At 55.8% G+C, this 115,343-nt stretch carries 106 protein-coding genes and 2 tRNA genes (2 of these 108 running past the window's edge); 39 read left to right on the forward strand and 69 right to left on the reverse strand.

What is annotated here, in order from left to right; translation table 11 throughout:
* The 4 genes from BLR44_RS17820 to BLR44_RS17835 all read left to right on the forward strand — a co-directional run.
* On the forward strand, positions 1–449 hold the 3' end of the coding sequence (locus BLR44_RS17820; RefSeq protein WP_089684505.1) for an AraC family transcriptional regulator. It extends 466 nt beyond the left edge of the window; only the last 449 of its 915 coding nucleotides appear in the window; its start codon lies off the left edge, out of view; its stop codon occupies positions 447–449.
* Positions 450–526: 77 nt separating this feature from the next.
* Entirely contained in the window at positions 527–958 is a 432-nt protein-coding gene (locus BLR44_RS17825) for a DUF6010 family protein (RefSeq protein ID WP_218127115.1), read from the forward strand.
* A 6-nt stretch (positions 959–964) separates the two neighbouring features.
* Positions 965–1,429, forward strand: coding sequence for a hypothetical protein (locus BLR44_RS17830; RefSeq protein WP_089684507.1), 465 nt, complete (start codon positions 965–967; stop codon positions 1,427–1,429).
* Between the two features lie 19 nt (positions 1,430–1,448).
* Positions 1,449–2,153, forward strand: coding sequence for a Dph6-related ATP pyrophosphatase (locus BLR44_RS17835; protein WP_089684509.1), 705 nt, complete (start codon positions 1,449–1,451; stop codon positions 2,151–2,153).
* A 14-nt stretch (positions 2,154–2,167) separates the two neighbouring features.
* On the opposite strand, the gene BLR44_RS17840 is transcribed toward BLR44_RS17835, so the two are convergent.
* A complete protein-coding gene (locus BLR44_RS17840) occupies positions 2,168–3,607 on the reverse strand; it encodes an amidohydrolase family protein (protein ID WP_089684512.1) in 1,440 nt (479 codons plus the stop codon).
* Between the two features lie 661 nt (positions 3,608–4,268).
* On the opposite strand from BLR44_RS17840, the gene BLR44_RS17845 reads away from it, so the two are divergent.
* From BLR44_RS17845 to BLR44_RS17860, 4 genes are all read left to right on the forward strand, one after another.
* Positions 4,269–5,642: a T9SS type A sorting domain-containing protein gene (locus BLR44_RS17845; RefSeq protein ID WP_089684514.1), complete on the forward strand. Its 1,374-nt coding sequence runs from the start codon at positions 4,269–4,271 to the stop codon at positions 5,640–5,642.
* Between the two features lie 940 nt (positions 5,643–6,582).
* Positions 6,583–7,965, forward strand: a complete 1,383-nt coding sequence (locus tag BLR44_RS17850; RefSeq protein WP_089684517.1) for a T9SS type A sorting domain-containing protein — start codon at positions 6,583–6,585, stop codon at positions 7,963–7,965.
* Between the two features lie 82 nt (positions 7,966–8,047).
* Positions 8,048–8,638: a hypothetical protein gene (locus tag BLR44_RS17855; RefSeq protein ID WP_143017361.1), complete on the forward strand. Its 591-nt coding sequence runs from the start codon at positions 8,048–8,050 to the stop codon at positions 8,636–8,638.
* 57 nt (positions 8,639–8,695) lie between these two features.
* Positions 8,696–9,097: a T9SS type A sorting domain-containing protein gene (locus tag BLR44_RS17860; protein WP_089684520.1), complete on the forward strand. Its 402-nt coding sequence runs from the start codon at positions 8,696–8,698 to the stop codon at positions 9,095–9,097.
* 128 nt (positions 9,098–9,225) lie between these two features.
* Here the strand turns inward: BLR44_RS17860 and atpC are convergent, their stop codons facing one another.
* Entirely contained in the window at positions 9,226–9,480 is a 255-nt protein-coding gene (atpC, locus tag BLR44_RS17865) for an ATP synthase F1 subunit epsilon (protein WP_089684522.1), read from the reverse strand.
* A gap of 5 nt (positions 9,481–9,485) precedes the next feature.
* Complete coding sequence (gene atpD / locus BLR44_RS17870; protein WP_089684524.1) at positions 9,486–11,018, reverse strand: F0F1 ATP synthase subunit beta; 1,533 nt, start codon at positions 11,016–11,018, stop codon at positions 9,486–9,488.
* A gap of 420 nt (positions 11,019–11,438) precedes the next feature.
* Here atpD and BLR44_RS17880 point away from each other — a divergent pair, with 420 nt between their 5' ends.
* On the forward strand, positions 11,439–12,542 hold the full coding sequence (locus BLR44_RS17880) for a D-TA family PLP-dependent enzyme (RefSeq protein ID WP_089684528.1): 1,104 nt from the start codon (positions 11,439–11,441) through the stop codon (positions 12,540–12,542).
* 11 nt (positions 12,543–12,553) lie between these two features.
* Entirely contained in the window at positions 12,554–13,627 is a 1,074-nt protein-coding gene (locus BLR44_RS17885; protein ID WP_089684529.1) for a dipeptidase, read from the forward strand.
* Positions 13,628–13,663: 36 nt separating this feature from the next.
* Here the strand turns inward: BLR44_RS17885 and BLR44_RS17890 are convergent, their stop codons facing one another.
* From BLR44_RS17890 to ilvD, 7 genes are all read right to left on the reverse strand, one after another.
* Positions 13,664–14,026: a hypothetical protein gene (locus tag BLR44_RS17890; RefSeq protein WP_089684531.1), complete on the reverse strand. Its 363-nt coding sequence runs from the start codon at positions 14,024–14,026 to the stop codon at positions 13,664–13,666.
* 231 nt (positions 14,027–14,257) lie between these two features.
* Positions 14,258–15,028 (reverse strand): class I SAM-dependent methyltransferase, encoded by a 771-nt coding sequence (locus tag BLR44_RS17895; RefSeq protein WP_089684533.1) that lies wholly within the window; start codon positions 15,026–15,028, stop codon positions 14,258–14,260.
* Positions 15,029–15,072: 44 nt separating this feature from the next.
* Complete coding sequence (ilvA, locus tag BLR44_RS17900) at positions 15,073–16,335, reverse strand: threonine ammonia-lyase IlvA (protein WP_089684535.1); 1,263 nt, start codon at positions 16,333–16,335, stop codon at positions 15,073–15,075.
* 8 nt (positions 16,336–16,343) lie between these two features.
* Entirely contained in the window at positions 16,344–17,411 is a 1,068-nt protein-coding gene (ilvC, locus tag BLR44_RS17905) for a ketol-acid reductoisomerase (RefSeq protein WP_089684538.1), read from the reverse strand.
* A 70-nt stretch (positions 17,412–17,481) separates the two neighbouring features.
* Complete coding sequence (ilvN, locus tag BLR44_RS17910; protein ID WP_089684540.1) at positions 17,482–18,054, reverse strand: acetolactate synthase small subunit; 573 nt, start codon at positions 18,052–18,054, stop codon at positions 17,482–17,484.
* Between the two features lie 69 nt (positions 18,055–18,123).
* On the reverse strand, positions 18,124–19,878 hold the full coding sequence (ilvB, locus tag BLR44_RS17915) for a biosynthetic-type acetolactate synthase large subunit (protein ID WP_218127120.1): 1,755 nt from the start codon (positions 19,876–19,878) through the stop codon (positions 18,124–18,126).
* Between the two features lie 4 nt (positions 19,879–19,882).
* A complete protein-coding gene (ilvD, locus tag BLR44_RS17920; RefSeq protein ID WP_089684542.1) occupies positions 19,883–21,589 on the reverse strand; it encodes a dihydroxy-acid dehydratase in 1,707 nt (568 codons plus the stop codon).
* Positions 21,590–22,197: 608 nt separating this feature from the next.
* Between ilvD and BLR44_RS17925 the strand changes: the two genes are divergently transcribed.
* From BLR44_RS17925 to leuB, 4 genes are read left to right on the forward strand one after another with little or no spacing between them, the layout of a single operon-like run.
* On the forward strand, positions 22,198–23,370 hold the full coding sequence (locus BLR44_RS17925) for a 2-isopropylmalate synthase (protein WP_089684544.1): 1,173 nt from the start codon (positions 22,198–22,200) through the stop codon (positions 23,368–23,370).
* A 9-nt stretch (positions 23,371–23,379) separates the two neighbouring features.
* Entirely contained in the window at positions 23,380–24,807 is a 1,428-nt protein-coding gene (gene leuC, locus BLR44_RS17930) for a 3-isopropylmalate dehydratase large subunit (protein WP_089684547.1), read from the forward strand.
* Complete coding sequence (gene leuD, locus BLR44_RS17935) at positions 24,800–25,381, forward strand: 3-isopropylmalate dehydratase small subunit (RefSeq protein ID WP_089684549.1); 582 nt, start codon at positions 24,800–24,802, stop codon at positions 25,379–25,381. The genes leuC and leuD overlap by 8 nt, the downstream gene beginning before the upstream one ends.
* A 23-nt stretch (positions 25,382–25,404) precedes the next feature.
* Complete coding sequence (gene leuB, locus BLR44_RS17940) at positions 25,405–26,487, forward strand: 3-isopropylmalate dehydrogenase (protein ID WP_089684551.1); 1,083 nt, start codon at positions 25,405–25,407, stop codon at positions 26,485–26,487.
* A gap of 83 nt (positions 26,488–26,570) precedes the next feature.
* Here the strand turns inward: leuB and BLR44_RS17945 are convergent, their stop codons facing one another.
* The 10 genes from BLR44_RS17945 to rsfS form a co-directional block, all read right to left on the reverse strand.
* The gene (locus tag BLR44_RS17945; protein ID WP_143017362.1) at positions 26,571–26,996 is read right to left on the reverse strand and encodes a hypothetical protein; all 426 of its coding nucleotides are present in this window, start codon (positions 26,994–26,996) and stop codon (positions 26,571–26,573) included.
* A 394-nt stretch (positions 26,997–27,390) separates the two neighbouring features.
* Positions 27,391–28,674: a lytic transglycosylase domain-containing protein gene (locus BLR44_RS17950; protein WP_176956102.1), complete on the reverse strand. Its 1,284-nt coding sequence runs from the start codon at positions 28,672–28,674 to the stop codon at positions 27,391–27,393.
* A gap of 215 nt (positions 28,675–28,889) precedes the next feature.
* Entirely contained in the window at positions 28,890–29,636 is a 747-nt protein-coding gene (locus BLR44_RS17955; protein WP_089684559.1) for an LOG family protein, read from the reverse strand.
* A 318-nt stretch (positions 29,637–29,954) separates the two neighbouring features.
* Positions 29,955–30,854 (reverse strand): TIGR01777 family oxidoreductase, encoded by a 900-nt coding sequence (locus BLR44_RS17960; protein ID WP_089684561.1) that lies wholly within the window; start codon positions 30,852–30,854, stop codon positions 29,955–29,957.
* Positions 30,855–30,916: 62 nt separating this feature from the next.
* Positions 30,917–31,627, reverse strand: coding sequence for a hypothetical protein (locus BLR44_RS17965; RefSeq protein ID WP_143017363.1), 711 nt, complete (start codon positions 31,625–31,627; stop codon positions 30,917–30,919).
* Between the two features lie 63 nt (positions 31,628–31,690).
* Positions 31,691–33,229 (reverse strand): YifB family Mg chelatase-like AAA ATPase, encoded by a 1,539-nt coding sequence (locus tag BLR44_RS17970; RefSeq protein ID WP_089684565.1) that lies wholly within the window; start codon positions 33,227–33,229, stop codon positions 31,691–31,693.
* 66 nt (positions 33,230–33,295) lie between these two features.
* Positions 33,296–34,090, reverse strand: a complete 795-nt coding sequence (locus tag BLR44_RS17975; RefSeq protein ID WP_089684568.1) for an NHL repeat-containing protein — start codon at positions 34,088–34,090, stop codon at positions 33,296–33,298.
* Positions 34,087–34,851: a UDP-2,3-diacylglucosamine diphosphatase gene (locus BLR44_RS17980; RefSeq protein WP_176956103.1), complete on the reverse strand. Its 765-nt coding sequence runs from the start codon at positions 34,849–34,851 to the stop codon at positions 34,087–34,089. The genes BLR44_RS17975 and BLR44_RS17980 overlap by 4 nt, the downstream gene beginning before the upstream one ends.
* Positions 34,852–34,962: 111 nt before the next feature.
* On the reverse strand, positions 34,963–37,068 hold the full coding sequence (ftsH, locus tag BLR44_RS17985) for an ATP-dependent zinc metalloprotease FtsH (protein ID WP_089684570.1): 2,106 nt from the start codon (positions 37,066–37,068) through the stop codon (positions 34,963–34,965).
* Positions 37,069–37,122: 54 nt separating this feature from the next.
* Positions 37,123–37,497 (reverse strand): ribosome silencing factor, encoded by a 375-nt coding sequence (gene rsfS / locus BLR44_RS17990; protein ID WP_262482298.1) that lies wholly within the window; start codon positions 37,495–37,497, stop codon positions 37,123–37,125.
* A gap of 85 nt (positions 37,498–37,582) precedes the next feature.
* Between rsfS and BLR44_RS17995 the strand changes: the two genes are divergently transcribed.
* Positions 37,583–38,359, forward strand: a complete 777-nt coding sequence (locus BLR44_RS17995; RefSeq protein ID WP_245706103.1) for a biotin--[acetyl-CoA-carboxylase] ligase — start codon at positions 37,583–37,585, stop codon at positions 38,357–38,359.
* Here the strand turns inward: BLR44_RS17995 and purL are convergent.
* From purL to ahcY, 7 genes are all read right to left on the reverse strand, one after another.
* Positions 38,356–40,566, reverse strand: coding sequence for a phosphoribosylformylglycinamidine synthase subunit PurL (gene purL, locus BLR44_RS18000; RefSeq protein WP_089684574.1), 2,211 nt, complete (start codon positions 40,564–40,566; stop codon positions 38,356–38,358). The genes BLR44_RS17995 and purL overlap by 4 nt on opposite strands.
* Positions 40,567–40,712: 146 nt before the next feature.
* On the reverse strand, positions 40,713–42,251 hold the full coding sequence (locus BLR44_RS18005) for a M56 family metallopeptidase (protein ID WP_176956104.1): 1,539 nt from the start codon (positions 42,249–42,251) through the stop codon (positions 40,713–40,715).
* A gap of 42 nt (positions 42,252–42,293) precedes the next feature.
* A complete protein-coding gene (locus BLR44_RS18010) occupies positions 42,294–43,310 on the reverse strand; it encodes a sialidase family protein (RefSeq protein ID WP_089684578.1) in 1,017 nt (338 codons plus the stop codon).
* 43 nt (positions 43,311–43,353) lie between these two features.
* The gene (locus BLR44_RS18015) at positions 43,354–43,725 is read right to left on the reverse strand and encodes a BlaI/MecI/CopY family transcriptional regulator (RefSeq protein ID WP_089684580.1); all 372 of its coding nucleotides are present in this window, start codon (positions 43,723–43,725) and stop codon (positions 43,354–43,356) included.
* A 124-nt stretch (positions 43,726–43,849) separates the two neighbouring features.
* Complete coding sequence (locus BLR44_RS18020) at positions 43,850–44,587, reverse strand: hypothetical protein (protein WP_089684582.1); 738 nt, start codon at positions 44,585–44,587, stop codon at positions 43,850–43,852.
* Positions 44,588–44,636: 49 nt separating this feature from the next.
* A complete protein-coding gene (locus BLR44_RS18025) occupies positions 44,637–45,029 on the reverse strand; it encodes a GtrA family protein (protein WP_176956105.1) in 393 nt (130 codons plus the stop codon).
* Between the two features lie 81 nt (positions 45,030–45,110).
* A complete protein-coding gene (ahcY, locus tag BLR44_RS18030; RefSeq protein WP_176956106.1) occupies positions 45,111–46,418 on the reverse strand; it encodes an adenosylhomocysteinase in 1,308 nt (435 codons plus the stop codon).
* A 177-nt stretch (positions 46,419–46,595) separates the two neighbouring features.
* Between ahcY and BLR44_RS18035 the strand changes: the two genes are divergently transcribed.
* Together BLR44_RS18035 and feoB are read left to right on the forward strand one after the other, a co-directional pair.
* Positions 46,596–46,823, forward strand: a complete 228-nt coding sequence (locus BLR44_RS18035) for a FeoA family protein (RefSeq protein WP_089684587.1) — start codon at positions 46,596–46,598, stop codon at positions 46,821–46,823.
* Positions 46,820–48,994, forward strand: coding sequence for a ferrous iron transport protein B (gene feoB, locus BLR44_RS18040; protein ID WP_089684588.1), 2,175 nt, complete (start codon positions 46,820–46,822; stop codon positions 48,992–48,994). Before BLR44_RS18035 ends, feoB begins: the two co-directional genes overlap by 4 nt.
* Before the next feature lie 82 nt (positions 48,995–49,076).
* On the opposite strand, the gene BLR44_RS18045 is transcribed toward feoB, so the two are convergent.
* Positions 49,077–49,424, reverse strand: a complete 348-nt coding sequence (locus BLR44_RS18045) for an RNA recognition motif domain-containing protein (protein WP_089684590.1) — start codon at positions 49,422–49,424, stop codon at positions 49,077–49,079.
* A gap of 323 nt (positions 49,425–49,747) precedes the next feature.
* Here BLR44_RS18045 and BLR44_RS18050 point away from each other — a divergent pair, with 323 nt between their 5' ends.
* The 7 genes from BLR44_RS18050 to BLR44_RS18080 all read left to right on the forward strand — a co-directional run bounded on the left by BLR44_RS18050 (position 49,748) and on the right by BLR44_RS18080 (position 57,963).
* Complete coding sequence (locus tag BLR44_RS18050; RefSeq protein WP_089684592.1) at positions 49,748–51,790, forward strand: mechanosensitive ion channel family protein; 2,043 nt, start codon at positions 49,748–49,750, stop codon at positions 51,788–51,790.
* Between the two features lie 47 nt (positions 51,791–51,837).
* Positions 51,838–51,990: a DUF2256 domain-containing protein gene (locus BLR44_RS18055; RefSeq protein WP_089684594.1), complete on the forward strand. Its 153-nt coding sequence runs from the start codon at positions 51,838–51,840 to the stop codon at positions 51,988–51,990.
* Positions 51,991–52,326: 336 nt separating this feature from the next.
* Positions 52,327–53,316, forward strand: a complete 990-nt coding sequence (locus tag BLR44_RS18060; RefSeq protein WP_089684596.1) for a ribonucleoside-diphosphate reductase small subunit — start codon at positions 52,327–52,329, stop codon at positions 53,314–53,316.
* A gap of 155 nt (positions 53,317–53,471) precedes the next feature.
* Positions 53,472–55,886 (forward strand): ribonucleoside-diphosphate reductase subunit alpha, encoded by a 2,415-nt coding sequence (locus tag BLR44_RS18065; protein WP_089684598.1) that lies wholly within the window; start codon positions 53,472–53,474, stop codon positions 55,884–55,886.
* A 274-nt stretch (positions 55,887–56,160) separates the two neighbouring features.
* Positions 56,161–56,424, forward strand: a complete 264-nt coding sequence (locus BLR44_RS29320; protein ID WP_317042800.1) for a transposase — start codon at positions 56,161–56,163, stop codon at positions 56,422–56,424.
* 341 nt (positions 56,425–56,765) lie between these two features.
* The gene (locus tag BLR44_RS18075; protein WP_089684734.1) at positions 56,766–57,434 is read left to right on the forward strand and encodes a LamG domain-containing protein; all 669 of its coding nucleotides are present in this window, start codon (positions 56,766–56,768) and stop codon (positions 57,432–57,434) included.
* A 37-nt stretch (positions 57,435–57,471) separates the two neighbouring features.
* On the forward strand, positions 57,472–57,963 hold the full coding sequence (locus tag BLR44_RS18080; protein WP_089684600.1) for a GNAT family N-acetyltransferase: 492 nt from the start codon (positions 57,472–57,474) through the stop codon (positions 57,961–57,963).
* Between the two features lie 97 nt (positions 57,964–58,060).
* On the opposite strand, the gene BLR44_RS18085 is transcribed toward BLR44_RS18080, so the two are convergent.
* From BLR44_RS18085 to BLR44_RS18140, 12 genes are all read right to left on the reverse strand, one after another.
* On the reverse strand, positions 58,061–59,140 hold the full coding sequence (locus BLR44_RS18085; RefSeq protein ID WP_089684602.1) for a Gfo/Idh/MocA family protein: 1,080 nt from the start codon (positions 59,138–59,140) through the stop codon (positions 58,061–58,063).
* Between the two features lie 20 nt (positions 59,141–59,160).
* Positions 59,161–60,198: an L-rhamnose/proton symporter RhaT gene (locus BLR44_RS18090; protein ID WP_089684604.1), complete on the reverse strand. Its 1,038-nt coding sequence runs from the start codon at positions 60,196–60,198 to the stop codon at positions 59,161–59,163.
* Between the two features lie 32 nt (positions 60,199–60,230).
* The gene (locus BLR44_RS18095) at positions 60,231–61,076 is read right to left on the reverse strand and encodes an amidohydrolase family protein (protein WP_089684606.1); all 846 of its coding nucleotides are present in this window, start codon (positions 61,074–61,076) and stop codon (positions 60,231–60,233) included.
* A gap of 2 nt (positions 61,077–61,078) precedes the next feature.
* Entirely contained in the window at positions 61,079–62,224 is a 1,146-nt protein-coding gene (locus BLR44_RS18100) for a CaiB/BaiF CoA transferase family protein (RefSeq protein ID WP_089684608.1), read from the reverse strand.
* Between the two features lie 5 nt (positions 62,225–62,229).
* Positions 62,230–63,375 (reverse strand): CaiB/BaiF CoA transferase family protein, encoded by a 1,146-nt coding sequence (locus BLR44_RS18105; protein WP_089684735.1) that lies wholly within the window; start codon positions 63,373–63,375, stop codon positions 62,230–62,232.
* An 11-nt stretch (positions 63,376–63,386) separates the two neighbouring features.
* A complete protein-coding gene (locus BLR44_RS18110; RefSeq protein ID WP_089684609.1) occupies positions 63,387–64,544 on the reverse strand; it encodes an ABC transporter substrate-binding protein in 1,158 nt (385 codons plus the stop codon).
* A 2-nt stretch (positions 64,545–64,546) separates the two neighbouring features.
* Entirely contained in the window at positions 64,547–64,993 is a 447-nt protein-coding gene (locus tag BLR44_RS18115) for a MaoC family dehydratase (protein WP_089684611.1), read from the reverse strand.
* 124 nt (positions 64,994–65,117) lie between these two features.
* Entirely contained in the window at positions 65,118–65,348 is a 231-nt protein-coding gene (locus BLR44_RS18120) for a cytochrome b5 domain-containing protein (protein WP_089684614.1), read from the reverse strand.
* The gene (locus BLR44_RS18125; protein WP_089684616.1) at positions 65,345–66,499 is read right to left on the reverse strand and encodes a formimidoylglutamase; all 1,155 of its coding nucleotides are present in this window, start codon (positions 66,497–66,499) and stop codon (positions 65,345–65,347) included. Before BLR44_RS18125 ends, BLR44_RS18120 begins: the two co-directional genes overlap by 4 nt.
* Positions 66,500–66,597: 98 nt before the next feature.
* Positions 66,598–67,872 (reverse strand): NADH:ubiquinone reductase (Na(+)-transporting) subunit F, encoded by a 1,275-nt coding sequence (nqrF, locus tag BLR44_RS18130; protein WP_089684618.1) that lies wholly within the window; start codon positions 67,870–67,872, stop codon positions 66,598–66,600.
* 129 nt (positions 67,873–68,001) lie between these two features.
* Positions 68,002–68,985, reverse strand: coding sequence for a radical SAM protein (locus BLR44_RS18135; RefSeq protein ID WP_089684737.1), 984 nt, complete (start codon positions 68,983–68,985; stop codon positions 68,002–68,004).
* Between the two features lie 104 nt (positions 68,986–69,089).
* Complete coding sequence (locus tag BLR44_RS18140) at positions 69,090–69,488, reverse strand: DUF4783 domain-containing protein (protein ID WP_089684620.1); 399 nt, start codon at positions 69,486–69,488, stop codon at positions 69,090–69,092.
* Positions 69,489–69,648: 160 nt separating this feature from the next.
* Here BLR44_RS18140 and gpmI point away from each other — a divergent pair, with 160 nt between their 5' ends.
* Genes gpmI through BLR44_RS18160 form a run of 4 tightly spaced genes read left to right on the forward strand, consistent with a single transcriptional unit; the run spans position 69,649 to position 73,299 of the window.
* Positions 69,649–71,172: a 2,3-bisphosphoglycerate-independent phosphoglycerate mutase gene (gene gpmI, locus BLR44_RS18145; RefSeq protein WP_089684622.1), complete on the forward strand. Its 1,524-nt coding sequence runs from the start codon at positions 69,649–69,651 to the stop codon at positions 71,170–71,172.
* Between the two features lie 8 nt (positions 71,173–71,180).
* Positions 71,181–71,768: a hypothetical protein gene (locus BLR44_RS18150; RefSeq protein ID WP_089684624.1), complete on the forward strand. Its 588-nt coding sequence runs from the start codon at positions 71,181–71,183 to the stop codon at positions 71,766–71,768.
* 40 nt (positions 71,769–71,808) lie between these two features.
* Positions 71,809–72,687, forward strand: a complete 879-nt coding sequence (nadC, locus tag BLR44_RS18155) for a carboxylating nicotinate-nucleotide diphosphorylase (RefSeq protein ID WP_089684626.1) — start codon at positions 71,809–71,811, stop codon at positions 72,685–72,687.
* 27 nt (positions 72,688–72,714) lie between these two features.
* Entirely contained in the window at positions 72,715–73,299 is a 585-nt protein-coding gene (locus tag BLR44_RS18160; protein WP_317042801.1) for a YcxB family protein, read from the forward strand.
* Between the two features lie 73 nt (positions 73,300–73,372).
* On the opposite strand, the gene BLR44_RS18165 is transcribed toward BLR44_RS18160, so the two are convergent.
* From BLR44_RS18165 to BLR44_RS18190, 6 genes are all read right to left on the reverse strand, one after another.
* A complete protein-coding gene (locus BLR44_RS18165; protein WP_089684628.1) occupies positions 73,373–74,665 on the reverse strand; it encodes a M16 family metallopeptidase in 1,293 nt (430 codons plus the stop codon).
* A gap of 79 nt (positions 74,666–74,744) precedes the next feature.
* Entirely contained in the window at positions 74,745–75,947 is a 1,203-nt protein-coding gene (gene porV / locus BLR44_RS18170) for a type IX secretion system outer membrane channel protein PorV (RefSeq protein ID WP_089684630.1), read from the reverse strand.
* A 19-nt stretch (positions 75,948–75,966) separates the two neighbouring features.
* Entirely contained in the window at positions 75,967–79,815 is a 3,849-nt protein-coding gene (gene porU / locus BLR44_RS18175; RefSeq protein ID WP_089684633.1) for a type IX secretion system sortase PorU, read from the reverse strand.
* 163 nt (positions 79,816–79,978) lie between these two features.
* A complete protein-coding gene (purS, locus tag BLR44_RS18180) occupies positions 79,979–80,236 on the reverse strand; it encodes a phosphoribosylformylglycinamidine synthase subunit PurS (RefSeq protein WP_089684635.1) in 258 nt (85 codons plus the stop codon).
* Positions 80,233–80,955: a CDP-diacylglycerol--serine O-phosphatidyltransferase gene (gene pssA / locus BLR44_RS18185; RefSeq protein ID WP_262482301.1), complete on the reverse strand. Its 723-nt coding sequence runs from the start codon at positions 80,953–80,955 to the stop codon at positions 80,233–80,235. Before pssA ends, purS begins: the two co-directional genes overlap by 4 nt.
* 1 nt (position 80,956) lies before the next feature.
* Positions 80,957–81,604 (reverse strand): MBL fold metallo-hydrolase, encoded by a 648-nt coding sequence (locus BLR44_RS18190; protein ID WP_089684639.1) that lies wholly within the window; start codon positions 81,602–81,604, stop codon positions 80,957–80,959.
* 74 nt (positions 81,605–81,678) lie between these two features.
* Between BLR44_RS18190 and BLR44_RS18195 the strand changes: the two genes are divergently transcribed.
* Together BLR44_RS18195 and BLR44_RS18200 are read left to right on the forward strand one after the other, a co-directional pair.
* The gene (locus BLR44_RS18195; protein WP_176956107.1) at positions 81,679–82,755 is read left to right on the forward strand and encodes an NAD(P)/FAD-dependent oxidoreductase; all 1,077 of its coding nucleotides are present in this window, start codon (positions 81,679–81,681) and stop codon (positions 82,753–82,755) included.
* An 11-nt stretch (positions 82,756–82,766) separates the two neighbouring features.
* The gene (locus BLR44_RS18200) at positions 82,767–85,979 is read left to right on the forward strand and encodes a hypothetical protein (protein ID WP_089684643.1); all 3,213 of its coding nucleotides are present in this window, start codon (positions 82,767–82,769) and stop codon (positions 85,977–85,979) included.
* An 84-nt stretch (positions 85,980–86,063) separates the two neighbouring features.
* Here the strand turns inward: BLR44_RS18200 and purQ are convergent, their stop codons facing one another.
* Positions 86,064–86,765 carry a phosphoribosylformylglycinamidine synthase subunit PurQ gene (purQ, locus tag BLR44_RS18205; protein WP_089684644.1) on the reverse strand — a complete coding sequence of 234 codons (702 nt, stop codon included), beginning with the start codon at positions 86,763–86,765 and terminating at the stop codon, positions 86,064–86,066.
* 76 nt (positions 86,766–86,841) lie between these two features.
* Between purQ and BLR44_RS18210 the strand changes: the two genes are divergently transcribed.
* On the forward strand, positions 86,842–87,723 hold the full coding sequence (locus BLR44_RS18210) for a YicC/YloC family endoribonuclease (RefSeq protein WP_089684646.1): 882 nt from the start codon (positions 86,842–86,844) through the stop codon (positions 87,721–87,723).
* A 3-nt stretch (positions 87,724–87,726) separates the two neighbouring features.
* On the opposite strand, the gene BLR44_RS18215 is transcribed toward BLR44_RS18210, so the two are convergent.
* Both BLR44_RS18215 and BLR44_RS18220 read right to left on the reverse strand, forming a co-directional pair.
* Positions 87,727–88,113 (reverse strand): nuclear transport factor 2 family protein, encoded by a 387-nt coding sequence (locus tag BLR44_RS18215; protein ID WP_089684648.1) that lies wholly within the window; start codon positions 88,111–88,113, stop codon positions 87,727–87,729.
* A 91-nt stretch (positions 88,114–88,204) separates the two neighbouring features.
* Entirely contained in the window at positions 88,205–90,706 is a 2,502-nt protein-coding gene (locus BLR44_RS18220; protein ID WP_218127116.1) for a glycoside hydrolase family 9 protein, read from the reverse strand.
* Positions 90,707–90,921: 215 nt separating this feature from the next.
* Here BLR44_RS18220 and BLR44_RS18225 point away from each other — a divergent pair, with 215 nt between their 5' ends.
* The 4 genes from BLR44_RS18225 (at position 90,922) to rplS (ending at position 93,209) form a co-directional block, all read left to right on the forward strand.
* Positions 90,922–91,476, forward strand: coding sequence for a 30S ribosomal protein S16 (locus tag BLR44_RS18225; protein ID WP_089684649.1), 555 nt, complete (start codon positions 90,922–90,924; stop codon positions 91,474–91,476).
* Positions 91,477–91,481: 5 nt separating this feature from the next.
* The gene (gene rimM, locus BLR44_RS18230) at positions 91,482–92,024 is read left to right on the forward strand and encodes a ribosome maturation factor RimM (protein ID WP_089684651.1); all 543 of its coding nucleotides are present in this window, start codon (positions 91,482–91,484) and stop codon (positions 92,022–92,024) included.
* Between the two features lie 19 nt (positions 92,025–92,043).
* Positions 92,044–92,724 (forward strand): tRNA (guanosine(37)-N1)-methyltransferase TrmD, encoded by a 681-nt coding sequence (gene trmD / locus BLR44_RS18235; protein ID WP_089684653.1) that lies wholly within the window; start codon positions 92,044–92,046, stop codon positions 92,722–92,724.
* Between the two features lie 110 nt (positions 92,725–92,834).
* The gene (gene rplS, locus BLR44_RS18240; RefSeq protein ID WP_089684655.1) at positions 92,835–93,209 is read left to right on the forward strand and encodes a 50S ribosomal protein L19; all 375 of its coding nucleotides are present in this window, start codon (positions 92,835–92,837) and stop codon (positions 93,207–93,209) included.
* Between the two features lie 65 nt (positions 93,210–93,274).
* Here rplS and BLR44_RS18245 read toward each other — a convergent pair whose 3' ends face one another.
* Positions 93,275–94,909, reverse strand: a complete 1,635-nt coding sequence (locus BLR44_RS18245) for an ArnT family glycosyltransferase (RefSeq protein ID WP_089684657.1) — start codon at positions 94,907–94,909, stop codon at positions 93,275–93,277.
* 192 nt (positions 94,910–95,101) lie between these two features.
* Between BLR44_RS18245 and BLR44_RS18250 the strand changes: the two genes are divergently transcribed.
* Positions 95,102–95,365 (forward strand): DUF493 family protein, encoded by a 264-nt coding sequence (locus BLR44_RS18250; RefSeq protein WP_089684659.1) that lies wholly within the window; start codon positions 95,102–95,104, stop codon positions 95,363–95,365.
* A gap of 54 nt (positions 95,366–95,419) precedes the next feature.
* Here BLR44_RS18250 and BLR44_RS18255 read toward each other — a convergent pair whose 3' ends face one another.
* The 9 genes from BLR44_RS18255 to mutS all read right to left on the reverse strand — a co-directional run bounded on the left by BLR44_RS18255 (position 95,420) and on the right by mutS (position 104,569).
* A complete protein-coding gene (locus BLR44_RS18255) occupies positions 95,420–96,751 on the reverse strand; it encodes a neutral/alkaline non-lysosomal ceramidase N-terminal domain-containing protein (RefSeq protein WP_218127117.1) in 1,332 nt (443 codons plus the stop codon).
* A 73-nt stretch (positions 96,752–96,824) separates the two neighbouring features.
* A tRNA-Leu gene (locus BLR44_RS18260) sits at positions 96,825–96,910 on the reverse strand.
* Between the two features lie 30 nt (positions 96,911–96,940).
* Positions 96,941–97,013 (reverse strand) — tRNA-Gly (locus BLR44_RS18265).
* Positions 97,014–97,157: 144 nt separating this feature from the next.
* Positions 97,158–97,781 carry a hypothetical protein gene (locus tag BLR44_RS18270; RefSeq protein ID WP_089684743.1) on the reverse strand — a complete coding sequence of 208 codons (624 nt, stop codon included), beginning with the start codon at positions 97,779–97,781 and terminating at the stop codon, positions 97,158–97,160.
* A gap of 93 nt (positions 97,782–97,874) precedes the next feature.
* Positions 97,875–98,465 carry a Crp/Fnr family transcriptional regulator gene (locus tag BLR44_RS18275; protein WP_089684664.1) on the reverse strand — a complete coding sequence of 197 codons (591 nt, stop codon included), beginning with the start codon at positions 98,463–98,465 and terminating at the stop codon, positions 97,875–97,877.
* Positions 98,466–98,607: 142 nt separating this feature from the next.
* Complete coding sequence (locus BLR44_RS28915) at positions 98,608–98,769, reverse strand: hypothetical protein (protein ID WP_176956109.1); 162 nt, start codon at positions 98,767–98,769, stop codon at positions 98,608–98,610.
* 49 nt (positions 98,770–98,818) lie between these two features.
* Positions 98,819–99,109 carry a nucleotidyltransferase family protein gene (locus tag BLR44_RS18285; RefSeq protein ID WP_089684745.1) on the reverse strand — a complete coding sequence of 97 codons (291 nt, stop codon included), beginning with the start codon at positions 99,107–99,109 and terminating at the stop codon, positions 98,819–98,821.
* 149 nt (positions 99,110–99,258) lie between these two features.
* Positions 99,259–101,910 carry an NB-ARC domain-containing protein gene (locus BLR44_RS18290; protein WP_089684668.1) on the reverse strand — a complete coding sequence of 884 codons (2,652 nt, stop codon included), beginning with the start codon at positions 101,908–101,910 and terminating at the stop codon, positions 99,259–99,261.
* Positions 101,911–101,947: 37 nt separating this feature from the next.
* Complete coding sequence (mutS, locus tag BLR44_RS18295) at positions 101,948–104,569, reverse strand: DNA mismatch repair protein MutS (RefSeq protein WP_089684670.1); 2,622 nt, start codon at positions 104,567–104,569, stop codon at positions 101,948–101,950.
* Between the two features lie 66 nt (positions 104,570–104,635).
* Here mutS and BLR44_RS18300 point away from each other — a divergent pair, with 66 nt between their 5' ends.
* The gene (locus BLR44_RS18300; protein ID WP_089684672.1) at positions 104,636–105,172 is read left to right on the forward strand and encodes an RNA methyltransferase; all 537 of its coding nucleotides are present in this window, start codon (positions 104,636–104,638) and stop codon (positions 105,170–105,172) included.
* A gap of 144 nt (positions 105,173–105,316) precedes the next feature.
* Here the strand turns inward: BLR44_RS18300 and BLR44_RS18305 are convergent, their stop codons facing one another.
* Both BLR44_RS18305 and BLR44_RS18310 read right to left on the reverse strand, forming a co-directional pair.
* Positions 105,317–105,625, reverse strand: a complete 309-nt coding sequence (locus BLR44_RS18305) for a hypothetical protein (RefSeq protein WP_089684674.1) — start codon at positions 105,623–105,625, stop codon at positions 105,317–105,319.
* 250 nt (positions 105,626–105,875) lie between these two features.
* Complete coding sequence (locus tag BLR44_RS18310) at positions 105,876–106,184, reverse strand: DUF6787 family protein (protein ID WP_089684676.1); 309 nt, start codon at positions 106,182–106,184, stop codon at positions 105,876–105,878.
* Positions 106,185–106,395: 211 nt separating this feature from the next.
* Between BLR44_RS18310 and msrB the strand changes: the two genes are divergently transcribed.
* Positions 106,396–106,917 (forward strand): peptide-methionine (R)-S-oxide reductase MsrB, encoded by a 522-nt coding sequence (gene msrB / locus BLR44_RS18315; protein ID WP_089684678.1) that lies wholly within the window; start codon positions 106,396–106,398, stop codon positions 106,915–106,917.
* Between the two features lie 73 nt (positions 106,918–106,990).
* Here the strand turns inward: msrB and BLR44_RS18320 are convergent, their stop codons facing one another.
* From BLR44_RS18320 to BLR44_RS18355, 8 genes are all read right to left on the reverse strand, one after another.
* Positions 106,991–107,776 carry an alpha/beta hydrolase gene (locus BLR44_RS18320; protein ID WP_089684681.1) on the reverse strand — a complete coding sequence of 262 codons (786 nt, stop codon included), beginning with the start codon at positions 107,774–107,776 and terminating at the stop codon, positions 106,991–106,993.
* 272 nt (positions 107,777–108,048) lie between these two features.
* The gene (locus tag BLR44_RS18325) at positions 108,049–108,771 is read right to left on the reverse strand and encodes a fatty acid desaturase (RefSeq protein WP_176956110.1); all 723 of its coding nucleotides are present in this window, start codon (positions 108,769–108,771) and stop codon (positions 108,049–108,051) included.
* A 16-nt stretch (positions 108,772–108,787) separates the two neighbouring features.
* The gene (locus tag BLR44_RS18330) at positions 108,788–109,633 is read right to left on the reverse strand and encodes a 4-hydroxy-3-methylbut-2-enyl diphosphate reductase (protein WP_089684683.1); all 846 of its coding nucleotides are present in this window, start codon (positions 109,631–109,633) and stop codon (positions 108,788–108,790) included.
* Positions 109,634–109,651: 18 nt separating this feature from the next.
* Positions 109,652–110,119 carry a hypothetical protein gene (locus BLR44_RS18335; RefSeq protein WP_089684685.1) on the reverse strand — a complete coding sequence of 156 codons (468 nt, stop codon included), beginning with the start codon at positions 110,117–110,119 and terminating at the stop codon, positions 109,652–109,654.
* Positions 110,116–110,958, reverse strand: coding sequence for a phytoene/squalene synthase family protein (locus tag BLR44_RS18340; protein WP_089684687.1), 843 nt, complete (start codon positions 110,956–110,958; stop codon positions 110,116–110,118). The genes BLR44_RS18335 and BLR44_RS18340 overlap by 4 nt, the downstream gene beginning before the upstream one ends.
* A gap of 58 nt (positions 110,959–111,016) precedes the next feature.
* Complete coding sequence (locus BLR44_RS18345) at positions 111,017–112,486, reverse strand: phytoene desaturase family protein (protein WP_089684749.1); 1,470 nt, start codon at positions 112,484–112,486, stop codon at positions 111,017–111,019.
* A 98-nt stretch (positions 112,487–112,584) separates the two neighbouring features.
* Positions 112,585–113,094, reverse strand: coding sequence for an RNA polymerase sigma factor (locus BLR44_RS18350; protein WP_089684689.1), 510 nt, complete (start codon positions 113,092–113,094; stop codon positions 112,585–112,587).
* A gap of 230 nt (positions 113,095–113,324) precedes the next feature.
* Positions 113,325–114,176: a hypothetical protein gene (locus tag BLR44_RS18355; RefSeq protein WP_089684691.1), complete on the reverse strand. Its 852-nt coding sequence runs from the start codon at positions 114,174–114,176 to the stop codon at positions 113,325–113,327.
* A gap of 92 nt (positions 114,177–114,268) precedes the next feature.
* Between BLR44_RS18355 and BLR44_RS18360 the strand changes: the two genes are divergently transcribed.
* Positions 114,269–115,343, forward strand: partial view of an aldehyde dehydrogenase family protein gene (locus BLR44_RS18360; RefSeq protein ID WP_089684693.1) — the 5' portion only. 326 nt of this gene lie beyond the right edge of the window; 1,075 of the gene's 1,401 nt are visible here — the first part of the coding sequence; its start codon is at positions 114,269–114,271; the stop codon falls past the right edge of the window.

Below are 115,343 nucleotides of genomic sequence, written 5' to 3' on the forward strand. Positions count from 1 at the left end.
TACTGGCTTTGTATGCCGAATCGGGCGTGCAGCAGCCGGAACTGATCCAGTCGTACGTGCACACCGTGTTGTGGGAAGTGAACCGCTTTTACCGCGCCGCCGCCGGACCGGAGCCGACCCAAGCAACGGACTTGGCGAACCGCTTCAAAGCCCTGTTGTTTGCCCAGATCCGCACGGAACATCGGGTAACCGCCTACGCCGAACAGTTACACGTGACGCCCAATCACCTCCACAAAGCAATTCGTAAGGTGACGGGCAAGTCGCCCTCGCGGTGGATCGAGGAGACGCTAGTGCTGGAAGCGAAGGTGCTGCTCTACCAGACCGACCTTTTCATCCAGGAAGTCGCGGCCGAAATCGGGATGCAGGACCCGTCGTACTTCAGCCGCTTTTTCAAAAAACACGCCGGCTACACACCCCTCGCCTTTCGGAAAAGGATAGAATCGTCCTAGATTTGACCTCACCCGTCCTAACATCCAGTGGCATCTCTGCGAGAGCTTTGCGGCATCCTGAACCAAGCTGATTCTCCATGCATCCCGTTCCTGAGTTTACCTTGCTGAATGCGCTGGCCGCCATAGGCATCGCTTTTCTGTACATCTCACTTTCATCACTCCTCCGCGAGCCGACCCGACAACAGTTCAACGCCATCGTGATCGCCGGGGCCGGAGCGGCGTACCTGAGCAATGGGCTAGGCTATTGGGAATTCCTGTTTTGTGCTATCCTGACCTGGGTGGCCTACCGGGGGCTGACAAGCTACCGCTTCATCGGCCTCGGCTGGTTACTGCATACGGGCTGGGACCTTGTGCATCATGTCTATGCCGAGCCCATCGTGCCGTTCAGTCCCGCTTCGTCGGCGGGGTGTGCGGTGTGCGACACGATCCTGGCGATCTGGTTCTGGTGCGGAGCGCCTTTGGTAGGAGAATGGATTGGTCGGAAGAAAGTCATTAACGCAAATACCTGATTCACTGTGTATTCGATCTTACTGACGCTTCATTCATTCGTGCGCTGGCTGGTGCTAATCAGCCTGCTGTTGGCCATCGTGCGCGGCTACCGGGGTTGGCTAGCTCATCAACCTTTCTCTCGCCGCGACAATGCCCTACGGCACTGGACCGCCACCGTTGCACATGTGCAGTTGATCCTGGGCATTGGACTCTACTTCATCAGCCCGCTCGTCGCGTATTTTCTGGACCACTTTCAGGCGGCGATGCAGCAACGCGAAATCCGGTTTTTTGGGATGGAACACAGTTCGATGATGCTCCTCGGCATTGTGCTGATCACCGTCGGTTCCATGCGGGCCAAGCGCGCCGCGACCGACCGGCAACGGTTCAAAACGATGGCGCTCTGGTATACCGCCGGTCTGCTGGTCATTCTCTCGTCCATTCCCTGGGCGTTTTCGCCGTTGGTGAGTCGCCCCTGGTTCCGCACGTTCTGAGGGCGTAGTTTCGTGGTGCATGCAAGAACCCTTTCTGACGTATTTCAACTGGAGCACCGGCAAAGATTCGGCGCTGGCGCTGTACAAACTCTTACAAGATAACCGCTATCGGGTGGGGCATCTGCTGACCTCGCTCAACGCGTACCACGACCGCGTGACCATGCACGGCCTGCGGCGGGAACTCTGGCGGCAACAGGTCGAAGCGCTGGGACTTCCGTACAGCACCCTCGAATTGCCGGAGATGCCCGACATGGCGACCTACGAAGCCCAGGTGCAGGCACGTGTCGAAGCCCTGAAAGCGGAGGGTTTTCACCACACGGCCTTCGGCGATATTTTTCTGGAAGATCTGCGGACCTACCGGGAAGAGAAACTCGCTCCTTTGGGCATTCAGGCGCACTTTCCCCTTTGGAAACAGGACTCGCGGCACCTGATGAACGAGTTTCTGTCGCTGGGCTTCAAAGCCGTCGTGGTCTGCACCAAAGCCGCCTGCCTCGACGCGTCGTTTGTCGGGCGGGTGATCGACGATGCATTTTTGCGCGATCTGCCCGCGGACGTGGACCCCTGCGGCGAGAACGGCGAATTTCACACCTTCTGCTTCGACGGCCCGATTTTCTCCCGACCCATTCCGTTCACCCTCGGCGAGTGCATCTACCGCGAATACCCCGCACCCAACACCGACGGAAAGGGGATGGGCTTCTGGTTTGTCGACCTGCTGCCGGTGTAGGCATCGGATTGTAGTTATTCTTTGCCAGAAGTGATCTGTTCTGCCGGGTTGCCTTGGCTTACTTCCTGACCTTCTTTGCAGACCGACAGAATGGTTTGAGTGTGGCGGATGTCGTCGGCCGGGTTTTGCGACAGCACGAGGAAGTTGGCTTTCTGACCGGGGGCCAATGTTCCCGTTTTTGTTTCGCCCAGCAATTCCGCGCCGTTTTGTGTGGCGATCTTCATCACCGCCAGCGGCGGGATGCCTGCTTGTTGCAGCAATTGCAGTTCCAGGTGTTCGGAGAATCCCTGGGTGCGGATGGGTTGCGCGCCCGAGTCAGTGCCCAGCGCAATGGTGACACCCGCCTCGTAGAGTTTCTTCACGTTGCGCAGGGCCGTTTCGAAGGCGGCCTGTTTGGTAGCGAGGGCAGGATCGGTGCGGACTTTCTGCTGGTAAGCGGCGCTGGTGAGCGTGTCGAGCACCCCGGGCTCCAGCGACGCCTGAAAAAACGGATCGTCGAACCAGTCCGGGGTCTGCGCGTAGGCGACTTGATACGCATCGAGCGCCAGCGTAGGAATGTAGTAAACGCCCTGAGACTTCATCTGTTGGATCAGCACGTCGTCCACCTCCTGGTCGCGAATGCTGTGTGCGATGATATCCACTCCGGCGTCGACCAGCCCTTTAGCATCTTCCAGGTAATAAAGGTGTGAGGCCACCCGCAGCCCCTGCCGGTGCGCTTCGTCGATCACGGCCCGGTAGATGGCCGGGGACATTTTGGGCGAGGTACCCAGAAAGTCGTCGACCCAGATTTTGACGAGGTCGGGGTGCAAGGGCGCTAGCTCCTGTACGGCCCGCGTGGCTTCTTCGGGTGTGGCGACCTGAAAAACCTGTTCCGAGGGGGTGGGCGCTCCTTTAAATACGATGCCGTAGCCCGCCGTGTAGAGCGTGGCCCCGGGAAGCTGTCCCGCTTGCGAAGAATCACGGAGGGGGAACACGATCGGTCGGTCGGTGCCCAGCGATACGACCGAGCCCATGCCGTAGGCCTCGTACTTTTTCAGTTGCCGCAGGATGTTCGCTTCCGTGTACTGGCTTTTGTCGGTCGAGTAGCCTTTCAGCGCCCCCACGTGCGCGTGCGTGTTGAGCAGGAGTGGCATCACCGTTTTGCCCGCCATGTCGCGTACTGCTTTATCCGTGGCATCCTCCGACGTAGCATGGGGCCGAATGGCCTGGATCGTGTCGGCTGCGATTACCAGATCGACGTGCGGCTGCGGTGCGTTTCCGGTACCGTCGATGAGCGTCACATCCGCTAGGATAAGGGCTGCTGCATCTTCCTGAGGCGGTGTCGAAGGGCCGCAGCGTAGCAGCAGCAAGAGCAGTACACAACCGGGCGCAACGCGGTACGGGGGGAGTGTCGTCAGGAAACCAGTCAGGAGTTGGCGAAGCGAATCAAGAGGTTTTATAACAGAGCGGAGCATAACATTACGCTGGTTTAACGTGCGAATACCGGGATTATGGACCTCTCCCTTACATCTGAATCTACGTGTAAGAAGCCCAGGTAAAAGTAGGACTGTAAAGTGTGAAATATTCTCATCATCAGGGGATTGCCTTTGCAGAAGGCAAAGCGAAGGGGCGTAGGACAACGCATAAAAAGTAGAAGTTCGAGGCCTCCGAGGCTACAATTCCGTCAGATTTGAGGATTCTGCGCCTTCAAAAGCGGTGAAAAAGTGTGTTAAATGTTAAGACGTAAGATTTCAAGCTATTATCACCAAACCCCATCGCGTTTCCTGGGAAGTTCCTTGCTTCGTCAAAAGTGCTGGGAGCCAAGTGGTTTTATCCTTTAAGAAGCAGCTCTACGGGGTATGAAAGCGTATGCAGCCGCAAAGCGGAAGAAGGCATATTACTCAAACGACGGAAAAATGCGTGTAATGATTGGGTTATATGTTGTTATTTGATTCGTGTATTATCTCCGCATGTCTGCCGTTACGCCCCATTTCATTGTACTGATCCAATGCTTGATTTGATTTTAGGGTGGTCAGGGGCAATCTTTGTGTCACAACGCCAGTCTCTGACCTGTGTAGGCTTTAAGAGCAAACGCTACAAGCTGGCTTGTAAGAAGTGTCACAACCGAAAGAGTTTATGAAAAATCGTACGATCAAGTTCTGTAAGCGTTTGTTGCTGGTATTGTTGGTAATGGGAGGGGCTGCGCAAACGAGTCGCGCAAAATCCATCAACAGTGCGGCGGCCGGGAACTGGAACACCCCCGCTACGTGGAGCTGCAACTGTGTCCCCGAAGCCAACGATAAGGTGACAGTGCAGCATGCGATAACGTCAACAGGAAATGTGGTCGTGAAGGAATTGGCTTTTGGCAGTGCATGGTGGCCAGTGGCGGGCAATGGCGGCTTGACCGTAGCTTCAGGTACCTTCTCGGTGACGAGCAAGAATCCGATCCTATTCGGCATCAACGGCCAAATGAACCGCCTTACGGTCGCCAACGGTGCAAAATTCAGCACCCCCGCACCCCTCGAATGGCAACAGGGTGCAATCATGATCATTGATGGATTTTTGGAAAGTGGCGGTTTGAATGTGACGGGTGGTCGCGACGGGCAGCTGAACGTGAGCGAAACGGGGGTGGTGAAATTCACCGGCGATATGTTGCTGGGAAGCGGTCCTCATACTTATACGGTCGACGGAGAGCTGACCGGGCAGTCCCTGCACATGACGGGCGACTCACGTTTCGACGTAGGGCCTGAGGGAGTGGTCACTTTGCTGGAAGATGTGACGGTGACCAACGGAACAGTCAACAGTCTGATCGAAGGAGCGGTGTATACCGGCGGTAACATGTCGGGTATCGGGGGAGGCAATGTGTACGTGGCGCGGTCGGGACTGGTGTCGGTAGCGGGAGGCTTGTGGGGATCGTGGCAGGGGTTTGTCGGTGGTCCCGGCACCTTTTGCCTGGGTTGCCCGTTGCCGCAGCCGCTTCCTGTCGAGTTGGTCAGTTTTCAGGGCCAGGCTTCGGCAGCCGGTGCAGAACTGAGTTGGCAGACGGCCTCGGAAACGGACAATGCCGGCTTCGCCGTCGAGCGCTCCTGGGACGGACAGCATTATCAGCAAATTGGCTTTGTGGCCGGCCAGGGTCGTAGTACAGCGCTCCAGACCTATCGCTTCACCGACACAGGCTTTTCGGGTCGGGCGTATTACCGGTTGCGGCAGGAAGATTTCGAAGGCAGCCAGACCTACCACAAGTCGATACACGTGATCGACGAGCCTTCTGAACAGGTGCAGGCGTATCCTAATCCCTTCCTGAACACGTTAACGCTAACCAACGAGAGCACGACACCCCAACAGGTCAACGTGTACAGCCTGCAAGGCCGATTGGTCGGTCACTATGAAGCACCTCAACAGCATACAGGAGAGTGGCAACTGCCGCTGGGACACCTACCTGCCGGGGCCTACCTGTTGGAGGTCATCACCCTTACAGATCGGCAACACGTGCGTGTCATCAAACAGTAGAAGAAGCAAAACTTTTTATGATAACGGCCAGATGGCGGGCCTTTCGTTCCGCCATCTGGCCGTCGCTATCAACGGCGAACTACAGATGTACACCCGCGTGCCGTTCTCTATGTACGTATAAAGCTGAATCGGTCGGGTTCGAACGTGCCTTGCAGTGCCATCGCCTCGGTTCGCAAGGCATCCGGGCGCTGTTCTGCGCATCACCGCTCCTTTTATTACCTACCTCAGCCGGCGTCTCCGGCATCAGGGGCAGCGTGGTGCGCTCTACAAACGCTCTGCCTTTAACGACAAAAGTTGTGTGGAAAAGAATGAAGGTAGACTAAAGGACAATGTGTTCATGGGTAAAGCATGAAATATTACAAATCCGCCTACCAGGATGCTTTCTGCCCAGGGATGTAGGAAAAAAAGAGAGTTTTTTAACCAATCTTGCTGGTCAGAACTGCATTCAGAGTCTATGTGCCTGATTCAAGTAGTTTTAGCACTCACTTGTCCTCATGCGTTGTGCTTCCGTAGGACGTGAGATATACTCCCGGACAACTTAAGTTGATCCTGCCGGAGGCAGTAAGCCAGCACAAATCGTTCTGATCTTATTGAAGTAATATCCTGAGCTTGTTGGTACGCTCATGCAGTTGCCAATGTGCCTTTGCAGCGGGTGTTGTTTTGGGTTCGTGCCGATGATAACTCGTTTGTAAAAGATAAAACAGCAATGGAGTTCGGTTAAGTACATCGGGTCGCATAGCCACTTTCCTGTCTCCGGGACATGTAAGAATTCCTGCATTGCCTTTATAGAACACCCCCAGACACTACGGAAAAGGAAGTTTATAGAGGATATTATAGGATCAATCAAATATAAAATATTGTTTTTCTGTTTAGATAAGAGGATCTTTGTTTTGTCAAGGGCCTAGTCTCTACAGAGCTCGCTTTCATATGCAGCAAACAAATGAAATACTTTAACTCTTTCTCAATTTCAGCGCGCTTGTTTATCCTGCTGGCGATGGTGTGGAGCAGCACTACCGTACAAGGAGCGGCGATCAACAGTAAAGCAAGTGGCGCCTGGAACGATCCTGCCACCTGGAGTTGTACGTGCGTGCCCACGTCTGCCGATGATGTAACGATAGAACACGCCGTTACCTCCACCGGGAACGTATCGGTAAATACCCTTAAGTTCAGCACCGAGTGGTCGCCTACGTTCGGCCACGGACAACTCACCGTAGCTTCCGGAACCTTATCGGTAGCGGGAGGCACCATTTCCTTCGGCAACAATGGGCAGAGTACACACAGCCTGACCGTAGCTTCGGGCGCCACGTTTACCACGTCAGGCATCATCCAGTGGCTGCAAGCTGCGACCATCACGGTCAACGGAACGTTTTATGCGGGCAGTTTCGACGTCGCGAACGGCAACAACGGGAATTTCAACGTCGGCGCTAGCGGATCTGCAACTTTTGCCGGCAATGTCAACATTACCAGCGGTCCCCATTATTTTAACATCGACGGGTACTTCCAGGCAAACTCCTTGTCGATGGATGGGTCGGCCAATTTCAATGTAGGACCCGACGGTGAAGTGGTGATTGTGGAAGACGTTGTCATCAAAAACGGTCAGTTGGATGTAGACGGTACCATGGACGTCGGCGGCGATTTTACCATGAGTGGCGGCGGGCGAGCCGATGTGACAGGCACGCTATCCGTAGACGGTGAGATGAACCTGGCGTATGCAGGTATGGTGTCCGGGTCGGGCAATATTTCGGCCGGGTCCTGTACCAATGGCAACTGCCCCACCTTTACGCCGGTTCCTGTAGAACTAGTGAACTTTCAGGGAGAGGCTTCGGCGGCAGGGGCCATGCTGAGCTGGCAGACCGCCTCTGAAACCGAGAATGCAGGCTTTACAGTAGAGCGGTCGCCCGATGGCGAAACCTACCAGGAAATCGGCTTCGTGAAGGGCCAAGGCACCAGCACCCGGAAACAAGCCTATGCCTTTACGGATGCTTCGTTTCGGGGGGCGGCCTATTACCGCCTCCGTCAGGTCGATTACGACGGCACGGTCACGTATCATGAGCCCGTACTTGTGCGTACGGCATCGCACGAGCGCATCGACGTGTATCCCAATCCGTTTATCGATGTCATCACGTTGTGGGTCAGCGAAATCGCTGATGCGCCGCAGCGGGTGACGCTCTATAGCCTGCAAGGCCAGCCGGTAGAAGTACACGAGGCGCGGCATGCTGAACAGAAGTGGGAACTGTCGTTGGGACACCTGCCAAACGGCATTTACCTCCTGGAAATAACAACACGTAAGGAGCGTCAGCACCTGCGAGTAATCAAGCAATAGATACCCCCTTGATGTCTGCTTGTAAATCACGTCCTACACGAGGCCGTAGTAGTACATCTAACAACTTGTCATTGAGTAAACCATGTATACAGTAAGAATCGCTCAACTCCTGTTGGGCACCGCAATGATGTTGATGGCGATGGGAAGTAGAGCACAAACCGACGGTTGCTCAACAGTCCAGGATGGTAGCTGGCGTACTACAGCTACCTGGAGTTGTGGCGTCGGTGTAGGAAACTACCCGGATAATTCCTGGCCAAACGGCGAGATGTTGTTCATCAGCCACGATATCAACATTCCTAATAACAAAACGATTGACTTAACCACTTCGGGCCTTCAGGAAATTGTGTTGCAAGACGGTGGAAGCCTGACGTTTGGCTCCAATGCTAAATTGCTATTGCCCGCGGGAGCCGTCATTACCCTGGAAGGCAGCTCGCCACAGATTTCTTCCAGTAGTAACAGCGCCGGAACACTGATCGAGATCGGTGGCAACGGGGTATACGGACGTGCGGCCGGAGGCAGCAATGGTGATTTGTCGGGGCCGGGGTACATCGACGAAAACTCAGAACCCTCCGGAAACCCGGTGCAAAGTGCCCCCCTACCAGTGGAGTTGGTGAATTTCGTCGGGAAGGAACAGCGGGGTTCGATTCTGCTGAGCTGGGCGACGGTCTCATAAATCAACAATGCTGGCTTTGCGGTCGAACGTTCGTCCGATGGGGAAGTCTATCAGGAAGTGGGATTCGTAACAGGACAGGGAACCAGCACGCAGAAAAACGAGTACCAATTTACCGATGTGGCTTCGCAACAAGCTCTTTTCTACCGGTTGCGGCAGGTAGATCATGACGGCGCCATGACCTACCACAAACCTGTGCAGGTACAAACAGCGTTGTCCGGTCGTGTCGAAGCCTACCCCAATCCGTTTCGCGGGGTACTTACCTTGTCGGTCCGTGAACTTGCTGATGCACCGCAGCGGGTGACGGTCTACAGTCTGCAGGGGCAGCAGATGGAAGTGTACGAGGCTGCCCATACAGATCGGCAATGGGACCTCTCCTTACCACACCTGCCCGCCGGTATCTACCTGCTCGAAGTCACTACGCTGACAGAGCGCCAGCACCTGCGGGTGGTCAAGCAGTAATAAAATTTGTAGAAAGCCCGAACGCCGCCTTTTGCTCTGTGCGAAGGCGGTTTTTTTGATGAAGGGCCATTACGAAAAAAGCTCACTTCTCAGGAAGAAGTGAGCTTTTTTATGAAGATAGAAACGATCTATTCGTTGCTGATTACCGCTTCGGCCAACACCGAAACCTGATTGCGCAAGACTTCCACCACACCGCCATCGATGTGAATGTGCTTCTCGGCACCGGTATCGGTCAGGATGCGCACATCACCACGGCCCAGGGCAGCAATCATGGCGGCGTGGTTGTTCAACACTTCGAACGAACCGTCGCTCCCCGGAAACCGTACGGACGTGGCTTCTCCGGCATAAACACGGCGGTCGGGGGTGATGATTTCAACGTACATACAGCTTAGCTTTTGTTGGCTGCGGCGACCATCTTCTCACCTTTCTCAATGGCCTGTTCGATCGTACCGACCAAGTTAAAGGCCATTTCGGGCAGGTGATCCAGTTCCCCATCCATGATCATGTTAAATCCTTTGATGGTGTCCTGAATGTCTACCAGTACGCCTTTCAGACCTGTGAACTGTTCGGCCACGAAGAACGGCTGCGACAGGAAGCGCTGCACGCGGCGAGCACGGTGTACGACCATTTTGTCTTCGTCCGAAAGTTCGTCCATACCCAGAATGGCGATGATGTCCTGCAGTTCTTTATACCGCTGCAGAATTTCTTTCACGCGCTGCGCACAGTCGTAGTGAGCGTCGCCCAGTACTCCGCGGTTCAGGATTCGTGAGGTAGAGTCGAGCGGGTCCACCGCCGGGTAAATGCCCAGCTCGGAGATTTTACGCGACAATACCGTGGTGGCATCCAGGTGAGCAAAGGTGGTAGCCGGCGCGGGGTCGGTCAAGTCATCGGCCGGTACGTAAACCGCCTGCACCGAAGTAATCGAACCGCGCTTGGTCGACGTAATGCGTTCCTGCATGGCACCCATCTCCGTGGCCAGCGTGGGCTGGTATCCTACGGCCGACGGCATCCGACCCAACAGTGCCGATACTTCAGAACCGGCCTGCGTGAAGCGGAAGATGTTATCGACGAAGAACAGAATGTCACGTCCTTGTCCCTGGCCATCGCCATCGCGGAAATACTCAGCCATGGTCAGACCCGACAGGGCCACACGCGCACGCGCACCCGGAGGCTCGTTCATTTGTCCGAAGACGAAGGTCGCCTTCGAATCTTTCAGCTTTTCGCTGTCAACTTTGTCAAGCAGCCATTTGCCTTCTTCCAGGCCGTGCATGAACTCGTCGCCGTAGGTTACAATGCCTGCCTCGATCATTTCGCGCAGCAGGTCGTTTCCTTCGCGCGTCCGTTCGCCTACACCGGCAAATACCGACAGACCCGAGTACGCTTTCGCGATGTTGTTGATCAGTTCCTGAATCAGAACGGTTTTTCCGACACCGGCACCTCCGAACAGACCGATCTTACCACCTTTTGAATAAGGCTCGATCAGGTCGATTACCTTAATTCCGGTGAAAAGCACTTCGGTAGAAGTGGACAGGTCTTCGAATTTAGGAGCGTGACGGTGGATTGGCAGAGAGCCTTTGGTAGCGGGCTGTTGGATGCCATCGATGGCTTCGCCTACTACGTTGAACAAACGGCCTTTGATTTCTTCACCCACGGGCATTTTGATGGGCGCCCCTTTGGCGACGACGGGCATTCCGCGCATCATGCCTTCGGTAGAGTCCATGGCGATGGTCCGAACACGGTCTTCGCCCAAGTGCTGCTGGCACTCCAGAACGACAATCTGTCCGTTTTCTTTGGTGACTTCAAGCGCATCGAGGATGTTAGGAAGTTTTGTGCCTTCCCCCTCAAAGCTCACGTCCACCACCGGACCGATCACCTGCGTCACGCGCCCAATGTTGGTGGCCGTTGTAACTACTTCTGCCATATTTTTTTGGAAATGTTGCTAAAATCAGACCGCAAAATTAGCTTTCGTAGCGATGAAATCAAAGTTATTGCGCCCGCTCTTTTGCAGACCCAAAAAAGCGCCGCTGAGGCAGCAGAAATGACCTTTTACGGAACGCAACCTGCCCTGAGCGTAATGTGGATAACGCTTTTGCGAACTCCTTTGCGCGCGAAAACGCAGTAGCGTAAGCTATTGATGCGCTTTCTGCTGCACTTTACGTAGGTAAAGCTCCGCATAACAGGAGTACGCACCCCGATCCCAAGGAACTGACGCATCCGGGCCGTACGCGCTCTAACCGGACAAGGTTGAGCGACTACGTTACCCTCATTAGGGGAAGTGATAGGCAATAAGGAAGGCTTTCGCGCGCCCCTGATTTCTCTGAATCTCTTTACCTTAGCCCCTATGACAGAGTGGTATCCCATTGCAAATGCCGAGGCGGTGGACTCGCCGGCGCTGCTGGTCTATGCAGACCGCGTGCGCGCCAACATCCGTGTCGCCATCGGTATGGTCGGTGACGTGAACCGGCTACGGCCGCACGTGAAAACGCACAAGATGGCCGAAGTGGCCCGGATGATGATGGACGAAAGCATCCGCAAGTTCAAATGCGCCACCATTGCCGAAGCGGAGATGCTGGCGTTGGTGCAAGCCCCTGACGTGCTGCTGGCGTACCAGCCCATCGGCCCGAAAATCGATCGGTTGCGGAAACTGGTGGAACAATATCCAGACACACAGTTTGCCTGTCTGGTCGACAATGTGGCCGCCGCGCGGGCTTTAGCCGTGGCATTTTACGAAGCGGGCCAAACCCTCCCGGTGTTGCTGGACCTGAACGTAGGACAAAACCGGACGGGCATTGTGCCCGAAAACGCACTGGCTCTGTATCAAGCGTGTGCGGAACTAGAAGGCATTGCCCCGGTGGGACTTCATGCCTACGACGGGCACTTACGCGACCCTGACCTGGCGGTGCGCCAGCAACAATGCGACGAGGGGTTCGTGCGGGTAAAAACGCTGGTAGACCAACTAACGGCACAGGAATTTGCAGCTCCGGTAGTGGTGGCCGGAGGCTCGCCGTCGTTTCCCATTCACGCCCGGCGCGACGGCGTAGAAGCCAGCCCCGGTACGTTCATCTTCTGGGACTGGGGGTACCGCACCATTCTGCCCGAACAGCCGTTTCAGTTTGCGGCCCTGGTGCTGACCCGCGTCATCTCCCGCATCGACGCGACCACCCTCTGCTTGGATCTGGGCCACAAATCCATCGCCGCCGAAAATCCGTTTCCCCGCGTCAAGTTTCTGAACGCACCCGATGCCCAGCCTGTCTCGCAAAGCGAGGAGCATCTGGTGGTGCAGGTCGAAGCGACTTCGCCCTATCGGGTAGGGGATGTGTTTTACGGCGTGCCCATCCACATTTGCCCGACAGTAGCCTTGTACGATACGGCCCAGATCGTGCAAAACGGCCGGGTAGAAGACCACTGGCGCGTCGTGGCGCGTGACCGTTTCATTCATATTTAAGCCTCTTCTGCATGTTTACCATTGATGCGCACCTCGACCTGAGCATGAACGCGATGGAGTGGAACCGTGACTTACGCCAGTCTGTGTTCGACCTTCGGAAGCGAGAGCAGGGCCTGACCGATAAGCCCGACCGTGGAAAAGGCACCGTGGCGTTTCCCGAACTTCGTCAGGGTGAGGTGGGGCTGGTCGTTGCCACACAAATTGCCCGGTTTGTCGCACCCGGCAATCCGTTACCCGGCTGGCATTCGCCCGAACAGGCGTGGGCCCAGACGCAGGGACAACTGGCGTGGTATCAGTCTATGGAAGAAGCGGGCGAGCTGGTGCAGGTGAAAGACCTGGCAGCCCTGGAGCAGCACGTCGCGTTGTGGACGGACGGTGAGGATTCGGCTCACAAACCCATTGGCTATATCCTAAGCCTGGAGGGCGCCGACTCGCTGGTGACCCTCAACCACCTGGAGCGCGCTTACGCGCAGGGATTGCGTGCCCTGGGGCCTGCTCACTACGGCCCCGGCCGCTACGCCCAGGGAACGGACGCCACCGGCGGATTGGGCAAACCGGGACGCGCTTTATTGAAAGAAATGGAAGCCCTCAACCTCATTCTGGATGCGACCCACCTCTGCGACGATAGTTTTCGGGAGGCGATGGACCATTTTCAGGGTCACGTGTGGGCCAGCCACCACAACTGCCGGGCGTTGGTCAACCACAACCGCCAGTTCACCGATGAGCAACTGAAAGAACTGATCGACCGGGGCGCGGTGATCGGCGCCCCGATGGATGCTTGGATGATCGTACCTAATTGGGTGCGCGGCAAATCCACGCCTGAAGGGATGGACTGTTCACTGGACCGGCTGATCGACCACATGGACCACATCTGCCAACTCGCCGGCAATGCCCGGCACATCGGCATCGGTTCCGACCTGGACGGTGCGTTTGGCAAGGAACAGTCACCCTACGACCTGGAAACCATCGCCGATCTGCAAACCATTCCGGACAAACTCGCGCAACGCGGTTACACGCCGGAAGACATCAAGAGCGTCATGCACGGAAACTGGCTGCGGTTTCTGCGCCACGCCTGGCGGGTATAAAAAAAGCCGACTTCGTATGGAAGTCGGCAGGTATGGTTAGCGATTGACTTTTCGGAAATCGGACGCCTGCTTGATCGTCTTCTCGTTGCCGGTCTGCGGATCGTCGTACGAGCGTTCGTCGACCAAGATCGAAACTTTCTTGTGTAGAAGCGCGTCTGTATCCAGTTCCTTTTTGATTTCGACGCCTGCCGCTTCGAACAGTTGCAGCAATATGGGTCGGCCTTGTTCGGAGGTGTAAAAACGCTGCTCTACAAATCCCTCGTCGTTCTCAAAGCGACACGCAAAAAACGGTACGCCTTTGTACTCGCTGGTGCCCTCGTCGATTTGCATGATTTCTACTTCGTGCCGTCCGTTATGTAAAAAGGGCTTGGTTTCGCCCTGACTGGTGTTGATTTTCATAATCTGTTGAAAAAGTTTGTTAGTTGTTTAACGGGAACAGGCGACAAGTGTTCACGTAAAACCATTTCATTTTCAAGAGATTAGCGGCCTTGCGTGCTGAATACTGGCGACTCCAGCGGTTGGAGGTGAGCGCGGCAGTCATAGCAACGGATTGCGTGATCGGATGTGGAAGGGAGTGGTGGTGTGCAGAATAACGGGTACCGACCGCTCAAAACTGATAACTGGAGACCCTCACGCTTTCACGGCCTGGATGCGCAGGCGTTTGTAGTCGGCGTACCATTTTCCGTTTTGGAAACAAAGGGGTTTTACGGCCTCCTGCACTTCGGCCTTGATCGCTTCCTGATCTTCGGGCGAGACGCCCCGGAAAAACCCGATCCCGAACATCGACAACCAATCTTGGATGCCCTTTTCTTCGTCGGCCAGTTCGGTCGGTCGGTCGTAATGTTGGGCCAAGGTCACCCGAAAGCCCTGCTGCTCCAGTAGGGGCGTGTACTCACCAATGGAAGGAAAGTACCATTGCTGCAATGCCGCCTGTTGCGCATACCCCCGTGCGGCCAGCGATTTTCGCAACTGATCGACGATAGTCTGCACGTTGCCTTTTCCCCCGAATTCCACGACGATCCGGCCGCCGGGCCGCAGATTCTCCCACAGACAACGAATCGCGTTCTGGTAGTCCGTCACCCAGTGGAGCACCGCGTTGGAGAAGATGGCATCGAACTTCGGTGCGAGTTGAAAATTGGCCGCATCGGCGACCAGAAAGCGGAGGTGGGGAAATTTGGCCTGTGCGTCGGCAATCATGTCGGCCGAACTATCGATCCCCACCACCTCACACCCCCGTTCGGCGAGTTGGGCGGTGAGTTGTCCCGAGCCGCATCCCAGGTCCAGCACCCGTTCGCCCGGTTGCGGGGCCAGGAGGTCAATCAGGCTTTCGCCGTAGTGGTACACAAATGCGTGCTTGTCGTTGTACAGATGAGGTTGCCACACGGCGGCCTTGCTTTCCATGGCGATGAAAAGAAAAATGGTAAACAGAAAAAGAAAGAAACTGGCTAGACGAGGTACTGGAACAGATCGAGCCGTTCGTTGAGGTACTCGCTGAAAAAATTGCCGGCTTTCATGCGCTCGACCAGCGGCGCAAAGTCGTCCGGGCGTTTGAGTTCGATGCCGACGACGGCGGGCCCTTTGTTGCGGCTCGTCTTTTTGGTGTACTCGAAGTGCACAATGTCGTCTTCCGGCCCCAAAATGTGGGTCACAAACTCTTTCAGGGCCCCGGCCCGTTGCGGAAACTTCACCACGAAGTAGTGCTTGAGTCCCTGGTAGAGCAACGCGCGTTCCTTGATTTCGGCCATCCGGTCGATGTCGTTGTTGCCGCCGGAAATGACGCAGACCACGTTTTTGCCCTTGATTTCGTCGCGGTATTGTTCCAGCACCGCCAGCGCCAGCGCCCCAGCCGGTTCGGTCACAATGGCGTCCTGATTGTAGAGCTGGAGCATCGTCTGGCAGATTTTGCCTTCCGGAACCAGCGCGAGGCCGTCGAGAAGCTGACGGCAGATTTCGAAGGTTTTTTCGCCCACCCGCCGCACGGCCACGCCGTCGGCAAAGGTGTCGATCTGATCGAGGGTTACCACTTCGCCACGTTCCAGCGACTGTTGCATGGCGGGTGCCCCGGTGGGTTCCACGCCGATGATCTTGGTGTGCGGGCTGAGGGTTTTGAACAGACTGCTGACACCCGCGGCCAGCCCGCCGCCCCCGATGGGTAGAAACAGGTAATCGATGGGCTCGGTTGCTTTTTGCAGAATCTCAAGCCCTACGGTGCCCTGGCCTTCGATCACCTTCTCGTCGTCGAACGGATGGATGTAGGCCATATGGTGCTCACGGCCATAGTCGGTCGCGGCACGGCTGGCGTCGTCGAACGTGTCGCCGTGGAGAATAATCTCTACGTGCTCCTGCCCGAACTGCCGGACTTTGTCGATTTTCTGCTGGGGTGTGGGGTTGGGCATGAAAATGACGCCCCGGATGCCGAGTTTGTGGCAGGCAAAGGCCACGCCCTGCGCGTGGTTTCCTGCACTGGCGCAGATCACGCCGTTCTCCAACAATTCGGCTGGTAAGCTGCTGATTTTGTTGTAGGCGCCCCGGATTTTGTACGAGCGCACCACCTGCAGGTCTTCTCGCTTCAACCAGACTTTGCAGCCAAATTCCTGGCTAGAGCCCCAGTGGGGCATCAGCGGCGTCTCCATCACAACGGGACGGAGACGCTCACTGGTGCTTTTGATATCTTCCACACGGGGCAGAACGTACGGTTCTGTTCGCATGATGGAAATTAGTTCACGGTGTCTTCCTGGGGTTGACGCTCCGGACGGAGCTGGCGGACGGTAGCGCCGGCCTGCCACAGTTCAGACTCCCGCATTTCTTTCAGTTCTTCTTCCAGCTTCACGCGGTAGTCGGACTGGCGGTTCGCCTCGATGGTAATGCGCGCTTCGTTGCCGGAAGAGACGCTTTCGTACAATTGTTTGAAGACCGGCAGGGCCGCATCGCGGAACCGGTGACGCCAGTCGAGTGCGCCGCGCTGTGCGGTGGTCGAGCAGTTGGCGTACATCCAGTCCATGCCGTTTTCGGCGACCAGCGGCATCAGGCTCTGTGTCAATTCTTCTACCGTTTCGTTGAACGCTTCCGACGGCGAGTGGCCGTTTTCACGCAACACCTGGTACTGCGCCTCGAACATACCCGCCAGCGCACCCATCAGAATGCCGCGCTCGCCGGTCAGATCCGAGTATACTTCTTTTTTGAAGTCGGTCTGGAACAGGTACCCCGAACCTACGCCGATGCCCAGCGCCACCACGCGTTCGTAAGCACGGCCGGTGGCGTCCTGGTAAATGGCGTAGCTGGAGTTCAGTCCTTTGCCTTCGAGGAAAAGACGGCGCAGCGAAGTGCCCGAGCCCTTCGGGGCGACCAGAATCACGTCCACATCTTTCGGCGGAACGATGCCCGTCTGTTCGTTGAACGTAACGCCGAAGCCGTGCGAGAAGTAAAGCGCCTTGCCAGCCGTAAGGTGTTTTTTCACCGTGGGCCATAGCGCAATTTGTCCGGCGTCGGAAAGAAGGTATTGCAGAATCGTACCGCGTTCGCAGGCCTCTTCCAACTCAAAAAGATCTTTGCCCGGTACCCAGCCGTCGGCGACAGCTTTTTCCCAGGTTTTAGAGTCTTTGCGTTGTCCGACAATGACGTTGAAGCCGTTGTCTTTCAGGTTCAGTGCCTGACCGGGGCCTTGCACACCGTAGCCAAGAATGGCGATGGTTTCGTCTTTGAGCACTTCGACGGCCTTCTCCAGCGGAAATTCTTCGCGGGTCACGACCTCTTCTTCAACGTTGCCGAATTTGAGTTTTGCCATGGTAGGGTTTAAAAGGAATTATTAGTAATTGGTTATGAAGTGTGCGGAATGGCCACCGGGGCCGCTTCCATTAATTTCTGCTTAACGAATTGGCGCTGAGGGCTTCCAGTTCTTCCAAGAAGGTTTCGGTACGCCGCTTCGACTTGGAAATGGAGACGCGGGCCGACTGCACGAACTCGATCAGGCCGAACGGCTTCAACTCTTCGTACAGCTGCCGGATCTCCTGCCGCATGCCGGTTTTCTCGATGATCACGTACTCGCGCTCGATCACCAGCACCCGCGCAAAGTGGCGACGAATCATGGTTTCGACCCGGTTGCCGTTCATAAACACTTCCAGCGGCACGCGGTAGAGCGCCATTTCCTGAAAATGCGTCTCTTCTTCTTCGTACAGGAACGCACCCAGTACGTCAATGACGCGCCGAATCTGCTTCACCAGTTTCTCGGCCCGTTCGCGCGTCATTTTCACGACGATCGTGTAGCGGCTCACGCCGGCCACTTCCGTCTCCGACACGTTGATGCTGTCGATGTTGATTTTGCGGCGGGTGAAGATGATGGTGATGGCATTGAGCAGACCGCTCCGGTTTTCGGTCAGGACCGAAATGATAAACGTGCGTTCCGGGTCGTGGTGTCCGTTGCTTTGCATAAAGGGTTCCGCCGGGGCGGAAGGTTAAAAGGTTGAAATTCTGTTCACGCTAGCCAGGGAGCGGAGCGGCTACTCCAGTAAAATATCGACCACAGAAGCACCCGTCGGTACCATCGGGAAGACGTTTTCCTCCTGTTCGACGACCACTTCCAGCAAGTAAGGACCGTTGTGGTCCAACATGGTCTGGAGGGCGCCTTTAATGTCTTCGCGGGCTTCCACTTTTTTCGATTCGATGCTGAACGCCTGCGCAATGGCTACGAAGTTCGGGTTGATCATCTCGGTTGCCGAATAGCGCTTGTCGAAGAACAGCTGCTGCCACTGGCGGACCATGCCGAGGAAGCTGTTGTTGAGGATGACGATCTTCACGGGCACTTCGAACTGGAAGATCGTGCCCAGCTCCTGCAACGTCATCTGAAAACCGCCGTCGCCGATGATGGCCACCACTTCGCGCTGCGGGTTGCCGATTTTTGCACCGATGGCTGCGGGCAGCGCAAAGCCCATGGTGCCCAGCCCGCCCGACGTGATGTTGGTGCGCGGAAACTTGTACTGGTAGTACCGTGAGGCCGCCATCTGGTGCTGACCTACGTCGGTGACCGTGATGGCCTCGCTGTGGGTCATTTCCGAAATCAGGTTGATCACTTCCGGCATGCGCAGTTTTCCGGCGGTCGGGTGAACGGACCCCTGTACCACCTTTTCGTGCTCGATTTTATCGCAGGCACGGAACTCAGCGAGCCACTCGTGGTGAGTACGCTGTTCGACCAGCGGCAGCAATCCCTTCAGCGCCGCTTTGGCGTCGGCATTGATCGCCACCGTGGTCTTCACGTTCTTGTCGATCTCGGCCGGGTCGATCTCGATATGGATCAATTTGGCCTGCTTGGCGTAGCGGCTCAGGTCGCCGGTGACCCGGTCGTCGAAACGCATCCCCACCGCAATCAGCACGTCGCATTCGTTGGTCTTGATGTTGGGGCCATAATTGCCGTGCATGCCCAGGTAACCCACGTACAGTTCGTGGTCGGTCGGAAACGCCGACAGGCCCAGGAGGGTAGAAGCAACAGGAATGCCCGTCTTCTCGACAAACGTGCGGAACTCGTCTTGCGCTTCCGAAATCAGCACCCCCTGGCCGACCAGGATGTAAGGCTTTTTGGCCTCGTTGATCAATTGGGCGGCTTCTTCCAGGCATTTCGGGTCGGCCTTCGGATAGGGCGCGTAGCTGCGGATTTTTTCACACTTCTTGTAGGTGAAGTCGAACGCGGCAAACTGCGCATCTTTCGTGATGTCGATCAGAACTGGTCCCGGACGCCCCGAACGGGCGATGAAAAAGGCGCGGGCGATGATTTCCGGAATTTCTTCGGCGTTGGTGATCTGGCAGTTCCACTTCGTGACCGGCATGGAAATGCCCAGCACGTCGGTTTCCTGGAATGCATCCGTGCCCAGCAGATGCGAAGCCACCTGGCCGGTGATGCAGACCAGCGGCGTCGAATCGATTTGCGCGTCGGCCAGCCCGGTAATCAGGTTGGTGGCCCCTGGCCCCGACGTGGCAAAGCAAACGCCCGGTTTGCCGGTGGCGCGGGCGTAACCCTGGGCGGCGTGGGTAGCGCCTTGTTCGTGCCGTACTAAATAGTGGCGAAGGCGATCCTGGTACCCGAACAGGGCATCGTAAATGGGCATGATGGCCCCACCAGGGTAACCAAAAATGGTGTCGACCCCTTCTTCCAGCAGAGAGAGGAGCACTGCTTCGGCTCCGGTGACGCGCACGGGCTTGGTCGCGGTCGGCATAGACGAGGTCGGCTTCGCGGAAGACTGCGCATCCGTCTGAGCCGCCATAATGTCAGATGAGGCTGGGTTTTTCATGGGGAATTTCGGTTGATGATAGATCAGTTACACACCCTTTCGCGGCCGAAGAGACCATCCGGGCGTACTTGTACAAAGCGCCGCTCTGGGCTTTGAGGGGAGGAGGCGACCACCGCGCGCGACGCTCGGCCAACTCTTCCTCCGACAGTTTGACTTCTATTTTATTAGAACGAGCATCAATTTCGATCAGGTCGCCGTCTTCGACGAGGGCGATGGTACCACCGACCTGCGCTTCCGGGCTGACGTGCCCAACTACGAAGCCGTGGCTTCCGCCGGAAAAGCGCCCGTCGGTGATCAGCGCCACGTCCTTACCGAGGCCCGCGCCCATAATGGCCGATGTCGGCTTGAGCATTTCGGGCATGCCGGGGCCGCCCTTCGGACCTTCGTAGCGAATCACCACGACGTTGCCCTTTTTCACCTTGCCATTGCCGATGCCTTCAATGGCCGCAAACTCGTCGTCGAACACAATGGCCGGCCCTTCGAACCGCTCGCCTTCCTTGCCGGTGATTTTGGCAACAGCCCCTTCTTCGGCGAGGTTCCCGTAAAGAATTTGCAGGTGCCCTTCGGGTTTGATCGGGTTCTCGATCGGCAGGATGATCTTCTGATCGGCCGGCAGGTCGGGTGCTTCCTGTAAATTTTCTTCTACCGTTTTGCCGGTGACGGTGAGGCAGTCGCCTTTCAGGAAGCCTTTCTGCAAGAGGTACTTCATGACGGCAGGCGTACCGCCGATCGACGGCAGGTCTTCCATCAGGTATTTGCCGCTGGGCTTCAAGTCACCGAGGAGCGGCGTCCGGTCGCTGATCGCCTGGATCTTGCTGAGGGTCAGCGGCACGTTGGCACTGTGCGCCATCGCCATCAGGTGCAGCACCGCGTTGGTAGACCCCCCCAGCGCCATCACCACCGTCAGGGCATTCTCGAACGCCTCGAGCGTCATGATGTCCAGCGGCTTGATGTCTTTTTCGAGCAGAAGGCGCATGGCCGCGCCAATATTCCGGCACTCTGCCTGTTTTTCGGCACTTATGGCCGGGGAAGACGAGCTGTGCGGCAACGACATGCCCATGGCCTCGATGGCCGACGACATGGTGTTGGCGGTGTACATCCCACCGCAGGCACCCGCCCCGGGGCAGGCGTTTTTGATCACGCCCTTGTAATCTTCGTCCGAGATGGTGCCGGCAAACTTCTCGCCCAGCGCTTCGAATGCCGAGATAATGTTCAGCTTGCGGTCTTTCCAGCAGCCGGAATGAATCGAGCCGCCGTAGAGCAGAATGCCCGGGCGGTTCAGGCGGGCCAGGGCAATCATGGCACCCGGCATGTTTTTGTCACAGCCCACCACCGTCACCAGGCCGTCGTAGTAGTGTGCGCCCGTCACCGCTTCGATGGAGTCGGCGATGATTTCGCGCGACAGCAGCGAGTAGCGCATGCCCGCCAGGCCGTTCGAAAGGCCGTCGCTTACGCCGATGGTATGGAAAATCAGACCGACCAGATCGCTGGCCTGTACGCTCGCTTTGGCCTGCAGGGCCAGCTCGTTGAGGTGCATGTTGCACGTATTGCCCTCGTACCCGGTGCTCACAATCCCCACCTGCGCCTTTTGCATGTCTTCGTCCGTCAGACCAATGCCATAAAGCATGGCCTGCGAGGCGGGTTGGGTGGGGTCTTGGGTGAGCTGGCGGCTGTAACGATTCATAGAATGCGGTTAGAATTAGGTGAAAATAAAATGCCTTTCTCGCTGAAGGTGAGAAAGGCACTCGATAGTTTCATATGGTATAGGCTGCCCTCCTCACCCCGTTTGGGGAATGACCACGACGATAATGAGAAGGACGAGGCTACGTAGCATAGTTTCTAAAAAGAGTTCCCGCTTGTGGGCTCATAGAACCTTTGTTCTGATGAGAGCGCAAAGCTAAACAATACTTTCTGTCAAAATCAAAATTTCATATAATTTTTTTGGTAAGACGAGTGCCTGGACAAATGATCTAACATCCAAAAGTCGGAATGCAGTGAGATAGGCGGGTTATAGTAAAAAGCGTTCATGAATTTTTATTATTTCTGTTGCCCGAACCGAATTATTTGCCCTATTTTGCCTGTTCAATACCTTTTGGGCCACCAATTCATCCCCATTGTGCTGCCGATATGCGTATCGTTTACCCCGTACTGGAATTCCGACTTACGGACTGGTCTTTCGCTGGATAGCCTAGCAGCAACCGGCGCAAAGCCCTATTTTTGTGTCCTTTTTACGCAGCACCTTTTATCTTTCCTTACTTTAGTGTAGTCAAGCATCCGTAAACCCCTGGATTTATGAGTGAACGCATTTATATATTCGATACCACCCTGCGCGATGGCGAACAGGCTCCGGGCTGTCAATTGAATACCGACGAGAAAATTACTGTAGCCCAGGCCCTCGAACAACTGGGGGTAGATGTCATTGAGGCCGGCTTTCCCATTTCCAGTCCCGGCGATTTCCAGTCGGTTGTTGCCATTTCGAAGGCGGTGAGCCAGCCCATCATTACTGGCCTTTCGCGGGCGGTCGAAAAAGACATTGATCGCGCTGCCGAAGCGCTTCAGTACGCCAAGCGTCCGCGCATCCATACCGGCATCGGAACCTCTGACCAGCACATTATTAATAAATTCCGCACCACGCGCGAGAAAGTACTGGAACGAGCAGTAGCTGCGGTGAAGCACGCCAAGAAGTACGTGGAGGACGTAGAATTTTATGCGGAAGATGCCGGACGGACCGAAAACGAGTGGCTGGCGCAAGTGCTCGAAGCGGTGATCAAAGCCGGTGCTACAGTGCTGAACATTCCGGATACGACCGGCTTTTGCCTGCCTGACGAATACGGTGCGAAAATTCGCTTTCTGCGCGAAAACGTGAAAGGCATCGACAAGGCCATCATCTCGGCCCATTGCCACAACGACCTGGGATTGGCCACGGCCAACGCCATTGCTGCCGTACAAAACGGCGCGCGGCAAATCGAGTGTACCATCAACGGTGTCGGCGAGCGAGCCGGCAACACCTCGTTAGAAGAAGTTGTGATGGCGTTCAAGAAACGGGCGGCTGCATTGCCGTATCATACCCACGTCAACTCCACGCGCCTGTACCCGACCAGCCAACTGGTTTCCAGCCTGATGGGCATGCACGTGCAGGCCAACAAGGCCATCGTCGGCCGGAATGCGTTTGCCCACTCGTCGGGCATTCACCAGGATGGGGTGATCAAAAATCGCGAGAATTACGAAATCATCGATCCGCAGGAAGTCGGCGTCGGGGAGTCGGTCATCGTGCTGACGGCCCGGAGCGGTCGCGCTGCCCTGCACTACAACCTGCAAAAAATCGGCGTAGACCTGACCAAAGAAGAGCTGGAAGTGGCCTACGAACATTTTCTGCAACTGGCCGATCAGTTAAAAATTGTGCAGGACCAGCACCTGCGCCAAATGGTAGAAGAACTGGCCGCCAAATCCACGATCAAAGTCTAATATACCCGTATGTCTGCCCGTACATTATTTGATAAAATCTGGGATCGGCACGTCGTCAAATCCATCGAAGACGGTCCCGACGTGTTGTACATCGACCGTCACTTCATTCACGAAGTGACCAGTCCACAGGCTTTTGCCGGGCTGGAGCGCCGGGGCATTTCCGTGTTCCGTCCGCAACAGACCATCGCCACGGCCGACCACAACGTTCCTACCAAAGACCAGCACCTCCCGATCCGCGAACTGCTTTCGCGGCAGCAGGTCGACAAGCTCACCGAGAACTGCGCCAACCACGGTATCGAACTCTACGGACTCAACCACCCTTTTCAGGGCATTGTCCACGTCATCGGGCCGGAACTGGGCATCACCCAGCCGGGCATGACCATCGTGTGTGGCGACAGCCATACGTCGACACACGGGGCGTTTGGCGCGATTGCCTTCGGCATCGGGACGAGCGAGGTAGAACAAGTACTGGCGACGCAGTGCATCCTGCAGGCCCGTCCGAAGCGGATGCGCATCACCATCGACGGCGAACTGGCACCGGGCGTCACGTCCAAAGACATTATCCTCTACATCATCTCGCAGATTTCGGCCAGCGGCGGCACGGGCTACTTTGTGGAATACGCCGGTTCGGCCATCCGCAGCCTGAGCATGGAAGCGCGCATGACGATATGCAACATGAGCATCGAAATGGGGGCGCGTGGCGGCATGATTGCACCGGACGAAACCACGTTTGACTACGTACGCGGCCGGAAATTCGCGCCTCAGGGTGAGGAACTGGAGAAAATGATCGCCTACTGGAAGACGCTGCCCACCGACGAAGGAGCGGCGTTCGATACCGAACTCCATTACCGTGCGGAAGATATTCCTCCGATGATCACTTACGGGACCAATCCCGGCATGGGCATCGCCATCGATGGTACCATTCCTGCGGCCGAAGGGGTAGAGAACGAAGCCGAACGCGCCTCGTTCAGAAAAGCGCTTCAGTACATGGGCCTGGAATCGGGCGCGAAACTGCTGGGCAAACCGATCAGTTACGTATTCATCGGCAGTTGCACCAACGCCCGCATTGAAGACCTGCGTCAGGTTGCCGCCTTGGTCAAAGGCAAGCAGAAAGCCGAGAACGTCAACGCCATGATCATTCCGGGATCGAAGCAAGTCGAACTGCAGGCACGCGAAGAAGGGCTGGACCGGATTTTTGCGGAGGCAGGCTTCGAACTGCGCCAACCGGGTTGTTCGGCCTGTCTGGGCATGAATGAGGACAAAGTGCCGAAAGGCGAGTATTGTGTCTCGACGTCGAACCGGAATTTTGAAGGCCGCCAGGGACCCGGCGCGCGTACGCTGCTGGCGAGTCCGCTGACCGCCGCCGTGACCGCATTGAATGGGTACATCAGCGATGTGCGCGAAGTATGGGCCGAACAAACACTTGCTAATGGATAAGTTTCAAAAACTGGTGTCGACCATCGTGCCGATGCCGATTCGCAATATCGATACCGACCAGATCATTCCGGCGCGTTTCCTGAAAGCCACCACGCGCGAGGGTTTCGGCGATAACCTGTTCCGCGACTGGCGCTACAACGAAGAGGGCAATCCCAAGGCCGATTTTGTGCTGAACAACCCGGCCGTGCAAGGCGACATTCTGGTAGCCGGCAAAAACTTCGGGTGCGGTTCGAGCCGCGAGCACGCCGCCTGGGCCATTCACGACTACGGTTTTAAGGTGGTGGTGTCGAGCTTTTTTGCTGACATTTTCAAGAATAACGCGCTGAACAACGGCCTGTTGCCTGTGCAGATTTCTGACGAGTTTCTGGACTTCATCTTCGAGCAGTACGATGCTAATCCTGCGTTGCAGCTCGAAGTAGACCTGGAAGCGCAGACGATTGCGGTGCTGGGCGCAGGTCGCCAGGAGTCGTTCGAGATCAATTCCTACAAGAAATACTGCCTGCTTAACGGCTACGACGACATCGATTATCTGCTGAGCCAGAAATCGGCAATCGAAGCGTACGAGCAGCACTAAGTTTATTCCCTTCTTACGTATTCATGCAAAAACACATCGCGGTACTGCCCGGCGACGGCATCGGGCCGGAAGTGACGGAGCAGGCCCTGGAGGTGCTGAAAGCGGTCGAACAGGCATTCGGGCACCAGTTTTCCTACACGCACGCCCTGGTGGGCGCGGCGGCCATTGACGCAACCGGTAATCCATTTCCTCCGGAAACCGAACAGGCCTGTCGGGAAGCCGACGCCATTCTGTTTGGTGCTATTGGTCACCCCAAATACGACAACGATCCAAAGGCCAAAGTGCGTCCTGAACAGGGACTGCTGGCCATGCGCCGGAAATTAGGGTTGTTTGCCAACCTGCGCCCGGTGCAGAGCTATCCGGCTCTGAGTGACATGTCGCCCCTGAAAAACGATCGCCTGGAAGGCGTTGATCTGGTCGTGTTCCGGGAGCTGACCGGCGGCATTTACTTCGGAGAGCCGCGCGGCCGCAGCGAAAACGGCGAATCGGCGTTCGATACGTGTTTGTATTCCAAAGCAGAAATCGAGCGCATTGCCAAACTGGCGTTCGAAGCAGCACAGCGCCGTCGGAAAAAGTTAACGCTGGTCGACAAGGCCAACGTGCTGGCTACCTCGCGGTTGTGGCGTGAAACGGTCAAAGCCATGGCGCCTGCATATCCGGACGTGACGCTCGACTTTATGTTTGTCGACAACGCGGCCATGAAGCTGATCCAGCAACCCGCGTACTTCGACGTGATCGTAACGGAAAACATGTTCGGCGACATTCTGACCGACGAGGCATCGGTGATTACCGGCTCCCTGGGTATGTTGCCTTCGGCGTCGGTAGGCGACCAAGTGGCGCTGTTCGAGCCCATCCACGGTTCGTATCCGGAAGCGGCAGGTCAGTCGCGTGCCAACCCCATGGCCGCGATTTTGTCTGCTGCGATGTTGCTCGAATATGCCTTTGGCATGGCCGAAGAGAGTCAGGCCATCAATCAGGCAGTCGAACAGGTACTGGCCGAAGGGTTCCTGACCGAAGATCTGAACCGCACGAATCCGCAGACCACGCAGGCCGTAGGCAGTCGCATTGCTGCTTTGGTCAAAGAATCGGTCGCCGCGAAAAACTGATTCAGGTTTCTATCATCATAGAAAACGCGCAAAGCGCCCGCATAAGTGGGCGCTTTGCGCGTTTTCGTACTTAAGCCTTGGCCTTAGCGAACGGCCATCTGCAGGAGCCATGCTTTGGCATCGGCAACCGTGCGGAAATGTTCTACTTGAAGGGCACCGGCCTGTTGACTTTTGGCGTGTGCTTTATTCATGGACGCCTGCCCAAAAACATCTTCCGGCACCACAAACGCAATGTATTGGACGCCTTCTTCTTTGACACGCGGAAACCAAACGTCCTTGATCAGATCCTGGCTTCCCGGTGCGTAGACTTTAACGCCCCGCAGGTCTACCAAGCATTTCTTCAAGCCCAGTGCCTGAATCATCGCAAACTCGTGCTGACAAACGGCTTCTAGCTGTTTTAAGGGGATAAATCCATTCAATGTGACCGACAAGCAATCGAGTGCCAGGTCGTGTATCACCTGGGCGTTGGTTGTAAGTAAGTTGGCTACTTTCTGCTCAATTGTCTTCATGTGAAAAAGTTATCTGATGAGTCAGTAAACGTAGTTCAATTTTTTATTGAAAATGTTATAATAATGGGGCTTTACACCACAGATCTACCGGCTGGTCTGCTTTCCTACTATTTCTCTTCTCTGCAACCGGGTTCTCTTTAGCCGGCTTGCTCGTCCAACAGCCGGAGGTGACTGACGAGACAGGGCTTTCTAACGACCGATCTTCCCCTCACAAGTAAGGTAGACGCGAAGCGAAACGAAGCATACCACTTGGAGGCGCTCCATCGAAACGTATGTTTCTCTCAAGATTACGGGCCAACCCTACGTCCTCACGAGCAAGCCCTGTGGGGAAAAAGCAAAAAGCTCGTCTTTCCAGAGAAAGACGAGCCTGTTCATCAAACCTTTTAATAAAATCTTAGCTGGCGCGGTGCGAAGTTTCCCAGGAGCGAACAGGAGCAATCGCCTCTGATTGGTTTTCCAAGCGGGCCATGGTATCGTACCAGCGGATCTTGTAGTGCACCTGCACTTTTTTGCGCTTGGGCTTTTCGTCAGTGTTTACTTTTTTCACCGGAACGGTCGGCGTGTTGATGGAATCGCTCGGTGTTGTGGTCTCAGGTTCCACTTCTTCGTTTGCTTTCGACGAGGCGCTGGTGCCTTTGCCGGGGCCTTCGCTCATAAACGCCAAGCCGTCTTCTTCCTGCGTAGAGTCCGGGTTCAGGGCCGAATCGGTAGGCGGCGCGAGTTCGACGCTATCCACTTCCACCATAATCGAGTCCGTCAGTTCCTCTTCTTCTTCCAGTTCGGGGTGCAGCGGAATGTCGATCACGTACGACTTGCCTTCCTCTTTCACCGTCAGCGTATTGGCGCGCAACCAGGGGTTGTACAACTTCAAAAGCTTGTAGTTGATGCCTTGATCGATGGCCCAGGTCGTCAGGTCTGCGATGGTGCTGTCGACGGTAACTTTGCGTACAGGCTCCTGTTGGTACAGATCCGATTTGGCCATGTTAAAGCCGTATTTTTTCGGATGCTGGATGATTTCTTTGGCCGCCATGATGCGGAACATGTACCGCGACGTCTCCTCATTCAACAGCAGATTGTAGTAAGAGTCCTGCTTTTGTGAGGCCATGGCACGCTCAATGCGCCCCATGCCAGCGTTATAGGCAGCCAGCGCGTTGGCATAGCTTCCGAAGTAGTTGCGCAGGAACAGGAAATAACGGGCTGCGGCGTCGGTTGCTTTAAGCGGGTGGTAGCGCTCGTCTACTTCGTTGTTGACTTCCAGGCCCAGTTCTTTGGCCGTTTCTTCCATCAACTGCCAGAAACCTACCGCTCCTACGGGCGATACCACATTTTCGAAGTTGCTTTCTACGGCTACCACGTATTTCAAATCTTCCGGAAGGCCGTATTGCCGCAGGATGGGCGTGATTTGAGGAAACCAGCGGTTCGCACGCTTCATCATGATCATGGAGTGCGAATGCCAGTACGTGTACGACAGAAGCTCGCGGTCGAAACGCTCCTGCAGGTCGCGCTGGCGCATCGGTACGGTTTCGCTGGCGAACTTCACATTCTTGACGGGAACTTCGACCGGATTGACCTGATACTGGTAACGCATGGGCTCTTCGGCGTCGAACGCCAACTGCGGAACCGGCGCGTTAGGAGCTTCGTGAGCGGAAAGTTGATTATAGCTGAGATACCCAGCCATTAGGCAGAACACTGATCCGAAAACAAATGTCAGTAACTGTTTCATGGCATCATCTTTTTTTCGTGAACAAAAAAGCAAGGATTCAATTTTTCCTTACATCTGTGCAAATATACGTTTAGTTTGTATTGTGTTACGAAGAAATAAGACGCTTTTCGGCGAAATGCACAGATCACACGGCGGGTGGAAAGGGCCGCGGGGTAATTGTAAGAGGCAGTCTAGAAGTTGGGCTGTAGTAGGTATTTCGAGTAAAAATCGTCGATAACTTTCACCGCTTCTTCGGGAGTATCTACAAGATTTACCAATTCCAGGTCTTCGGGGTTGATGTTGTGTTCCTCTTTCAGCACGATTTCTTCAATCCACTGAAAGAGGCCATCCCAGAATTTACGACCCACCAACACGATGGGGAAGCGCCCGATTTTACGGGTCTGAATCAGGGTAATTGCTTCGAAGAGTTCGTCAAGGGTACCCATGCCACCGGGCATTACCACAAACCCTTGGGCATACTTGATGAACATCACTTTGCGAACAAAGAAGTAATCGAAATTCAGGAGCTTGTCCCGATCGATGTAGATATTATTGAACTGCTCGAACGGGAGTTGGATGTTGAGTCCCACGGACTTACCTCCCTGTTCATGAGCACCTTTGTTACCAGCTTCCATAATGCCCGGCCCGCCGCCTGTGATAACGCCATAGCCGTGCCGTACCAGTTTGGCCGCGATTTCTTCGGCCATTTTGTAGTACGGGTGGGAAGGTTTGGTACGCGCCGACCCGAAGATGGAAACGCAGGGGCCAATCTTGGCAAGCTTCTCAAAACCTTCCACAAACTCGGACATGATTTTGAAGATCGCCCACGAATCAGCACTCTTTATCTCGTTCCAATCGCGATCCTGGAACGCCAGTCGGATCCGGTTTTCTTCTTCGCTAAGCTTTGTTTCGGTCTTCTTATAGTTCGAATCGGGCATACCCCTGCTGGTTAAATGGAGGCATTTTTTCGTGAAAAATGCAGGAACGTGATCCATGTACGTCCTGCATCGTCAGAGTTGCCGACCGCAAAACTATCGGAAAACCGAAAAAGAGACAAACATCCCAATTGTATTACACCCTTCATGTTCAACACGTTATCGCACAAAACCTATGTTCGACGATACCCGCTACTAGGTTGTTTACAGCCGTAAAGATAAGCCTCCCGGGAGCAAAGGGTTTTGTAAGAACCCGACTCCCTTCCTGCATTTTCTGTAGAAAAACTTACGTTCTTCGTGACTAATGCTTTTATACTCCTGTCAGGCAAGAAGGTTACGCAAGGCTTCGGTTAAATCAGGATGCTGGTAGGTGAAGCCGAGGTCAGCGATCTTCTGATTGGAGACGCGATTGCCCGACAGCGCGATGTCGGCCTTCTCGCCCAGTACGGTGCGGAGCGCAAACGCGGGAATGGCCGGTGCCCAGAGGGGGCGGTGCAACACCTTCGCGATGGCCTGCGTCATGGCGGTATTGGTCACCGGTTCGGGTCCTACGGCGTTGTAGACACCCTGCATCTGGTCGTTTTCAAGCGCCATGATAAAAAGTCGGCAGAGGTCGTCGAGGTGAATCCACGGCATGTACTGGTCGCCCGAACCCAGCGGGGCACCCGCGCCCAGGCGTACAGGCAGCGCGAGTTGCGGCAGTGCGCCGCCTTCGTTGCTCAGCACAATTCCGATGCGCAGCTTGACCACCCGCATTCCCAGGCTTTTGAACGAGTCGGCGGCGGCTTCCCAGCGCTGAACGACGTAGGCAAGAAAGTCGTTGGCGGCCGGGGCGTCCTCGGCCACCCAGCGGTCGCCCGTATTTTTTCCGTAGATGCTAATGCCCGAAGCGCTGATAAAACTGCGTACGGTATGGGGCGTAGTAGCCAGGGCGTTGTGCAGCACGGCGGCCGATTGTACCCGGCTGCTGATGATTTCTTTTTTGCGTTGGTCGGTCCACCAGCCTTCGCCCACATTGGCCCCGGCCAGGTGTACCAGGGCATGCGCCTGTTGCAGAGCGGCCTGTTCGACAAAGCCGCGTTCGGGCTGCCACCGGTACGTGGGCACTTCATAAGAGTGAGCACTCCGGCTCAGGTGCATGACGTGGTGACCGGCTTCCTGGAGTAGAGTGGTCAGGCGGCGGCCGATCAGGCCGGTGCCGCCGGTTATCAGTACATTCATAATGGGAGCTTTTGTGAAGAGTACGCAGGGCGGGAGCAGAAGTATACCCCCTGCCGACGCGATCAGCGGTCTTTGGTCCGTTTGTCGCCAAATTCTTTCCAGTGACGACGGTAGCGGATGCGGTTCCAGTTCCGCTTGTCTTTCTGCTGCGGGTCGCCCAGCAATCCCCGGAAGGTAGCCGTCAGCAGAAACTGATGCATGACCGGGTCTTTGTCAAGCGAGGCGTCGTAGTAGCCGGTTGGGTTGCGTACGACGCTGATCAGGTAATGCAGTAGCACATAGACTTCCATGCGCTCGTTCAGACCGATGTTGACCCCGCCGCCCGGCCCCAATTCGGGATAAAAGATCGACCGTTTCTGCACGCCAGGAAAATTTTCGGTCGGTGTAGGGGTGATGCGCGAGTAGACCATCCCGGCGTAAAACGTACCGTACCAGAACATCACGTGGTCTTCAGCGTCGTAGAGCGTATTGGAGAAAATGCGCGTGAGGTTGATGCCGGCGCTGCCGCCCAGCTTGTAGTTGGTGGCGCGGGTGTAGAGCCCTGCGTCGCGGTCACGGCCGGTCGCGCGCTCCATCGCCAGATGCGTTTGCAGGTAGTACGAAGGATCGTATTCCCACCCGTAGCCCAACTGGAGGCTCCGGCTGAACAATGAAGGTTGTGCCCGAGGCAGTTGCAGGCCAAAGCCCAGGCCGGCCGAGTAAAAACGATCAGGCGGTTGCGCTGCGGCGGGCAGCATCAGGAGAGTTAGCGCCAGGAGGAGGAGAAATCGCACGGAAGAATAACGTTGCTGCGTAGTGACTCGTACGCGCAAGCTACTGATTTTCTGCGATTACTATCAGCCAGCCCATCCTTCGCGGTCCAGACTGCGGTACTGGATGGCTTCGGCCAGGTGTTCGATCTTGATGTCTTCGCTATCGGCCAGGTCGGCAATGGTGCGCGACACTTTCAAAATGCGGTCATAGGCCCGTGCCGACAGCCCCAGGCGCTCCATGGCGGTTTTGAGCAGCGTACGACCCGCCTGGTTGATCACACACACTTCCTTAACCAGTTGCGAGGGCATCATGGCGTTGGAAAACACGTCCTTATGTCCCTGGAACCGTTCCTGTTGCTGCGTCCGTGCCCGGATGACCCGATCGCGGATCTGCTCGCTCGACTCAGCTTTGCGGGTGGCTGTCATCTCGTCGAACGACACGGGCGTGACTTCTACGTGCAGGTCGATCCGGTCCAGCAGGGGGCCGCTGACCTTGTTCAGGTAACGTTGCACCACACCGGGCGCGCAGACGCACTCTTTTTCCGGATGGTTGTAATAGCCACAGGGGCAGGGGTTCATGCTGGCGATAAGCATAAAATTGGCGGGAAAATCGACGCTGATTTTGGCCCGCGAAATGGTCACGCGTCGCTCTTCCAGCGGCTGACGCATCACCTCCAGAACCGTGCGTTTGAATTCGGGAAGTTCGTCGAGAAACAGAACGCCGTTGTGTGCCAGCGAAATTTCGCCGGGTTGTGGAATGCCGCCACCGCCCACCAGGGCTACGTCCGAGATGGTATGGTGCGGCGCACGAAACGGCCGTGTCGAAATCAGGGACGCATCGGTCGAGAGCCGCCCGGCCACCGAGTGGATCTTCGTGGTTTCCAAGGCTTCGTGGAGCGTTAGCGGGGGGAGGATGGAGGGCAGCCGTTTGGCCAGCATGGTTTTTCCGGCTCCGGGCGGGCCGATCATGATGACGTTGTGCCCACCCGCCGCCGCAATTTCCAAGGCCCGTTTGATGTTTTCCTGACCCTGCACGTCAGAGAAATCGGCGGCGTAGTCGTTCAGTTGGTTGAAAAAGAGTTCGCGTGTGTCGGAAACCAGCGGTGCAATGTCGCGTGTGCCTTCCAGGAACTCAATCGCTTCGCGGATCGTCTCTACCCCAATGACGTCGAGGTTGTTGACAATGGCCGCTTCCGACGCATTTTCCTTCGGCAGGATAAACCCTTTGTATTTCTGGCGACGCGCCTCCACGGCAATGGGCAGCACGCCTTTGACGGGACGCAATACCCCGTCGAGCGACAGTTCGCCCATAACGACGTACTGTTCGAGCGCGGGGGCCTCGATCTGTTCGGAGGCGCGCAGAATGCCCAGTGCAATGGGCAGATCGTAGGCCGATCCTTCCTTTCGGATGTCGGCCGGTGCCAGGTTGACCACGATGCGTTGGCGGGGCATCCGGTAGCCGTAATGGCGAATGGCCGACTCGACCCGCTGCAAACTTTCTTTTACCGCATTATCGGGCAGCCCAACCATATAATACTTGGTGCCGCCCGTCACGTTCACCTCAATGGTGACCGTAAAGGCATCTACGCCATACACCGCACTTCCGTAGGTTTTTGCTAACATGAATCCGCGCTGGTTCCTCGTTAAAATGGCGATGAAATTAGGAAAAATTGCAGAGGAATGCCGTGCTTATTCCAATAAACGGTAGATGTGTACTTGTTGATTGGAAAAAAGGAACAGACGCTGATCGGCTGCCATTGTCAGCTCCGGGGTCATGCCGAGCGGGAGGGCCACGCGCCGTTCGCGCAGGGTGTACAGGTTGTAAAACACCAGTTCCTGTTGATCAACATAGTAGAGTTCTTCGTTGCGAAAACCCACCCAGGCGGTTTTGATGGGTAGTTTCTTTTTGTAGTTCCCCAGGTTGTCGAACACCAGAATGCCGCCCTGCCGGTCGCACACAAAAAGTTGATTCTGGTACTCGCGCATGAACGTGATGTTGTAATCCGCACCAAAAAGTTGCAGATCCAACGGCGTGGTGAACAGCGCTTTTTCAGTCTGGGGGTTGTACTTGAGCAACGCGAAGTTTTGGTTATCGAACACCCAGAGCAGATTGTCGGACGAGGGAGTGGCGGCCTGCGCAAAGCCCACCGCTTCGGGCGAAAAACGGTACCGCGGCGAATCGCGCAGAAAGCGATCGAGGTAGACAAATTCCTGGAAATCACGGTAGAAAACGAAAATGCGCAGGGTCGGCCACGCTTCGAGCGCAGTGGGAACGGCAATCTGCTGCGGCGAATACCCCAGGACGAAATGCCCGGTCGAGTCGTATTGACTGACGTTGCCCTTGGCGTCGGTGAGGTAGAGGTTGCCGTTCCGGTCCAGTGAAGCGTGCTGTACCTTGCCTACCGGTGCACTGCCGATCAGCGTCGGTTCCTGGGCGGCCAGCACCAGGGTCCACAAGAAGCTTACCCAAAAGGCATGTTTCATGGCTGGTAGTAGTTCAGCGCTAACGCCTTGCCGTCAAATTCCGCATACGTGCAGGCCTGAAGCCACTCGCCGGTGTTGATGTAGCGACTGTCCGGCGTCACGTCGAGGTCGAGAGGCAAGTGACGGTGCCCGAATACGTAATAGTCGTGGTGCTCGCGGGCTTCGACCTGGCGGCAATAAGCCAGCAGCCACTCGTCGTCGCCCAGAAACTGCAGGTCTTTTTCCTGATTCTTCTTCCGGCTACTACGCGACCACGTGTGGGCAATTTGCATGCCTACATCGGGGTGAATAAAGCGGAACAGGTGTTGGAGCGGTTTGGCCTGAAACAGCTGCTTGATGATTTTGTAACGCCCGTCGCCGGGACCCAGGCCATCGCCATGACCGATCAGGAATTTTTTATCGTTGAGCAGAAACTGGCGCGGTTGGCGGTACAGCTCCAGCCCGAATTCTTCCTGAAAATAGCCCGCCATCCACATGTCGTGGTTGCCCGTGAAGATTCGCAGGTCGATGCCCGCATCGGCCAGTTCGGCCAGTTTGCCCAGAAAGCGGGTAAAGCCTTTGGGAATGGCGTGCCGATACTCGAACCAGAAATCGAACAGGTCGCCGATCAGAAAGATTACGCCCGCGTCGGCCTGCACCTGTTCCAGCCAGGCGACGACCTTCCGTTCGCGAAGGCGGCTTTGGTGGGGCGTGGGAGCCCCCAAATGAAAATCGGAAACGAAATAAGCTTTTTTATCCGCAGGCAGAACGAGCGATACCATCCGGCAAATATACGAAGGGGGGTGGGGGTGACGAGCGTAGAATAAAAACCAAAAAAAAATCAGGCAAAAGTTTTTAAAAACATTTGCCTGATCTGCTCAAACGATTACTGCTTACTCTTTAGTAGCTTTTACGGAAGAAGCATCCTGAGAAGTTTCATCGTCGGCGCTATTTTTTTCGTTTTCTTCTGATTTTTTTTCAGCGCCCTCTTCTTCTTTCTTGTGACCATTGACCAACGAAGGCGTGGGCGGATGTCCGGCCGACTCACTTCCGGTGAGCCCTTCGGTGAATTTCTGGTAGTTGGTCTGGTGCGCGAACGGACGTTTGCCAATCAGTTTCTCCAGGTCGTTCTGGAAGATGATTTCCCGCTTCAACAACTCCTGCGCTACGGTTTCCAGTTCGTGGCGCTTGTCGAGCAGAAGCTGCTTGGTGCGCTCGTAAGCGGCACTGATAATCTTCCGCACTTCTTCGTCGATCGTACGTGCCGTGTCTTCCGAATAAGGCTTGTTGAAGTTGTATTCCGACTGCTTGGAATCGTAGTACGACACATTGCCGATTTTATCGTTCATGCCGTACATCGTCACGATGCCATACGCCATCTTGGTGATCCGCTCCAGGTCGCTGAGCGCACCGGTTGAGATTTTACCGAAAATGATGTCTTCGGCGGCGCGACCGCCCAGTGCCATGCACATTTCGTCCAGAAGCTGCTCGGTGGTATAAAGGAACTGCTCTTTGGGCAGGTACTGCGCGTAACCCAGCGCGGCCACCCCACGCGGCACGATGCTCACCTTGACCAACGGATCGGCGTGCTCCAGGAACCAGCCCGCCACGGCGTGACCGGCTTCGTGATACGCCACGATCTCTTTTTCTTCGGGCGAGATGATTTTGTTTTTCTTCTCCAGCCCACCAATCACCCGGTCGATTGCATCCTGAAAATCCTGCATGTCGATCCGGTCCTTGTTGCGACGGGCAGCAATCAGCGCCGCTTCGTTACACACGTTGGCGATTTCGGCACCGGCAAAGCCCGGCGTCTGAGCCGCGATCTTCTTGGCATCGATGTCGGACGCAAGCTTCAGCGGCTTCATGTGTACCCGGAAGATCGCCTCACGCCCCACGATGTCGGGCTTGTCGATCGAAATCTGACGGTCGAAACGACCGGGGCGCAGCAGGGCCGAGTCCAGAATGTCGGGGCGGTTTGTTGCCGCCAGGATGATAACACCCGAGTCGGTTGCGAAGCCGTCCATCTCAACCAGCAGCGAGTTCAGCGTATTTTCCCGTTCGTCGTTCGAGCCGGGCATCTGCCCTTTGCCCCGCGAGCGGCCAATGGCGTCGATCTCGTCAATGAAGATGATACACGGTGCTTTCTCTTTCGCCTGCTTGAACAGGTCACGCACCCGCGCGGCCCCGACACCGACGAACATTTCTACGAAGTCGGAACCCGACAGCGAAAAGAACGGAACGCCCGCTTCGCCGGCAACGGCCTTGGCCAACAGGGTTTTCCCGGTTCCGGGAGGGCCTACCAGCAACGCACCTTTCGGGATTTTACCCCCAAGTTTGGTGAACTTGCCAGGCGCTTGCAGAAAATCCACAATCTCTTTCACCTCTTCTTTGGCTTCTTCCAGCCCCGCTACATCGGCAAAGGTGATCTTAACTTTGTTTTCGGCATCGAACAGCGCCGCTCGCGATTTGCCGATGTTGAAGATCTGCCCGCCGGCCCCGCCGGTCGTCATCCGCCGCATCAGGAACCAGAAGCCAAACAACAACAGGAGGAAAATGCCCCAGGTGAAAAACTGTTCCGTCAGGTTATGGCGTACTTCGAGACGATACCCGATTTGCTGGTCGGGCGGGACCTGAGCTTCCAGTTTGCCGTAATCGGCTAGGAACGTCTCCAGATCGACCCGGAAGCTGTAGTGCGGCCCCTGGTACAACGCAAACGGACGGCTTTCCGAAAGCTCTTTCCGGTACTTTTCGTTTTCCAGGGCGGAGTCTTTCAGGGTGACCTCCACAATCTCGCGGTTGATGATGTCGACTTTCTTGACATCGCCGCTCAGGTACATGTTTTCGAAACGACGTTGCGTAATTTCGATGGTCGACGTTGAGCGGTTCAACCACGACACGCCAAAAATCAGTAACACCAACGCCGCAATGATCCAGATCTGATAATTGGGTTTTTGTGGTGGATTTGGTAAAAACTTTTTCTTTCTATTTCTATCGCTCATCGACTCTTAGTATTGAATATCAAAGTTACAACAACAGGAGAAACCCCGGACGAATTATTCTGTTTCGATATGCGTAACGCGGGCGTCTCCCCAAAGGTGCTCCAGATCGTAGAATTGCCGTTTGTCTTTGCGGAAAACGTGCGCCACCGCGTCGGCGTAATCAATCAAAATCCATTCCCGGTTGGTTTTTCCTTCCACATGCCAGGGCTGTTCTTTAGTGGCTTTGTAAACCAATTCCTGTACCGAATCGGTGATGGCGTCTACCTGTGTATCGGAATTTCCGGAGCAGATCACAAAATAATCTGCCACGGCATTGCCCACGTGGCGCAGGTCGAGAATGGTGATCTGGGAGGCTTTCTTATCTTGCATTCCCTGTACAATCAACTCGGCGAGTTGTTGGCTGGTCTGCGGTTTTTGTGACGTAGTCAATAATGTGAACTTGTTAGTGGAAAAAAGGCATGGAGATCTCCCAAAGAGGTCTTTTTGCAAATAACTTAAAAAAGGTCAGATAACCTTGAACAATATTCCCGCCAATACGGTATTTATCGGTCACCATCGCCTGAATCTGCCATCTTGTCACTCAACGAATGACGAATGCGCGCTATTGCTCCAACAGGGAAAGGCCTTTGAAGGAACCCTCATCAGCACCGATCACCAGACCGCCGGGCGGGGGCAGCGGGGCAACCAGTGGGAGTCGGCCGCGAACCAGAACCTGACGTTTTCGGTGGTGCTGCTGCCTACCTTTTTGCGTGCCGACGAACAGTTTCTACTAAGCATGGCCGTAGCCGTAGGTGTACGCGAAGGGCTGGCCCGTTTGGACCACCCGGCGCTCGACCCGGCAGCGCTGTCCGTCAAATGGCCCAACGACATTTACTACCAGGATCAGAAACTAGGCGGCCTGCTGTTGGAAAACACCGTCCGTCAGGTCTCTCTTCAACACACGATAGCCGGAATTGGTTTGAATGTCAACCAAGCAAATTTTGCCGTGGCGAAGGCGACTTCTCTGTTTCTGCTCACGGGCACGGCCTGGGATCGGGAAGAAGTGCTGCAAAGCGTAGTGCAGGGCGTGGAGCGGCAGTACCTCCAGTTGCGAAACGGACAGCGCGATACGCTCCGGGCGCACTACCTGCGGCACCTGTACCGCTATCAGGAAGTGCATCGGTTTCGGGAGACCGACGGGCGCACATTTGCGGGCGAAGTAGTAGGCGTTTCTCCGCAGGGACATCTGGTGATCCGCGAAGAGACCCAACTCCGCCGTTTTGGCATGAAGGAGATCGAATTTCTGGACTAGCGTAGCAGCGAGGGCAGCGTGCTTTCGTGCAGGTCGATGGCTTCTTCGGTACTCAGCCACACCTTTCCGTCCAACACAAAACCCGTTGGGGTCACTTGCCCCAGCCACTGATACGCGACACCGACTGCGGCTTCGAACGCTTCCTTGTGTTCGCGCTTGACCGATACCACCACCCGGCTCTGGCTCTCGCCGAAGTAAAAGATGTCGCCGCGCAAGTCCGTTTTGTTTTCTACCGTAAAGCCAAGCTGGCCCGGCATGGCCGCTTCGGCCAGCGCCACGAACAGCCCGCCGTCCGATACATCGTGCGCCGACCGGATCAACTTCTGCTGAATTAGGCTTTTGATTGCCGCCTGCACGTCGTATTCCTCTTGAAGGTCGAACGCCGGGGCCGGCGATTTTTTCACCTTGTGGTATGAATACAGGTATTCGGAGCTGGCGAGGTCCTTTTTCGGCGTACCAATCAGGTAGATCAGGTCACCGGCTTCGCGGAAATGGAGCGTCATGCGGTTGGCTACGTCGTCCATCAAACCCAGCATCCCTATGGTTGGCGTGGGGAACACCGGCCCTTCGTCCGACGACTGGTTGTAGAAGCTGACGTTGCCGCCCGTTACGGGCGTATTAAACTGCTCGCAGCCTTTTTTCATGCCTTTGATGGCCGACACAAACTGCCAGTAAACCTCCGGAACGTACGGATTGCCGAAGTTGAGGCAGTTGGTGATGGCAACCGGCTCGCCGCCGCTGCACACGATGTTGCGGGCCGCTTCGGCCACGGCGATGGCGCATCCTTCTTCGGGGTCGGCGTTGACGTAGCGCGAGTTGCAGTCGACCGTGATGACGATGGCCTTGTTGGTGTCTTTGATGCGCACCACGGCCGCGTCCGACGGTTGGTTGGTGCTCATGTTGTCGGTGCCGACCATCGAGTCGTACTGTTGGCTGACCCAGTTGCGCGAGCAGATGTTGGGGTGCGACAGCAGGTGCCGTGCCACGGCCGGATAGTCGGTCGGTTCGGCCACCGCATCGATGTCAAATTTCTTGAACTCCTGGTAGTAGGCCGGTTCGCGGTACTCGCGGTGGTACACCGGCGCGCCGCCACCCAGCACGAGGTCGTGGGCCGGTACGTCGGCCACCAGTTCGCCGTGCATGTGAAACTTGAGGCGTTTGGTGTCGGTCACCACGCCGATCTGCGCGCAGTTCAGGTCCCACTTGTCGAAGATGGCTTTGACTTCGGCCTCGGCACCTTTCTTCACCACGATCAGCATCCGCTCCTGCGATTCCGACAGCAGGATTTCGAACGGTACCATGCCTTCCTGCCGCATCGGTACTTTGTCGAGCCAGATGTCCATGCCGTGTTCACCCTTGGCGCTCATTTCTGACGTGGAGCAAATAATGCCCGCCGCGCCCATGTCCTGAATGCCGATCACCTGTTTGGTGGCCAGTACTTCGAGCGTGGCTTCCAGCAAAAGCTTCTCCATGAACGGATCGCCGACCTGTACCGAAGGCAAATCTTTCGCGGAGTCTTCCGTGATGTCTTTCGAGGCGAAGGCCGCCCCGTGAATGCCGTCTTTGCCCGTGGCCGAGCCGACGATGAACACCGGATTGCCCACGCCGTACGAGGTGGCGCTGGCCGTCATGTCCGTTTTCACGATGCCCGCCGAAAAGGCGTTGACCAGCGGATTGACGTGGTAGCAGTCGTCGAAGTAAATTTCGCCGCCCACGGTCGGGATGCCGAACGCATTACCGTAGTCGCCGATGCCTTTCACCACGCCTTTAATCAGCCATTGGGTCCGGGCTTTTTTCGGATCGCCGAAGCGCAGCGAGTTGAGTTGCGCCACGGGCCGCGCGCCCATTGTGAAAATGTCGCGGTTAATGCCGCCTACGCCCGTCGCGGCGCCCTGGTATGGTTCCAGCGCCGACGGGTGGTTGTGCGATTCGATTTTGAAACTGCAGGCCAGCCCGTCGCCAATGTCGACCAGTCCGGCGTTTTCTTCTCCCGCTTTCGCCAGCATCCGCTCTGAGTCGCGCGGCAGGGTTTTGAGCCACACAATCGAGTTTTTGTACGAACAGTGTTCGGACCACATCACCGAGAAAATGCTCAGTTCCGTGAAATTGGGCTGGCGTCCCAGAATTTCGCAGATGCGGTCGTATTCTTCGGGCAGGAGGCCCAGTTGCTGGGCGGTGTCGACGGTCGGCAGGTCTTGTACAGGCATGAGAAGAATTGGATTTCAGCCGCAAAACTAACCCAAAAGTAAAAATGGAATGGCCGCCACCCGGATTAATCTGCAACCGCACACCTCAGACCGAAAAAAGGCAGCCCCCGGCGGAGGCTGCCTTGTTATATGCACAAGGAGGACGATCAGCACTGATCCTTGGGCAGGAGCGATAATGGGAGGAAACTGCGGGTAGGGTGGGAGAACAAAGACGAGGTTTTGTCGTCTAGCTTAAACATAATCGGCAGTACCATCTTCACCTTCACGGCCTGGCCGCTTTGCTTGCCGGGATTCCAGTTGGGCATCTCGCTGACCACACGCACCGCCTCGGCGTCGCAGCCCGCGCCAATGCCTTTGACGGATTTCACGTTGGAGATCGTCCCGTCTTTCTCAATGATGAATTCCACGAATACGCGCCCTTCGATGCCCATCCGACGGGCCTGGGCGGGGTAAGCGAGGTTTTCCTGCAAGTAGCTGGTGACTGCCTCCATGCCACCGACGGGGGCAGGTTGCTCTTCCACAACCAGAAAGACTTCGTCGCTGGGCGATTGATTCAGCGCGTTTTGCTGATCGAGTTCATGCAGCCGGTCGAACAGCGCCCGGATGTTTTGCTTGTCTGCGGGCGTCGCTTCCGGAAGCGCAACGCCCAATTCGCGCAGCTTGGCGTCGGGGATTGTGAAATACTCAATCTCCTCACCGTACTTTTCTTTGTACCGGGTTAGTTCCTGGTTGATGGCTTCTTCGTCCATCTGAGCGATGGTAGTTGCAGCGGTGGGTTCGGCCGACGCGGTGCTGTCTTGTTCGCAGCTCACCAGGACACCGAGGGTCAGGGCGATGGCCACTGCGGCCGCGCCTTTCCACCAGGCCAGGGGAACATGATTTTTCTGTAACATGGTGATTCTTTGTTTGATATGAAATTGATGAAACGAGTGGGTAAGCGAGAGGCCCGCGCCGGCCAGGGCCTGTTGTGCCAGCAGGCGCGCGTAGGAGGTCGGCGATTGGGAGGCAACCGTACGGCGATCGGCGATGAACTCGTGCAACTCGCGCAGGTCGCGTTCGATGAGGTAGACCGCAGGGTGAAACCAGAAGCAAATCTTGACGAGGTTGAGCCCCAGCACGTCCCAGGAATGAAGTCCCCGGATGTGGGCCTCCTCGTGGGCGATCAGGGCGCGCTGTGACGCTTCGTCCAGGTCGGGCGCGGGGGCCAGACACAGGTAACGGAAGAACGAAAACGTAGGAAGGTGGTCAGCCAGCTGCACGACCCGGTAATCGGTCGCTTGCGTTTGGCGGCCCCGTCGGATGCAGGCAAGCACCTTCGCGGTACGGTACACCAAGAAGGCCGCACTGCCCAGCATGCCCGCCAGGTAAATCCCCCACCCGAGGGCCGCTGGGGAAGGCAGCGGCAACCCGGTGCGCGTCGCCGAAATCTGCACTTCAGGGAGCCAGAGCCGCTGGGCCTGGGCCGACACGCGTTCCAGAAACATCGGTGCCGCTACATCGCCTGCGAACGCCGCCGGCCACGAGACGTGGATCAGGGGCAACCCGACCGAGAGCACCGTCGCGCCCAGCAGAAAGAAGCGGTTGAAGCCCAGATGCGTGGCCCTGCGAAACAGCAGGCCGTAGACGCCGTACCACACAACCAGGCAAAAGCTGGCTTCCAGTAAGTAAGTGAGGAATGGATTCATGGTTTCGTGCATGAGGTGTTCGGGAAAACAGGGCAATGAATTTTACTCGTGAGGCGACCAACTGGAACTACTGGCAACCACGAGGTTCTGATGTACAATCAATTCAGTAACAGGGAATCGGAGGGGCATGCCTCGGCTAGAGGGCGTCCAACCGGTGACTGCGCTTCGCTTGTACACGCCGTCCCACTGGCCAGCCAGTACGGCCTGATGGCTCCGCTTTACCTGGAAGGTATAGAGTCCGTCGGGTAATCCCTTTTGTGCGCTGATCCAGGTAAGTCCTTGGTCGTCCGACGTGAACAACTCGTTATAGGCCAAGGCATAAAGTGTATGACCATCTGTACTGATGTTGTGCAACGCACGATCCGCCATGATAGGCTGCCACTGTTTCCGGTGTTGATCAGATTTGAAAGCACCTTGATTGGTGCCGATGTAGAACTCGCCATCCAGGGCCGTGATGCCGTTGACTTGCAGATGAGGAGTACGATACACCGCCCGCCATTCGTGCTTGGCCGCATCCAGTACGTACAACCCTTCGTTTGTCCCAACGAATAACTGATGATCGATTTCTGTAAACCGCCGGATTGTCAGATTGCTAAGGCCCTGGTTATAGGGTTTCCACGACTGTCCCTCGTCAGTTGAGAGAAAGACGCCACTCCCCTGAGTGCCGACAAAAAAACTGTCGTGATAGAAGGCAAGAGCATCCAGTTTGTGCTTCGTCTCCGGGAGCGTAGGGGTGGGTTGCCAGACATGCCGTCGAAAATCGTACAAGAAAAGCCCGTGTTCTTGTGTAGTGACTCCGAGCCACGCTTCCGAAGCTGCCATGTCGCTCAGGTGCAATGCTTTAGGTAATCCTTTGCTGTGATTTGTCCAGGTTGCGCCATCGTCGGTCGAGAAGTAGATGAGTCCCCGTTCAATCCCCTGCTTCCTCTCTTTTGCGAGGCCTTGCTTCTCCACAGATGTACCAGCCTGGCGGACGGCCCTTTCCTGTTTCTGTGCAGGAGGCGCTTCCAGGAAGAAAACTACGTTGGCAATAAGTAACAGGGATAGAGGCGATTTCATGGCTATTGTTCAGGAAGTGGTAACCGTGATGTGGCTAAAGTCGCTACTCTTCCGGTTGGATGTCGTCCTTTAGGTAGCGCATCAGTTCGTCGACTTCCTTCAGGCTGAGGTTTTCTTCCTTGGCGAAAAAGGAGACCATCTGGCGGAACGAGCCGTTGAAATAGCGGCCCATCAGGCTTTTGAGAAATTGCTTCCGGTACGTGTCGCGGTCAATCCGCGGGAAGTATTCGTGCGTTTTGCCATAGGCTTTGTGACCCACGAACTCCTTTTTCTCCAGAATGCGCACGATGGTCGAAACCGTGTTGTACGCGGGCTTGGGTTCGGGGAGTTCTTCGATGATGTCTTTGACAAAGGCCTTCCCCAACTGCCAGAGCACCTGCATGATCTCTTCTTCGGCTTTGGTTAATTCTTTCATGCTTACAAGGTAAAACTAATTTTTTAGTTTAAAAACGAAGGTCTTAGTTTTTTTGTTGCGATGCATAAAAAAAGACGCCCCGAAGAGCGTCTTACGCATGTGGTTATCAAAAGGGGTAAACGAATCAGAAGCGCAAGCTAAGCGCCCCTAGGCCGTATTGCAGAAGTGTAAAATTGTAGACCTCGTCGTTGTCGGCACCTCCCTCCAGAAAGCGGTAGCCGATGCGGGCGGTTAGCTGATCGGTCACCTGGAAGGGCAGCGCCACCTCAAAATCGAAGGCCCGGCCCTGCGGCGAGGCCAGTCCGTCGCCTTCCACCAGCAACCCGAACCGCTCGGCGAACCGCCAGTTGAAGTAGAGGTTGATCAGCGGCACAAATCCGACGTTGCTTTTGCGGGCGCTGAGGCCTTCCTGTGCCACGTCGATGTACGCGTCGCGAATTTTGGCGGTGAGGCCCGCCCCCGCCCGGATGCGGTCGCTTTCGATAAAATCGTAGCGGTAGGTAAGGCGGTACGAATTGAAGACATAGGTCAGCGTCGTAGGCTCCTCAGGACCAAAGGTGCTTCCCATGTAGGCAATCGGCTGGCGAAAGGCACCGGTGTACGTCAGCTGTAACGGCGCAAACAGCAGGAAGACGTTGTGCCGGTCGCCGAACCGATACCCCGCCCGAAAACGATAGTATACTTTCAGGCCGGTGCTCAGTTGCTCGTTGGCGTCGAACAGCGTTCCCCCGTCGCCCGGAATGCGAATGTCGTTGTAGGTGGGCATGACCAGCCCCGCTTCGGCATCGGCCAGTGCCTGGGCAAACAAGTTCCCCGAAAAGAAGAATAAGATCGAAAGTGGAAGGTAAAAAATGCGATTCATCTCGTAGCTAGGTTTCTGTAGCTAACGAGTCAGCGCGGAGCGGGGTTATTCAGCGAAACGTAATGAAGTAGTTCAGAACGAAATTCCAGAACGTAACGGCACCGATGGCCAGTAGCTTGGCCATGTAGAAGGGAACACGCATTTTGTCGTTCAGGACCCAGATCAGGAAGTTGTTGAGCAACAACCCCACGGCCGAAATCCCGATGAAGAGGCCGTATTGCCGCGCGATGTGCGGGTCCTGGCTGGCAAAAGTCCAGATGCGGTTCAGGTAGTAGTTGGAAGTGGCAGCGGCCAGAAATCCCGCGCTGTTGGCGACGTATTTCTGGATGCGCAACTGCTCTTTCAGGAGCCACGTAATGCCGAAATCGATAAAAACGCCCGAAAAGCCTACCACGGCGAAGCGGAGCATTTTATAGAATAAATCTTCGGTCAGTAGGCGCATGTTGCCGCAATAATACAGAAAAAGCCCTCTGTGTCACCACAGAAGGCTTTTCTATGCAAGTCTATACAGGCGGTTCGAGACCTAGTAGCGGTACAGGTCGCTTTTGAACGGACCTTTTTTCTCTACGCCAATGTAGCTGGCCTGCTCGTCGGTCAGTTCTTCCAGTTCCACTCCGATTTTCGCCAGGTGGAAGGCGGCCACTTTCTCGTCGAGGTGTTTCGGCAGCGTATACACCTTGTTTTCGTAGTTCTCGTGGTTTTTCCAGAGCTCGATCTGGGCGAGCGTCTGGTTCGAGAACGAGTTCGACATGACGAACGAAGGGTGGCCTGTGGCACAACCCAGGTTCACCAGACGGCCTTCGGCCAGCACGATGATGTCGGTGCCGTCGATGGTGTATTTATCGACCTGTGGTTTGATTTCGACTTTGGTGTTGCCGTAGGTTTTGTTCAGCCACGCCATGTCGATCTCGTTGTCGAAGTGCCCGATGTTGCAGACGATGGTTTTGTCTTTCATCTTCCGGAAATGCTTCTCGGTCAGGATCGACTTGTTGCCTGTTGCCGTCACGATGATGTCGGCGCGCGGTGCAGCACTTTCCATCTTTTTCACTTCGTAGCCGTCCATGGCGGCCTGCAAGGCGCAGATCGGGTCGATTTCCGTCACAATTACGCGTGCACCGGCACCGCGCAGCGAGGCTGCCGAGCCTTTGCCCACGTCACCGTAACCGGCCACTACCGCTACTTTACCGGCGATCATCACGTCGGTAGCGCGGCGAATGGCGTCTACACACGATTCTTTACAGCCGTATTTGTTATCGAATTTCGATTTGGTAACCGAGTCGTTTACGTTGATGGCCGGCATCGGCAGTGTACCTTTCCGCATGCGCTCGTACAGACGCATAACGCCGGTGGTCGTTTCTTCCGAAATCCCACGGATGTCTTTCACCAGTTCCGGGTATTTGTCCAACACCATGTTGGTCAGGTCACCGCCGTCGTCCAGGATCATGTTCAGGGGCTTGCGCTCCTCGCCGAAGAACAACGTTTGCTCGATGCACCAGTCGAACTCTTCTTCCGTCATGCCTTTCCAGGCGTAGACCGAAATTCCGGCCGCAGCGATGGCCGCAGCGGCATGGTCTTGCGTAGAGAAGATGTTGCACGACGACCAGGTAACTTCTGCACCCAACGCCACCAACGTCTCGATCAACACCGCCGTCTGGATCGTCATGTGCAGACAGCCTGCAATGCGCGCTCCCTTCAATGGCTGCGAAGGACCGTACTCTTCCCGAATCGCCATCAGGCCGGGCATCTCGGCCTCGGCCAGCTCAATTTCTTTACGGCCCCAGTCGGCCAGCGCCAGGTCTTTGACCTTGTGCTTTACATACGTTTCAACCATAACTTGTTTAATTTCAGCGTTTACCTGCAAAGGTACTTATTTTGTCGCTTGGCAAGAAACGCCCGGATTAGCAAAGCGCCCCGCCCGATGTACCATAATTTTTTGATGACATCGAACATTGTTTTTTTGAAGCGCGCGCTCTAACTTGCACGTCTTTAAAATTAGTCTAAATAAGCGATGCGCCCTCGTAGTGTAGCCGATCTGCAAGTAGGAGAAAGTGCGAAAGTTTGTTCGTTTTGCGACGAGCCACTTTCGCTTAAGCTGCTGGAAATGGGTTGCTTACCGGGGAGCCAGGTGACACTCTGCCGCAAAGCCCCGCTGGGTTGCCCGCTTTATTTGCGCGTTCAAGACTACCACATTTCCATCCGGAAAGACGAAGCCGCGACTATTCTTTTGGACGTATGATTGCGCAGCGAGTGCAGACGGTAGCGCTGTTGGGCAACCCCAATGCGGGCAAATCGTCTTTGTTCAATCACCTCACCGGTTTACAACAAAAAGTCGGAAATTTTCCTGGCGTTACGGTAGAACGCAAAGCTGGTCGGTGTGCCCTCACGCCGGACGACAAAGTGACCCTTGTCGACTTGCCCGGCACCTACAGCCTCTACCCGAAATCGCCCGAAGAGCGGATTGTGTTCGAAACCCTCAGCAATCCGCAATCGCGCGATTACCCCGACGTGGTCGTGGTCGTTGCCGACCTCACCAACCTGAAACGCCATCTGCTGCTGTTTACACAGGTCCGCGACCTGGGACTACCGGTCGTGCTGGCGCTGAACATGACCGACCTGGCCGATAAAATAGGACTGACGGTGGATGTGGCGCAGCTCGAGCGCGATTTTGGCATGCCGGTGGTGCGTGTCAACGGCCGGACCGGTACGGGACTTCAGGAACTGAAACAAGCCATTTTGCAGGCCAAGCCGCGCGATTTTGCGCCGTTTTACGAAGCGCGCCAGGCGGCACCCGAAGCCGTTGCGTCGGTGCGGCAACTCCTGCACCTGCCCAACGACTATACGGCGCTGCTGTACCTGCACCACAGCGACTGGCTGAAACACGTGTCGGAGGCCGATCGGCAAATTGTGGCCGACGTGCGTCAGGATACCGGCTTTCAAAGTACCGTGCAGCAGTCGCGCGAGACCATCGCGCGCTACGAAGTGATTGCGCAGATTCTGCACACGGCCATGCGGGGCGAACCCATCCCGGAAGGGGAGGCGTTCAGCGAAAAAGCCGATGCCGTGCTGACGCATTCGGTCTGGGGATACGTCATTTTCTTCGGGCTGCTGTTTCTGATTTTCCAGGCGGTGTTTGCGTGGGCGTCGTATCCGCAAGATGCCATCGACAACGGCATTGCGGCCCTGAACGAGGGGTTACGCCAAGCAATGCCTGCCGGGCCGCTGACCGATCTGCTCACCGATGGGATTATTGCCGGCCTGGGGGGGATTCTGATTTTCGTACCCCAGATCGCCATTCTGTTTCTGTTCATCGCCATTCTGGAAGAAACCGGCTACATGTCGCGGGTGGTCTTTCTGATGGATCGGATCATGCGCCGGTTTGGCCTGAGCGGCCGGAGCCTGGTGCCTTTGATTTCGGGCTGGGCGTGTGCCATCCCGGCCATCATGTCGGCGCGCACCATCCAGAACGAGAAGGAACGCCTGATTACCATCTTTGTCACGCCGCTGATGAGTTGCTCGGCGCGCATCCCGGTCTATACCATTTTAATTGCCCTGGTGGTGCCCGGCCAAACGGTACTGGGTTTTCTGAATCTGCAGGGCCTGACCCTGATGGGTTTGTACGCACTCGGCTTTATCGCGGCGATTCTGTCGGCCTGGGTCATGAAAAAGTTGATGAAAAGCCGGGAACGGAGCTTTTTCATCATGGAACTGCCCGACTACCGGATGCCCCGCTGGAAGAACGTAGGCCTGACCGTCTGGCAAAAAGTGCGAACGTTTGTTTGGGAAGCCGGGAAGGTCATCATGGCCATCTCGATCATTCTGTGGGTACTGGCCTCTTACGGGCCGGGCGATGCGATGGACCAGGGGGAACAGGACGTGCGTGCAACGTGGGAAACCAACGCCCCTTCGGCACACGGCGCTACGGTGATGGAGCAGCAGGTAGGTCACCTGACCGAACTCACACCAGAACAACAACTGGAAAATGCCGTCGCCTCCCGGCGGTTGGAAGAGTCGTACGCCGGCCACCTGGGACGCGCCATCGAGCCGGTGATTCGTCCGTTGGGATTCGACTGGAAGATCGGGATTGCACTGATTACGTCGTTTGCAGCGCGTGAGGTATTTGTCGGCACGCTGTCGACCATCTACAGTGTCGGTGCCGACGACAGCCAGGAAGATACCATCCGGGCGCGGCTGAAATCCGAAATCAACCCGCGGACCGGCGGCCCCATGTTTACGCCCGCGCTGGCGTTTTCGCTGCTGATTTTTTACGTATTCGCCATGCAGTGCATGAGTACACTGGCGGTCGTGAAGCAGGAAACCAACAGTTGGCGCTGGCCGCTGTTGCAGTTGATCTACATGACCGGACTGGCATACCTGTCGAGCTTTCTGGTGTACCAGTGGCTAGCCTAAGGTAAGGCAGAAAAGAAAGTGGCCCGCAAAGCGGGCCACTTGATTGAAAGTCTATCGGAAAACGGCGTAGTGCCAGGCACTACTAGTACCGTGAGCCGCCGCCCCGGTTGAAGCCACCGCCTCCTTTGTTGAAGCCACCGCCTCCGCCACGGTTTCCACCGCCGAAGCCGCCGCCGCCTCTTTTTTCTCTTCTGTCTTCTGATTGATTCACGACAATTGCACGTCCGCCTATTTCAGCGCCGTTCAATTCTTTAATAGCTTGTTTCGCTTCCTCGTCGTCGGGCATCTCCACAAACGCGAACCCCCGACTACGACCAGTCTCGCGATCCATAATAATCTTTACGGAAGAAACCTCCCCGTACTCTTCGAAATAGCCTCTTAACTCAGATTCTTCTAACCGAAAGGGGAGGCTCCCTACAAAAATGTTCATGCTAACAATTAAAATGATTTTGGGTAAAGGTAGCTTTATTTTGCGCTATTTCTGCAAACTCGCAAGAGCTATTTTTTAAATCCAGGTTGTTTTATTAACAGTCTTTCTAAAATCTTACTTTCAGACCGGGGAAAATGGCGTGTAAACCAGCACCGAAAAGTGAGTTTGCGCGCTGCAGACGAAGATTTTCTTCAAAAAAAGACCATGTAAGGAGATCTTTTGCCCGAACGGAGTACATCTAACCGAAATGCTCTCCCCAAATCGGTATATTCGTGCGTCATACCGTTGACTGTTAATAAGTTACCTCTATTGTGTTCGTTCTCATGAGACGCTTCCTCGTTGCGCTGAGTCTGTGGGGGGTGTGCACCACCCTGCCGGCCCAACAACCCACCGATTCTATTACCCTGCCGGATGCGTCTGCCGAAACGCCTGCGCCCGCCGCGGAGGCACCTGCCCCCGGCGAGACCACTGTGGGCGAAGCAGGGGCAGCGCTTGCTGATTCGCTGCTCAACCAACGCCTGACCGAAGCCTCGCAGCAGCTGCAGAAAAGCGAGCAGCAGCGGATGATCGACTCGTTGCAGAAAGTCGCGCTCGAACGCGAACTAGCGCTGCTGAAAAGCAACGACAACCAGAAGCGCCGGGAATTGCAGGAACGCATCCGCCAGATTGAGGTAGACGATTCGCTGCGGCAGGTAGAAAAGCGCAACCGCATTGAGGCCATGAAACAGGAAACCAAGGGGTTTCCGGTGGCGCCATTCGGCGATACACTCTTCTACATTTTTACGAAGATCGGGCCCTTCACGCCCCAGGAACGCGCCACCAACATCAACCACAAAATCCGGGGGCTGTACGAAAGTGGTCTGTATAAGTCGGACGATCTGCACGCCGTCGAAAGCGAATCGAGCTACGATCTGGTCTACGGCGAAACCATCGTGATGAGCATGACGGACTGGGATGCGCTCTGGCAGGAGATGTCCAAAGAAGAGCTGGCGCAACAGTATCGTGCCGAAATCGATGAGGCGGTGCTGCGCGAAATCAAGGAAAACAGCCTGCAGGAGATGATCAAGCGCGTCGGCGAAGTAGTGCTGGTGCTGGTCTGCATCCTGCTGCTGTTCTTTATCCTCAACAAGCTGTTCCGGCTGTCGGGCAAATACATCGAGCGGAAACTTGAACAAAAAGGCGTTGCGCTGAAGCTCAAAGAGTACGAGTTTCTGTCGCAGGAGCGGCTCATCAGTGTGTCATTGTGGCTCAATAACGCCGTCAAAACGGTATTTTTCCTGCTTTCACTGTACCTGGCATTGCCCATCATCTTCAGCATTTTCAAGAGTACCCGTGGCTGGGCCAACCTGCTGCTGGGGTGGATTCTAGCACCTGTACACAAAATATTCTGGAGCATTATCGACTACCTGCCCAACCTGTTCACCATTCTGGTGACGTACCTGGTGGTGCGCTACGTGGTGCGGGCGGTGCGGTTCATGGCGCGCGAAATCGCGACGGGCAAGTTGACGATCACCGGCTTCCACCCCGACTGGGCCATGCCGACGTTCAATCTGGTGCGTATTCTGCTCTACGCCTTTATGTTCATCGTCATCTTTCCGTACCTGCCGGGCTCGGGCTCGCCGGTATTCCAGGGCGTTTCGGTCTTTTTGGGGATTCTGTTTTCGCTCGGTTCGTCGTCGGCCATCAGCAACGCCGTAGCCGGGATGGTCATCACTTACATGCGGCCGTTCCGCATTGGCGACCGGATCAAGATCGGAGAGATTTCGGGCGATGTGATCGAGAAAAACCTGCTGGTGACCCGCATCCGCACGATCAAAAACGAAGAAATCACGGTGCCCAACTCGTCCATTCTGTCGGGGCATACGATTAACTACACGACGTCGAGCGCCCACATCGGGCTGGTGTTGCACGCTACGGTCACCATCGGCTACGACGTACCCTGGAAAAACGTGCACCAGGCGCTGATCGACGCTGCGCTACGGACCGACCGCGTACTGAAAGAGCCGGCGCCTTTTGTGCTGCAAACCGGCCTGGAAGACTTTTACGTCTCGTACCAGATCAACGCCTATACGGCCAATGCTCACCAGCAGGCCCGTACCTATTCGGGGTTGTTTCAGAACATCCAGGATGTGTTCAACGAACGCGGCATCGAGATTTTGTCGCCGCACTACCGCGCCCAGCGCGACGGCAACATGACCACCATCCCCGCCGATTACCTACCGAAAGAGTACCAGGCACCTCCGTTCCGCATCAGCCACCTGCACGAAGCGCACCCCACGGCACCAAACGGCCGGTCGTCCGAGGAGGGACCACACGCCAACGGCCATACGCCGAACGGCACCCCAAATCCTTCGTCGGAAAAATAACGGCGGCCCGACGCCAAACCCTTGGCCCGTTCGGGTGTTATGCTTGCATGAAAGCCCGACAGAAACAAGATCTGCCGCAAAAAATCTGCCCCGTTTGCCAGCGTCCTTTTGCGTGGCGCAAAAAATGGGAGCGCCACTGGGACGACGTAAAATACTGTAGCGAACGCTGCCGCCGGGAGCGCCATGCCGCACGAACATGACGCTGGGACTCAGCCCCCTACGCAGGCTACGCCGGTCGTCGAAAAGCACAATTCGAGTGCGAAGTCAGGAAGCCTATTGCCGTTTTCCCGGCCCTTGCCTTCGTTTCAGCGTTTATCGGCGGGTCCGAATTAAGTTTTCCACATCGGTTTCGGAATTGCCCTGTATTGCGGATATTTGTTTCCAACCATTTCGAAAAGTACGGCTACAAGCACTCATGTACTTTTCGTGATCATAAAACTTTAAAAAGTGATGCCTCCCCGGCAGAAACCTAATCCCTTTCTGCCGGTCGGATGGCTATTGACAACATTTATTTACCGACCTAAAAAAAATAACGCATGGCGCAACGTGAAGAACCGATTCTGCAGGATAACAAAGACCGCTTCGTGCTCTTTCCGATCGAACACCACGACATCTGGGAGATGTACAAGAAGCACGAGGCTTCGTTCTGGACGGCCGAAGAGATTGACCTGCAGCAGGACCTGAAAGACTGGGAAAACCTGAACGACGGCGAACGCCACTTCATTTCGCACGTCCTGGCGTTCTTCGCGGCGTCGGACGGCATTGTGAACGAGAACCTGGCGGTGAACTTCATGCAGGAAGTGCAGTACCCGGAAGCCAAATGTTTCTACGGCTTCCAGATTATGATGGAGAACATCCACTCCGAAACGTATTCGCTGCTGATCGACACCTACATCAAAGACGCCAAGCAGAAAGACTATCTGCTGCACGCGCTGGAAACGGTGCCGTGTGTGCAGAAAAAAGGCGAATGGGCGCTGCGCTGGATCAATTCCGAAAATTTTGTGGAGCGGCTGATTGCCTTCGCGGCGGTCGAGGGAATCTTCTTCTCCGGCTCGTTCTGCGCCATTTTCTGGCTGAAGAAGCGCGGCCTGATGCCGGGGCTGTCGTTCTCGAACGAACTGATTTCGCGCGACGAAGGGCTGCACTGCGATTTTGCCTGCATGATTTACCAGGAGTACATCGTCAACAAACTGCCCGAAGCGCGCGTGAAGGAGATCATCACCAACGCGGTCGACATCGAAAAAGAGTTTGTGACCGACGCGCTGCCCGTGAACCTGATCGGCATGAACTCCAACCTGATGACGCAGTACATCGAGTTTGTGGCCGACCGTCTGCTGATCGCCCTGGGCTGCGGCAAAATTTACAACGCCACCAACCCGTTCGATTTCATGGAGATGATTTCGCTGCAGGGCAAAACCAACTTCTTCGAGCGCCGGGTCGGCGAGTATCAGAAGGCCGGGGTGATGGCTGGCGTCAACGAAAAGGAAAAAGACACGAAGAAATTCTCGATCGACGAGGACTTCTAGTCCATTGCGTAAGATTTTAACAACAAAGTGTTGAAATAGAAGGAGAAGCTGCGAAACAAGGCCGATTTTTTTGTAGCTTCCCTTCCAACCGAACCAGGCCGTGTGCTGCCGGCCTTTTAACAATCATTCATGAATTTTCATAAAACCTGCTGCCCATGTATGTACTAAAACGCGATGGACGACGCGAATCAGTAAAATTTGATAAGATCACCGCTCGGATCGAAAAACTTTGCTACGGTCTGGACCTGCGCTACGTAAAACCGGTTGAGGTAGCCATGAAAGTGATCGACGGCATCTACGACGGTGTCACGACGGTGGAACTGGATAACCTGGCGGCTGAGACGGCGGCCACCATGACGGTCCGCCACCCTGACTACGCGCTACTGGCTGCGCGCATCGCGGTATCAAACTTGCACAAAACCACCAGCAAGTCGTTCTCGAACACCATGAAGCGGTTGTATCAGTACGTGGACCCCAAAACGGGTGAGAACGCGTCGCTGATCTCGCGGGAGGTGTACGAAGTGGTGAAGAAACACGCCGTGCTTCTGGATTCGACGATTATCTACGACCGTGACTTTGGGTACGACTTTTTCGGGTTCAAAACGTTGGAGCGCAGCTACTTGCTGAAACTGGACGGCAAAGTGGTGGAGCGTCCGCAACACATGCTGATGCGCGTTGCGGTGGGCATCCACCAGAACGACATCGATCAGGTCATCAAAACGTACGAACTGTTGTCGGAGCGCTGGTTTACACACGCCACGCCGACGCTGTTCAACGCCGGAACGCCGAAGCCTCAGCTTTCGTCCTGCTTCCTGCTGACCATGAAGGAAGACTCGATTCCGGGCATTTACGACACGCTGAAACAATGCGCGCAAATTTCGCAGTCGGCCGGGGGAATCGGTTTGTCGATTCACAACGTCCGCGCGACGGGCTCTTACATTAAAGGTACGAATGGCACCTCGAACGGGCTCATCCCGATGCTGAAGGTGTTCAACGATACGGCCCGCTACGTCGACCAGGGTGGAGGCAAGCGCAAAGGCGCGTTTGCGGTCTATCTGGAGCCGTGGCACGCCGACGTTTTTGATTGGCTCGATCTGAAAAAGAACCATGGGAAAGAAGAACTCCGCGCCCGCGATCTCTTCTACGCCCTCTGGACGCCCGACCTGTTTATGAAGCGCGTGGAAGCCAACGAAGAGTGGTCGCTGTTCTGCCCGAACGAAGCGCCCGGTCTGGCTGACTGCTACGGCGACGAGTTCGAGCGTCTCTATGAAAAGTACGAGCGCGAAGGCCGCGCCCGCCGCGTGGTGAAAGCGCAGGACCTCTGGTTCGAGATTCTGGAATCGCAAACTGAGACCGGCACGCCTTACATGCTGTTCAAAGACCACGCGAACCGCAAGTCGAACCAAAAGAACCTGGGTACGATCAAATCGTCGAACCTCTGCACGGAGATCATGGAATACACCTCGCCCGACGAAGTGGCGGTGTGTAACCTGGCGTCCATCGCCCTGCCGAAGTTCATCGTCGATCGCCCGGACGGTTCGAAATATTTCGACTACCAGCAGCTGTACGACGTCACCTATCAGGTGACCAAAAACCTGAACCGCATCATCGACGTCAACTATTACCCGGTCGAAGAAGCACGTCGCAGCAACATGCGTCACCGCCCGATCGGCATTGGTGTACAGGGATTGGCCGATGCCTTCATCCTGCTGAAGATGCCGTTCGAATCGGACGAAGCCAAAGGACTGAACAAAGACATTTTCGAGACGATCTACTTCGCGTCCATGACGGCCTCGAAAGATCTGGCGAAGAAAGACGGTGCCTACGAAACGTTCCCCGGCTCGCCGCTTTCGAAAGGCGAATTCCAGTTCGACATGTGGGGCGTTTCGCCCGAGTCGGGCCGCTGGGATTGGGATAGCCTGCGCGAAGAGGTAATGGAACACGGCGCGCGCAACTCGCTGCTGCTGGCTCCGATGCCGACTGCCTCGACGTCGCAAATCCTGGGCAACAACGAGTGCTTCGAGCCGTACACGAGCAACATCTACACCCGTCGCGTCCTTTCGGGCGAGTTCGTCGTGGTGAACAAGCACCTGCTGCGCGACCTCGTGGAGCTGGGCCTCTGGAACGAGCAGATGAAAAACATGCTGATCGAAGCCAACGGCTCGGTGCAGCACCTGCCCGTGCCTCAGCACGTCAAGGACCTGTACAAAACGGTGTGGGAAATCAGCCAGCGGACCATCCTCGACATGGCCGCCGACCGGGGCGCGTTCATCTGCCAGTCGCAGAGCCTCAACATCCACATCCAGGACCCCAACTTCGGCAAACTGACGTCCATGCACTTCTACGCGTGGCGCAAGGGCCTGAAAACGGGCATGTACTACCTCCGTACGAAAGCCGCTACCGACGCGATCAAATTCACCGTCGACAAGAGCGCCATCGCCGTACCGGATGTCAAGAAGAAAGTTGCGCAGCCAGTGGCCGCCGGGGTCAACGAGATCCAGGCCCAGAAAGCTTCCGACATGCAATGCTCGCTCGACGATCCAGACGGTTGCATTTCCTGCGGGTCGTAACCCATAAAAACGTATGTATTCAAAAAAACGCCGCTCCCTCAAAAGGGGCGGCGTTTTTGCTTATGCGGATCGGGGTTCGTTTCACCACTACCGCAAATTTAGCGGCGCGAAGCAAAGCGTAACTTGTGGTTACCATTGTTGCACGTTTTTAACGTGCGCATGTTGAAAACCGAGCCGCGGAGGCATGCATAATTTTTCCTACAAGCTTGCGGTAGCAGAGTGCGGTAGGAGAACAGGACAAGGATGGAAAGAAAGCAATGGCTATCTTATTGGCATGAGTCGCAACTATAAATTTCGTGATCAGGAGAAGCTGTATTTCGTGACGTTTTCTGTGGTGAACTGGATCGACGTGTTTGTGCGGCGGGAGTACAAAGACATCGTGGTGGCGAGCCTGCGGTATTGTATAAACCATAAGGGATTGGAAGTCTACGCGTGGTGCATCATGACCAGCCACGTACATCTGATCACCAGGACGATGGGGGAGCGGCTGGAAGACATTTTGCGCGACCTGAAGCGGCATACGGCCAAAGCGATCTGAAAGCGATTGAAGGGAATCCACAGGAGAGCCGGAGGGAATGGATGCTGTGGATGATGCGGCGAGCCGGCGAACGAAACGGCAATAACCGGACCTACCAATTCGGGCAACAGCACAATCACCCTTTGGAGCTGAGTTCGAATGAGATGATGCAACAGAAACTGGACTACCTCCACCGAAATCCTGTCGCGGCCGGGTTCGTGGGGGAGCCCGAAGCGTACCTGTATTCCAGTGCTTGCGACTACGCTGGCACCAAAGGATTACTCCCCGTTGCAGTTCGTCGCGTAAACGGGTATGAATCAGTGGGAAATCCTTCTTGTACAACAAGAACCTCATCACCCACCATGTTGAAAATAGCCACCCTTTCTCTTTTTGTACTTTTCGGATGTATCGCCTGTGGCACACAGCATGAATCCACCACTTGGCAACTGGATAACCTGGAGCAGATCGGAGGGCATGCCGTGGAAATCTACGGTAATCCGAAGGTGGTCGAGACGCCCTACGGCAAAGGTATCGCCTTCGATGGTATAGAAGACCAGCTTATTGTCGACGCTTCGCCTTTAAAGGAGTATTCGGAATTTACGATTGAGGCGCTCATGAAGCCAAATGACGTGTTTCCAGAAAATGCTGCGCCGCGCTTTTTCCACATCGAATCGAGCGAATCGGTGAGCCGACTGCTCATGGAAATCCGCTTAAACGATCAGCATCAGTGGTATTTCGACGGCTTTCTGAAAGCCACGACCGAAGATTTGGCACTGATCGATTCGACCCTGATACACCCCACCGAGGCGTGGATGCACGTTGCGGTGAGTTATCAAGATTCCGTGTTTACCACGTATGTCAACCACCAGCCGGAACTGTCGGGAGCGGTGCGGTACGATCCCATTCCGGTACTAAACGGAAAGACCTCACTCGGCGCCCGGATGAATTTCCGCAGTTACTTCAACGGCACCATTGCCAAAATCCGTGTGACCAACGCCGTGCTGAAACCCGAGGATTTTATGCCCTTGTAGTGCTCAAAACATCACGGCACGTTTTACTTTTCCGGCCATGTCTACGAATGAACTTCGCCTCCGGGAAATCCAGCCGGCGGACAATCCGGCGGTGGCGGCCGTGATCCGCACCGTGCTCACGGAGTTTGGGGCCAACCTGCCCGGTACGGCTTTTTTCGATCCGGCCATCGATCATCTGTACGACTATTATCAGCAACCGCGGGCGGCCTACTTTGTCCTCGAACGAGACGGGAAGTTGGTCGGTGGGGGCGGCATTGGACCGTTGGAAGGAGCAGGAACGGACGTGTGCGAATTGCAAAAATTGTATTTGTTGCCAGAAGGGCGTGGGCAGGGTTGGGGACGCGAACTCATGGACCGGTGTCTGGCATTTGCGCGGGCGGCGGGCTACCGCCAATGTTACCTGGAGTCGCTGCCGCAACTGCACAAGGGCGTCCAACTTTACGAGCGCTATGGCTTTCAGTACCTGGATCAGCCTCTGGGACAGACGGGACACAACGGCTGCGATCTCTGGATGCTCCTAGCGTTGTAATGGAGAAAGCCATGGAATAAAAGCCTGGCTTTGTCACCGGACGGCTGGCAAGCCGCTTCTGAGGCCGTTCGATGACTGGTAGTGCAACCCAGCCCCCTCAATGCTGAAGATAGTCATGTAACGAGACGCCGCCATGCGCACTCGACTGATGAGCGGCTTCTACACAGGCCATCGTGTCGATGCAATCTTCTACCGAGTTGTCGGGCCGTTCGATACTGCCTTCCGCCGCGCGCATCACCTGCGCCATGCTGCCGATAAACGCATGCGGAAACCAACTTCCTTCGATGTCGAGCGTTTGCCACGTGGGCGCTTTGCCCTCTTCCAGCACGACGTACTCAAACGCATCCGAAACACCTTCGGGATAATTCATCAACAAACCGAGTTTGATGCGAATCGCTCCCTTTGTGCCCTCGAATTTAATATACGAATGCTGGTGGTGCAGCCCGAATTGATGCGCGTGGTTGGTCAGGATGTTGGCCCGCTGCCATTCGCCATAATCGAGAATCATCGTCGTGCGTACCGAGGCTAGTTCTGCCATGGCGGGATGTTTGGTGGTTTTCGCATACAGCCGTTCGGGATTTCCGAGGAACGAGCGGATCAGGTCTAAGTAATGAATGCTGTGGTAGAGAATTTCGACACGTGGCGCGGTGAACAAAAAGTCCCACAGGTGCCAGGGCGTGTAGACGTTGACATTGACTTCGAGGTCGCAAAGCTCCCCGATAAGGCCTTCGTCGAGCATCTGGCGGGCCACCTGCACGAACGGCGCGTACCGCAACTGAAAATTGATTCCGGCATTCATCCGCTTGGCGCGCGTAAGGGCCAGAATGGCTTTCGCCGCTGCGTAGTCTTCTCCCATCGGCTTCTGAATCAGGACCGACGCGCCGTCGGGCAATTGTTCCAGGACACGAAGAACGGCACTGCCGGGCACGGCCACATCGAACACCACGTCTTCCGGTACGTCCTGCACGAGTTGCGCCAGACTTTCGTAGATGTGGAGAATCTGAAACTGATCGGCCAGCGCCTGGGCTTTTTCCCGGTTTAGATCGAAAATGCCGATCACGTCGAAACCGGCGATCCGGTACGCCGGGAGGTGCGCATCGTGAACAATGCCCCCGGCTCCGATGATGACGATGGGGCGCGGCGATTGCGGTAGAAGGAGAGAAGCGGAATAGGGCATAGCAAAAGACGTAACGGAGTTCAGCTTGCGATGTAGTTGCCGTAGGTGAGGGCCAGCACGGCGACCACCAACACAGCCAGCGCTCCAGCGAGGGCGCCGATTGTTTTTCCGCGCGCGGCGGCCCACTCTTTCATCAGCAGTCCGGCGATGTTGCTGAACAGTACCAGCATGATCATGTGAACGGCCCAACTGGTGAATTTGTAATTGCCCATGCGGACGTGGCCGAGGCCGTAGAAAAAGAACTGGGAGTACCAGAGAAGGCCGGTCAGGATCGACAGCGCGTAATTGAAGGTGAGGGCCGAACCGGTAGCCGGAACGCGGGTGTACTCCCCAAAGGTGCGTTGCTTCTGGTGCAGGTAGAGGCAGTAGACCAGCGTGGTGAGAAATGCACCGGTATTCGAGAACAGGTAAATCACATTGCCCTGAAAATCACCCGCTCCATACTTCGCCGCCACGTCGGCGATGGGTTGCCCCTGGTCGAGCGAGAAGCCGTAGAGCGCCGACAGAACCCCCGCCAGCAGGCAAAGCGGCAGCCCTTTGGAAAGCGAGAACGTGGTGTCGGCGGCAGCTTCCTGGGCGAGGTCCAGTTCCTTGAAACGTCCGGCCACGCCGCACAACGCAATGCCGACGACTCCCAAACACATCCCGATGATAATCCATCCCGCCCCGTGGGCCGAAAGGACGGTACCCAATTCGCCCCGCACAAACGGTGGCAACAAGGTACCCAGCACACACGAAATCCCGATGGAGATGGCGTAGGTCAGCGAATAACCAACGTACCGGATCGCCAGGCCGAACGCCGTTCCCCCGACGCCATAGGCGATGCCCAACCCAAACGATTTCCACATGGCGCTGGCCGGTGCTTCGTGTAGGACTTCGGTCAGGTGTGGGATGGTCAGAAATGCGACCAGAATGGGCAAGAGGAGCCAACATACCAACGCCTGCGCAAGCCAGTAGGTCTGCCACGACCATTGCACGACTTTCTTTTGGGGCGTATAGCAAAGGGCGGCAAACGAGGCCCCTGTGGCGTGTAAAAGAACTCCGGTAACGACGCTCATGTAGTGGGTTAATGAGTTGGTGGACGGGTGGATTAGAGGCGATAAAACTGGCGGGCGTTGAGGTGAAAGACCTGGGCCTGTGCCGCCTCGTCGAGCAGGGATTGCAGTAGTTGCTGGTAGGCTTGCCAAGTGTGGACATAACTTTCGGCGAGGAGGGAGACGGGCCAGTCGCCGCCGCAGAAACAGCGCTCCGTCCCGAAATGCTCAATGGCAAAAGCAACGTACGGTTCCAGGTCGTCGGCCGTCCAATCGTACAATTTGCCTGACGTCGTACCGAGTCCGGAAATTTTCGCGTAGAACCCATCGTGCTGGGCCGCCTCTTGCATCAACTCGCCCCAGCGTCCGTAGGTCTCGCCGGTGGCGATGGGCGGTTGGTTTAGGTGATCGAACACCATGCGGAGAGACGGTATTTTCTCTGCCACCTGTAATGCGGTTTCGATATGCTCCGGCAATACGCCCACGACGTCGTACGGCACGTTGCGGTCCGCCAGCAGTTGCAAACTTTCCAGCACCGTCGGTTGCAGGAGCCATTGCGGATCGGGCTCGTCGTGGATCAGGTGACGCACCCCTTTGAAATAGGGATGTTGCAGGTAGCGCTCCAGGGCTTGCTCCGTCTGCCTCGGGTCCAACAACGGTACCCATCCCACCACGCCTTCGATCCAGTCGGTTTGGGCGGCGGTTTCCAGCATCAAGTCCGTGTCTTCGAACGTATTGGCCGCCTGCACGAGCACACCTCCGGTGACACCCGCTTCCACGCGTGGTTCGGCCAGTTCTTCGATCCGGTACGTACGGTTCAGCAGCGTTGTGTTGCCTTCCAGCCACGTGTAGCGCAGGTTTTCCAGGTCCCAGATGTGTACGTGCGTATCGATCAGGTGCATGGTCAGTGTAGGTTGAATTCTTGGTTGATGTGGGCGTTGTGTTCGCCCAGTCCCGGCGCGCCCCGTTCGCTGTGCAGCCGTTCGCCGTCGATGCGGAGCGGGCAGCGGGTGGTGGTGATGCGCTGTCCCTGCGTAGTGCGTACTTCCATCTCCATGCCCAGTTGGCGGTAGCCTTCCGTCTGGCGCAGTTGCTCGTAATTCAACACGCGCGCGCACCAAATGTCGGCGGGTTCCAGAATCCCGAGCCAGTGATCGGTTGAGCGGGTAAGCAGATGGTCGGCCAGGATTTGTTTGATCTCGTCGCGTCGGTCGAACCAGGCGGCAGGATCGGTGAAGGGTGCCAGCGGCGGGCAGTCCAGTAACTCACCCAGCGTCAGGATGTTCGCCATCGCGAGGGCCAGGTGCCCGTCGGTCGTCGGGTAAATGCCGTAGGGCGCGGCGACGTAGGCCTGCGCGTTGTGCACCGCGCTCCGCTCGGGAAGTTGATGGCCGTCGTTCAGGAAACAGGTAAACACTTCGAACTGAAAATCCAGCGCACTTTCCAGCATACTGACTTGCACCAACGCCCCTTCGTTGGAGATGGCCCGTTGGTAAAGCGCCGCCAGCACACCCTGTGCCAGGTGCGTCCCCGCCAGAATATCGGCGACGGCCACGCCCATCGGGGTAGGAGGAGCCGTTTGATCGTGACTGAGCCACGTCAATCCGGAAATTGCTTGCAGCAGCAGATCTTGTCCCGGCTTATCGCGCCACGGTCCGGTTTCGCCATAGCCGCTGATTTCACCGTAGACGAGCTGTGGGTTGAGGGCTTTCACCGTCGGGTAATCCAGACCCAGCCGTTCGATGACACCCGGCCGGAAGTTGTGGAGCATCACATCGGCCTGTTGCAGCAGTTGCTGGATGCGCGCCAGATCAGCCGGATTTTTCAGATCGGCGGTATAGCTTTCTTTGTTGCGGTTGATGGCGTGGAAGATGGTCGATTCACCCTCGATGCGCACATCGGAGACGTACAGTTGACGGCAGATGTCGCCGGAACCCGCCTTCTCAATTTTGATGACCCGCGCGCCCAGATCGGACAGCCGCAGACTCGCGGACGGTCCCGACAGAAACTGACTGAAGTCTACGACAAGAAGATCTTCGAGGAGTGGCATGGGCGTTAGTTTGGGGGAGTGTTCAGTTCCTGGAGAATACGGTCCCGGTCGCCGCCCAGTGCGGGCGCCGGTCGATCCGACGTCAACGTGTGGCCGTTGAAGCGGATGGGGCAGCGCGTGGTGCGAATGTCCCGACCTGCGGCTTGTAGCGTCTGTACCATGTCCAGGGCCAGAAAGCCGGCGTGTTCGGCGAGTTGTTGCCAGTCGAGCACTTCCACCGCCCAGAGGTCCGCCGCCCGAAACTTCTCCATCCAGAAGGCTGAAGGGCGTTGCTTCAGGTGCGCGGCCAGCGTCCGTTTGATGTCGTCCCGCCGCCGAAAGGCTTCTTCTTGAGAAAAGGCTTGAAGGGCTTCGCTTTCCAGCACCTCGGCCAGCTTTTGCAACGGAACCATCGCCACGGCGAGGTACCCGTCGGCGGTGGCGTGCAGTCCGTAGGGCGCACCCAGCAGGGTATGGCCGTTGCTCAGAGCAGATCGCTGCGGCAGTTGTCCGCTAGCGTAGTAAGTCGTCAAGAGTTCGAACTGAAAATCCAGGAGCGATTCCAGCATGCTCAATTCGATGCGTGCGCCGGTGCCGGTTTTGTGACGTCGGATCAGCGCGGCCAGTACGCCCTGCACCAGTTGCGCTCCGCACAAAATGTCGGCGATAGCCAATCCGAACGGAACGGGCGGATCGTCGGCGTTGCCGGTGGTGTGGGCCAGGCCGCTCATGGCCTGCAGCAACAGATCCTGTCCGGGTTTGTCTTTCCAGGGTCCTTCCGTTCCGTAACCGCTGATTTCGGCGTAGACCAGCCGCGGATTGAGTTGCTGCGCAGCCGCGTAATCCAGCCCGATCTTCTCCATGACGCCCGGCCGGAAATTATGGATCAGCACATCGGCTTTTTGGATGAGTTGATGCACCACCGCGACATCCTCCGGCGATTTCAGGTTGGCCGTAAAGCTTTCTTTGTTGCGGTTGATCGTGTGAAACAGCAGCGAATTATCGTCGACCCACAAGTTCTTGATCGCCAGACGGCGGCAACCGTCGCCACCTTTCGGATTCTCGATTTTGATGACCCGCGCACCCAGATCGGCCAGCCGCAAACTCGCCGAAGGACCGGAGAGATACTGGCAAAATTCGAGGACCAGAAGCCCTTGCAACGGATGGTTCATGGCAGTGGGCATTAGGCCTTGGCGTTCTTCCGGCTTTCGCGGTACAGCTGATTGATTTCCTGAAGCACCCGCTCCGGCGAGCCGCCCTCTTTTAAATAGCGATGCAGCGGATCGCCCGCGTGATCCTGAAAATGGAGGTACCCGTTGTAGCGAGGGCGCGTGAAGGCGCGATCCAGAGCAGGCAGCGTACTGCGGAAAAACTGATGCGTCAGTTGATTGGCCGACTCACTCGTCCAGGCGGCGCGGTGGCCGGGCTGTCCGCCATGTTCCACGTAGAACGTCGATTGACACGGACCCGACACAATCGCCTCTGCGAAGCGGACGGCCCATTCCGGATGGGCACTGAAAGCGGAAACGGCCAACCCGGTCCCACCCAGCGTACTACGGAGCTTTTCGCCCGGTCGGAAATCGACCAGATCCCCGTAGGTCAGCAACTGAGCGGCATAGCCGGTGCGGGAATAATTCGAATAGCCATACGCAAACGGGCAGTACCAGTAGTCGTCCGTACGGGTCATGACTTCGGCCACCGCAATCGGATTTCTGGAGAAAAATGTTTTGTCGACCCGACCATACAGATCGCCCATCGTGTCCAGCACCTGAAGTCCTGTCTCCGCATCGATCACTTCCTCTTCCGAACTAAAAGGCGTTTTGCCATGCGCCAGGCAGAACATGTAAAAGTTCATCAGCAGATCAATCGGAATGGCTGGCACCGCCACGTTGCCCCGACTGGCGAGTTCGAGCAAAGCGTCCCACGTGGTCGGCACTTCGGCCTGGTGCTGTTCGAACAGATCGGCGCGGTAGCTGGCAACGGGGGTTGCCGCGTCGATGGCCAGGCCCCACTGGTGACCGCCGTACTGGTAACTCCGGTGCGAGTTCCCGACGGAGTTTTGTGCTTGATCGTCCAGGTATGCCTCCGACAAATGTTCATCCAGCGGCAGGACGCAGCGCGTCGCATCCGCACAGCCGACCCACGGATGGTCGATGATCAGCAGATCGTAGCGCTCGGTCAGCTTTTCGATAGGAAAGTCAGCGAATTCCTGGAGCGTTCGCTGTTTCCAGGTGATTTCTACGTCCGGGTGCAATTCCGAAAAACGCTGTGAGAAGGCGCCCAGTGGCGTATAGCCACGGCTATGCCCCCAGGTAATGCCCTTGAGTTGAATCGTCGCCATGATTACGCCGGTCGCTTTTGGGTGAGCAGAATGTGTTCGCAGAGCATGACCAGCTCCCCGTGTTGGTTGAACACTTCGACCAGTTCGGTCACCAGTCCGTAATCCGGGCGTTTGTGGTGGTCCTTCATCTCTTTGATGGACACTTTTACTTTAATGGTATCGCCGATGAACACCGGTTTGGTGAAACGCAACCGTTCGTAGCCGTAGGTCATCGCTACTTCGTTGATGAAACTGGCCGTCATGCCGACCGCGACGCTGAAAATCAGCGTACCGTGGGCAATGCGTCGCTGAAAAGGTTGGGTTTTGCACCACTCGGCGTCCATGTGGTGTGGAAAAAAGTCGCCGGTCTGACCGGCGTGCATGACAATATCGGTTTCGGTGATGGTGCGTCCGATGGTTTCCCGGACTTCCTCCAGCGAAAATTCTTCGAAATACTTTTTGACAAACATGGAAAATCGGTGTAGTGCGTAGGGGCGGGCCAGCCGACAGCTCGCGCCCGGTCTACCCCGAAAAAGAACGGAAATGAGGATTTATACCCTCTGGCGTCCTTTTTTCTTGCCTGCGGCACCGAAACTATGCTTTCAGCCTGCCGACGATCTCGAACTTGTCGAATACATTGGCGTTGTGTGGCGCGTCTTTCAACTCCGGCGTCAGGTCCTGGCCGGCCCAGTGTTCGTAATGCTGCCCGTTGCGCCAGAGACGCGAGCGGCTCACGTCGTAGATGTCGCCCTGGTACGCACACCAGATTTCGGGGCGATCCTGTCCATTGCGCAGGGCCAACTGGGCGCGGGTGTATTCTTTCATATCAGGCGTGCCTGCGTGTTGAGCCAACGGTCGGGCATCATGCCTTTGCAGGCGTCGTCGTAATCGCGGTAACTGCACGGTACGTAGTAGACCGAGCCGGGATCGTGCGGGCGGGGCACCTCCAGCCACCAGCGGTCTGAAAGTTTGCTTTTGTAGAACGTCAGCTCCTGCGAACTGGAAGGGGTCGGTACCGTGTAACGAACAAACTGTCCGTTGCGAAAATCCCGTTCGGGCTTGCGGTGGTAAAAGCCTTCGACCAGGTACCAGAGCATCACCGCGACCACGTGGGCGGTTTGGTCTTCAGCGTCCAGTTCGGGATTGTACTCGTAAAATCCGGCTAGCGAAAGGTGGTTGCTCATGCCGGCGTACCAGCAAAGCTGGCAAGCTTCTTCGGCAGTCAGGCCAAAGGCGGCAGCATTGGCGTTACCGGGCGCATCGCGTTGCCGAATGGCACTCAGGTCGAAGCTAAACATGTCGGCTTCGCGGATGTAGGGCTCCGTCTCCATCATGTCTTCGCGTAATGCGCCCAGCCGCAACAGATCGAAGTGCAATTTTTCCAGCGTACTCAGCATCTGATCGTCGATAAAGTACGTCTGATGCCCCGCGTGGATAAAGTTGAAGAGGTAGTTCGGCTGGTGCGCAAACAAGTCGTGCAGGTGCGTACGACTGGCACCGAATACAGCTTCGTCGGCTTCCAGGTCGACGTGCGAATCCACATTGAAAACCGTAATGCGTCGGTTAAGGTCTTCGTAAGCCTGATAGGCGCCCAGTTGCAGGTCGTGCGTCCCGCCGATCAGCATCACCAGGACGTTGTGCTGCAGCAGCGTGCTGCAGACCTCCCGCAAACGGTGGAGCGTTTCGGCCCGATTGCGTCCGTTGCGCAGGTTGCCTAAGTCCACAATCCGGTATCGGCCCCGCCCTTTCTTGAGCTTGTACCACTCCCGCCGTACGGCCTCGGCCGCTCCGGTGGCGCCGAAGTTGTTGAGCGTGCCGCGTTCTTCCGTCAGGCCGATTACGGCAAGGTCGGCGTCGGTCCATTCGGGGAACGGCATGCCCGTGTTGATGGTGATCTGATGGCGGACGGCGTAGAGGTCACGCACTTCGTCCAGGAGGTATTCTTCGACGGGATCGAAAAAGATACTAATGCTCATAGAAGCCAAAATTGCGAATTACTGGCTAGAGATGGGGCTGTATGCCATAAAAAAAGGGAGACTGATGAGTCTCCCTTTCTAAAAACGTGTTGTTGGAATTAACCGCCGAAGTCGTCAAAGCGAATGTTTTCGGACGGTACGCCCAGGTCGTCGAGCATTTTCAGCACGGCGGCGTTCATCATGGGCGGTCCACACAGGTAATATTCGATATCTTCCGGCTCGGGGTGATTCTTCAGGTAGTTGTCGTAAAGAACCTGGTGAATAAAGCCTTTGTAGCCGGTCCAGTTGTCCTCGGGCAGCGGCTCCGAAAGCGCAATGTTGTACTGGAAATTCGGAAAATCTTTTTCGATGGCCCGGAAGTGCTCCGTGTAGAACAGTTCGCGCACCGAACGCCCGCCGTACCAGTACGACACTTTGCGGTTGGTCTTTTCGGTATGGAACAGGTGGAAGATCTGCGAACGCAGCGGCGCCATACCGGCACCACCACCCACATACACCATCTCGCGGTCGGTCGGGTTGATGTGGAATTCTCCGTAAGGACCGGAAATCGTCACTTTATCGCCCAGCTTGCGGCTGAAGACGTACGATGAACAGATCCCCGGATTCACGTCCATAAACTTGTTGTTAGCGCGGTCCCACGGCGGCGTGGCAATCCGGATGTTCAGCATGATGATGTTCCCTTCGGCCGGGTGGTTGGCCATCGAATAGGCCCGGAAAATCGGCTCGGGGTTTTTCATCTTCAGATCCCACATATTGAACTTGTCCCAGTCGGGCTGGTAGGCATCGGCGGGGCGGTTCAACTCGGGCTTCGGCGTAATGTCCATGCCTTTGAATTCTACCTCAATGGCCGGCACGTCGATCTGGATGTAACCTCCTGATTCAAAGTTCAGGAACTCGCCTTCCGGCAGTTTTACCACAAACTCCTTGATGAAGGTCGCTACGTTGTAGTTCGAGATGACCTCGCACTCCCATTTCTTAATGCCAAAGATTTCTTCCGGAATGCGGATGTGCATGTCCTGTTTCACCTTCACCTGGCACGAGAGGCGCACGTTGCCTTTCTGTTCGGTGCGGCTCAGGTGGCCCAGTTCGGTGGGTAGCACATCGCCGCCCCCGTCTTCCACCACGCATTTGCACATGGCACACGTACCACCACCCCCGCAGGCGGAGGGGAGAAAGATCTTTTGGGAGGCCAGGGTGGAGAGGAGCGAAGAACCGGCGGACGTCACAATGGGTTTCGATTCGTCACCGTTGATGAAGATCTTCACATCACCACTCTGTACCAGTTTCGACTGCGCTACCAGCAGGATCACCACCAGCAGGAGGATTACCAGCGTAAAGGCAACGATCGCCGAGACAATTACTGCAGAATTCATTTTTGCTTTGGGTTCAGTTTACTTTCGCGGTGCAAATATAAATGAGAAACCTTTCCAATGGGGTTTCGGAAACTAGTTTTTACGGTTGAAATCCTACGTGTTAACCCTGCTGAACTTCAAAAGGTTGGCTCATCGGGCAAATAATTGTTTCCAGGTTCCTTTCATGTAATTGTACTTCAGCGTGCTGGGCAGGGCCTTCCACCAGTAACGGTTCATTTCCACTGCAAACGAAGGCTGCATGTAACAGTTGATGGTGCATCCTTCGCACGCGGGGAGCCTTCCTTCCTGGGCGACGAGTCGTTGCACGGCTTCGGTACGGTAGAGGTGGTAGAGCTGATTTTCAATCGGAAATTCCTGTTGGCCGAGGTGATAACAGGGCAAAACCAGCGTATTTTCCGGAGAAATGACCACCGTAGTGCTCCCGGCCCGGCACACGGGTGCAGCGGTATGGTTGCCGCCGTCGGTACGCAATTGCAGAAAAGCTTCGTTTAAGTACACATTCTTGCGTTTGCCCCAGGCCCGCAGGGTAGCCAAGGCGTCAGCGTTCAGTTGAGCGTCGTCGGCCACATCGCCGTACGAAAAAACCGGATTGAGGATGAGTACCAGATCGTTCGGCAGGCAGACTTCTTCCCACACGCGTCCGATGTGATCCAGGTTATCGGGAAAGGCGGTAAACAAGATGTCGGGACGTTCGCCCAGGGCACGCGCGATCTGGATGGATTCCATCACTTTGTCGAAACAAGCCACGCCGCGGGCGGCATTGTGGCGTTCGGCGTCGGCATAATCGAGTGAAAAGTGCAGCATGTCGACCTTCCCGCGGAGGCGTTCGGCCCATTTGGGGTACAGCAACCCGTTGGTGGTCAGGGTAGTAATCAACTTTTGCCGCTTGGCCAACGCCAGCAGCTGATCGATTTGCCGGTGCAGCAACGGTTCTCCCCCTGTGAAGTCAACCACCCGCACGCCGAGCCGCCGGAGGTCGTGTAAGTTTTGTTCGGCGTTCGCAAGCGTAACATAAGGCGATGGGCGCTCCCAAATGTCGCAGAACGAACACGCGGCGTTGCAGCGATAGGTCACGTAATAGTTGCACAGAACCGGATGCGAAATAAGGCGCACAGCAATCAACTTTCGGGGCAAAGTACGGGTCAAGGGGGCCTTCTGCAATAAAAAAAGCGCCGATGATCCCACCGGCGCTTCTACAAACCTTTTAAGCTTCTTGTTTACTCTTTCATAAAATCCATCGTATCGATCAGGTACTTCCCTTGTACGGGTTTGATCAACAGCACAACCCGGTAAGCACCTTCCGTAGAGCTGTACTTGCCGATACAATAGCGAATGCCCTCTTTCGAAGTTCCCCGGTGCACAAAATCGAAATTGGTGGGGGGATGTTGCTGAAAGAAGTTGCGGATCACAAACTCCGCTTGTGTCTTGCTATACGAGGCTTTCTGCCCGTCGAACCCCAGTTCCACGGCTTCGTTAAAGTAGCGAGCCAGTTCGCGCGAACTGCCCGATTTCAACGAGCGGCGGGTTTCTTCCAGTACCTGGTCGGACGACTGCGCATCAGACGTCTGGATGAGAACAGAAAGCGCGATGATGAAAACAGATATAACGTTTTTCATAATTCAAGGATAATTGGCACTAAAACTATGCCAGAGTATCGGGCCTAGTTGTCAAATTTTCCGGCATCTTTGCAACCCTATACCCGGGGAAGTTACTCATTTCGGGTACGCCACCGACCACCACGTAAGATATTCGCATAATCCTTCTAAATAGAATCTTATGAAGAAAGTTCTTTTGATGATCCTGGACGGCTGGGGCATCGCTACCAAGCCGGAAGTTTCGGCCATCGACCAAGCCAATACGCCTTTCATCGATAGTTTATACGGAAAGTACGCCCACAGTAAACTAAACGCCTCCGGAATGGCGGTCGGCTTGCCCGAAGGGCAGATGGGCAACTCGGAAGTAGGGCACATGAACATCGGGGCCGGACGCATCGTCTACCAGGATCTGGCGAAAATCAACAAAGCCATTGATGAGAAAACGCTGAAAGACAACGAGATCCTGAGCGAAACGTTTGCCTACTGCAAAACGCAGAACAAGCCATTACATTACATCGGCCTGTTGTCGGACGGCGGTGTCCACTCGCACATCAACCACCTGAAAGGGCTTTGCTCTTTCGCGGCCGAAGCGGGCGTTCCGGCCGTCTATGTCCACGCCTTTACCGACGGGCGCGATACCGACCCCAAAAGCGGAGCCGGATATCTGAAGGAATTACAGGCGCACCTGGCCCAGACCGGCGGTCAGGTAGCTTCGGTCATCGGGCGTTACTACGCCATGGATCGCGACAAACGCTGGGAGCGGGTAAAACTGGCGTACGATCTGCTGGTGCATGGCCAGGGTAAGAAAGCCCAGGACCTGTTAAAAGCCGTGCAGGAGTCGTACGACGAGGACGTAACGGACGAGTTCATCAAACCGATTGTGCACGTCACGGCCGAAGGCGCGCCCGTCGCGACCATTCAGGAGGACGACGCCGTGCTGTGCTTCAACTTCCGGACCGACCGCGGTCGGGAGATTACGCAGGTGTTGACGCAACAGGACTTTCCGGAGCAGGACATGCATCCGCTCAAGCTTTATTATGTGACCCTGACGCGCTACGACGATACGTTCAAGAACGTGAAAGTGGTGTTGGAAAAAGATAACCTCCACAACACCCTGGGCGAAGTGCTGAGCAACGCGGGCAAGAAGCAGATTCGGATTGCCGAAACCGAAAAGTATCCGCACGTAACGTTCTTCTTTTCGGGCGGGCGCGAGGAGGAATTTCCCGGCGAGAGCCGCCTGTTGTGTCCGTCGCCTAAAGTGGCTACTTACGACCTGAAGCCTGAAATGAGCGCGGAAGACATTCGCGACAAAATCATTCCGGAACTGGAAAAGAAGTCGGCCGATTTTATCTGCCTGAACTTCGCGAACGCCGATATGGTAGGCCACACGGGCGTTTTTGAAGCGGCTGTTAAAGCCTGCGAAACGGTAGACCAGTGTGCGCAAGCCGTTTGCGACGCGGCACTCAAGAGCGATTACGACATCATCGTTATCGCCGATCACGGCAACTCTGACTACATGGTGAACGACGACGGATCGCCCAACACGGCCCACACCACAAATCTGGTCCCGTGCATTTTGGTGAGCAACGATCCTCACAACGCTCTGCACGACGGCGTACTGGGCGATCTGGCACCGACCATTCTGTCGTTGATGGACGTGAAAAAGCCGGCCGAGATGACGGGGACTTCGCTCTTGGCCGACTAAATACGATTATGAAGATCAGGCTTACGTATGGGCTTGGGCTCGCGCTTCTGCTGTCAGGGGGCTGTGTCGAACGACCCGAGAGCACCCTGGCAGGAGAAGCGCCGCGCTTTTTCGACGTCAAAGGCTTTGTCGACACGCAGGTGGCGCTTCTGCAACAAAAGCAGCCCGCCCTTACCAAGCGGGTATTCATCGATGGTGAGCGCCAAGAGAAGCAGTTGCAGAAGGTCGACTGGAGCAGAGAACTGGCGCAGTTTCGCGACGCAGACTTGAACAAACCTGCCTGGCGCGATAGCTATACGATCGACACGGTAGCGACCGATGCGGGGCGGACGGTGGTGTACACAGCCCTGGATCAGGATTTGCCTGTCGACAAGCTGCAGGTGACGATGGAACCCAACACCGGGGAGGTGCTGGGGCTACGCGCCGATTTGCGGAGCCACAATCTTCTGTACGACTCGCGCCGCCAGTTGATGTTGGAGTGCCAGCCTCAGGCGCAGGAAGCAGTACAGGTGACCCATTACCGCCTGAAAGGCTACCAAAAACTGGTTTTACGCGATTCGGTACGGTTTGACGTAGAGGTACAGGTGGTGCCCTGATTTTTCGGTGCTTCCGCCCGAAATCCGTTAATTTTGCGGCGTGAATACAACCAATCCTTCGCTCTTGCCCCCCTATCTGACCGAAGCCGCGTTGCGACTGTTCATCCAACAGGCGTTGGTGGAAGACGTAGGCGACGGCGACCACTCTTCGTTGGCCGCTGTGCCCGCAGAAGCCCGGCAACAAGCCCGTCTGCTGGTGAAAGACGCCGGTGTTTTGGCGGGGGTACAATTGGCCGAACGGATTTTCCGACACGTAGACCCCGACCTGGAGCTAACGGTATTTTTGCCGGATGGCGCTGAGGTGAAGGCCGGCGACGTAGCGTTGGTTGTTTCCGGAAGCGCCCGCTCCATTCTGAAAGCAGAACGGCTGGTGCTCAATTGCATGCAGCGCATGAGCGGGATTGCTACCTACACTCACCAGATGGCAAAGCTCATCGAAGGCACGTCGGCGCGCTTGCTGGATACGCGCAAAACCACGCCCGGCTTCCGCATGCTGGAGAAATGGGCGGTGCTGATTGGCGGCGGTGAGAACCATCGGTTCGGGTTGTTCGACGGCATCATTCTGAAAGATAACCATGTTGACTATGCGGGGGGCGTGCGCGCGGCGTTGGAAGCCACCCAGGCGTATCGCGACCGCCACGGCCTGAGCATCCCCGTAGAAATTGAAGTGCGCAACGAAGCCGAGCTGACCGAAGCCCTCGCCGTTGGGGGGATGGACCGGATCATGCTCGACAACATGACGCCCGCCCAGATGCGCAGCGCTGTAGCGCAAATCGGCGATCGCTACGAAACAGAGGCTTCGGGGGGCATTACGGAAGAGACCATCCGTGCGGTGGCAGAAACGGGGGTCGATTTTATTTCGGTGGGTGCGCTGACCCATTCATTCCGAAGTCTGGACCTGAGTCTGAAGGCATTTTAAAGAACAAAAGCTTAACTATCTTTTCATATGAGTAAACGATCTGGAGCGGGAAGGGCTATGGGATACCGCCCACCCTACGGCATGACTGAGCAGAACCTGGTGGGCGTCAAAACCAAGAAGTACCAGTTGGAGACGTCGAAGTACATCAAGCTGGCTTTTCTGGAGGTATTGCGGCAACAGTGGTGGGTCTTCCTGATTGCGGTAGGCGTGGCGGCCGTCGGGTTTATCTTCCCCAAAGCCGCGGTGTGGTTCATCGTAGCAGCGGTCGTCGGCCTGATTTTGTACCTGCTGTTTTGGCTGGTGCAATTCGTCGGGGTCACGCAGCTCGACCAGTTTAAGGTGATGTTCGAACGGTTCAGCTACGAACTCAACGGGAAAACCATCCTGATGCGCGTCAACGCCAAAGAAGGGATGCAGTTTAGCTGGGACAACATCAAGAAGGCAGAGAAGCAAAAAGATGCTTTCATGCTTCACATTTCGCGTGCGCAGTTTATCTACCTGCCGTTCTCCATTTTCAATTCGGAGCACGATCTGCGTCTGACCGAGGCGTTGTTGCGGCGCAAAAATCTGCTTCCGCCCAAGCCGGAGGCCACGAACGAGACCGCGGCGTAAGCCAAAAGATGGATCCATAAAAAAGCGCCTGTGTTCTGAAGAAACGCAGGCGCTTTCTTATGCCCTGCGGGCGTTATTCGCGTCCACCCGCGATGGCTTCTACCAGTTTTTCCGGATCGAAATACAGCCGGGCCGTTTCGCGCAGCTCTTCGGCCGTTACTGTCCGAATGGTGTCGACAAAGCGATCGTAATAATCGTAGCCCAGGTTGTGGTAATAAATGGATTTAAACTTGTCGGCCAGGGCAAAGGGCGTGGTGATGCTACCCGCCAGGCTGCCCAGCATGTAGTTCCGGACGGTGGTTAATTCGTTCTCGGGAATAAGCTCCTGCCGCAGTACGTCCATCTCGTGATAAATTTCCTCCAGGGTTTGCAGGGTGGCTTCTTTCTTCACGTCAGCGCCGATGACCCACAACCCGGCGTGCAGAAAAGCCGAATAGCCCGAGTAGATCCCGTAAGTGAATCCTTTCTCTTCCCGAATATTTTTCATCAGGCGCGACCCGAAGTAACCGCCAAATACTTCGTTCAGCACCTTGAAACGGAACAGGTCCGGATGATCTTTGGTGAACAAATGCTGCCCCATGCGCACAGTCGACTGGAGGCTGGCCGGAAAGGCGATGGTTTCGTGTCGTTTCGCCGCCGGCGGTACGGGCGGAATGGCAGGCGAGTCGCGGAGCGGCTGCCGCGTCAGCTGGCCAAGGGTCGCTTCCACTTCAGCCAATACGGTGGCATCGCAATCGCCAGATAAGATCAGGTCGGCACCCGCCAGGGATTGTATACGCTCCTCGTAATACGCCTGCAACTGAGGTTGTGTAATCGCGGCGAGGTCTTCTTCCTGAGCGCCTCCGCCGTACGGATGTGCGTCGCCAAAAATCAGGTTTCGGTACGCGCGCCCCGCCATAAACGACGTCTTCTGGCGATTGACCTGCAGGTTCTGGAGCTGAATTTTTCGAATGTTTTCGAGTTCGTCGGCCGGGAGGCTGGCTTCCGTAATCACTTCGCACAGCAGCGCCAGCACGGGGCGCAGGTAGCGTCGCAACGAATAGACGTGGACGTAGAAATGATCCTGCGAATGGCTCACCTGCAAGAACGAACCATAGGCCGAAAAGGCCTCCATCAGATCGGCACCGGACCGCTGTTGCGTTCCTTCGGTCAGCATTTTGCTGAGAAAAAAGGCGACCCCTTTGGCGGGTTCGTACCAGTTTCCGGCCGGAAACACCAGTTCGGCGCTAACAATGGGCTGCGTGCCGGCATGAACGACGTGGACAGGCAGGCCGTTGCTCAGGTAGTGCGTTTGCGCTTGTACCAGCGTCAGGTCGGTAATCGGATGGTAGGAGGGGGCTAACGTTCGGTCGAGTTGCTGCATCATAAAAAAAGAAAAACCCCTACTGCAAAAGGCAAGTAGGGGTGCAAATATCCGAAATTTCTACGCTTGCTGTGCGCTTCGCTTAGTTGCTGGCCGAGTTAGCACCCGACGCCAGGTCCAGGTGCAGCGTAAACCGTAGGGTTTCGCCCAGCGGGTGGTTTTGCTGAAGCGGAATCAGGTACGCAAAATCCAGCCCGAACAACTGGTAGCGCAGACCCGCCCCCGTGGTAAAGTACTGGCGGCCGCCTTTCATGTCGTTCTCATGGAAATAACCTCCCCGTACGGAGAAAAGATTGTTGTACCAGTATTCGACACCGCCGCTCAGCGTAAACTCTTTCAATTCTTCCGAGAAGCCATCGGGCGCATCGGCGAAGGAACCAAAGAAACCGCTGAAGAAGCTACGATCCGGGTTTTTACCGGCTACGATCGTCGAATCATCATCCCCGTAAATGGGCGGTGACGGAACCATCAGCTTGTTGGCGTCGAAAATCAGGCTGAGTTTGTTGTAAGGGTCCAGGTCGAACGTCACAGACGTGCCTAACCGCAGGTTGGTCGGCAGAAAACTGGCTTCGTCCTGCGTGGTATAGGTGACCTTCGGGCCCAAGTTGGTGATGGCCGCTCCCAGTGCCAGTTCAACCGGTGTACCGCCAATCGAAAGGTCCTGGTTGCGGTAATACACCGCGAGGTCGGCTGCGGCTCCGTTCGCCGCTTTGGTGCTTTGCGAGCCGTTCGGGGCGGTGACGGCCTGGCCACCCGACAGGTTAGAGTGCAGGAATTTGATGCCCACCCCGACGCTCAGGCGCTCGCTCAGTTGTTGCGAATACGCGGTCGAAATGGCAAACTCGTTCGGCACAAAATTCAGACCTTCGGCGCCGGTAGCGTCGGTGAACTGAATGTTGCCCAGGTTGAAGTAGTTCAGCGACATTTGAAGTGCGCTCTGGGGATTGAGTTTGTAATACCCCGACAGATAAGACAGAAAGACGTCGTTGATGCCACCCAGGTTCCGCAACCAGGGCGTGTACGAAACAGAACCACCGAATTTTTTATCCAGAAAAGCCGCTTTGGCAGGGTTCCAGTAGATGGAGTTGGCGTCGGGCGAAGTCGCCACGCCGGCGTCGCCCAGGGCACCGGCCCGGGCATCGGGCGAGATGGTCAGAAACGGCATCGCTGTGGTAATGGTGCGCAGCCCGTCATACTCCTGACCACTAACGTTTTGGGCAAAGGCACCGACGCTCATACCGCTCAGCACTACCCATAAAAATCCGCGTGAAATCTTACGAATCATACGTATGTTAAAATTAATACTAGTTCAAAATGACCAATTTCTCGTACTGATGTGCTTTGGAGCCTTCCGAAGACCGGACATCCACTTTGTAAATGTAAACGCCGCGCCCGATGCGATCTCCCCACTCGTCGCGCCCGTCCCACACAATCTCGTGACCGGTGGTACCAATGTGGCTGGGGCTGTTGGGCGCGTCTAGCAAGAGGGATTTCACCAACTTACCCGCAACGGTAAAAATCTGAACCCTCACTTCTAGGTGTTGTCCTGGTTGGTTATGGTCGAAATGGAACGTTGTGTGCGTGGTAAAAGGGTTCGGATAATTCAATACGTTTTTCAACGCCAGTCCGGCGTTGTCTGCCACTACAAACTCAAGCGTTGCCAGCCCCGAATTATTGTGCGTATCCCAGGCTTTTAGCGTAAGCTGATGGCGGCCCAAAGGTAGCTCTTTAAATTGGTATGTTACCGTTCCGCGCTGATAGTCATCGGGTTCCGTGACGTAATAATCGTTTAGGATGTAGGTATCTTCCGTATTGTTGTCGAGGGTAGCGGTGATATCATGCCCAATGCCCGACGACGAAAGGTTGATGCCGTTTTCGTCGACCAGTTGGGCGATCAGCGTAGCGTTGGGCGACGTGGTGCCTCCGAACACGAACGTCGTGTCGTTCATAAACAGCGCGATGTCGGGAGGCAGGTTGTCGTTCGCGACATTTTCGCCCAATCCGCCGATCAGCATGCGTTGGGTGCTGCCGTTGGCGTCTTGCATGGAAGCATCTTGCCGTGCATACAGGGCTATTTTTCCCTGACCGTACTGGTAATCAATGTCTTTGGGCACCACAAATGCGAGACTGAACCGGCCGTTTTTCACGGTGGCGGAGCCGTTGTAGATGATGTTTTTTTGTACCGTATACGTGTAGGGAGCGTTGGCGGAGCCACGGGTCTGTAGCTTGGTGGGCTTGTCGAAAACGGTGACCAGAATCGTCCCGTTGAAATCTTCTTTGACGGCACTGCTGCCGTAGGCCCGAATTTCGCCGGCCAGCGATACCCGTTCCAGCGCCTTCAGCGTATCGCCCGTGCCGATGGGCTGCCCGTTGAACTGCGTAATGACGGCCTGATCGACGGGGTAGGCCAGTTTCATAGACGGATCGCCTAACATGCCATAATTTCGGTTGTTGGGCTGATGCGCATCACGGTTTTTGGTCATGCGTACCACATCACCCAGCCGGGGCCACGCGCCGTCGGTGCGTTCGAACACGCTCTGGTAGAACCGGGTGTTGATGGCGCGGTTCGTATTGGTATAAACGAGTCGCGTCGCGGTAAACACACCAATGCCGGCCCCCTGGCTTAGAATGATCCGCTCGCCGCCGCTGCGTTCGGCCGGGTCGTCGTACCGCCCGAAGTCGCACGTCGCCGTGACAAAAAAGGCCAACTGGTCGTAGTTGGTAAACTCTTCAATCTGCGCGCTTTCCAATAGCCGCTCGTCCATCAACGCACTTTCGTTGCCGTGGCCGCTGTAGTTGAACAGAAACGCCCCTTTCTGGATGGCGTTGCTCAGGGCCTGCCGCGCATCCGGCGAGCGTTCGCCCTGCGCAGTGTTGACCTGCGTATAGGCGTCGAGGTAAACCTTTTCTAGGTTGTAGGTAGAATCGTTGGCTTGAATCAACTGCCCCATGGCGTCGGCGTGGTCGATGTGCAGGTTATTGTCGCCATCGTCGGACAGCAGAATCACCCGGTTGCGCCAGTTGCCCAGCGTGGTCTGATCGGTTTCGTAATGGATCAGTTTGTCGACGATGGCTTTCGCTTCGGTTGCGTTCGTTACCGGCAACCGACCCACCCCGATGTCGCCGGTAACGGCTGCCGAGCGGCCTTCCTGCACCCAGAGGTCAATGCGGTCGGCCTCATCCAGAAACGTCACAAAATCGTCGGACGAAAAACTGTTCAGCTCACTGATGACCGATGAGCGTACTTCGCTTTCGAAAATCGGGACCAGATTGGTGTTGTCGGCGACGCGATTCTTGTAATCGTACGAACAGCTACCGAACAGCAGCAGGTAGCGAAACGTGTTGGCATCGCGGTCGTACAGCATTTTCGCAAAGTTGCGCAGGGCGGCCAGGTCCTGGGCTCCAGACGAAAACTCGTTATAGACCTGTTGTACAGAGATTACCGCCGTAGACAAACCGTCGTTTTGTTGCCGGAAATAGGCCAGCCGCTCGGCTTCTGCCATCAGGGCCGGAACCGTGAGGATCAGCAAGTGGGGAGGAGTTAAGGCGTGTAGATTCTGATTCAGTACGTTGCCGATCAGGTACGGCGCGGTGCCTGTCCCTTGAAAGGCTATGTACTCCTGAACGACGCCGGTAGAGGCCGCGCCGAAACGCGCTGTGCTGCCGTTACGCTCGTAGCGCTGGCGAGTGGGGCGGATCGGGTCGGTAATGTTCCAGATGTCAGCGCCGTCCGGCAGGTTGTCGAAGCGGTAGGTCAGCGCTTCGTCGCGACTACGGGCCGCCCGGAACAGCGTCGTGTTACCATACAAGGCCAGGCGTCGGGTGTAGTTGAGGGCTATGTAGTCGAGGTAGGCCACGGCTGCCGGAGCACCGCTGTAGTCGTACCGCAAGCGGAGCGACAGGTTATCGCCACTTAGCGTTGGCGTATAGACGGCACCGGCTTTGCGCAACTGATCGTACTGGCCGGTCAGGCCGAGGAACGATAAGGTGCCGAGGGTCTGGTTGTTGGCCGTCACGCGCAGCAACGAACTGCCCGTGCCGCGACGTGTGCTGACCGCCCGGACTTCCAGCGTGCTGGTCGTGCCTTCCACCAACCCTTCCGTCGAAAACGAAAGTTGCCGTTCCAGGGACGTGGAGGTGAACACATCGCCGTACCACTCGCGCCCCGAGGGCAGTTCCAGCGTCAGCTTATTTTGCTCTATTTCGTAAAAAAAATGCTCGTCGAACGTGGTGACTTCCGTGCCCGAAAGCGTCGCGCCTGCGTCGGCGATGCGCAGGCCGGGCTGGTTTTCTTTGACCGTCAGGAAGTAATACGTCGTGTCGGAATAGATGTTGATCGTGTGCTGGAAGCGCCCGTTTCCCGGCTCGTACTGCCACGTGTGCGGTCCTTCTCCATAAAAAAGAAGGTAATCGAACGAACCGTCGGAGCGCGTGTGCACCGAGATGGCGTTTTCGGGAAGGTCGTCGTAATACGCTTCCGTCAGCGATTCGGGCAGCATGCCTCCGCCTTGCCCGTAGAGGGCGAGTTGTGCGGGCGCTACACCAGGATCGAACCCCATTTGCTGCAACAGCGACCGGTCGATCCGGTAGATCCCGCTCTCCGTGACGCCGATTTTGTACCACTTGCCGCTGGCCAGCACCGAACTGGTGGCGAAGCTTTGCGTCCGTGCGGGGGCAGAAACAGTGCGCCCTTGGGTTGGATCGGAGCGGTACGCGTAGGCGAACGAAACTAACTTTTCGGCCGCGCCCGTTTGCGGATTCCGGCGCAGCGGCACAAACGACACGTAAGTGGCCGGACGTTTTTTATACACGACTGGCGTCAGATCGACCGCGGGGTGGGTCGGCAGCAGCGCACCTTGCAACAGTGACTGCTCTTCGGTGGTCAAAGGCTCGTAGGTCGCCTCCACGAACTGAAACTCCGCAACGGCGTCTTCCAGAAACAACGTGTGGGCGGGAAGCCCCGTCTGTTCGTCCGGGTAAGACGCTTCGGCAAATGTCAGGCGCTTAGCGGGCTGGTTGGGCAGTGTCCTGGGTGTTTCCCACGACAGGCGCACACGCGCCCGGGTAGCCTCTGTACCCGGTTGGGCCATCAGGGAACCTGCGCTGAGCCAGGCAACTGCCAGTAAAAACCGTATCCGGCAGACAAGCGTCATGGGTGCTTCATTCAGAGTCTTCCTTGTGGAGAATCGGGGAGTTCAGGAGGATGAAGGGGCATTGTGCTTCATCCTGGAAACAGAACGCTTATCCTTGTATACTTCCTTCTGCAAAAGATAAACTCCGAAATTGGTCCGATATTGTCTTCCGACCGCTCAATTCCTAGGATTCTCCTTCCAGAATTTCGAACGTGTAATTTTCCATAATGGCGTTGGCAAGCAGGCGCTGGCAGGCTTCTTCCACCTTCTGGCGGGCCTCCTCTGAGTTGGCGGCTTCCAGGTGCAGCGTCATGTGTTTGCCAATGCGGACTTGTTCAATGCTGTCGATGCCGAGGTTGTGCAGTCCCAGGCGCACGGCTTTGCCCTGCGGGTCCAGAATTTCGCGACGGGGCATGACGTTGATTTCAGCGGTAAATTTCATGAGGTAAACAGGAGTTTCAGAACGGATAGTGCAATGTACAGGAGAACGATCAGCGGTACGGCCACGTACGAAAGCGCAAACAGCAGCACCAGCGATAGTAAAATAAACAGATAACGCAGCCGGTTGTCGGCCAACCGGAAGCTTTTGAATTTCAGGGCGAACAGCGGCAGCGGCGCCACCAGCATCAGCGACATGACCACTGCCAGTGCGCCGAGAAGCCACGGATTCTGCAACCATGCGCCCACGAGTGTGTCGGCCCGGCCGGTCAGAATCAACGGAAACGAAGCGAAAAACAGGGCGTTGGCCGGGGTAGGCACCCCGATGAACTGATCGCTCTGGCGCGTGTCGATGTTGAACTTGGCCAGCCGCAGCGCCGAAAAGATCGGAATCAGAAAGGCAATGTGGGCTCCTTCCACCACCAAGCTGCCGAGCGTAAACAGGGGTCCGGCTCCGGCTTGTTCCAGCAGCATAAACAGAATGGCCCCCGGCAATACGCCGAACGTCACCATGTCGGCCAGCGAGTCGAGTTCTTTCCCGATGGGCGAATGCGCGTGCAGCGCCCGCGCCACAAAGCCGTCGGCAAAATCGAGTAGCGCGGCCACGGCCATCAGCACGGCCGCAACGTTCAGGTGATGGCGGTAAGTTTCCAGCACTCCAAAGCACCCGCACAGCAAATTGCCGCAGGTAAGCAGATTCGGTATATGGCGGCGGATGGTCACGTCAGGCGAGGGGAAGACGACAAAACGGATTGTACTTTTTTTCGTGCCCGATGGTCGTTTCGGGACCATGGCCGGGGTAAACGACCGTTTCGTCCGGCAGGGAAAACAGGTCGGACCGAATGCTGTTCAGCAGCGTCTGGTGATCGCCGCCGGGCAGGTCGGTGCGGCCGATGCTCTCGCGAAAAAGCGTATCGCCCGCCACACAAAATCCATCCGCCGCGCTGTAAAAAACGATGTGGCCCGGCGCATGTCCCGGCACAAACCGGATCTCGAGCGATGATTCGCCGAACGTGAGCGTCGTGTTTTCTTCCAGATGATAGGCCGGCAGTACTTCCGTGTAGCCAGTGAAGCCGTAGCTGGGGGCATAGACCTTGACCGACCGCAGCGTCTGCTCATCCAAGTGGTGGGTACCGAGGTCCACCTTGTAGTGCGAATGCACAAAATAATTGCCCAGGACGTGATCGACATGGCCGTGGGTATTCACCAGCCGAACCACCTTCAATTGCTGTTGGGCGATGAAGTTCGTCAGGCGTTGCTCTTCTTGGGGAGTAGAACAACCCGGGTCGACAACGATGCACTCGCCCGTGGTGTCGTACAACACATACGTGTTTTCCTGAAAGGGATTGAACGTGAAACGCTGGAGCTGCATACTTTTGAAGACAGGTTCGGCAAAGGAGGTGCAAATTTGCGGGAAGCAGCTTGTATTCCAAAACCAGTTTTTACGTGAAAGAAGTTGAGTACGTCATTGTGGGGCAGGGCCTGGCCGGTTCTGTCCTGGCACTGACCCTGTTGGAGCGGGGCCATGCGGTGCTGGTGGTGGACCAGCCGCGCCCCGACGGTGCCTCTCGGGTGGCCGCCGGACTGTACAATCCCATCACGGGGCGCCACCTGTCGCTGACCTGGGGGGCCGCGCAGCTTTTTCCGTTCCTGCGGCAGTTTTACCCACGTTGGGAACAGCGCTGGCACACCCGCTTTCTGCACGAAATGCCGGTATATCGGCCTTTCGGCAGCATGGAAGAGCAGAATACGCTGACCGGAAAAAGCGGTGATCCCCTCTTTGGGAAATTCATGCGCTTGGGCGATCGCCACGCCGCCTACCGTGCGTGGGTGCACGCTCCGTACGGAGGGCTGGAGACGCTGCAATCGGGCTATCTGGACGTGCCCCATTTTCTGGAGGCGACTCGCGCCTACCTGCACGAACGCGAAAGTTACCGGCAGGAATCGTTCGATTATCAGGAAATTAAAATATCGGACGAGGGGGTGACCGGACCCGACTGGCGGGCCGCCCGGCTGATTTTTTGTGAGGGCGCGGCGGTGCGCAACAATCCCTGGTTTCGGGCGTTGCCGATCGTACCCAACAAAGGAGAAATTTTACGCTTGCGAACCCACACCGAGCTACCGAACGTTATCTTCAATCGCCACGTATTTATGGTGCCGGTGGCGCCGGGCGAAGTGCGGGTCGGGGCTACGTTCGACCACAGCGACCTGACGACTGTGCCTACGGAACGGGCACGCCTGGAACTGCTGGAAAAACTGCAGGGCTTGTACCCCGCAGAGACGACGGTGCTCGACCAGGTAGCGGGTCTGCGTCCCACCAGCCGCGACCGCCGTCCGCAACTGGGGCTGCACCCTACGCACCCGCAGCTCGGTATTTTTAACGGCTTGGGAACCAAAGGCGTATCGCTGGCTCCGTGGTGGGCCGAACGCTTTGCCGAATTTTTAGAAGGAAAGGCTGATCTGGACCCGCAAGTCAATATTAATCGTTATTTTTCGTTTATCGGTAAGACCTCATCCATTTGACCTCTGCATACATGCACGTTCGATTACGCATTCTAGGGCTGCTGTTGGGCTGTGGCCTTGCCACCACCGCGGTGGGCCAGTCGGCGCAGACTTCGTTCGGCAAAAACCGGATTCAGTACCAGCAGTTCGACTGGCAATACCTGAGCAGCAACAACTTCAACATTTATTATTATCAGGACGGCGCTACGCTGGCCCGGCAGGCGACGTACATCGCCGAAGAAGAATTTCGACGCATCAGCGATCTGCTGGGCTTTGCGCCATACTCGCGGATCAAGCTGTTCGTCTACAGTTCCAAAGCCGACCTGCGGCAGAGCAACGTAGGGCTGGACGAAGAAAATTCGCTGGTTGGTGGGGGACAGACCAACCTGACCAAATCCATCATCGAGATTCCGTTCGAAGGCAACCAGGAAGCATTTCGGCGCGAGATTTCGCTGGGCATTGCGCGCACGCTGGTCCGTGAAATGATGTACGGCGGCAGCCTGAAAGACATGGTGCAGAGTTCGTACCTGCTGAGCCTACCCGACTGGTTTGCCGAAGGAGCTGCGCTCTATGCGGCAGAAGGGTGGAGCCTCCAGATGGACGACTACATGCGCGATCTGCTGATGGAAGACAACCTGCGGCGGCTGCCCCGCCTGACCGGCGAAACGGCGACCATCGCCGGGCAATCGTTCTGGAACTACATTGCCGAAACCTACGGCAAAGGCAGCATTTCCAACATTCTGAACCTGACGCGCATCATCCGCAACGAGGAAACCAGCATCGGAAGCACGTTGGGCGTGCCCTACGACCGCATTGAATCGGACTGGGAAAGCTATTACCGTTCGGCCGCCGAGCGCGTGGAAGAAGGGCATCGCATGCCCGAAGACAGCAAGCGCCAGCGCCGCAGCAACCGCCGCCACCTCGACTACAACGACGTGCGCATTAGCGACGATGGCCGGTACATGGCGTACTCCGAAAACGACCGGGGGCGGTTCCGTGTGATCGTCACCGACCTGCAAAACGACAAGCGGCGCATTGTGTACCGCGAAGGGTACAAAGTGCTGAAACAGGAAATCGACTCGAATTTGCCGTTACTGGCCTGGAAAGGAGAGAACGAACTGCTGATCATTTCTGTCAAGAGCGGCGAGATTGTGCTGCGCACACTGGACCTGGAAAAAGGAACGAGCGATCATCGCGAACTGACGAGCGTAAATCAGATTTCCGATGTCGACATTGCGTCCGATGGCCGTACGCTGGTGCTCAGCGCCGATCAGGACGGGCGGAACGACCTTTACCTCTACGACTGGCGTCGCGGGAAACTGACGCGCCTGACCAACGATCTGTACGACGATCTGTCGCCCCGTTTTCTGCCCAACTCTACCGATCTGGTGTTCAGTTCGAACCGGCCTTTCGCTGCCGATACCGCCACCCTGAGTGAAGTGCAGCTCCTGAAAAAGCTGAAGAACCAACCTGCTCAACTGTTTGTGCTGCGCGACGGTCAGGTCAGTCCGCTGGCCGATGAGCCGATTTTCGGGACGCAGCCGGTACCGTTGGTCGGGGGCGATCTTCTGTTTCTGAGTGCGCAGAGCGGGATTCGTAGCCTCTACCGTTACCAGCCCGCCGCCGCCCGCACCATTCAATTGTCCGATTTTCGGCAGAACATTCTGGCGTACGATGCCCGGGGCAACGAGACGCTCAAGCTGGCGTTTCAGATGCGCAACGACGAGCGCGAGTACATGTATTACGAACCCAGTTTTGCGGCTCAGCAAGAAGTACGCACGCAGGCCACTAACCGACAGTCATCGGCCAATGTAGATGACCCGACCCGTACCGAAAAAGGCAGTGCGACGACACCGGGCGCTGCACCGACACCAACGGACGACGACCAGGCCCTGAGTCCGGAAGAGATCGACATCAACCACTACGTTTTCGAATCCGAGAAAGGCACCACGCCCGATGAGCAACCCGAAGAAGTGGCACCGGAGCCGCGTCCTACGTTTGTAGAAGGCCCCGCGCCCGAGGTCGTGATCCGCGGGCCGTACAAGTACACCAATCGCCTCAGTACCGACCAGGTGGTCTCCTCGTTTTATGTGGACCCGCTGCGGGTGTTAGGGTTGGGGATTCTGATCGAAACGGGCATGACGGACATGTTCGAGAATCATAAGATTCGGATCGGGGTGCTGCCCTTTACCAACAATTTGTTACAAAGCAGCCGCATTTACGGCGAATACCAGTACCTGAAAAAGCGGGTGGACTTTCGGGTGAAAGGCCGGCGCGAAATCATTTACCACCGACTGGAAGACGACCGGGCCTACCGGTATGCGCTGGCGCGTTTCGATGCCGAGGCGTCTTATCCCTTCTCGGTGGCCAGTCGGATCAGCGGCGGTCCGCTTTACGCCCGCACCAAACTGTCGGACGAAAGTGGCATCAACCAGATTTACACGCCTGACAAAAACGAAAACTACGCGGGGGCGCAGGTCGAGTACGTGTTCGACAATACCTTGTCCGGGGGGCTGAACATCCTGACCGGAACGCGGGTGCGCGCCCGCTTCGAACACCTCTGGAACTGGCAGAACCCCAACAAAAGCTTCGGCAACTTCTTTGTTGATGCCCGGCATTACCAACCCCTGCACCGCAACATCGTGCTGGCGCTGCGCGGTTTCTACGGCACCTTTACGGGCGGGAGCTCGGCCAAAAACTACCTGCTGGGGGGAATGGACAACTGGCTGTTTTCCAGCACCAACACCACCAACAAAGCGGACGACCCCTTGGGCACACCGCCGTCGGGCATTACGTCTACCACCGACCGCGTCGACTGGCTTTTCAACCGATTTGCGACGAACCTGCGCGGCTTCAGCTACAATACCCTGTATGGGCACAGTGTGCTGCTGTTCAATGCCGAGCTGCGCATTCCGCTGGTGCGGTATTTCTACCGCGGGCCTATCTCGTCGGCCTTTTTCCGCAACCTGCAACTGGTGGCGTTTACTGATGTGGGCTCAGCCTGGACGGGCGGTTCGCCCTTCAACCGCAACAACAGCCTGAACACCCAACGCCTGCCGCTGCCGCCGGAAAACTCGTTCGAAATTACGGTGATCAACTACCGCAATCCGTTCCTGACGGGCTATGGCGCGGGCGTGCGCACCGTGCTGCTGGGCTATTTTGTGAAGTTTGATGTAGCCTGGGGCATGCAAGACTACAAAGTGCTGGATCCGAAACTGTACCTGACACTGGGTTATGATTTCTAAATCGTCAGGGAAATCGGATGCTTAAACAGAAAAGGCAGGTTCTACGACCTGCCTTTTTTATGGGTTAGCGCCTGGGCAGCGCAATTAACTCTGGAACTGTAGTGCCTTCGCCACCACTGACTCGAACAAGGCGCGTCCGTCCGTGTTGCTCAGGGCTTCGTCGGCGGCACGTTCAGGGTGTGGCATCATGCCAAATACATTTCGCTCCGCATTGCATACCCCCGCGATGTGTTCGATCGAACCGTTCATGTTCGCCTCGGGCGTAAGCTGACCGGATGCGTCGCAGTAGCGGAACAGAATCTGGTCATTTTCGTTGAGCTGACGCAGCGTGGCCTCGTCGGCATAGTACCGCCCTTCGGCGTGTGCCACCGGAATTTTGTAAGCTTTCTGCAGGTCGAGGGCGGCCGTCAGGGGCGAGCGGTCGGTCTGCGGACGGATGTACACGTTTTTGCAGATAAACTTCTGCTCTACGTTGCGCAGCAGCGCCCCCGGGACCAGACCGGCCTCCGTCAGAATCTGGAATCCGTTGCAAATCCCCATCAGCATACCGCCGTTCTGCGCGTGCGCAATGACCGGCTCCATGATCGGAGAGAAGCGGGCAATCGCTCCCGAACGGAGGTAGTCACCGTACGAAAAACCGCCGGGTAACACAATCACATCGCAGCCTTGCAGGTCAGTATCCTTGTGCCAGAGACGTACCGTTTCCAGCTGCATCACGCGGCTCAGGACGTAGACCATGTCTTCGTCGCAGTTGGAGCCAGGAAAAATGACAACACCAAATTTCATTACTTGCAAAGATAGGGTTTCCGCTGTTTCTTGTGCAGTTTTACGAATATTGCAGGCAATATTCTAATCAGTACGTATGATTTTATCCATGACCGGTTACGGCTCTGCGGCCGTCGAGACCGAACAGTTCAGTATTACAGTAGAAGTGAAGGCGCTAAACTCGAAATTTCTGGATTTGGCCCTCCGTCTGCCTCGTGCGTTGAACGACCGCGAGCCGGAAGTGCGACAACTGGTCGCCCAGCGCCTGGAACGCGGAAAGATCGCCCTCATCGTCGACATCCAGGACAAGAGCGCCAATCGTGGGAAAGTACAGATCAACCAGGCGCTGCTGCGGGAATATTACGAAACGATCCGCACCGCCGCCGCGGAGCTGGGCGCTTCTACCGAAGGGCTGTTCACCAAAGTGCTGGACATGCCGGATATTTTGCAGGCGGCCGAAGACGTGCCGGAAACCCTGACGGTCGACTGGGACGTGATACGGGGCGCGCTGGAAACCGCACTGGACAAATGCCTGCAATTCCGGACGGACGAAGGCGTAGTGCTGCAAGAGAGCCTGCGCGGCAACGTGGAGCACATCGGCGGCCTGCTGCTGCAGGTAGAGCAACAAGACCCCCGGCGTGTGGCGGCAGTCCGCGAACGCCTGCGCGACAAAGTCCGGGAACTGATTCCGGAAGAGCACGTCGACGACAGCCGCTTCGAGCAGGAAATTTTGTATTACCTCGAAAAGCTCGACATCAACGAAGAAAAAGTCCGTCTCCGGGCGCATCTGGGTTACTTCCTGGAAGTGCTGAAACAGCCGGGCCATTCCGGGAAGAAACTCCACTTTATCGCCCAGGAGATCGGACGGGAAATCAACACCATCGGCTCGAAAGCCAACGATGCGCAGATTCAACGGTTCGTGGTCGACATGAAAGAAGAGCTGGAAAAAATCAAGGAACAGAGCATGAACGTCCTCTGACGTTTACGCCTGTTGTACCTGTTGGCCCAGCGCCTTCGGATCGAAGTAGGCAAAAAAGCGCACGACTTTATCGCCGTTGGTCTCCAGGATGCTCACGCCCCGGTACGAGACGTCCTGGCCCTTGCCGTTGTCGCCTTCGGTGGTCCACTCCAGCGCAACGGTGTGGTCGTTTATGATTTTGTTTTGAAACGTAGAGTGTACGTCACCGAACGTTTCGCGGTAGTGCGTCCAGAATTTCCGAGCTTCGTCGGTCCCGTGAAACTTCTCGTTCGAGACCAGGTTGCCCACTTCACAGTCGTCGGCAAATAACGACACGATCGTATCCACATCGTGGTCCGATTCCAGTTTCTGTAAAGCTTCTATGAATTGATCTGCCAGTTGCGTAGCCATAATTGCGTTGGTTATACGTTTGAAAATCAAAAAGTTATTATCAAACCAACCGCTAAGTCGGGCAGATGTTTACCAACACGGACGAAACGCTTCAGGGATTCATCAGGTGGTCGGCCGCCAGAATCAGAAACAGGTAGTCGGTGGTGCCGCCTCCCAGCACGTATTCGGTCTGTTGCCACAGAAAGGGCCAGGTGAGCAGCTCCGGAAAATCGGGACGGATCAGGGCGGTACCCGAGCCGATGCCCCCGGGAATGTACGACCAGTCGGCCCGGTTAAGGCCGTAGGCCGTCAGTAGCGAGCGCGCGCCCACGCCCGACGCAAACGAGGCGGTGTTGGTGCCCGGATGGCAGCCCAGCACAAAGTTCATGGCGTGCAGCATGTAGTCGGCAGGAAACAGGTCGGGAAAGGCGGTGTGCAGGAAGTACTGCTCCACCCCAAAGTGCTGAATGCCCCAACCTGCGCCCCAGATGTTCGGTTCGTAAGGCACGCCGTACGGGGTCTTCTGGCCTTGGGCATCGATTTGTGCGCGGTATTGTTTCACCGCGTCGCGAATGGTCCGCGTATACTTCTTTTGATTGACCAGCGGCAGGGATCGCCCCACGATCCAACCCGTACGGGCGATGTTCTGACGGATCGCCTCGGTCTGGCTGACCAGAAAGTCGGCATACTTCTTTTCCCGGGTGGTGAGCAGAAGTTCGACCGCCGCGTCGACCCGCTGTAGCGGATTTTTCTCCTGTGTACGGTCCCAGAGCGCCTGCGCAATGGTGAGGCACTCCTGCGCCATCGTCGGGTTGTAGTCTTTCAGGGCGCGGGCAGCGGCGGCCAGTCCGGCTGCCACCGACAGCTCCCGGCCGGGATTTTCTTCCGTAAACACCCAGCGGTCGTCGGGCGAGCCGGGCTGGCCAATCGGCGGCACCGCGGTTAAAGTCGGGTCGGGCTGAAACACCGTGTTGTCGGTCATGGCTGCGGCATCGCCCAACAGCACGTACTGCCGAAGCGAAGGGCAGATGATCCCCCGGTACAACCGCCCCAGCGACCGGTACCCTCCGGCGATCGTCAGGACGCCGTGTTCGATCTGCTGGAGGATGTCGGGTTTGCCATCGGGCTGATGAATTTCCACAACACGCGTCTGCTGGTCGATGGTGGTGTTGTCGTACGCTACGTCGAACGCCTCGTAGGCGAGCGCCAGTCCCTGCACCGTTTTCGCCTGCGACTCGACCCGCAGGTCGAAGTCACCGGCGTCATGCCATCCGCCCCGGTTCAGTCCCGGCACAGGATCGCCCCCTTGGTAAGACGTCAGCGTCGAGGGCCCTTGCAGGTAGCCGTCGAAGTGGTTGGTGTCGGTGGGGGCCATGCGGGCGTCGTCGAGGTGACAGAAGTCGTGCCAAACGCGGTAGCGGTCGTTGACGCGCATGTGGCACATCTGCACGGGCAGGAAATACTCCAGCGTAGGCTGCCACACCTCGCGCTGGTAAATGTCTTCCTTGATCTGAAACGGCTCAGTGCGGTAGTCGCCGTATTCCACCTGGTAGAGGCCCGGTTGTTCGACAGACGTGAAATCGAGCTGGTAATAGTGGTACCGCAGAAAGTTGCCCCAGTCGTGAGGGCGGGTTTCCAGCACCTTTTCCCGTCCGCCGGTTTCGGACACCCGCCACAGAATTGCCGGCGGCGTTCGCGTATCGTGCGGATCGGTTTCGATGACCGCAATTTTCTGCTGTTTCGGATGGTAGCCTACCTGCGATACCTGCACGACCGGATCGTGTTGCCAGCCCGGAAGGGCGTGGGGCGTAATGCGCCATTCGATCGCGTTTTTCGTAGCGCCCCGGGGCACCAGCGACCGTACCACAAACCAGCCGTTGGTATGACGCGCCCGCCCGTCGATCAACTGAAGGCTGTCGCGCTGAAGGTTTTCGATCACCATTGTCTGGCGCTCGGCTTCGGGCGCCACGACCAGTTGTTTGCCTACGGCCATCGGCACCAGCTGGTAGTCGCCGTTTTCGTCGAGGTAGCCGGGGCCGTTGGCCTGCGGATGGAAAATGCCCGCCTGTCCGTCCATGTAATACGCCTTTCCGAACAAAATGCCCGGAAACAACTCGAAGTTGAACCCTACTTTGCCGACCCAGGCCTCGGGGAGCGGCTCGTCGAGGTCGACACTGATGCGGAACGCCTTTCCTTCGGGGCGCACTTTCAGGACATAGCTGAACTGCAGGTCGGGATAAATCACCGGATTGAAGCCCTTGCGGTCTTTTTCCGGATCAGGATAGGCCATCCGAACGCTAATTTCCTGCGTGGCCGGATCGACCTGCCGTTCGCCCACTTTGGGAACGGGCTGCCACTGGCCGGGCGTCGGCTCCAGCCGCAAATCGCCGTTGGTCGCCACGCGCAGCCCGTTCTGAATGATGCCGACACCGCCCTGGTGGCCTTCCGGATAAAAATCGTGCGCCAGCATCACGTTCAGGCCGGGCATTTCCAGGTATTCCTGTGCGTTGAGCCGAAGCGTGGTGTCGGGAGAAGTCGCCGGTGTTTGTGCGGAAAGGCCCAGCATGCCGGCCAGCCAAAAGAAGGTGCTGAGCAAAAAAGCGCTGCGTGTCATGGAAAAAAGCATTCTTTATCGGTACAAGGAAAAGAAGAGGGCCAACCGGGCGACATACTCGCTTCGGAAGAAAGGGCTCCAGCGAAATGAAGCATCGGAAGAATTACGTGTGGAAAATCAGGGCATCGCGCTTTCTTATGAAAATCTAATTAACTAATTTTGCCGCCCTGTTTCCGGCGGACGGGCTCCGTCATTAAACACTAACGCATAGATCCATGCCCTTAAAAATCAGATTAACTCGTCGTGGCCGTAAAAAACTGGCCTTGTTCGATGTAGTAGTAGCCGATTCGCGTTCGCCGCGAGATGGCCGTTTTGTCGAGAAAATCGGCACGTACAATCCTAACACCAACCCTGCAACCATCGACCTGAACGAAGACAAAGCGCTTCAGTGGTTGCAGAATGGGGCCCAGCCGAGCGACACCGTGCGCGCCATGCTGTCGTACAAAGGCGTACTGTTGCGTCGGCACCTGCAAGCGGGTGTGCGCAAAGGAGCACTGACGGCAGAGCAAGCGGACGAAAAGTTTGCTACCTGGAAAGAAGAAAAAGAAGCCAAAATTACCGGCAAGGTGGACCAGCTGGCACAGAAACGTGCCGACGCGCAGAAAGCACGTCTGGCTGCCGAAGCCAAGGTAAACGAAGCCCGTGCCGAAGCGCAGCGTAAGCGCGAAGAAGAAGCACGCGCTGCTGCGGAAGCCGAATCCGCTGCTGCCAACGCAGAAGGCGGTGAAGAAGGCGAAGCAGAAGCACCGGCTGAAGAGACACAGGAGTAGTCCCTATGAATCCGGAAGAGTGCTTTTTGCTGGGAACCGTGCGTAAGCCCCACGGCTTGCGCGGAGAGCTGAGCATTTTTCTGGACGTAGACGATCCCGGTCGATACGAACATTTGGAATCAGTCTTGGTAGAACTCCGTCAGGAAGACGGCTCTGCCCGACTGATTCCTTTTTTTGTGGAGTCCATGCGCCTGACGGGCCCCCTGACGCTGATGCGGTTGGAGGGACTCGGTTCGCTCGAAGAAGCGGAGCCGTTTCGGGGCGCACGGCTTTTCTTACCCCTGGAGGCATTGCCTCCGCTCAAAGGCGATCAGTTTTATTACCACGAAATTCTGGGCTTTCGGATCGTCGACGAGGCGATGGGCCCGCTGGGCGAAATAACCGACGTGTACGAATTGCCCGCCCAGGACCTGATCGTGATGCAGTACCGCGAAAGCGAGATCCTGATTCCGATTCAGGATGAAGTGGTAAAAGGCGTCGACCGCACCAAGCGCGAGTTGTATTGCCACCTGCCCGACGGCCTGCTCGACATCTACCTCAATTCGTAAGCTTTTTTGACCCACGCCCATGCGCCTGGACATCATTACCTGTCTGCCTAAAATTCTGGAAAGTCCGTTCGATCAGTCGATTCTGAAGCGGGCGCAACAGAAAGGCCTGGTGGAGGTGCATGTCCACGACTTGCGCGACTATTCGCCGTTCAAGCACCGGCAGGTAGACGATTATGCTTATGGAGGCGGGGCTGGCATGGTCCTGATGACCGAACCGATTGCCCGCTGCATTCGGCACCTGAGCGAAGCACGGAATTACGACGCGGTGGTCTACATGACGCCCGACGGAAAGCGGTTCGACCAGCCCATGGCCAACCAACTTTCGTTGCTGAAAAACATCATTTTGCTGTGTGGACATTACAAAGGCGTGGACGAACGCATCCGCGAGAAATTTGTGACCCACGAAATCAGCATCGGCGACTACGTTTTGTCGGGGGGAGAGCTGGCGGCTGCGGTGGTGGCCGATGCGCTGATCCGCCTGCTGCCAGGCGTATTGTCGGACGAGACCTCGGCACTGACCGACTCGTTTCAGGACGGGCTACTGGCTCCGCCGGTCTATACCCGGCCCGCCGATTTCGAAGGCATGCGGGTGCCCGACATCCTCTTGTCGGGCCACGAAGCGGCCATCGAACAGTGGCGTTACGACCAAGCCTTGGCCCGTACCCGCGAGCGTCGGCCCGATCTGCTGAAAGAAGACTGAATCTTACCTTTTTAGGCAAGGATTTTGTCGGTTCTTCTGATTTTTCTCTGAAAAAACTTCTATATTTGCACTCCTTTTCGCAATAGAATCTCACTTAGCCGCTTCCAGTCATGAGCGATATTATCAAATTCATTGAGCAGGACTTCGGTGCCGACGCACGGAAGAACTTCCCTTCCTTTCACGCCGGAGATACGGTGAACGTACACGTTAGAATCCGTGAAGGAAACAAAGAACGTATTCAGCAATTCCAGGGGACGGTGATTCAGCGTCGTAATCCCAACAGCAACGGCGAAACTTTCACCGTGCGTAAAGTGTCCAACGGAATTGGGGTGGAGCGGATTTTCCCGATTCTTTCGCCAAGCATCGAAAAAATCGAAGTGTTGCGCGAAGGTCGCGTGCGTCGTGCGCGCTTGTTCTACCTGCGCGGACGTTATGGCAAATCTGCCAAAATCAAAGAAAAGCGTCACTTCCGGGAGTCGAAATAAGGTTACTCCTGATACCTCATTGCACAAGCCAGTCCTCGACTGGCTTTTTTTATGCCCTCCTTTTTCTACTCCGCCTTTCGGGCGGCGGGGTTGTACAGCACAAAATAGTCGGCGCGTCCCTGGCGGTCGGTCATGAACGAACTGACGTGGTCGAACGCCAGAGAATCCTCTGCCTGTTGAAATACGTCCCACTGTTCCTGATTGAGCACCAGCACTTCCGGCGACGCTGACCGGTAGCGCTGCCGCAGCGTGTCCAGATCCTGCACCTCTTCCACGTGTGGAAAGCGCGTTTCCAAGTAGAAAAACAGACTCGGGGGATGCCCGAACGGATTCGCAATGGTGATGCGGCTGTTGGGAAGCGCGCGGACCTCGGCTTGCAGCGCTACCCGCCGGGTAGCGTCCTTGAGCTGATCGACCTGCGGCATCAACACGCCCCACGCCGCTGCCTGGAATAGGAACGCCGTGGTTACCAGCAGCGGGACGTAATAGAATTTACGCCACGAAATGCTGGTGAACACGTGCAGGGCCAGTAGCACTACGCCCACTGCTGTGGCGGTGATCCGCAGCGCCGAGGGGACCGGCAACCACCAGGGGGCCAGGGCCAAACCCGCGAACAGGACGCCCGTCAAACCGAACGAGAACCACAGAACCGCCCGCGGCGGACGGCCTTCTCCGGATGATAATGCTTCCATTTGCCGGGCAATCAGCAGCGCCAGCGGCACATGCGCGGCAATGACGTAAGCGGGTAATTTGCTGGGCGAGAACTCGTAAATCAGCCAGCCGGCCACAAACCAGCTCCCCAACAACAGGGTGTTTTTGTCGCGTAGTATCACACCCCGGATGCCCTGCCAGACCGCCTGTGGAAAAAAGAGAAAATACGGAAGGAAGGCGACGAGCATGCCCAGGAGGTGCGTGCCGGGAGGGCCGGTTTGCCCCAGCACACTGCTGTTGATGCGCTTCAGAATGTACCAATCGATGAGCCAGTTGATGAACGTTCCCCCGTCCGACTGGGTCGTCAGGTAACCCCAGTAATACAGCGGAAGGCATGCCAGCGGCAAACCGAACCACGGATGAAGGCGCAGCAGATTCCACCGGTTGGGGTGCAGTAGGAGTAGTAGCCCGCCGAACAAGCCGGCGAAAATCACGATGGGGGGGCCTTTGGTCAATAGCGCCAGCGCAAACGAAATCCAGAACGCCAGCACGGCCCACCACGCGCGTTCCTGCAACACGAACAGCAGCGCAAAGCCGCACGCCGTAGTGAAAAAAAGCAACGTGGCGTCGGTTACCGCGATCTTGCCCAATGTCGGTACCAACAGCGATGTGCCTAGCACCATCATGCCCCAAAACGCGGTTGGCCGGCCCCAGAAACGTTGCCCCGCCACAAACACCAGGGCCAACGTCAGGAGGGTGAAGACTGAGGAGGAAAAACGTACGCTGAACGCGTTAATGCCGAACAGGGGGTAGGTCAGGGCGATGTTCCAGAAATGCAGCGGCGTTTTCCGGTGAATCTCCGACCACGGAAACGCAGGAACGAGCCAGTTGCCGGTGGTCTGCATCCGGTAGGCAAATCCGGCGTAAGCCGCTTCGTCCTGATCCCACAAGCTGATGGCGTGGTTGTTCAGAAACACCAGAAAGACCAGCAGCAGAAATCCCAACCAGGGGAGCGAGGAGCGGTGGGAAGAAAGAAACGCTCTTTTCATAACAACACGGCCACTAGGAGCGCGTGGACGACTTTTTTCGTATTTTACAGATACCGACTGGCGGCCAGCTTCGTGTGAGGCCGCAAATTACCGGATTTGCGCGGATCGGAAGGGAGGCCGGGCTACCTTTGCCGGGGCAATCTGGTACGGCAGCATGAAACTTTTCTGGTTCGCCCGTAAGTTCTAGTCACGATGAGAGATACAACATTCGATAAATTGCAGGAGACGTTGGAAGAGCAGTTTACTTGGCCTACCAAGTACCTCTTCAAGTTCATCGTCGATAAAGATAACCAGCAGCCGGTGCTGGACCTGTTCGACGACGCTCAGTTCAAACGGCGGCCGTCGCGGAACGGCAAGTACGTCAGCCTGACTGCATTGGTGCGCATGCCTAGCAGCGATGCTGTCATCGACATTTACCGAAAGGCGGCGACCATCAAAGGCGTCATTACCTTATAACGTTGAAAAGATATTCGACAGAGGGCCTGCGCTAGACCAGCGTATGCCCTTTTTTTATGGTGCCCTCCGTTCCATGATCTGCCCGAGCCGCCCGATCATCTCCACGAGGTAAGGCCCCCCTTCCGGCCCGGTGAAGTTCATCACCCGCGTCTCGTACTTATCCAGATTGTAATATTTTTTGGGCGTGATGTAGCCCATGTAGCCGCCGTTGAAACTGGTGAGGATCAACGGGGACGCCGCTGCGGCGCGGGTCGCATCATCGGTAAGTTCTCCGGAAAAATCGGCCGGAATGCCCACGAAGACCAGACTACCGATGCGCAGTGCGGTGAGCGAAGTAGTGTATTTCCCAAACAATCCGTGGAAGACCCAGGGCGTGAACCGCAAGTAGCGGCCCAGGCGCAGTTGCGGTTTGTCGAACGCTAGCGGAATCTGGACCGCATCCAGCCGCCGCGTTGTGGAGAAGTGCAACGAATCGAGGGCACGACACACTTCGCCCGCCAGGCCATCGCCGATCAGCCGGGCCTTGGCCACGCCGGTGATGGAAGCCGGTGACTGGTTGCCGTGGCTGCCGACCGCTCCGGCACTGAAGGCCGCCAGTTCGACGCGACTTTGCGTTTCCACCTGATGCGAAAAATACCCGGGATAGTCGGCCGAGAGGCGCAGGTCTTTCATGCCCAGGCTGGTGGCGTGAGCCGTGTAAGTGGTCAGGGTCGCCAGCGCGCCGTCCTGTTTTCGGAACACGACCGTATGGAGCACGTCGTCCAGTTCGCCCTCCTCGTGCATGACACGGTTCTGCACAAACGTAGGAACATGGGTTTCGGTGTAGGCTACCTCGCAGGGTTGCAGGGTGGCGGCGGCCTGTCGGGTCGCGTGCTGCAGTTGCGTCACCAACCGCTCCAGCGCGTCTTCGTCAAATTTCCCGGCCAGTACGAAACCGCCCAAGCGGGGTGCCCACCCGCCGAACGAATGGTGCGAATGGGTGGCGGTGAGGTAGACAAAATCGACCGGAAAAGCGTCGGTGCGGAGAGCGGCCTGCAAGCGTTCGGTCAGTTCCGGGGGAGCAATCAGCAGATCCATCGCGAAATAAGCCACCCGCCGCTGCCCGTTGTCCAACACAAATACCCGTGCGTAAACCGAATCCACCACCTGCTCGTACGAAGCGCCCAGCCGGTTGCCGTATCCGGCCAGCGGGCTGAGGTGATCGGGCGTCAGGTTTACTTTGGCCCAGCCGACCCGCAACGCCTCACCGGCCACCGGCACCTCGGGGGTGCTCGCCTGTTGTAACGCTTCCAGGGCCTGCGTGTACCCTTGCCAGTCCGTGTAGGGCGTCTGGTCGATAGGACGAAGGGTAAGCAACCCGAGTAGCAGGAAAATACCGAGAAACAAGGAAAGGATACGGAGAAAACGCCTGAGCAACGTCATAGAAGAAAAAAAGCAGCTTCGTGCAAAGCTGCTCAAGTACCAGGAGCGGGACTTGAACCCGCACGACCCGTAAAGGTCACAAGATTTTAAGTCTTGCGTGTCTACCGATTCCACCATCCCGGCAACCTTTTTCGCCGGAGGGCAAAAAAAAAGAGCGAGAGACGGGGTTCGAACCCGCGACCTCGACCTTGGCAAGGTCGCGCTCTACCAGCTGAGCTACTCTCGCGTTACTCCCTTTTTCAAAAGAGTGGTGCAAATGTAAGCACTCCCGCGCGAATGTCAAGTGTTCCGCCCTAGATTTTTATCCACATCCGATTATGGAGTGCTCGCGGTCTGCCGTGCCTCCGTTGGCCTGGCCCGTCGCTGAGGCCTAAAACTTGACGCCGAAATGCAGCCCCGGCTCGAACAGGAAATAACGCGGCCACCGACGCTCCTGGCGGGCAAACGCCTCCGGCACGTTCGTGTTGATCGGCCAGTGCGTCATGGCCACCGAAGGCTCGACGAACAACCGGTTCCTCCAAAATGCGATATGATACCCCAGCCGGTACGTCATGAACAGCTGGTAGCCGCGTTGCACCTTCCGGTCGTTGTCGTCAACATAGGTTTGCGCGGCGTTCAGCGCGTGCACGGCCGTGTATACCCCCTTCCACCAGAATCGCTGGTAGGCCAACGCCAGTCCCACTTCCCGCACGTAGCCGGGGTATTTCGTGTCGGGCGCTTCCTGCCCTTTGCTGTACGGAATGCCCAGCGGCCAGGCATATCGCCACGTAATGGCTTCGAGCGAAACCACGTCGCGGGGCGTGAGGCGGTACCCGACGTTCAACTGCACAAAATGGGGGGGATTGGGGTCGTCGGGAATAAAATTGCCCAGCATGAACAGCGAACTGCCGACAAAAAACCGGCGGTAGGGGGCGTCTGTTCCGGACGTTTGCGCCTGTGCCTGTGTACTCCACAGAAGTCCCAGCAGAAGCGGGAAGATACATAGTCTTTTCATCACCTTGGCATGAATAAATGGATGCATGCGAAGGTAGGCGGGGAAGGAAGCGAGGTTCGTTCGCTTAAGTTAAGAAAGGAAGCGGCGATGGAATTATCTGTGCTGTTTCACTAACCGCCCGCGTATCCGACTGAGTGATTGCGGCGTGATGCCGAGGTAGCTGGCCATCTGGTACTGCGGCACGCGCTGGCACAGATCGGGGCGCGTCTGGAGCAGGTGCTGGTACCGCTGTTCGGGCGAAGAGAGCTTGAACACATCGAACGAGGCCTGATGATGGGCGAGGAGTTCTTCCGACATTACCCGGCACAGCGTCTCGAACCGGGGAAACTTCTCAAAAATAGGGCGCTCCATATCCGGGGTGGAGACGAGAAGAAGGGAATCCTCCCCGCAAGCCACGTAGTACGCCGACGGCTGTTGGTCGACCACGCACTGGGGCGCGAGCGTCTGCGCTTCCGTATAAAAGGCGGTGGTTTTCTCTTCGCCGTCCACCACATAGTAGGTGCGAATCCACCCTTTGATCACGAAGTACCCCGCGTCCGACCGCTGCCCTTCCCGCAACAGCACCGTTCCTTTCTTGAAATGATGGACGATGTCCAGGTCCAGAAGGGCCTGTTTCTCTTGCTCCGACAAGATAAGGTAGCGCGACAGGTAATCAAACAGGACGGTTTCGGCGTGGTGCGTCATCGGGCAGGGGGAAGAGGCAGAAAGTACCGGATTACCGTAGGTTTTGCAAGTGCGCAATGTCGAGGAGGTCTTTAGGACGACCGTTGGCTTGCTTGTCGGTGATCAAATCGTCGAGGCTGAGGAAGGTTTACACCATCTTACGTTACCGCAGTCTCATCTTTTTGCGATCGGTACGCGCACGTTGCAGACGCTTGAGAAACGCTTCAAATTCCGACCATTGGGGGGCCTTTTTCGTCTCCTCTTTTTGGGAAGGGTTGTCTGCTTTTAAATCTTCAAAATTGGTAGATCGGGTCAGTTTTGACATAGGGTTGCTGTTTAGCGGATGGCCGTTCATGGAATCGCGTGGCCCTGTTTTATACGTACTTCACCTGTTGCAAGATAGCTTGCTTCCACTGCTTCCTCAGCGAGCCTTCCGTGACCAGATCTACCTTTCTGCCGATTGCGGATTCAAGATAATCCTTCAGATCGAAGAACTTCCAGCCGATCTTTCTGCGGAACGCCACCAATACATCGAGGTCGGAATCATCTCGGTAATTTCCATTAGCAAACGAGCCGAAATAACCGATCTGTTCGACACCAAATTCATCTTGCAAGTAGGATTTAACTGCCTTGAGTTTACGCTCGATGTCTTGGGGTGTTTCCATGGTTTGAATTATACATAAAAGACCCTTCATTATGGATGGATTATGGCAATTTTAGCCGAGTGATTATAGGAAATCTGACAAGTTAGAATACGTCAGAATTGAAGACCAATTTCGCTAGTAGAAAAAAATTGAATTATCAAAAAAATACTTTAAGCGATTATTTTGACAGATTTAGCGCATTTACCTCCTCTGTTTTCTCCCAATTCAAAGGAAACCATTTGTCCATTTACTACATTTTTCCACTCTGTCCAAGTAGTGATATCAATAAAATCATATCTGTGTGCGAAGATTCTTTCATTTGGTGTTTCAATAAATACATAATTGTTTTTATTGTTTTTTGGTTTGATTACATTGCCTATTAATTTCTCATTGCCTTCATAGTTCTTAATTAAATTATTTAAGTCGTTGTCAGAGAATTTGTCTTGGTATAAAGAGATTATTTTTTCTTTTAACTGCACATTTAGATTTATGTATGTCTCGTTTTTGCGAATAAGCTCTTTTATGAATTCTTTATACTCAGAAATTTTTACTACAGGTAAAAGCTTTATGAAGCTCAAAACTGTTGTGCTAAAGTTTTTGGCCATTTTGTAGTCGATAAGCTTATCATTAGCGCATTCGTCAAAAATTTTGAAAGCTTTCTTGAAATGGTTGATTCCATTGTCTATGTCTGTTTGAATTGTTAATTCACTTTTTCCTGACTCAGCATAATTAGAGATTAGTTCAGTATTAGCAATTCTTAGGTTTTTAGAATCTAATTCAACGTTTTCTTTTAAGTTCTTTATGACTTGTATAGCTTTATTGAATTCTTGAGAATAATTCCAGCACCTCGCGATTAAGAAGGCAGTGTATGGGTGATTTGGTTGTTGATTATATACATTTTTAGCGTAAAATAATGCGCTGTTAATATCTTCTAATTTAAACATTAAGAATTGCGCATAGTAATATAGCAACCTGAGATTATTAGGAGCTATTTCTAGCCCAAGCTTGTAATCCTCATCAGCACTTAATAGATCTCCTTGTGTTGCTTTGATAAATGCCCCAACTCTATAAACTTCGAAGTAATTTGGGTCAATATTCTTTGCTTCCTTGACTTTTTGTAATGCACTTTCAAAGTCTCCATTCTTTGAGAATATTAGAGCCTCTTGTAAGAATTTTGCACTAATCATTTGGTTCTGATTTTCATAGACCAATGCGTTTAGAGCAAAGATGTTGTATTTTTGTACTTTTTTTATTTGACTGATGCCTGTATTTAATTCTTTTGACTTTTTGATGTGATTTTTGATGTATTCTTGTTCTATTGGGTATTTCTTTGATAGAAAATCTTTTGCAAAATCAGATATAAAGTACGTTACTTGTTCATAATTGCTTCCATCTTCTATTTGTCTAGAGATGAGTGTGGTCTTGAAAAGCTCTATCAAATGTTTTCTGGTGTCAAGAGGGTCTAGATTTGATAAATAAATTATTTCTGCATTAGTTACTTTCTTGCGTGAAGCTCTTATTGTTTTTAAGATTGAAATTGCTCCACTACTTAGTTTTTCATATACATTTGTTAAACAAAATTCGAGTAAGTTTTCCTTGTTGTTAATTACTTCATGTGGTGGTATACCTGTTTCTACTGTGCTTACAAACCATTTTATTGCTAGAGGATTAAAATATAATTTGCTTGATATTTCAACTAATGTTTTTTGAGGTAGCCTGAGTAGCGTTTCGCTATTTCTAATACGAGCAATTTCTCTAATTAATTTCGCTGATTCGGATTCTGATAACCCATTTAGTTTTCTTGGGTACTCCAACTCACCTAAACCTATTCTTGAGGTTATCAAGATATGACATTTGGTTTGTGCATTTCTAATGAAATTCCTTACTTCTTCAGTTTGTATGGTTTCTAGATTATCTATGACTATCAAGGTATTAAAATATGCTAGGTACTCTAATATTTCATTTAGTTTGTTTTCTCCTCCTATAGATATGCTGATTTCTGCAATCAAACCGGAATAATCAGTAATTGCTGTATGTATCTCCTCAATACCTTTAGTTGTTAGCATTGTTGTTTTTGCGGAGGTCCATATGATAAGTTCAAATGGACAACTCTCATTCATATCTACAATATCATATGCAACTTTTAGAGCAAGTGCCGTTTTCCCAATTCCGCCATCTCCAAGTACCGAAACTACTCGATTAGATAGAATAAGCTTTGTTAATGCTTCTACATCTTGTTGTCTACCGATAAACCCAGTTTCATCAAAGTCTGGCACCGGTAAGTTATGGCTGATATTGGATTGGTCATTCTCAAAATGAGTAGATGGGAATTTTAAGGTCAAAACATAGCTGGGATCTCTATCTATTTTCTCTCTAGTTTCTATTGTGACAGACCAATCTATAGGATCAGTTTTTCTTAATGAACTTACAAAGTCATACGTATGAGAAAAGTCTCCGCCTAAAAGCGGTCTTGTATGCATAACTCTATTTCTGATAGGGGTTATATCGGTTAAGTTATTTATAATTGATTTTAAATATACTGATGCTTCTTTGGTTAGAAATTCTTTATTCTGATTTAGTACTGTGAATGTGTCATAAAAATCCATGAATTCAATTACTTCGTCTAGGTTCTCAATATAGAGTACTCCGGGATTTTCTTTTTCGAATCTTTCTATGACTTTTTTTTCTAGTTCTGGATTTTTAAAAAATGCTAAGTTTTCATAAAAAGGAATAATATTCTTTTTTATATTATTCTTTAGGTCTATCTCTATTCCGTATATTAATGCAGCAAGCGTTAGTCTTGTTTCTGTTATTTTTGACATATTAATTTTAAAATTAATTGTTTTTATTTCACATAAATCACACCTTCTCCCGCTTTTCCAGCATCAACTTCAATTCCTGAAGCTTTAAGAGGGCTTCGACGGGGGACATCGTGTTGATCTCGACCTGATCGAGCTTTTCGCGGACCTGTTCCAGTTCGGGATGCCCTAATTCGAACATGCTGAGCTGGAAGTTGTTCTTCGGCAGGGTTTTCACCTGTTTCGTGGCCCCCACGTCGGCCTTGTCTTTTTCGAGGTGGTGCATCACTTCGTTGGCGCGGAGCACCACGTCGGTCGGCATCCCGGCCATCTGCGCCACGTGGATGCCGAAGCTGTGTTCGCTGCCGCCTTCCTTCAGTTTCCGCATGAAGATCACCTTGTTGCCCGCCTCTTTGACCGAAACGTTGAAGTTGCGGACGCGCGGGAAGTCCTCGGCCAGTTGGTTGAGTTCGTGGTAGTGTGTGGCGAAGAGCGTCTTGGCCCGGAATTTCCGGTGGTTGTGCAGATACTCCACGATCGACCACGCGATGGAAATGCCGTCGTAGGTGCTGGTGCCGCGCCCGATCTCGTCCATCAGCACGAGGCTGCGCTCGCTGAGGTTGTTGAGGATCGAGGCCGTTTCGGTCATCTCCACCATGAAGGTCGATTCGCCCCGCGAGAGGTTGTCGGAGGCCCCCACGCGCGTGAAGACCTTGTCGACCACCCCGAGGGAGGCGGCCTCGGCTGGAACGAACGAGCCCATTTGGGCCATCAGCACGATCAGCGCGGTTTGCCGCAGCAAGGCCGATTTGCCCGCCATGTTGGGGCCGGTGATGATCAGGATCTGTTGCGTGGTGTCGTCCAGGAAAATGTCGTTCGGCACGTAGCTTTCGCCCGCCGGGAGCTGCTGTTCGATCACGGGGTGCCGCCCCGCCACGATCGCGATGCCGTGGCCGTCGGTAATGTCGGGTTTCACGTAGCGGTTTTTGCGCGCCAGCCGGGCGAACGACAGGAGGCAGTCGAGCATGGCCAGGAGGCGGGCGTTCTGCTGCACTTGTGGCACGTAGTCGGCGGCGGTGAGCATCAGGTTGTTGAACAGTTCCTGTTCGAGCGAGAAGATTTTCTCTTCCGCGTGCAGGATCTTCTCTTCGTATTCCTTCAGTTCGGGCGTGATGTACCGCTCAGCGTTCACCAGCGTCTGCTTCCGGATCCAGTCGTTCGGCACCTTTTTCTTGTGCGCGTGCGTCACTTCGAGGTAATAGCCGAACACCTTGTTGAAGGCCACCTTGAGCGACGAAATGCCCGTGTTCTGCGCTTCGCGCTGCTGCAACTGCACGAGGTAATCCTTCCCCGAGTAGGCAATGGCGTGAAGCTTGTCCAGTTCTTCGTGGATGCCCGTCCGGATCATGCCGCCCTGGTTGGTCACCAGCGGCAGTTCGTCTTTCAGGTGTCGTTCGATCTCGTCGAGCAGAAAGGCACAGTCGTTCAGTTGGTCGGCCACCTTGTGCAGGCGCGGGTGGTCCGTATCGTGGCGGAGCGTTTCCTTCAGCGGGGCGATCTGCCGCAGCGCCCGTTTCAGTTGGGCCATTTCGCGCGGGTTGATGCGTCGGGCCGCCACCTTGGAAATGAGGCGTTCCAGGTCGCCAATGGGCTTCAGCAACTGGAGCAGGGCTTCCGTCAGTTCGGGGCGGCTCACCAGCGCTTCCACGATCGAAAGCCGGTCTTCGATGCGCGCCCGTTCTTTCAGCGGCAGCACCGTCCACTTCCGCATCAGGCGTCCGCCCATCGGCGTTACGGTGTGGTCCAGCACGTCGATCAGCGGAATGCCGCCTTCCTGCTGCGGAGCGATCAGTTCCAGGTTGCGGATCGTAAACTTGTCGAGCCAGACGTACCGCTCCTCTTCAATGCGCGAAAGCCGGGCGATGTGCCGGATGTCGTGGTGTTCCGTCTCGGCGAGGTAGTGCAGAATACAGCCCGCCGCCACCGTCGCCACCGAGAGGTCCTGCGTGCCGAAGCCTTTCAGATTGCTCGTGCCGAAGTGCTGCGTCAGTCGCTCGAAGGCAAAGTCGTATTGGAACACCCATTCGTCGAGGCAGTAGGTATTCAGCTTGTCGCCGAAGGTGGTATGGAAAGACGCTTTGTGCTGGCGGCAGTGCAACACCTCCGAGGGCTGGAAATTCTGAAACAGTTTGTCGACGTAGTCGGCCTGCCCCTGTGCTACCAAAAACTCGCCCGTCGAAATGTCGAGGAACGCCACGCCGTAGAGGTTCCGCTCCTGGTGCAGCGCCGCCAGAAAGTTGTTCTGCTTGCTTTCCAGCACGTTGTCGTTCAGCGAGACACCCGGTGTCACCAGCTCGGTCACGCCCCGTTTCACCACGCCGATTGCACTCTTCGGGTCTTCCAGTTGGTCGCAGATCGCCACGCGCTGCCCCGCCCGCACCAGCTTGGGCAGGTAATTGTCGAGAGCGTGATGGGGGAACCCCGCCAGCGGAATTTCGGAGGCCGCGCCGTTGGCCCGTTTGGTCAGGGTAATGCCCAGAATCTGGCTGGAGGTGACGGCATCGTCGCCGAACGTTTCGTAGAAGTCGCCCACCCGAAACAGGAGCAGCGCCCCCGGGTACCGTTTTTTGATGGCGTTGTACTGCTTCATCAGGGGCGTTTCCTTCTTACTCTTCTTGCTCATAGCGCCGCAAAGGCTTTTAAAAATGGGAGTTTTGTGACTGCGTCGGAACCACTAAGTTGCGCAGCAATGAGGAAACTAAGCAACGAGGAACTCGACCGGCCCAGCGTGGCCGATTTTAAAAGTAAAGAAAAAAATCCGTTCGTTTTGGTGCTCGACAACGTCCGGAGCCTATTAAATGTGGGGTCGGTTTTCCGTACCGCCGACGCCTTTCTGGCCGAGCGTGTGATCCTCTGCGGCATCACCGGCCGCCCCCCGCACCGCGAAATCAACAAGACCGCTTTAGGCGCTACCGAATCGGTTGTCTGGGAATACGTGGAGGATACGTTAGCCGCCATTGAGCAACTCCGCGCCGAGGGGTACCAGATCGCCAGCCTCGAACAGGCCGATCAGAGTGTGATGCTTTCGCAGTTTACCCCAGACCCCGCCGCCCGCTACGCCTTTGTGCTGGGCCACGAAGTCGGGGGCGTCCGGGCCGACGTGGTGGCCGCCTCCGACCTCTGTCTGGAAATTCCGCAGGGCGGCACGAAGCATTCCCTGAACGTCTCCGTCGCCGCCGGGGTCGTGGCCTGGGACTACGTCAGCAAGACGAGAAGATTTGAATGAGTGAATGTGTGAGGTGGTGAATGGGTGATTGCGTGAATTAGACCTGCCGCAAGTTTAGCGTAGCGTACCTTGTGGTATACAATGTTGCACGTTTTCAGCCTGCGCGGCCCGACAGAATGCTTGCGGCAGTTAGAGGCAGTGTGGTCATCTGATCGTCTGCCAACCAGTGTACATACCTGCCATGGCGAAGAGAATACCTAGAATCATTGACATGATTCTGAGTGCCTTTTTCTCTTTTAGAACGGTAGCGTACCCTAAGAACGCAGTAATTGCGGATAATATGAAGGGTACATACAGCGTCTTTGCGATGAAAAGTAGGGGCAGTTGATCGGCGCCCCTGGTGTTCACTCCAATGATCAGGGCGATCACGAGCATCATCAATGAAGACCCCAAAAATGTGGCGATTACCGCCGCAACCGGCCTTTTCGAGATATATGTGAAAAGCTTCTTCATCAGTAGTGTGTTTTGTCAAGAAACTGTTTAAACCTCCTACAAACTCTTTACTGCCGCAAGTTTAGCGTAGCGTAACCGCTGCGGCGGGCCGCTTGTGGTATAAAATGATGCACGTTTTCAGCCTACGCGGCGTGGCCGACTAGGCCCGGCTACAGGCTTGCGGTAGTAGAGGGGCAGTAGAAGGAAGCAATGCCGTCGGGCGGTATTCTACTAGAGTTGGAATAAGAAAGAAGAGGAGGACTTGACCTTACTATTCTTTCGGCAAAATGCGCAGGCGTTGGAGCATCTTCTTTTCAACGCCCCAGAAAAAGCGAAACTGGCCGAGGAGGGTACCGTAGAGGAGGAGGAGTACCTGATACGTCGGGAAGATGACGAGCAAATATGCCGGAATGGTAATCCAGAGAGGGGTGTCGGAGGTGATGCCCAACCATTCGAACACCGGACGGCGCACGTAGACTGATGTGCTACCCGTAAGGGCAAACACCACAAAAATAATCACCACTTGCCAGAGGCTGTCGACCCCCCAGCGTTCCTGCATCTTACGAAGAAAACCTGCCATCCGAATGTAATGCGTTGTTCAACGCGCAAAGGTACGAAACGAAGCGCGCTCTGAAAACCGCAGGCAATGTGTCGTGGTTCCGACAGAAGGGAGTGATTCTGAAGTTTTTCGGAACAGGCGCGGGGGGAAGCCTGTTTTCTACCTGCAGGAGCCGGGCTCATCCGAAGAAGCCGGCCCCTCGTACATACCACAACGCTGAACCTACTTTCTTATGAAACATGTCATGCTCTTCCTGATGCTGTTGGGCGGCACTTCGCTCACGTCGTGTGCTCAGGAGAAAACCCAAGGCACCGCAACGGCCGAAGCCCAAACGGTTGCGATGGCCGGTGACGACCAGCCGTTTAAGGTGCAGAAGACCCGCGCTGAATGGAAAGCTGCCCTCACGCCTAATCAGTTCCGCATTTTGCGGGAAGAGGGGACCGAGCCCCCCTATAAAAATGCCTATTGGGATAACCACGAGGCGGGCCTTTACCAGTGTGCAGGCTGTGGCAACGTGCTGTTTTCGTCCGAAACCAAGTACGAATCCCACACCGGCTGGCCAAGTTTCTGGGAACCTATCGACCCGGGGGCGGTCGGCACGGAGGTCGACAATAGCCTGATGATGAGCCGCACGGAAGTGCATTGTGCTGATTGCGGAGGGCATTTGGGACACGTGTTCCGCGACGGTCCGAAGCCGACGGGCCTGCGCTATTGCATGAACTCTGGCGCCATGACGTTCGAAAAAAGTAAATAGCCGTTGGCGATGTAAAAACAAAAAAGCATCCTCTACTCAGGATGCTTTTTTGTGAATGGGATGGCGTGAGTGACTACAACTGATGATTCAGAAAGTCGTCGATTTTTTCGCAATACGCCGTTTTTAATGTTTCGAAGCCCGCCAGGCGCGCGCCTTCGAACACCAGCAGGTCGCGGTTGCGCTTGCTGGCCACTTTTTTAGCTTCTTTGGGGGGCGTAATGGCATCCTGTCGGCTGGCAATCACCAGCATAGGCACCTTGATCTCTTTCACGAGCCGTTCCAGTTCGTCGGCAGGGCGGGGCAGTTGGTGATGGTTGTCGCGCTCGGCCGTGAGTTTGGCTTCGAGGTGCGGAAAATCGACCAGCACCGATTCCTGAATCAGGAAGTCCACGTCTTCTTCCGTGGCGATCAGCTGGGTCAGGACGCTGCCCATCGAAAAGCCCATGAGGCCGACCTTCTCGTGCCCGAAATTGTCGTGGATGAACTGATACACCGCCTTCAGGTCCAGCACAAATTCTTCATGATACACCAGCTTTTCCTGGGCGGCAAAAGGAGAGCTGGACCCGTGTCCGCGGTAATCGAACGTAGTGACGCGGTAGCCTTGCTTGCGCAGCGCGTCGGCCAGAAAAATGTAATCCGACATGTTGCTCAATTCACTGCCCGCAATCACAATGTTGCGCTTGTTTTGGCGGTGCGTCTCCGGAATATAAATCCACATGTTGATCAGCGCGCCGTCGGTCGTTCGCACTTCGTGCTCGTAGTACTCAATGCCGTATTGATCGGGGGTGATGCCGCCCTGCGGGCCTGCATGTAGCAACGTGGGCATCAGCAACAGGGTAAGAAAGAGAAATCGCTTCATCGTGTGTCACTTGGTCAACGCTGCAAAAATAGAAGCGTCGTGCTGCGGCTTTCTCGGGAGGCGAGCGCGGTTCTTACGAAGCTTAGGTTTGGTGCACGGACGCACCCGGAAGCGACGAAAGATGGAGCCGCATCGATGAAGAATTGAATTTTACGGGGAGAAAGGCTTGTAAGTGATTGGGAATTAGTTGCTTAAAAACATCGCCGTGTATGTAAGGAATGCGTGCAAGTCCAGTTGACAACGCGTTTGCTTGCCTGCACGTGGGATTAAGATTAGCGATGTGACGTCAGGGCCTGCTCGCGTGCCTGCGGCAATCGCCACCAGGGCAGGTAGGGGTGAGCATGGTGCTCGTGGTGATAGCCAAAAAAGTAGCAGGACAGAAACGCCCAGACGTGGTTCAGTGACTGACTGCGGGCCTTGTGCGGGTCGTCGGCGGCATGTTCGCCCCGGTGCGGCACGTACGTACCGAAGTAAAAGAGTTGGAAGGTGCTGAGCACGGCAGGCACCATCCAGAAGACGATCAGATTTTCCGTCGGAACTACCAGTTTCAGCAAGTTGAACGTGAGGGCCATCAACAGAATCTGCCAGCCGGTAATGTACTGGCGCAAAAAGCTGAGGTACCACGCCCAGAACCCACCTTCGTGGTAATCGGGATCGCGGTCCGACACAGCGTAGCGATGGTGTTCGTGGTGTTTGCGGAACAGGCGCGGGTAACTGTTGAACGCAAAAAGCCCGGCGCACAGCCAACCCACGGCGCGGTTCAGGCGCGGATGGCGCGGACTGACCACCCCGTGCATGGCGTCGTGGGCGGTGATGAACAGCCCCGTGTACAGATGGGTTTGCACCAGCACGAAGAGGTACACCAACGGATCGCGAAAATCGAGGGGATAGTGGAGCAACCACAGCAGACTCGTGGCCCACAGGACCAGTACCGCCGCCGCAATCCAGAGACCGCGGTACGGAGGCTGCGTTGCCAGAACTCGGGGATTACTCACGCTCCAAACGACTTTATTACAAATTCACCAGATAGTCGCGGACCTCTTCCATCAGCCACATGGGGGTGGACGTTGCGCCGCAAATGCCGACCGTGTCGTGCGGTTGAAACCACGCCGATTGTACTTCACTTCGTGTGGAAACGAAATAGGTATGCGGATTGGTTTCTTTGCAGACGTTGTAGAGCACCTTACCGTTGGACGACTTGGAGCCGGAAACGAACACGATTTTATCGTAGTTGCGCGCAAATTCGCGTAACTCTTTGTCGCGGTTCGACACCTGACGGCAAATGGTGTCGTTCGCATCGACCTCAATGCCCGCCTGTTCCAGTTCGGCTTTGATGTGGTAGAACTTCTCCGTGCTTTTGGTGGTCTGGCTGAACAAAGTCAGCTTGCGGGGCAGCAGGTCTTTATCCAATTCACTGAGGTCCTGGAACACCACCGCTTCGTTGTTGGTCTGGCCCTTCAGGCCCACGACTTCGGCGTGGCCGTGTTTGCCGTAGATGTAGATCTGTTCCTTTTTGTCGTACGCGTTTTTGATGCGGTTTTGCAGCTTGAGCACCACCGGACAGGAGGCATCGACCAGTTCCAGGTTATTCTTCAGCGCCACCTCGTAGGTCGAAGCCGGTTCGCCGTGCGCCCGGATCAGCACCTTCTCGTCGTGCAAAGTCGCGAGGGTGTTATAATCGATGATGCGCAGCCCTTTGGCTTCCAGGCGCTTCACCTCCTCGTCGTTGTGAACAATATCGCCCAGGCAGTACAGGTACCCTTGCGATTCCAGGATGTCCTCGGCCATCTCGATGGCGTAGACGACCCCGAAGCAAAAGCCGGAATTCTGATCGATGTGGACGTTGAGGTGATGCATACAGGCGGTGTAAAAAGTCTAGGCCGGTCGCGCTTTTTCTAACGTAGCTTGCTCTTCCTTAGTACATAACCCCGATTCGAGCACAAAGTTTAAAAGTGGGCGCGTAAATGTCGGATTTATGTTGTTGAGGTCCATTTTGTGCAGGTTTTGCGCAATGGCGTGGGCGTCTTCTTCCATATCGCCGCTCATGTTGAGAAACGGCGGAATGGCACGCTGCACCGCAAACCGCAGCAGCCGCACTTCGGGGTTCTGCGGATCGAGGGCTACCGCTTCGGCAAACGCCTTTTTCGACTGATTGGCGAACTGAAGTTTTTGCAACGGATTGCCCACAAACCGTGCCTGTAGCGCCAGCGTGGCTGCCAGGTAAGCCTGTTGTTCGGCAGAAAGGGGTTGTGGCAAGGCTTGGAGCGTGGTCAACAGGTGGTGTGCCGCATCGGCATCGTGGGTGGCATCGGCGTAGGCCTGCCGTAATTCGGGTAAGGTCATAAAGAGTTGAGGTGGTGCCGCACGTACGTGCGCAACAGCAGCAGAAATTTCTGGTTATCGGGAATCCGGATGCGCTCTTTCATGATTTGCGCCGCCGGAAGTTTTCGGATTTTTTTGAACAGGCTGAGGTAATAGATGTACGCCAGGTACACGCCCAGTCGCGCCCCGGCCGGTAGTTGCACGATGCCCGCGTAGGCCGCGTCGAAATCGGCCTGGATGTCGGCCTCGATGCGGTCTTTCGCCAACCGATCGAATGTTGCGAAATCGGTTTCGGGGAAGTAGACCCGTCCCCGGTCGTAAAAGTCGCTGCGAATGTCGCGCAGAAAGTTCACCTTCTGGAACGCCGCCCCCAGGCGCCGGGCTGGTTCGCGCAGGTGCCGATACCGCGCCTCGTCGCCTTCGCAAAACACCCGCAGGCACATCAGGCCCACCACTTCGGCCGAGCCGTAGATGTACTGCTCGTAGTCAGCCTGTGCATAGGTCGTTTCGTGCAGGTCCATCTCCATGCTTTGTAGAAATGCGTCGATCAGTTCCCGCTCGATGCGGTACCGGTTCACGACTTTCTGAAACGCATGCAACACCGGATTCAGGCTGATGCCTTCGGCGATGGCGCGGTACGTATCGTCCCGGAAATGGTGCAACAGCTCCGCCTTATCGTGCTCGTGAAAGGTGTCGACGATCTCGTCAGCGTAGCGGACAAAGCCGTAGATGGCATAAATCGGATCGTGAAAGCGCCGATGCAAAGTCTTGATGCCCAGCGTAAACGAGGTGCTGTATTGCTGGGTAATCAGGCGACTGCACTGAAACGTGGTTTGGTCAAAAAGTTCGTGGTTCATCATCGGCTCCTGACACCAAGATAGATTTTTTCGCCGTCCCGGCGGCAGATTGTTGGAAAATTTACGACCATTCGCGGCTGATCTCCTGCGCCACGACCTGTCCCGAGATGAGCGACGGCGGTACGCCCGGCCCCGGCACGGTGAGCTGGCCGGTGTAATACAAGTTGCTGACGTGCCTGTTCTTTAACGAAGGTTTCAGAAGGGCGGTTTGGCGCAGCGTGTTGGCCAGCCCGTAGGCGTTGCCTTTGAAGGCGTGGTAATCTTGTTTGAAGTCGCGATGTGCGTAACTTCTCTTAAACACAATTGCGTCGCGGATGTTTTGACCCAGGTGAAATTCCAGCCGGTCCATCATCCGCGTAAAGTACTGTTCGCGGTGTGCGTCGGTGTCGACCAGGTCCGGTGCGAGCGGCAACAACAAAAACAGGTTTTCGTGGCCGGCCGGTGCTACAGAAGCATCGGTGACGGACGTCGCCGACAGGTAGAACAGGGGCTTGTCAGGCCAGCGGGGCGTCTCGTAAATGTCGCGCGCGTGGGGGCCAAACGGCGCATCGAAAAAGAGCGTGTGGTGCCGCACGTTCTCCAGTTTTTTGTTTAACCCGAGGTAGAAGAGCAGCGACGAAGGCGCCATCGTGCGCTGGTCCCAGTACCCTGCGTCGTAATTGCGGTGCTCTGCCGCCAGGAGGTGCTGATCCACGTGGTGGTAATCGGCCCCGGCCACCACCACGTCGGCCTCGTACACGTTTGTGGCGGTGCGCACTTCTGTGGCACGTCCCTGCCGGACGTCAATGTGCGTCACCTCTTCACCGAAACGAAACGCCACGCCCTGTTCCTGAGCCAGTTGCACCATGCCTTCCACAATTTTGTGCATGCCACCCCGCGGATACCACGTGCCCAGCGCCATGTCGGCGTAATTCATCAGGCTGTACAGCGCCGGCGTATTTTCGGGCACGGCCCCTAAAAACAGAATGGGAAACTCCACCAACTGCAGCAGCTTGGGGTGGGTGAAGTAGCGCCGGGCGTGGTGATGAAACGATTCGAAGATGTGCATCCGCAGCATGTCGAACAGCAGCCGCGGGTCGGCAAACTCCCGCACGGAGCGGCTGGGGCGGTACACCAGTTCGTTGATGCCGACGTGGTATTTATACGCCGCTTCTTTCAGGAACGCTTCCAGCCGTTGGCCGCTTCCTTTTTCGATCGATTCGAACAGCGCTTTCAGCGCCGCGCGGTCGGCCGGCAGGTCGACCGCATCGCCCGGACCGAACACCACCCGGTACGACGGGTCCAGCCGAATCAGGTCGTAGTAGTCGGAGGGACGCTTCCCAAACCGGCGGAAATAACGTTCGAACACGTCGGGCATCCAATACCAACTCGGGCCCATGTCGAAGGTGAACCCCTCGGCCGCAAAAGAGCGGGCGCGTCCGCCGGGCGTAGGGTGTTTTTCCAGGAGGGTGACGTTCCAGCCCGCCTGTGCCAGACACGTGGCGGCAGAAAGTCCGGCGAAGCCTGCGCCGATCACAAGGGCTTTATGCATGAAGTAAAGATGGGCAAAACCAGTGGAATGAAACGAGGACAAAAAAAAGCAGAAAGCGGTCGAAGCTTTCTGCGAGGGCAAATCAGAAACGTTGCGGATTACCCTTTGCGGTAACTCTGCAGCCGCGCTTTTAACTCTTTCCGGGCAATGTGAATCCGGTTTTTGACCGTTCCGATCGGGATGGCCAGCTGCTCGGCAATCTCGTGGTACTTGAAGCCCCGGAAATACATCAGAAACGGCACTTTGTACGTATCGTCAACTTCCGAAAAGGCCTTGTTGATGTCGTCCATCGTAAACGCCCCATAGGCCAGATTTTCGGTCACCTGGCTCGGTGCGTTGAGGTAATGTAGGTTTTCGGTCGTATCGATGAAGGTGTTTCTGCGCACCAACCGCTGGTAATTGGTGATGAAGGTATTCTTCATGATGGTATACATCCAGGCTTTCAGGTTGGTGCCTTCTGCAAATTTGGCCTGGTGCACAATGGCTTTCAGAGCAGTTTCCTGTAGTAGATCGTTGGCATCTTCTGCGTCTTTGGTGAGACGCAGCGCGAAGGGGCGAAGCGAATGGGAAAGCTGCTCAATAGCGAAACTGAATTCCAAAGACGTCATGCTATTTTTGTTTAATAGTGTTGTGAAGATACTTAAACAAAACGACTTATTTTGTTTAATGTTTCAAAAATAAAGTTAAACAGAAATCGATTTTGTACGCATCCTCCTTAACATTAAGCATGTACGGATTTGGGAGTCCTCAGGGGTGTTGATTTTTCAATTTTTTCTGAAAAAAATAAATCGCCTTGCCGTGTGAAGGGAAGGAAGTTGAAAGCGACAGGTGTCAGGAATTAGGGAGTCGCCAACGCGACGGATCGGCGCTGCAAGTAGCGTTCGATGGCCACATCGTGAGCCGGAAGAGAGGGGAGGTGAAGGGCGCAGCGGGCAAACAGGTCCACAAACCGGGACGAAGGATAGTAGGCGTAGCCTTCGGTGAGCCACCGAACCGCCGCATCATACTCGCCGCGGTTATAAGAGTCGATGGCGCGGTTGTAGTATTGCAAGCCACACAGGTTTTCCAGCGAAATTTCTTCCAGCACCGAGCGAAATTGACCGGGCGTCGAGCCTTCGCGTAGCGCACGCAGGGCGTCGTGCTGGTATTGCTGTTGCAAATTTTTGATTCGCCGGGCGCTGGTCACAAAGCCGTGCGCCGGATCGGTCGTCTCCAGCAGAACTTGTCCTCGGGTAGTTTCCACCAGCAGGTACGTGTGCAAGGGCGTCTCCATGATGTGGAAACGATAGTCGAACTCCTGGAGGAGGAGTGCGTAAAACGCCGTGGCGCTCAGGCAGTTGAAACGACCCTGGGTCAGGATCTGGTCTACGCCGGAGTAGCTGTAAAATTCGTGGAAGTAGTCGCGTTGTACCCGATGGAACAGGAACCGCAGAAACGCCTGGTCGGTGCGCCCCTCGCGCTTGTCCGCCAGTTGCTGGCGATAGGTTTCAAATTCCTGGAAGAGTGGTTGCGAATCGGGCGCGGCAAAAAACGCCGCTTCTGTGGAGCGTAATGCTGATGCTGCCCACACCTGGGCCGATACCGCTACGTTGGTAACCGTCGGTTGCGCCTGAGCCAACCGGGGCACGCCTACTGACGTAAACGCCAGCAGGAAGATCCACCCCCCTATGTAGCTCAGTTTTTGTAACACGTCGTTGCATCATTACTTGTGTGTTACCAAAGTTAGCGAAAATTTAACATTGAGATAACATGGAAGTAATTTGTAATTAATAAAAAAACCTTATGGACCTTGCTTCGCCTCACGCGCGACTCCCTATTCTTTTTCAGGAGCAGCAACAACACAAAGCGCACCTCCGCCAAACGACCGCCAGTGCCCGAATTACCCAACTGAAACGCCTCCGAAAGGCAGTGTATGAACAACGGTACGCCTTGCGACGCGCCTTGCAGGCTGATTTTGGGAAGCCGGGGGTGGAGACAGATTTTACCGAGATTTTTCCTCTTTTGAAGGAAATTGACCACGTGGTGCGCCACCTGAAAGACTGGATGGAGCCGCACAAGGTGTCAACGCCGCTGGCACTGATCGGTTCGCGCGCGTTTGTGCAGTACGAGCCCAAAGGCGTGGTGCTGATCATGGCTCCCTGGAATTACCCCTTCTACCTGCAACTCAGTCCTCTGGTGTCGGCCCTGGCGGCAGGCAACGCCGCCATATTGAAACCCTCGGAAATGACGCCCCACACGGCGGCGTTCATCCGGCAACTGATCGAAACCTTGTTTCCGCCGGAAGAAGTGGCCGTGGTGGAGGGGGGCAAAGACGTAGCCGAGGCGTTGCTGGCACTTCCGTTCGACCACATCTTTTTCACGGGCAGCCCGGAGGTGGGCAAAGTGGTGATGGCCGCGGCCGCCCAGCACCTGACGTCGGTCACGCTGGAGTTGGGAGGTAAGTCGCCGGTCGTGGTGGACGAGACGGCCGACGTGGCCGACGCAGCCCGGAAAATCGCCTGGGGCAAGTACATCAACGCGGGGCAGACCTGCATTGCGCCCGACTACCTGCTTGTGCACGAACACCAGCGGGTGCCGATGCTGGAGGCACTGCGGACCGCGTTCCGCCAGATGTACGACGAGGGAGGCTACGCCCGCATCATTAACGAACGGCATTTCCAGCGGCTCAAGACGTTGCTGGAGCAGGCGCAGGCGGCAGGAGCGGTGGTGGAGGAAGGCGGCACGATCGACGCAACCCAGCGCCTGATGGCCCCGACGGTGCTGACCGGCATGACGGAAGCCATGCGCCTGATGCAGGAAGAGATTTTCGGGCCGTTGCTGCCGGTCGTCTTTTTCCGCTCGCTCGAAGAGGCCGTGG

It is taken from the genome of Catalinimonas alkaloidigena (assembly GCF_900100765.1).
Classification (GTDB): domain Bacteria; phylum Bacteroidota; class Bacteroidia; order Cytophagales; family Flexibacteraceae; genus Mooreia; species Mooreia alkaloidigena.

Bases quoted from the DNA above. Each gene is read 5' to 3' on its own strand.
- BLR44_RS17825 (WP_218127115.1), top strand. From the start codon at position 527: ATGCATCCCGTTCCTGAGTTTACCTTGCTGAATGCGCTGGCCGCCATA.
- BLR44_RS17835 (WP_089684509.1), top strand. From the start codon at position 1,449: ATGCAAGAACCCTTTCTGACGTATTTCAACTGGAGCACCGGCAAAGAT.
- BLR44_RS17840 (WP_089684512.1), bottom strand. From the start codon at position 3,607: ATGCTCCGCTCTGTTATAAAACCTCTTGATTCGCTTCGCCAACTCCTG.
- BLR44_RS17845 (WP_089684514.1), top strand. From the start codon at position 4,269: ATGAAAAATCGTACGATCAAGTTCTGTAAGCGTTTGTTGCTGGTATTG.
- BLR44_RS17850 (WP_089684517.1), top strand. From the start codon at position 6,583: ATGAAATACTTTAACTCTTTCTCAATTTCAGCGCGCTTGTTTATCCTG.
- BLR44_RS17855 (WP_143017361.1), top strand. From the start codon at position 8,048: ATGTATACAGTAAGAATCGCTCAACTCCTGTTGGGCACCGCAATGATG.
- atpC (WP_089684522.1), bottom strand. From the start codon at position 9,480: ATGTACGTTGAAATCATCACCCCCGACCGCCGTGTTTATGCCGGAGAA.
- atpD (WP_089684524.1), bottom strand. From the start codon at position 11,018: ATGGCAGAAGTAGTTACAACGGCCACCAACATTGGGCGCGTGACGCAG.
- BLR44_RS17880 (WP_089684528.1), top strand. From the start codon at position 11,439: ATGACAGAGTGGTATCCCATTGCAAATGCCGAGGCGGTGGACTCGCCG.
- BLR44_RS17885 (WP_089684529.1), top strand. From the start codon at position 12,554: ATGTTTACCATTGATGCGCACCTCGACCTGAGCATGAACGCGATGGAG.
- BLR44_RS17890 (WP_089684531.1), bottom strand. From the start codon at position 14,026: ATGAAAATCAACACCAGTCAGGGCGAAACCAAGCCCTTTTTACATAAC.
- BLR44_RS17895 (WP_089684533.1), bottom strand. From the start codon at position 15,028: ATGGAAAGCAAGGCCGCCGTGTGGCAACCTCATCTGTACAACGACAAG.
- ilvA (WP_089684535.1), bottom strand. From the start codon at position 16,335: ATGCGAACAGAACCGTACGTTCTGCCCCGTGTGGAAGATATCAAAAGC.
- ilvC (WP_089684538.1), bottom strand. From the start codon at position 17,411: ATGGCAAAACTCAAATTCGGCAACGTTGAAGAAGAGGTCGTGACCCGC.
- ilvN (WP_089684540.1), bottom strand. From the start codon at position 18,054: ATGCAAAGCAACGGACACCACGACCCGGAACGCACGTTTATCATTTCG.
- ilvB (WP_218127120.1), bottom strand. From the start codon at position 19,878: ATGGCGGCTCAGACGGATGCGCAGTCTTCCGCGAAGCCGACCTCGTCT.
- ilvD (WP_089684542.1), bottom strand. From the start codon at position 21,589: ATGAATCGTTACAGCCGCCAGCTCACCCAAGACCCCACCCAACCCGCC.
- BLR44_RS17925 (WP_089684544.1), top strand. From the start codon at position 22,198: ATGAGTGAACGCATTTATATATTCGATACCACCCTGCGCGATGGCGAA.
- leuC (WP_089684547.1), top strand. From the start codon at position 23,380: ATGTCTGCCCGTACATTATTTGATAAAATCTGGGATCGGCACGTCGTC.
- leuD (WP_089684549.1), top strand. From the start codon at position 24,800: ATGGATAAGTTTCAAAAACTGGTGTCGACCATCGTGCCGATGCCGATT.
- leuB (WP_089684551.1), top strand. From the start codon at position 25,405: ATGCAAAAACACATCGCGGTACTGCCCGGCGACGGCATCGGGCCGGAA.
- BLR44_RS17945 (WP_143017362.1), bottom strand. From the start codon at position 26,996: ATGAAGACAATTGAGCAGAAAGTAGCCAACTTACTTACAACCAACGCC.
- BLR44_RS17950 (WP_176956102.1), bottom strand. From the start codon at position 28,674: ATGGCTGGGTATCTCAGCTATAATCAACTTTCCGCTCACGAAGCTCCT.
- BLR44_RS17955 (WP_089684559.1), bottom strand. From the start codon at position 29,636: ATGCCCGATTCGAACTATAAGAAGACCGAAACAAAGCTTAGCGAAGAA.
- BLR44_RS17960 (WP_089684561.1), bottom strand. From the start codon at position 30,854: ATGAATGTACTGATAACCGGCGGCACCGGCCTGATCGGCCGCCGCCTG.
- BLR44_RS17970 (WP_089684565.1), bottom strand. From the start codon at position 33,229: ATGTTAGCAAAAACCTACGGAAGTGCGGTGTATGGCGTAGATGCCTTT.
- BLR44_RS17975 (WP_089684568.1), bottom strand. From the start codon at position 34,090: ATGAAACATGCCTTTTGGGTAAGCTTCTTGTGGACCCTGGTGCTGGCC.
- BLR44_RS17980 (WP_176956103.1), bottom strand. From the start codon at position 34,851: ATGGTATCGCTCGTTCTGCCTGCGGATAAAAAAGCTTATTTCGTTTCC.
- ftsH (WP_089684570.1), bottom strand. From the start codon at position 37,068: ATGAGCGATAGAAATAGAAAGAAAAAGTTTTTACCAAATCCACCACAA.
- purL (WP_089684574.1), bottom strand. From the start codon at position 40,566: ATGCCTGTACAAGACCTGCCGACCGTCGACACCGCCCAGCAACTGGGC.
- BLR44_RS18005 (WP_176956104.1), bottom strand. From the start codon at position 42,251: ATGAATCCATTCCTCACTTACTTACTGGAAGCCAGCTTTTGCCTGGTT.
- BLR44_RS18010 (WP_089684578.1), bottom strand. From the start codon at position 43,310: ATGAAATCGCCTCTATCCCTGTTACTTATTGCCAACGTAGTTTTCTTC.
- BLR44_RS18015 (WP_089684580.1), bottom strand. From the start codon at position 43,725: ATGAAAGAATTAACCAAAGCCGAAGAAGAGATCATGCAGGTGCTCTGG.
- BLR44_RS18020 (WP_089684582.1), bottom strand. From the start codon at position 44,587: ATGAATCGCATTTTTTACCTTCCACTTTCGATCTTATTCTTCTTTTCG.
- BLR44_RS18025 (WP_176956105.1), bottom strand. From the start codon at position 45,029: ATGCGCCTACTGACCGAAGATTTATTCTATAAAATGCTCCGCTTCGCC.
- ahcY (WP_176956106.1), bottom strand. From the start codon at position 46,418: ATGGTTGAAACGTATGTAAAGCACAAGGTCAAAGACCTGGCGCTGGCC.
- BLR44_RS18035 (WP_089684587.1), top strand. From the start codon at position 46,596: ATGCGCCCTCGTAGTGTAGCCGATCTGCAAGTAGGAGAAAGTGCGAAA.
- feoB (WP_089684588.1), top strand. From the start codon at position 46,820: ATGATTGCGCAGCGAGTGCAGACGGTAGCGCTGTTGGGCAACCCCAAT.
- BLR44_RS18045 (WP_089684590.1), bottom strand. From the start codon at position 49,424: ATGAACATTTTTGTAGGGAGCCTCCCCTTTCGGTTAGAAGAATCTGAG.
- BLR44_RS18050 (WP_089684592.1), top strand. From the start codon at position 49,748: ATGAGACGCTTCCTCGTTGCGCTGAGTCTGTGGGGGGTGTGCACCACC.
- BLR44_RS18055 (WP_089684594.1), top strand. From the start codon at position 51,838: ATGAAAGCCCGACAGAAACAAGATCTGCCGCAAAAAATCTGCCCCGTT.
- BLR44_RS18060 (WP_089684596.1), top strand. From the start codon at position 52,327: ATGGCGCAACGTGAAGAACCGATTCTGCAGGATAACAAAGACCGCTTC.
- BLR44_RS18065 (WP_089684598.1), top strand. From the start codon at position 53,472: ATGTATGTACTAAAACGCGATGGACGACGCGAATCAGTAAAATTTGAT.
- BLR44_RS29320 (WP_317042800.1), top strand. From the start codon at position 56,161: ATGAGTCGCAACTATAAATTTCGTGATCAGGAGAAGCTGTATTTCGTG.
- BLR44_RS18075 (WP_089684734.1), top strand. From the start codon at position 56,766: ATGTTGAAAATAGCCACCCTTTCTCTTTTTGTACTTTTCGGATGTATC.
- BLR44_RS18080 (WP_089684600.1), top strand. From the start codon at position 57,472: ATGTCTACGAATGAACTTCGCCTCCGGGAAATCCAGCCGGCGGACAAT.
- BLR44_RS18085 (WP_089684602.1), bottom strand. From the start codon at position 59,140: ATGCCCTATTCCGCTTCTCTCCTTCTACCGCAATCGCCGCGCCCCATC.
- BLR44_RS18090 (WP_089684604.1), bottom strand. From the start codon at position 60,198: ATGAGCGTCGTTACCGGAGTTCTTTTACACGCCACAGGGGCCTCGTTT.
- BLR44_RS18095 (WP_089684606.1), bottom strand. From the start codon at position 61,076: ATGCACCTGATCGATACGCACGTACACATCTGGGACCTGGAAAACCTG.
- BLR44_RS18100 (WP_089684608.1), bottom strand. From the start codon at position 62,224: ATGCCACTCCTCGAAGATCTTCTTGTCGTAGACTTCAGTCAGTTTCTG.
- BLR44_RS18105 (WP_089684735.1), bottom strand. From the start codon at position 63,375: ATGAACCATCCGTTGCAAGGGCTTCTGGTCCTCGAATTTTGCCAGTAT.
- BLR44_RS18110 (WP_089684609.1), bottom strand. From the start codon at position 64,544: ATGGCGACGATTCAACTCAAGGGCATTACCTGGGGGCATAGCCGTGGC.
- BLR44_RS18115 (WP_089684611.1), bottom strand. From the start codon at position 64,993: ATGTTTGTCAAAAAGTATTTCGAAGAATTTTCGCTGGAGGAAGTCCGG.
- BLR44_RS18120 (WP_089684614.1), bottom strand. From the start codon at position 65,348: ATGAAAGAATACACCCGCGCCCAGTTGGCCCTGCGCAATGGACAGGAT.
- BLR44_RS18125 (WP_089684616.1), bottom strand. From the start codon at position 66,499: ATGAGCATTAGTATCTTTTTCGATCCCGTCGAAGAATACCTCCTGGAC.
- nqrF (WP_089684618.1), bottom strand. From the start codon at position 67,872: ATGAATTCTGCAGTAATTGTCTCGGCGATCGTTGCCTTTACGCTGGTA.
- BLR44_RS18140 (WP_089684620.1), bottom strand. From the start codon at position 69,488: ATGAAAAACGTTATATCTGTTTTCATCATCGCGCTTTCTGTTCTCATC.
- gpmI (WP_089684622.1), top strand. From the start codon at position 69,649: ATGAAGAAAGTTCTTTTGATGATCCTGGACGGCTGGGGCATCGCTACC.
- BLR44_RS18150 (WP_089684624.1), top strand. From the start codon at position 71,181: ATGAAGATCAGGCTTACGTATGGGCTTGGGCTCGCGCTTCTGCTGTCA.
- BLR44_RS18160 (WP_317042801.1), top strand. From the start codon at position 72,715: ATGAGTAAACGATCTGGAGCGGGAAGGGCTATGGGATACCGCCCACCC.
- BLR44_RS18165 (WP_089684628.1), bottom strand. From the start codon at position 74,665: ATGATGCAGCAACTCGACCGAACGTTAGCCCCCTCCTACCATCCGATT.
- porV (WP_089684630.1), bottom strand. From the start codon at position 75,947: ATGATTCGTAAGATTTCACGCGGATTTTTATGGGTAGTGCTGAGCGGT.
- porU (WP_089684633.1), bottom strand. From the start codon at position 79,815: ATGACGCTTGTCTGCCGGATACGGTTTTTACTGGCAGTTGCCTGGCTC.
- purS (WP_089684635.1), bottom strand. From the start codon at position 80,236: ATGAAATTTACCGCTGAAATCAACGTCATGCCCCGTCGCGAAATTCTG.
- BLR44_RS18190 (WP_089684639.1), bottom strand. From the start codon at position 81,604: ATGCAGCTCCAGCGTTTCACGTTCAATCCCTTTCAGGAAAACACGTAT.
- BLR44_RS18200 (WP_089684643.1), top strand. From the start codon at position 82,767: ATGCACGTTCGATTACGCATTCTAGGGCTGCTGTTGGGCTGTGGCCTT.
- purQ (WP_089684644.1), bottom strand. From the start codon at position 86,765: ATGAAATTTGGTGTTGTCATTTTTCCTGGCTCCAACTGCGACGAAGAC.
- BLR44_RS18210 (WP_089684646.1), top strand. From the start codon at position 86,842: ATGATTTTATCCATGACCGGTTACGGCTCTGCGGCCGTCGAGACCGAA.
- BLR44_RS18215 (WP_089684648.1), bottom strand. From the start codon at position 88,113: ATGGCTACGCAACTGGCAGATCAATTCATAGAAGCTTTACAGAAACTG.
- BLR44_RS18220 (WP_218127116.1), bottom strand. From the start codon at position 90,706: ATGACACGCAGCGCTTTTTTGCTCAGCACCTTCTTTTGGCTGGCCGGC.
- BLR44_RS18225 (WP_089684649.1), top strand. From the start codon at position 90,922: ATGCCCTTAAAAATCAGATTAACTCGTCGTGGCCGTAAAAAACTGGCC.
- rimM (WP_089684651.1), top strand. From the start codon at position 91,482: ATGAATCCGGAAGAGTGCTTTTTGCTGGGAACCGTGCGTAAGCCCCAC.
- trmD (WP_089684653.1), top strand. From the start codon at position 92,044: ATGCGCCTGGACATCATTACCTGTCTGCCTAAAATTCTGGAAAGTCCG.
- rplS (WP_089684655.1), top strand. From the start codon at position 92,835: ATGAGCGATATTATCAAATTCATTGAGCAGGACTTCGGTGCCGACGCA.
- BLR44_RS18245 (WP_089684657.1), bottom strand. From the start codon at position 94,909: ATGAAAAGAGCGTTTCTTTCTTCCCACCGCTCCTCGCTCCCCTGGTTG.
- BLR44_RS18250 (WP_089684659.1), top strand. From the start codon at position 95,102: ATGAGAGATACAACATTCGATAAATTGCAGGAGACGTTGGAAGAGCAG.
- BLR44_RS18270 (WP_089684743.1), bottom strand. From the start codon at position 97,781: ATGAAAAGACTATGTATCTTCCCGCTTCTGCTGGGACTTCTGTGGAGT.
- BLR44_RS18275 (WP_089684664.1), bottom strand. From the start codon at position 98,465: ATGACGCACCACGCCGAAACCGTCCTGTTTGATTACCTGTCGCGCTAC.
- BLR44_RS28915 (WP_176956109.1), bottom strand. From the start codon at position 98,769: ATGTCAAAACTGACCCGATCTACCAATTTTGAAGATTTAAAAGCAGAC.
- BLR44_RS18285 (WP_089684745.1), bottom strand. From the start codon at position 99,109: ATGGAAACACCCCAAGACATCGAGCGTAAACTCAAGGCAGTTAAATCC.
- BLR44_RS18290 (WP_089684668.1), bottom strand. From the start codon at position 101,910: ATGTCAAAAATAACAGAAACAAGACTAACGCTTGCTGCATTAATATAC.
- mutS (WP_089684670.1), bottom strand. From the start codon at position 104,569: ATGAGCAAGAAGAGTAAGAAGGAAACGCCCCTGATGAAGCAGTACAAC.
- BLR44_RS18300 (WP_089684672.1), top strand. From the start codon at position 104,636: ATGAGGAAACTAAGCAACGAGGAACTCGACCGGCCCAGCGTGGCCGAT.
- BLR44_RS18305 (WP_089684674.1), bottom strand. From the start codon at position 105,625: ATGAAGAAGCTTTTCACATATATCTCGAAAAGGCCGGTTGCGGCGGTA.
- BLR44_RS18310 (WP_089684676.1), bottom strand. From the start codon at position 106,184: ATGGCAGGTTTTCTTCGTAAGATGCAGGAACGCTGGGGGGTCGACAGC.
- msrB (WP_089684678.1), top strand. From the start codon at position 106,396: ATGAAACATGTCATGCTCTTCCTGATGCTGTTGGGCGGCACTTCGCTC.
- BLR44_RS18320 (WP_089684681.1), bottom strand. From the start codon at position 107,776: ATGAAGCGATTTCTCTTTCTTACCCTGTTGCTGATGCCCACGTTGCTA.
- BLR44_RS18330 (WP_089684683.1), bottom strand. From the start codon at position 109,633: ATGCATCACCTCAACGTCCACATCGATCAGAATTCCGGCTTTTGCTTC.
- BLR44_RS18335 (WP_089684685.1), bottom strand. From the start codon at position 110,119: ATGACCTTACCCGAATTACGGCAGGCCTACGCCGATGCCACCCACGAT.
- BLR44_RS18340 (WP_089684687.1), bottom strand. From the start codon at position 110,958: ATGATGAACCACGAACTTTTTGACCAAACCACGTTTCAGTGCAGTCGC.
- BLR44_RS18345 (WP_089684749.1), bottom strand. From the start codon at position 112,486: ATGCATAAAGCCCTTGTGATCGGCGCAGGCTTCGCCGGACTTTCTGCC.
- BLR44_RS18350 (WP_089684689.1), bottom strand. From the start codon at position 113,094: ATGACGTCTTTGGAATTCAGTTTCGCTATTGAGCAGCTTTCCCATTCG.